Source organism: Desulfobacterium sp. N47, from assembly GCF_051233685.1.
Classification (GTDB): domain Bacteria; phylum Desulfobacterota; class Desulfobacteria; order Desulfobacterales; family RPRI01; genus RPRI01.
The window spans coordinates 1-106,157 of sequence record NZ_JBAMMY010000155.1; the positions used below are offsets into that span (position 1 = coordinate 1).

Sequence of the window (106,157 nt, forward strand, 5' to 3'; positions counted from 1 at the left end):
GTATCCCAAAGGCATACAGGTATCTGATGAAGATCTTCTAAAAGTGAATATGAAGATGGATGATTTTCATGGAGAGTGGAATTACACCATCTTACCGAACACAAGCTAATATGTTACAATAATATTATGACAGACTCTTAATATTTTAGGTTTCCTGGGTGTTTCAAATGCTGCTTCCCAATCGCTTTGCGTAAGAGTATCTTTTAAATACTTTTCCGCCTGAAAATAGGTATGCCAGCAATCCAATATTTTAAAACAAGGCAGCTTGTTGTTTTCATGTAAACAATATGAAAAAAATATCTGATGCCCCAGTTTTGGACAACGAATGGAAAGATCATCTCCCGGCGGTGTTATCGTTTCTTCTTTTTTATTCATTTTTTAAATTGTTGCGGCTTGGGTAAAGGTTCTATGTCGGCAAGAGCTTTTTGAATTTTTTCCTCTTCCAGGATATGATTCGAAAGCTTTCCGGTAAGATAGGCATCATATGCGCCCATATCAACAAGACCGTGACCGCTCCAGTTAAAAAGAATTACTTTTTCTTTTCCTTCTTCCTTTGCCTTGAGAGCTTCGCGAATGGTAAGCGCAATTGCATGGTTTGTTTCAGGAGCGCTGATGAATCCTTCAGTTCTTGCAAAGGTGATTCCGGCTTGAAATGTTTCCAGTTGTTTAATGGATTCGGCTCTTATTATATCGTTTACCAGCAGATGGCTTATAATAGGCGCCATGCCGTGATATCTCAGCCCTCCGGCATGTATGGCTTCGGGAACAAAATTGTGACCGAGGGTATGCATAGCAAGCAAAGGAGTCATTTGGGCAGTATCACCAAAATCGTATGCAAATGGTCCTCTTGTCATTGTCGGGCATGAAGCAGGTTCAGCGCCGATAATATCAATGTCTTTCCCGTTAATTTTATCTCTTACAAAAGGAAGTATCATTCCGGCAAAATTGCTGCCTCCGCCTGAACATCCGATGATTACGTCAGGATAATCACCTGCAATTTTCATCTGTTTTTGGCATTCAAGCCCATTTACAGTCTGGTGAAGCATTACATGGTTTAATACACTTCCAAGGGAATATTTGGCATCCTCTTCGGCAACCGCACATTCGATTGCTTCGCTTATGGCCATACCCAGGCTTCCGGGGCAGTTTGGATCATTTGCAAGAATGGCGCGTCCTGTATTTGTTTCATTGCTTGGACTTGCGACACAGGTGGCGCCCCAGGTTTCCATCATTATACGTCTGTAAGGCTTATGGTCAAAACTAATCCTTACCATAAAAACTTTACACTCCAGACCGAACATTGCACAGCAGAAAGAAAGCGCGCTGCCCCATTGTCCTGCACCTGTTTCCGTATAAATCTTTTTTGTCCCGGAAATTTTATTGTAATAAGCCTGCGGAACAGCGGTATTCGGTTTATGACTTCCGGCCGGGCTTACCCCTTCATTTTTAAAATAGATCCTGGCAGGAGTATCAAGATATTTTTCAAGATTATAAGCCCGGTAAAGAGGGGAAGGCCTCCATATAAGATATTTTTCGAGAACTTCTTCCGGAATATCTATCCATCTTTTCTGGCTCACTTCCTGTTCAATCAAGGGCATAGGAAAGATCGGAGCAAGATCTTCCGGAGAAATAAGCTGTTTTGTCGCCGGATTGAGCGGAGGTTCCAAAGGTGTGGGCAGATCAGCCTGGATATTATACCATTGCCTCGGAAGTTCCGATTCAGGAAGTACAATTTTTTTGGTTTTCATATTATCTCCTTTATTATCATATTGATAAAACACAATTTATAACTTATTCCTAATAAATAAAATTTGAGATTAATAACATAATACGAAACTTGTCAATGAGATTTTTAGAGACGCCCATGACCTTAATGACATAATGAGATAAGTATTATGAAAAATTATAAAAAGTAGTTAGCCTATGAAAGCAGGTTTGGATGCGCCTGGGATTTTGCACCACAACTTCATCAGTGGTATTATAGCATTTGTCATAAATATGTTCCGTTTGGGCTTGGGTATGGATACGTATGCAACCCGCAGGATTAGAATCCATCCTCGGCTGCAGGCTGCATAAACCCGGCATTGAAGGCCGGTATATACACTTCTGTCAGATAGCGGTTAGCAGCATCCATCGTGACAATTCCATGAGCAACCAGTTCCTTTACAAGCCTATTCTGCGGCAGCCTGGAGATTGATCATAGTTTGATTGCTCTTTGTATCTGAAAGATTATATCCCTCTGGAAGAAATATGGATGGGCTTACTTGAAAAAGAGTTCAGTAACATACGAGCCATTGCACATGCCGATACTGCCGGAAGCAGAACAATGGACACGATCATTCCTCAAAAAGAAATGGAGCGGGTTGGCGGCACTGAAACAATTACATATGAAAGTAATCCAGCATTAATTTTATACTGTTTTGAGTGACACTGTTTCCTTATTGCCATTTTAGCACACCTGCAAGTATTTTCCTTATAACACACTTTTAGAGGTGTCCGCTATATTTATAGCATTTCATAAATATATTTAACCGGTTCTATGCATTATAAAATATAAGTGATATAATCTGAATTTCCGGATAACGGCCTGCCTATCTTTTCTGTACTTTAATTTTTCGCCTGTGTGTTTTTTTCGCATAATTGACAGACAGCTAATTTATATTAGCCATAATCTTTTCGGATGCCTAATGATGCAGGTTAATGATAATATACTTGACAAACAAGTATTTTCAAACTAATTATTATCAATAATGTCAAGTAAAAACCTTAATAATCAAATTGAAGCATTTCTATAATTAATCATTAATCTGCAAAATAAATAGAGGTGATGTATGCGCTATATTTTTACACATAAATATTTATTTACAATTATTTGCATATTAACCTCAATTCCGGCTATTTCTGCTTATCTTTGCGCCGCTGAAAATCAGAATGTCCTTGAACATGAAACCGGTGTTTACTACACTGTAAAAAAAGGAGATACGCTATGGGGTATTTCAAAAAAATATTTTGATTCTCCATGGGCATGGCCGGAACTCTGGAAAGAAAACAAATATATTAAAAACCCTCATTTTATAGAGCCGGGCGATAAGTTGCGTCTTTTCTACAGCAAAGATTCTGATTTAATTATTGATAATATACTAAAATCGGATGAAACCAAAACTACTCTCCAGACCGAAAAGTCATGTGATATAGATGCCTTATATTTTAATTATCCGGCTATCGACAGTGTGGGATTTATCAAAAAAGAGCCTGTTTTACCCAATGGTTCAATATTTAAAGTTAAAGATGATAAAGTGGCGATCAGCGAAGGAGATCTTGTATACATAAAATATGAAAATAATTCTAAGTTTGAACCTGGCTCCAAATATACGATTTACCGGATGCTGAAATCATTAACAGACAGCAAAACGGGCGCATTAATTGGAAAGCAGTATTACTTAACCGGTATAGTTGAAGTAAAGACGGTTGAGCCACTTTACGCTATTGCCAGGGTATTAAAGTCCTTCAGAGAAATAGATTTAAACGATCTTTTGATGCCTTATGAACCAATATCTCGCAAGATACCAATAATTAAAAGCGAAAAAGGAATTGAAGGCAGTGTGATAATTCCTGAAGAAGAAAGAAGTATAATTGGCGACAACACAATAGTTTTTATAGACAAAGGAAAAAATGACGGAGTAAAGCCCGGGCAGTTTTACACAATATATTACAGAGAGAAGAAAAACATTACTCCCGATAATTTGTCTGCAACATTACTTGCTCCGGTCGATTTCGGAAAGCTTTTAGTTCTTTTTTCAGAACAATCCACAGCATCCGCACTTATTACAAGATCAGATAAAGAAATACCAATAGGTTCATTAGTTGGAAGTCCGGTAGAATAATTTATCGCAGATTCAAAGCAGCAATAATATTTTCATGCTTTTAATAATTTGATTAATATATGTTATTCAATGGAAAACGAAGATAATCCATTCGCTTCATCAACAATGCAGTAAAATTCTCTTCTTCCGCTAGGCGATGAGTCTTTTGTTCCGCCAACACTGTATAAGTGAGCTTCTATAAAAATATCACCTGGTGTATTTGAAGGACCGTCTATTCGCAGTCTGGTTGATGGAGAAAGAAATAGAATAGGAGCCCTGGGGCTCCCGGAAGTATCTGTAGCTCCTACACGATTGCCGCCGTTTTCAGCATGTGCATAATCGACATCATCTGAAGAAACAATACTATTCATTACTGCATTCAGCAGCTGCCTGCCATCACTTATTGCTGCAGCATCATAAGCTTTCGCTCTGTAATTCATGTACATATCAGAGCCGATTACCACTAGAATGCCTATGATTGCCATTACAGTAAGAAGTTCTATCAGCGTAAAACCATTATCTTCTTTTAATTTATTAAGGTGTAAGGTAATATATTCCTTCATATGCCTCTCCCCATATGCTTAGCTTCCGGTTTTCCGCCATTTCCCATCAACATTTATATATGCAACATTTCTATCATCAGGATACTGCAGATTGCCAAAACCCAAATTTCCATTTTTATCTTTCCAGACAAGGTATTTTTCGCTCTGCTCTGAAGCAATTATATCAAGATCACGTTTATCTCCAGGATTTTTTTTATCTGATACTAAAGCACTTTTAACGGCAGCAGATCTCTTCAGGTCATATTGTTTTCCATCACTATATATTGAAATTCTGGCAATATGCGGATATTGAATATTACCAAAGCCCCTTACTCCCTTGTCATCTTTCCATGCAAGATATTTACGGCTAATTTCATTTTCGAAATCCGGCACATTTTCAGTTTCTTTGACCAGCATGAACTGGGGATCAATAAGTGAAGCAGATATTATATTTTCTTCTTTTTTGGAATCAACAGCAGCAGTAAATCCGGACACAATGTTTGAAAAAGAATCCTTATTATATGTCATGTTGGCAGATTTTGACGATGCAACCATAATTGTCTGTCCTGACACAGGCTTAAGATTTTTATCTATCGATGCAACCAGTGTTTTACCTTTTATGATCACACTTTTTTTCAGCATAAAATTATTTTTGCCCGGAACATATTCCCATTTCACATCTTCGATAAGAGCTTTATTTGCAATGTATTTAGGATAAAGATCGGCAAGGCCTGCCGGATAACTTTTGTTATCGGTATAATATTTCTCAAGACTTCTTCCCATCTCGTTAAGCCCTGCTCTTGGACTTTTATTGGCAATTTCAACAACCCGGGCGTATTCCTTTCCGTGCCATTTTTTCGAGTCTTCTTCTTTGGAGCGATCTTTATAATAAAAGTAACCAACAGCAATCAGGATAGTTAATACGGACACTATTATATATTTTTTATTCATATCCCCCTCATATGCAAAATTACTTATTACTCATTTATCGCTGGCCTGTTTTGATAACAGTCTCAAAATAAAGGATAATATGAATATGATATAATTTCAAGCATTTTTTTATCTCAGCAATTATATATGAAGCAGTTTATAAACTTCATTTATCTGTTATCCTTTCTTATAATTTTCTTCTACTTTATCGATGCTAATATTTCATCAGAGTAATATGTGATTATTTATTGTAAAGATCGCTTATAAATATATGATATTTTAATTCATTTATATTAACGACCTGATTTAATTCTTTTTATATTTTTTGTTTTGATATGTATAATTAGGTTCTTATCCTTAATTTTTTTATAAAACACCAATGCTTTTATATTTATCGAAAGATTGATCGTTTCCAGCATCGTTTTCATAACAGATGCATCCTGAAAGTAATAAAACTGCGGGCCTATTTTTATTGACATATCATTTGAATTGATTTCGGTTACAATCCCGGTTATGGACTCCACACCCTCAGGGGCCAACATAGCATTGCTGTTAATGCAGCTGAAAGAAATCACAAAGGTAATCAATGAAATAATAATACAAACTTTTTTGCAGTTCATTTTGGTCCTCTCCTTATCAATTATTATACTCTTTCCAGTAAAAAGGAATCATTGAGCCTGGCATATCAATATCAGGTAGAGGATATATCTTTCCGCCTACAGATATGAAACCTGCCGCTTTACCATGACGAATTACTATGGAAACTCCTGAAGGTATATCTGTTCCAATCTCAAGGTATCTGTCGAGTCTAGTAAACTTCCTTATAACATTTTGCGGGTCATTTTTATCATCATTACCTCCGTAGAAATTATAGACAGCATTACCTGTGCAGTAGTTAACTGCGAAAACCCTACCATTACCCGTATATTCACATGGGTTATCATTGCTTGCATTTGGTTGGTAAGTGGGTGCATAAATTACTTTGGAAAACAATGTTATCGGAGATATGCTTTTTTCGCCATCATGGTCATTCTGGTTTTTAAAATCGACGTTATTATCTCCTGAATAGCAATCGTCAAGTTCGGAGAACAAAAGATACCAACCCTTAGTGCTTTCCCTAAGATAAGTTTTAATATTGGCTTTTATCTGCCAGATAATTGCATTACTATCCCATATGAGATCAGGTTCCATAGCTCCGCAAGTTACATTAAGCAGATTCTTTTCAGTAAAATAGTCAGCTTCATTATATGCCCCAGTACTAAACTTATAATATGCCTCAGCATCATAAAAAGCATACAGTCCGTTTTTAACCGGAGCATATCCTCCTGTTGAGGTACCTATGAATGTAGGATGCTCTCTGTCTCCCGTACCCATATAAAGAACAGGTACATCGGTAAAACAGTTCCCGGCATATGATACTTCAGGGCTGTAAAATGTTTTTCTGGGATTCTTTATATCCGTACCTAATGCCGGGCTAAAAGCTATTGTTCCTCCCGGATAAGCATTTCCGGATACCCATGTTTTAAACTCATTTCTCCAGTAATAATCCGAACGTTGATCTGTCATTGGATTCATCTTAAAAATAAGATTCAAAGCGAAGCCTGTTGTGCTGTTGTAAGTAAGTTTCCATACCTGTCCGTATAGATCAGTCATATAGGCCGCGAGAAACACTCCCCTGGGACCCGTCACAACAGTGGGATCAGCAGGAAAACAATATTTCATACCAGATTTATTATTATAGTCGAACTTTTGGAATACAGCTCCATCATCAGCGTTTAAAATATAAATCACACGCCCCATTGAGCATGTATGTGTAGTTGTCAATTGATAATTGGCTAATGGATCGTTCTTGTCTTCAGTTGTGTCATAGCCACCTGGCACAAGAATATAATTTGCATAAGTGTCCGGATCTGTACTTATCTTAATTTTAATCTGCCTGGGCATGGCGAAAGAATACCCAAGTTCTCCCATATTAGCTGAACCGTTATTTACCTTCCACCTTACACTCCAGTTGCCTGGATTTGTATTATCGGTTATATCTAATGCATAATATGCTCTTCCACCCCGCCTTAAACCAAAAACTAAAAGTTTTTTATCAACATTGCTGCTATCCTTAAATTGAAGCAGCGCAGGAGACCCATCCACAGTGTACACTTTTTTTGGATGATTATTGACACTGGAATCAAATTGCTTCATTAAAGGAAGTACCTCTGTAGGAATAAAAGCAAATATTTCCTGACCGTTATCATTGTTAAACACATGGAGCAGTCCATCATTTGCTCCAACAGCAATATAGCGATTTACAAGATCGTTATTGGCATCCAAATAATCGATGATTTTAGGACTGGAATGTATAATGGGACCAAGTGGCCATCTTTTTGAAACAGGAGAACCTTCTACCAAAGGCGATCCACCAGCGCTTAATGCTGTAGCTGCCGTATGGGCATCATAGGTATAGCCGTAAATATAGTTTGCAATTTTATATCTGTCAGTATCTTGTGAAACGTTTAAGGCTGTATTGGTAAGAGTATTAGTTCCTACTCGTACAAGGCCTGATGTACTATCATATGTATAAATCTTTCTGAAATCACACGCATTAATCGCTGTATCGAGTTTTCCGTATTTAACAGGTATGTTATTGTAAAGCACCTGTCCTACCCCGCCTTTTTCGACATCACCCCCGTCAAAACCGCTTGACCAGAAAGATGTAGTTTCCGGAAGCATTCTGCCATCACATGTTGTGGCTGATTTATCTGCTCTGTCAACTACATACCATTCATTAGTAGTTTTATTACAATCGGGCTTAATGCCATATGTAAACCCGTATTGCTTAAGATTTCCTGTCCAGTAAAGTTCCGCATTAGGCTTAAACAAAGCCATATAGAGCCTATCGCCGGACTGTACCCTGTTTGTCTCATCCACCGAAACAACCGGTGCAGTGTAGGAAGTATATTCTGCTATCAGAATACCTAATGAATAAAAAGCATTAACAAGTTGAGACTTTGAATAAGCCGTAAGAAAAATACCTCCGCCAAGATCTGATGCGTGTTTTAGCATCGGCGACTCAGTGCTGAAACCGATGTTATGGACAATAATATTGTCTGCGGAATCTGCTCTCTCATCTGCCGGGATCGAAGTGTAATCCGTATATTTGTGAGAGTACATAAATCCTGCTATATCATCATAATAGTCTGCGGGAGGATTGGCATCTTGAAAAGGGTCCTGAGTAAAATGATATTGAGAGGCTTCGGCAGCGTTTAATGCTGCATAGTCTGCAACGGGTGATCCCCAATCGGAACCCAAAGTATCGTGATCCGCATAGCCGTCCGAAAGAACAATAACAAAATTTTTGTTGCAATCCTTATGAATCTGCTGGGCTTTGCTGTTAAATTCTTTCAGAACTAGATTCATTGACTCTGCAATATTAGAGTCTCCCGTTGCGCTAAAACCATTCAGTGCAGTAATAATACTTTGTTTCTGCTGATCATCATTATAGCTGGCATTCATAGGAGGAGTTGCGTTAGTCTCGCCAAAACCCATAATTCCCCAGTTGACTCTTCCACGTGTCGATTCAATAACATTTATAATAGCGGATGTTGCTACATCAAGCCTTGAAAAAAAGTTATAATCCGTCTTTGATTGGTATTGATATGAATCTATCTTCCAGCCCGTGGATACTGTAGCAGGATTTGCATCTGTAATAAAACGGACAAGAACCTGTTTACCGGTTATCCAGCCCGTCCACCCGTCTGTGGGCATAGATGTGATAGTTATAGGACTATTTCCGTTTTCGTCATAAAGCTTTATACTGTCACCTGCTCCAAGTGAAACATTGCTGAAATGAACTTTAATTTTTGATGCTTCGCCGTTATAGATGACATGATTGGAAGTACTATCCTGAAGTGAGTCATAGGCCGGATAATAATTTCCATCGGCATCTTTAGGAGGAGCCATGGAATAATCAACAACCGGAGCATAATACTGTGCCGGATATGTACAATAATCCCAAGCTGTTTTCCATGTGTTGCCTGTAACTACGATTTCCAGATTATAGACCATTTGCATATTCATCCAGTTTCCGGTAATAAAGAAATAATCTTTTGCCTTTCCATCGTATGTGCTGGCCGAAGCAACATTTGAAGTATATGAAGATGATGCATTATTCACCGGCAAACCGCTGTCTCCCGATCCTTTGTAAAAATAACCGCTGAATGTATATCCGGGAGCCCTCACAAGGCCGGCAAATCCTTTATCAACCCTTGATCCGTCAGGATTTTCCTGCCAGTCATGAAGTTTTTTATCCTGATTGTTCGGCAGTCGAATTCCATCTAAAGTAATCATTGTTTCACCAGTTGTTGAATCGACTACCGTTCCGACACGCCCCTCGTATCCGGATTCTCCAGGGTGCTTTCCGTACTGATCCACAAGTTCTCCTGATGAAGTAATCCATGTTTTCGTATCTTGCATGGAACTGGTATACCACAAATAGTTCGGGTCGGCGGCATCACCTGTAACACCGTTATTAAAACCAATGTTGCCATATACCAGATAGATTTTTGTTTTATCATAAGCTCTTGAATCAGGATAAAAATATGCATTGGTCTTATTTCCTCCGGCAATAGCATCCCTTGCATCCTTCCATCCACAAGTTCCTCCCGAACAAATCGAGCAGATGTATTGATAAAATTGATGATAATCGATATCATTATCATAAACGCCATATGACATACTGTCTGATGTATCAACCAGAATAACAGCATTATGTCTCACCTTTGGCTGATAAACATCTGTGTCATCTGCAAAAGAAACCATATTTGCTGCAGACAGGAATAATGCTATCGCAAGACCTAAAAATATATAATGTCCTGTTTTCATTCTTCCATTTGATTTGACTACTGACTTTTTGTTCGGTTTCATAACTCCTCCTTTACTGCCATCTTTAAAACTATACGTCAGCTCTTGGGACCAATTTTTCTAAATCCTTCATTTATTGTGGTAGACATCTCAGCCTCAGTAGCACCACTTTGCTTTCTAACTGTTATATCAAATACGTATGATCCAAATCCGGCACCTTCCCCTTTGGGTATCGGCCCCTGCCCTTTGTAAAAAACCCTGTACGCATATTCAGTTTCGCTATCTTCATGGTTAATGGGCCAGGTCGTATCTTTAACATTTTCAATCTGCCCTGCTGTGGGATTGGCAGTGCCTGAACCGGCAGCGGTTGTTAGTATTACAGGAGTATCAACATCTTTTATCGTATAATTTGCGGAGCAACTTGAGCGAACAGTGTTATCAGGGCATGATCTGCCGGAAAGACCGGAATAACCGACATCGGCAGCAACTTCTGATAAACCTCCCTCCGTTTTATAAAAATCTTGTTTTTGGATTATAGAATTGCGAAGAATCTGCATTTCAACAGTGCTTATGTTTGTTGCAGTTATTCCCATAAGCAATAAAAGCGCCATCATAATAATGACAACCACCATTACCGATCCTTCTTCATTTTTTAACAGTTGCATGGTCTTATTCATAACAAGAACCTTTCAACATAAACATTATATATAATAATTCCCGGATACTCCGGCCTTAAATATTCTCTCAATAAATACTCTGATTTTAAATATCCCGGGGCTTTATGTAATTAAGTGAAATACGTCTTGTATCTCCGGTAATTGGTATAGCATAGGTAATAGTCATAACTATTGATTTATATTCCGTATTATCCGTAATATTCCATGTTACCGTACGGTTATTGTTCGCAAAAGTATGAGGGTTTGAAGCTGGGTCAAGATCGGCATCATCATAAGCAAGTATCATAAGCCTTTCCATCTCGTCACCACCCACAGTTGTAGCTTCAGTTGCCATCCTCGAGTAGCTATTATAATTCATCGATATAATTTGCAATTTTGCTAGGCCCAGAATTCCGATCGAAAAAATGGCAAGCGCAATCAGAACTTCTATCATTGTATATCCTTTATTATCAGATTTTCGGTCTGATTTATCTGCGGTATCGGTAACGTTTTTATAAAAATTATTATGATACATATCAAAACTCCTTAAAAATATGTAAAATTATTCGAAGCCAAGGTTCCTGCATTTTATCGTGGTTTCCAGCAACTCGCGTTTAAAACTATCATTGGGTGTTATACGTCTGTTAGCTACAACATATGTATTGTTATCAGTATATTTTAAAAGCGGCGTCTTGGTTCTTGCCAGTATCCATAATTTCATAGCTCTTATTTTATCAGTAGTAATAGCTGAACCTCCAATAGCTGTTCCAGCAATATTATCATTTATGTCTATTACGCCGTCATCAACAGTTTCAAGATTTGTGTCAAGCTTATTGTCATTATTGGTATCTATTGCCCATAAAATATTGCCGTTAGGAGATACATCAAGCTTGCCGTCTCCGTCATTATCATAGGCATATGCAAGACCAATCGCATCGATGCCTTCTGCAGCTATTTGATTCCCTCCGCCACCTATAGTTCTTCCCAGGTCCAGAATTCCGGCAGGGCTTCCGCTCGTGTAATCATATATCCTATAAGTGTAAGTCTCATCTGAATCTAGCGCTCCGTTTCCACTATTAGGGTTAGTACCGTTATCAGCAGTAAATGTTATTGAGCTGTATCCATTTACATTAGGATTACCATTAATGTCTTTAAATCTTATATCTGTTATTCCGAAAACCCTTGCAGGCTTTGGGTCATACCCCGCCATTCTGATCTCACTTTCCATAAGATTAAGAGCACCTCTTATGTTCTGCTGCATATTCAAAACGACAGCCTCTTTAGTGTTCATCCTGGATTGGGTAGTATAGGAAGCATATATCACCCCAAGAACAATCGTTGTAAGTCCCATAGCAACCATGAGCTCAACCAAAGTAAGACCTTTATTTGAAGCTACACAACGCAAACCGGAGCTAAATATTTTTTTTAAGTAAGCCATATAAAATATTTCCTATTTCCAGATAGCACCATTCCATTTTGAGGTAATAACTCCTCCGGAAAGATTCACATTAATCCTATAATATGATGATCTTTTATTGTCCGTTAAAAAAATACTTAAAGGAGCTGCACTATTGCTATTGCCGTTTGATTTAAATGTTATGGTATTGTCAGTTATATCTCCTGCGCCAGGGCCTCCAAAAACAACCCCGCCGCTATAACTGCTTAGCAAAACGGTCTTGTTGGCGCATGGAATAGTATAACTTCCATTAACTATATCAAAATTAACATCGCAACTCTGATTCTGCCTTATTGCACTCAATTTTGCCAGTTGCAAATTGCCCTGAAGTTCCGAAACAGCGCTTCTTAAACCCTGGTTTCTTAACCAACTTAAAATATTGGGTGTTATAATTGCCGATAAAAGTGCAATAATACCTAAGACAATCATCAACTCAATCATTGAAAAACCAGCTTTTTTCTGCATGTGTTACTCTCCGGCAAATCCAATTACTAAATAATGTTTTAATTGTTTGGATAGTCAGTTACTATACAATCCTCATGCCAATATATTGAAATACAGGCAATAAATAATTTAAGACAAAATAACTACCACATTAACACGCTAATATAACTTAATTATATTTCTATTAAATGCAAAAGGTATCTGATGTGCAAAGAAACTATAAAAGATAAATATATGAGAAATATTAAATTTTATATATATAACTATTAAATAATTTAATAGCATAAATTATAATGACAGGTAATAAGAATTGGAATTATGGATTTATTATGAACTCATAAAAAATAATCCACGGCGTTTTTAAAAATAAGTATGCCGGTCGGAATTATATTGGGCTCATTTTCACCTGAACGCTTCGTATACTCTTTATGTCTTGTCCAGTCAGGATGATTTGTGAAATGGTTATAGGCCTCGGGGTGAGGCATGAGACCGAATATGCGGCCGCTGGGATCGCATATACCGGCAATATCTTTTACAGAGCCGTTTGGATTGCAGGGAAACTTTCCGTTAGCAGGTTTTCCTTCCGGCATTGCATATTGGATAACAACCTGATTGTTTTCAATAAGCCTTTTTATGGTCGATTCATCCGAATAAAATTTCCCCTCTCCATGTCTTATGGGGAGTTCGATATTTTTTAACCCTTTAGTAAATACACAGGGGGATAAATTGTTTACTTTAAGGTGTACCCAACCGTCTCTGAAGTTTCCGCAGTCATTGAAAGTCAGAGCAAGAGATCTTGTGGCATAGTCATTGTCAAAGCCGGGCAAAAGCCCCAGATTAACTATCGCCTGAAATCCATTACATATGCCTATGACAAGATTTCCTCTTCTAATAAAATCAAGGATTTTATCGCCAAGTTTTGTTCCAAGTTTAACAGCTTGTACCACCCCGGCTCCATGATCATCACCCCAGCCGAATCCTCCTGTAAAAACCAGAACATTAAAATCTGACAGTTTAACATCTCCATCAATAAGGCTGTTTATATGAACCCTTTTAGCTGTAGCCCCGGCAAGTTCAAAAGCATATGAGGTTTCATAATCGCAATTTAAGCCGTATCCCGCAAGTACCAGCACATTAACCCTGCTCATATCAGGTCTCCAAAAGGCTGTTTCCATACTTTTTTTAATGCATCAACGGATATGGAAACAATATTTTTATTATTTTGACCATTTAAAACAAAGTCTCTGTTTTCCGTAATCTTTCCAATACATGCAAAGATAAGCCCATCAAAAATATTCTCAAAAATATTTTTATTTTCAGGTGCAACAGTTACTAAAATCCTGCCGGCTGATTCCGAAAAAAGGATGGAATCAACCCGGTCAGCTCCATCGGTCGGCACGCAAGCAAGATCAGCCTTCAAACCAAGCTCTCCTCCCATTGCAACCATGGCAAGATGCACACCTAAGCCCCCACGGTAAATACCATGAGCTGAAGCAACAAGACCTTTTTCAATGGCATCACAAAGTGCTCTGTAAAGTTTTATAAATTGATTTGGAAATACTTTCGGTGCGTTTGACCCGATATAACCAAAATGTTCATAATATTCCGAAGCGCCAAGTTCATTTCGGGTTTCACCCAGCACATAAACAAGATCTCCGGGAATCTTACAATCCATTGTAATACACTTATTAATATCATTTATTACAGAAACCGCTGAAAACTGCATTGTTTCAAGAGCCGATATTTTGTGTGATTCGCCGTATCCGCCCAAAAGGTATCCGTCTACATACATACTGTCTTTTCCGGATAAAAGCGGTATCTCGTATGAAAGACACATTTTTGCAAGAGCTTTGCAGGAACGCACAAGCTGGGCTGCCTTGAATTTTCCGTCAGGATTATTAACCGGATGATATAAAATATTGGGCCAGCAGAAATTATCCACCCCTCCGATATGATCAATATTACCGCCAACGCAAATCAGACGGCGTACAGCCTCATCAATAGTACAGCTCGTCATATGGTAAGCATCTATTGCCGAATATGCCGGTAAAAGCGCCTGTGAAAAAGCAATTCCTTTTTCCGAACCAAGCACAGGCCTTATTACAACTGCATCACTGTTAACATCGCGTTCTTTTCCCACAAGCGGTTTGATAACACTGCCGCCCTGGACTTCATGATCATATTGCCGGCAGATCCACTCCTTCGAACATATATTCGGACGGGACAAGATGTCCAGCAAAAGCTTGTTATAATCTTTGGGCTCAGTAATCACAGGCTCATGAAGGCCGCGCATTGCAGGCGGTTGCCAGACAGCCTCAAATTCCCACTGCGGAAATCCCGCTGAAAGCAAATCCATATCGATATAAGCGCAGGTTTTATTATTATATTTGATATGAAGTTTTCCTGAGTCTGTATATCTTCCTATTGCAGTGCTTTCAACTGCGTGTTTTGAAGACAATTTAAGAAACCTGTCAAAATGCTCAGGTTTTACAGCAACTGTCATACGTTCCTGAGATTCCGAAACCCAGATTTCCCACTGGTCCAGACCTTCGTATTTTAAAGGAACCCTGTCGAGTTCTATTTCACAGCCGTTTGAATCTCTGGCTGATTCTCCTATGGATGATGAAAGTCCGCCGCCTCCATTATCTGTTATAAATGTTATCAGGCCTTCATCACGGGCTTCGAGCAAAAAATCGTGCATTTTCTTTTGTGTATAGGGATCACCTATCTGGACATGTCCTGCCGGTGTGTTTTCGGTAAATACTTCCGATGAAGCTGTGACTCCGTGTATCCCGTCTTTTCCCACTCTTCCGCCGCACATGACAATTATGTCTTCAGGAGAAGTTTTCTTTTGTTCGGCAGGTTCTTCCTTAATCTTTGACGGCATAATTCCTAACGCTGTAACAAACACAAGGCATTTTCCCATATAGCCGTGATGAAAAAGAACCTGGCCGAATGGAGTGGGAATCCCGCTTTTGTTCCCGCCGTCTCTTACTCCTTCTATAACACCATCCAGAAGGCGTCTCGGATGAAGATGCGGCATCAGCGGGCCATTATAATCCCTGTGCCCTACGCAAAAGCCGTAACTTCCCATAATAAGCTTTGAACCTTTTCCGGTTCCTAAAGGATCACGATATACTCCGACAATGCCCGTGATGGCTCCGCCATATGCCTCCATGTTGGAAGGCGAATTATGAGTTTCACCGGTTATAACATAATAATTATCTTCATCGAAAAGTCCGGCTCCGGCATTATCCCACAATACGGACACAACCCATGGCTTTTTATCTTTAAGATAAAGAGCAGGACTTTCAATACAGGTCTTAAAAAGATTATCAACAATTTCCGTATATCCTGTCTCAAGGTCTGAGCAGTGAAACAGCCCACGAAAAGTATTATGATTGCAATGATCACTTCTTGCCTGGCTGATATATTCAAGCTCAATATCAGTTGGCTCCGACAAGTCTTCCAAAGCCCTTGCAGCCAAAACATCTTTTTTCAGAAAATAAGATCTGATTGCAGGAATATCATCAGGATTTAAAGCAAGGTTTCTCCGGTCACTTACCTGTTTTAAAATTTCATCGCTTTTTATCGATATTGTTGAAACAGTCGGAACATGATTCAGTACAACTTTTGGAATAATATAACCGATTCCTTCCGAATCACTCCAGTCACTTTTTGAATAAATTTTTGTCTGCTGAATAATATCGTTTGACAGAAGCTCGCGGGCAATCTTTTCGATATTTATGCGTGAAAGGTTATTTCCTTGAAAACAATAGCGTTTAGAAGTATAAACCGTTTCTTTTTTTTTAAGAGGTCCGGAAAATTTTGATCCGATCACATCTTCTATAGCTTCAACCGCAGTGCTGCCCGGATTATCTTTTACACCTGGTTTGTAACCAACCCATATTATCCAGTCAAAATCAATGGGAAGAGGGGCAAATGAAGATATCTGTGTGACAGGATTTGTAAAAATTGTGGTCTGAATTAAGTTCAGTTCGTCTTTAGTTAAGGCGGCATCAATGGTTATAATTGAAACGCTGCGGACTTTTACAAATTCAATCCCAAAATAATTTTTTGCTTTTAAACGAATACCTTCGCCTTCTGCATCAAACATTTCGGGTTTTAACGCAATCTCAAGTCTATGCGGCATGTTATCTTATCTTTTAAAAAAATATCTGGTTATGTCATTGTAAAAAACAAAGATCATGAGAACAATAAGTATAAAAATTCCAACTTGCTGGGCTATTTCACGGATCTTTGTATTCACCGGTTTTCCTATTAGAGCCTCAATAAAAAAGAAAAGCAAATGCCCGCCGTCCAAAACCGGTATCGGAAGAAAATTTAACACCGCAAGATTTATACTGATAAGAGAGATAAAAAATACAAAATTGGCTGCTCCTTCTCTTGCCTGTTGCCCGGCCATTTCCGCTATCATTATAGGGCCGCCAAGGGTTTTTGCCGAAAGGGTTCCCTGTATGAGCTTAACAACACTCATAACAGTCAGGTCAACAATCCTGTATGTCTGCCTTATGCTTTCAAATAAAGCTTCAACCGGATTCAACTTTTTTGCGTAATACTCGCCCGCAGAAGTAATTCCTATTGCATAGCGATTTGTATCTTCTCCGAATATGTTTTTCGTTATCTTGAGTTCAGGTACAATATCAAGTTTTAAAACATCACCATTTCTTTTAATAGAGAAGGCCAGCTTTTTCCCATTGCTCCCCGATATAAATTCGGCCATATTCTCCCAGCTTGATACTGCTGTTTCGTTAATAGAAACAATAAGATCTCCTTTTTCAAGCCCTGCTATCCGGGCCGGGGAGTCCTTTTCAACATTTCCGACAACCGGCTTGAAAATGAATATGCCTGATATTAAAAATATTATTAAAAATATTATTACGGCAAGAAGCAGATTAAAAACTGGGCCTGCCGCAACAATCAATATTTTCTTTAAGACATGCTTATGGTTAAATGAAAGGTGTATATCCGCCGGGTCAACCTCTGAATCCACTTCTTCACCAATCATTTTAACATACCCGCCAAGAGGTACTGCTGAAATACAGTAATCCGTAATACCGATTTTTTTCCCGAAAAGCCTTGGGCCGAATCCAAGAGAAAATTTTTCGACACCAACCCCAAATAATCTGGCTACAAGAAAATGCCCCAGCTCATGGAAGAAAATCAGTACTCCAAGTACAATAATAAATGCTATAATATCCGTGCTCATAAATTATAAATTACAAACCTTTGTGGTTTACCTCAAACGGGGCAGACACTGTGAGGTCCGCTCCTAACTCGATATTAAATGTTCTGAGCCAGTTTCAAAACGTCCCATTTAGGCCGATCTCTGCGTTGGGCTCAAATTTTGCACGCAGTGAAGCATAGCGCTATCCTCAAAATACTAAATGTATTCCTGTGGTTAAAATTTTCGCCCGCCTTGACCTTGACCAAACTGAAACGTTTTGAAAGTGGCTCGTTCTGTTAATTTTTTTATTGCTTTCATACATTTCTCATCTGATATCATGTTCCATGAAAAAATCTTAACCGCTTATTAACTCCGCAGCAATATTGCGAGCCCAGAAATCTGCATCGAGGATATCAGATAGCATCGGATTTGCAATAACAAAGTGCTTTTCCATAGTTTTTCTTATTACTTCCGGAATGTATATAAAGGATATTTTTCGGTTCAAAAAAGCTTCCACTGCTATTTCATTTGCCGCATTCATTACAGCCGGAAGAGTTCCTCCGGTTTTTCCTGCATAAAAAGCAAGATCAATACATGGAAATTTTTCAGTATCCGGTTTTTTAAATTCAAGAGAGCCTATAGAATTAAAATCAGGAACAGCCTGTCCTATGGAAAGCCGTTTTGGATATGACAATGCATATGCTATTGCACCCTTCATATCCGGTATACCCATTTGAGCAATAACAGTTCCGTCTTTAAAGGACACCATTGAATGGACTATGCTTTGAGGATGAATAAGTACTTCGATATTATCAACAGAAACTTCGAAAAGATGCTTGGCTTCAATAACCTCAAGACCTTTGTTCATCATTGTAGCAGAATCGATGCTGATTTTTTCCCCCATTTGCCACACCGGGTGGTTTGTCGCATCCTCCGGTTTTATTTTATCAAACCGGCTGGCGGCAAGATTAAAAAAAGGTCCTCCCGAAGCCGTAAGCATTATCTTATCCATATCTTGTCTGCGTTGACCGGAAAGACACTGGAAAATTGCGCTATGCTCACTGTCTATGGGAAGAATCTTGACTCCTTTTTCTCTGGCTTTCTTCATAACAATGTCACCCGCCATAACAAGCGTTTCCTTGTTGGCAAGAGCAATATCTTTACCTGCATCAATTGCGGCCAGCACCGGCAAAAGCCCGGCGGAACCAACCATTGCTGCAACCACCATATCGACCTGATCCCAGGATGCAGCTGCCTTGTACCCCTCATTTCCATAAAGAATTTTTACATCAGTGCCTGAAGTAATACTTTTAAGCTCAACGGCGCTTTGTTCGTCAAAAACCACGGCAATATCAGGCATAAATATTTTAATTTGCTGAGCAAGTAACAATACATTGTTTTTTGCCGCAAGCGCTCTTATTCGAAATTTATCCCCAAACATTTCGACTATTTTTAAAGTATTTTTACCTATTGAACCTGTGGAACCCAAGATTGATAAAGACTTCATTATGTTAAACCTGCTGGTATCTTTTAGGCGTTTTTTATTAAAAAAGATATTGTTTAAAAAACCAGGCAACCGGGATGGCAAACAACAGAGCATCAATACGATCGAGGATTCCACCGTGGCCCGGCAATATTGAGCCTGAATCCTTAATGCCGGCTGATCGTTTCAGTTCCGATTCAAAAAGATCCCCGATCTGCCCGGCAATTCCGACGCAAATAAATAAAAGAATAGAAACCCACCATGAGTAGGAAGGCAGAAAAAAATATTTAAATAAAGCCCCTGCCATAAGACTTGCTCCCAAACCTCCTAATGATCCTTCTATTGTTTTTCCCGGACTGACCGAAGGACAAAGTTTATGTTTTCCAAAATAAGAACCTGTATAAAAAGCTCCGGTATCTCCGGCAAAAATAATTATCAGTAAGAAATAAATCCAGAAAATTCCATTACTACCGTTTCTGATTAATACAAGATATGAAAGAAAAAGGGGAATGTATATAAGACCCATAAGCTGTTTTGACACCAGCCATATAACATCTTTATTGATCTTAAATTTAAAAAGAGAGATAAAACCTGAAACCAGCAGATTAAATACAACCAAAGCAGGCATCAAATCCGGCATATCTCTGTAAGCAACAAATATAATGATCAGCCCGACAAAACAGGATAGCAGTGGCAACACATTATTCATACCCGAACTTTTTTCCGGATGGAGTATTATCGAATAATATTCAGAAAGTGCAATGATTGACACAATGCTTATAAAAATGGCGAAAACCAGACTTCCGCCTTTACTTATAAGCAATATAAGAAAGGGAAGCGCTGTAAGGCCTGTAATCCAACGCTTTAAATGCATGCATATATCCTATAAAAACATCAACTACCCGACATTACCAAACCTGCGTTCGCGATTCTGAAAATCATAAATGATTTTAATTAATTCTTCTTTCCCAAAATCAGGCCATAAGGTATCGGTAATAAATATTTCACTGTAAGCAATCTGCCAGAGCAGAAAATTACTGATTCTCATTTCACCGCTGGTTCTTATCAGCAGATCGGGATAAGGCATGCCGGCAGTATAAAGGTGGTCTGCTACAAACTCATCAGTTATCAAATCCGGATCAATTTTACTGTCTTTAACCTTTTGTGAAATTATTTTAACCATATCTACTATTTCGGTTCTTCCGCCATAACTTAAAGCAAGGTTAAGAAGCATTCCTTTATTTTTTCCGGTTAAATCCATAGTCCTGTTTAATGTTTTACGAACATTTTCAGGTAGCTTATCTACCTGCCCGATTGCATTTAAACGAATATCGTTTTCCATCATCTCATTTTTTTCAGATTCAAGAAATTTATTAAGCAGTACCATCAGTGCGGAAATCTCAATTTTAGGACGCTGCCAGTTTTCCGTTGAAAATGCATAGAGAGTTAAAACGGAAATACCGATCTCACGACAGGCTCTCACTATCGTTCTTACGGCTCCGGATCCTGCTTCATGCCCTTTAATTCTGTTCATCAGGCGCTTTTCAGCCCATCGCCCATTACCATCCATTATTATAGCAATATGTTTGGGAAGATTTAAAGAGTCAAGACCGTATAAACCGGGTAAAGACCTAGAATTCAAGGATCTCCTTTTCTTTTTCTTTATATATACCGTCGATAAGCTTTATGTGTTCATCAGTTATTTTTTGTATGCTATCCTGTGCCTTAAAGGCAGCATCTTCCGCTAAATCACCATCTTTCTTAAAACCCTTAATAGATTCATTCGAATCACGCCTTATATTACGGACAGCAATTTTATAATCTTCGCACATTTTATGCACAACCTTAACCAGCTTTTTTCTTCTGTCTTCCGTAAGTGGTGGAATCGATATACGAATAATTTTGCCGTCACTTGAAGGAGTTAATCCAAGATCGGATTTCAATATGGCCTTTTCAATTTCTTTAATGGCAGAAACATCCCAGGGCTGAACGGTAATTAAGCGGCTCTCGGGAACGGAAAGAGAGGCAATCTGATTAAGCGGTGTAAGAGTCCCATAGTAATCAACTCTGATACCATCAAGAATTGACAGTGAAGCACGCCCGGTTCTTACTCTCTTTAGTTCATTCTGAAGGGCAGCTATCGACTTGCCCATATTCTCCCTTACTTCTTGGAATAATAACTCAATCATGGGATTCTCCTTATTTATTGAGTAACAGAACTGTGCTTTAAACGTAAATAAATTTAATACCTTTTAATTAAAAATCCTTGTGCCGATATCCTCACCGCATATAACCTTTTCTATATTCCCTTTATCTCTGAGGTTAAAAATAGCAAGCGGCAGGTGATTATCCATAGCAAGAGATATAGCTGTCATATCCATCACTTTAAGCTGTTTTTCAAGTACTTCCATGTATGTTACATTTTTTAAAAACCCGGCATCCTTGTTAATGACCGGATCTGAATCGTATAAGCCGTTAACCTTTGTTGCTTTAAGCAGAATCTCAGCATGTATTTCCTGTGCCCTTAAAACTGCGGCGGTATCAGTAGTAAAATACGGATTGCCGGTCCCTGCAGCAAAAATAACAACACGCCCTTTTTCAAGGTGACGGATGGCTTTCCTCAGTATGTATGGTTCGGCTACTTCGTGTATCGTGATCGCAGTCTGAATACGTGTCGGGACATCTTTCTTTTCAAGTGCATCCTGTAAAGCAAGACTGTTTATAACAGTTGCAAGCATCCCCATATGATCCGCAGATGTACGATCCATTCCAAACGAGCTTGCAGCAATACCACGAAAGATATTTCCTCCTCCAACAACTATTGCTATCTGGATTCCAAGATCAAATATTGACCTGATCTCTTCGGCAACATACTTGATAACATCGGAACTTATACCGAAACCCTGATCCCCCATCAGAGCTTCACCACTTAACTTCAGAAGAACTCTTTTGTATTGTGGAGGTTTCAATGTTTACTATTCTCCGATCTGGAATCTTATAAAACGCTTGATTATAATATTTTCTCCTGTTTTAGCAATCAACTCACTAAGCAAGTCTGAAATGGTTATGCCAGGATCACGGACATAAGGCTGATTCATCAAACAATTATCTTTAAAAAATTTTTCAAGCTTTCCTTCCGCTATCTTATCAATCATTTTTTCAGGTTTTCCCAAGTCTTCAGCCTGAGCGCGATATATTGCCATTTCCCTTTCAATAAGTTCTTGCGGCACTTCTTCCCGCCGTATACTGACAGGATTAGCCGCAGCAATATGCATTGCTATATTTTTTGTAAAGTCTTTAAAATTATCATTTTTTGAAACGAAATCGGTTTCACAGTTAATTTCAACAAGCACACCGAGCTTTCCGCCCATATGGATATAAGATTGAACCGTTCCTTCCGTCATAGCCCTTCCGGCTCTTTTAGCTGCTGTGGCAAGACCTTTTTTCCTTAATTGATCTATTGCCTTATCTAAATCCCCTTCACATACGGAAAGAGCCTCCTTACAATCCATAATACCAGCCCCGGTTTTTTCCCGGAGTTGTTTTACAGCTTCTGCACTGATTGATCCCATCTTACTTATCTCCCGTTATTTATATTTTGAAGGACACTGCTGATCAAACAGCAACAAGCATTTGATGGCAGGCCCTTCTTATCGTATTTTATGTTTTTTACTAAAGCACAACAAAACATGCAGCTATCTTTAATTGTTTTTGCCTTAAAACTGATAGCTTATCCTTCGCTTTCAATATCCTTGGCAGTTTCCGGCGTCGCTCTCTTTATGATTTCAATAACCGGCCCGTCAGAACCATTCGAGATCACTTTTCGTTCACCCGGTTTTAATTCGGAAGCAACTTCCTCGGTTTCTATAACTTCTTCAACATCCTTATCGGATTCCGCCTGTTTCTTTTCTTCCAGCCGTTTTTTGCCTTCTATACATGCAGTGGCTATTCTGGATGAAATAAGCCTGATTGAGCGTATTGCATCATCATTGCCGGGAATAATATAATCGACATCATCAGGATCACAGTTTGTATCAACAATTGAGACAATAGGAATTCTTAAACGCTTGCCTTCCCGGATTGCTATAGCTTCGTGTTTAGGGTCAACAATAAATATTGCTCCCGGAAGGGCATTCATGATGCGAATACCACCTAACGTACTGTCAAGTTTCTTCCTCTCTTTTTCATGTTTTAATCTCTCTTTTTTCGGGAATAAATTAATTGAACCATCATTTTGTATTGAATTAAGATAATTAAGCCGGTCGATTCCCTGCTTTATCGTCTGGAAATTTGTAAGCATTCCACCAAGCCACCTGTTGTGCACATAAAACATCTCACAGCGATTTGCCTCTTCATAAATCGCCTCTTTAGCCTGTTTTTTGGTACCAACAAAAAGAACCGATTTGCCGTTTGCAACAGTATCCTGTATAAAATCGTATGCGGACTTGAACATCCGGACTGTTTTTTGAAGATCAATGATATAAATACCGTTTCTCGCACCGAAGATATATTGCTTCATCTTGGGGTTCCACCGTTTTGTCTGATGACCGAAATGAACACCGGCTTCCAGCAGTTCTTTCATTGTAAGATAAGACATTTAAAATTCTCCCTTTTTTTTTATTGGTTAATCCTCCACCCTTTTTCAACCCCGCTTTAAACTCTCTTTTTTTGAAAGCACCATGAAGCAGGGCAACCGATCAAAGGGTGTGCGTAATTCCGAACAAGATTTTGTAACAATATAATTATATATCTGCAACAATCATTTTTTGTGTTTTATTTTGACTTAAAGGGGGGGTTTTAGAATATAGCCTGAATAAAATTCCGGATTAACAACATGGCTGACTATCTTTTTTGCGGAAGATTCAACGAAATAATCCAAAAATGAGCTATCTGATTTTTTTGAATATACCGCGGATATTTTCCCTTTAATTCCTCCTAACCTGCCTGCCCATTCTATAGCATCCTCAAGATTGCCAAGACGGTCGACAAGACCAAGATTTTTAGCCATTTCACCGGTAAAAATCCGCCCATCTGCAATAGCTTTAACTTTGGCAATATCCATGTTGCGCCCTTTGGAAACAGCATCTACAAACTGCATGTGCGTGTTATCTACAAAAGTCTGGAGCAGTTTCTTTTCTTTTTCCGTCATCTTACGCACAGGCGATCCTATATCTTTATACTCACCGCTCTTAACAACAACAGAGTACAGACCAATCTTTTGCAGAATTTCTTCAAAATTGGTAAAACCAATAATCACTCCTATGCTGCCGGTTATTGTACCGGGATTAGCCATTATACCATTAGTACCTGCAGCGATATAATATCCTCCCGATGCTGCTGCAGTTCCCATTGAAGCTATAATTTTCTTTATTCCGATTGTTTTTCTGGTTTCACGGAATATTTCCTGCGATGGGCCTACAGCTCCGCCGGGAGAGTCAATTCTTAAAATAATGGCTTTTATCGAATCGTCCTCGCGGTATTTCTTGATATTACGAATTATTTCCTTAGATTCTGTAATTATACCGGATATCTCAACAACTCCGACCTTTTCTCCCATATTAAAATCCGGATCACGTGTTCCAAGAAAAACCAGAATGGAAACACCAAGAATAGTAGCAAAAAAGATGGAAGAAAATACTAAAACAGAAAATAGGAATGGATGTCTTCGTGAAAACATTATCTTTTAATTACTTACCTGAGGTTGTTTATAAAAAGAAGCAGCCGGATTACCGGCTGCTTCTTTTATAAATGATTATTCCCCGTTCAACTTTTCCTGAAGATTTTCTCGTAAAATCTCTCCAAAAGCGGAAGTTGCAGGTTTCATGTTATTTATGTAATCCGTGAGAAGGTTCTGGTCATTTTCCATTTGCAAACGTTTAATGGAAAGGCCGATTCTCCGCTCAGCACTGTTTATGTTCATAACTTTAGCGGTAATCCCATCTCCGACATTATATTTTCCTACAGGAGTTTTAATCTTTTCCTTACTGATTTCGGAAACATGAACAAGCCCCTCTATTCCTTCTTCAAGCTCGACAAATATACCGAAATCCGTTACATTTGTTATGGTTCCAACAATCTCTTTTCCTACCGCATAACGTGTGCTCACTGTTTCCCACGGATCTTTCTGAAGCTGCTTTATACCCAACGAAAATCTTTCATTTTCTTTTTCAATCGCCAGAACCACAGCCTGTATAACGTCTCCTTTTTTATAGAGCTCCGAAGGATGCTTTATCCGCTTTGTCCATGAAATATCGGAAATATGAATAAGTCCATCAATACCTTCATCAATACCCACAAAAATTCCGAAATCGGTTATATTTTTTACTTTACCTTCAATAGTGGTTCCAACCGGATAATTTTCACTTATGATATCCCATGGATTCGGAACAACCTGCTTTACGCCAAGAGAAATCCGCCTGTTTTCAGGTTTGATATCAAGAACAACCGATTCAACCATTTCACCCACAGAAAAAATCTTGGAAGGGTGACGGATTTTTCGGGCCCATGACATTTCCGAAACATGGATAAGACCTTCAATACCTTCTTCAAGCTCAACAAAAGCGCCATAATCTGTGAGGCTGACGACTTTGCCGGTAACCCGCGCACCAATAGGATATTTTTCCGAAGCACTAATCCATGGATCCTCAACGAGTTGCTTCATCCCAAGGGATACTCTTTCTTTCTCTTTATCTATACTCAAAATTTTGACCTGGATCTTGTCTCCGACTGCAAACATCTCAGCAGGATGCTTAATTCTGCCCCAAGAGATATCAGTAATATGAAGCAGGCCATCAACACCTCCAAGGTCAACAAAAACCCCATATTCGGTAATATTTTTAACAAACCCTTCAGAGACCTTACCTTCGGTGATTGAAGAAAGAGTAGCGGTTCTTTTAGAATCACGATCCTGTTCAAGAATGGCTCTTCTGGAAAGAACAACGTTGCTTCGTTTCCGGTTATACTTTAATATTTTAAATGCAAATGTTTTACCTACAAGTTCATCAAGGTTTCGGATAGGGCGCAAATCAGCCTGAGAACCAGGCAGAAAAGCCTGTACCCCAATATCAACTGAGAAGCCACCTTTAACCCGGCTTAATATTACACCTTCTGTAGTTCCATCACTGTCGTGCGCTTTTTTTATGTCATCCCATACCTTGACTTTTTCGGCCTTTTCTTTTGACAGAATAACCCTTTCTTCTTCGTCATCCCACCACTCCACCATAACTTCCACGGTGTCTCCCGGGGTAACATTAATCTTGCCGTTCCCGTTCTCATCCTTGAACTCATGGATTTTTATCTGCCCCTCGGATTTATAGCCGATATCAACCAACACATAATCCTTGTCTATTGATATTACTTTACCGCTGACAACCTCACCTTCCTGGAAACGCTTAAAGCTTTCATCATACATATCCATAAGCTTTTCCATGCTTTCTTCACTGCTCGTTCCGGATTCAGATAATTTTTCATCCGATGAGTCGGCTTTAAAATCCATCTTTTGGATTTTATCATTATCTGCTGCTTCGGAACCCGATAAGTCTTCCTGTTTTTGATCTTCGTTTGTATCAAAGTTAACCAGATTTTCCATTAATAAAAAATACCCCCTTAGCCTATTTTATCACTATCAGCATTCCGCGATAGCTACTAACAATCTTTTTAGGATATCAGACTATATTTTAAAAAACAATCTTAATTTTTGTTAACCTTAATCTTTTTTGAAAATGATTCACTTTCAACTTTATTATGGAATGATGAAAATCTGGGTTCAAATGATGAGATAGAGAGGTTGTTTGGATTCATTCAGGATGAGCAGTTTATAATATGAGAAAGCATGTGGTTCACAACAGCATCTATGCCGAGCTCAGTCGAATCTATAATGATAGCATCTTCGGCTGCTTTCAGAGGGGCAAGTTTCCTGTTTTTGTCGTTTTCATCGCGATGTTTTATATCATCTTCAATTTCCTCCAAAGTTGGGGAGTCTTTTTTCCCTATAAGTTCCTTATATCGTCTTTTAGCTCTTGTTTTAACAGAAGCATCCAAATAAAATTTTACATCAGCCAGGGGAAAAACAACGGTTCCCATATCGCGTCCTTCAAAAACCGCGCCTTTTCCTTTGCCAAGCTCTTTCTGCCGGGAAAGAAGGTATTCCCTAACCGCCTTTCTTGCAGAAACAGCAGAGGCAAGCATAGACATCTCAGGAGTCCTGATTTCATCTGATATGTCAATCTGATTTGAAAAAAGGCGGAGGCCGTTCTCATTTCTTATAAACTCAAGGCAAAGAGTTGCACAAAGTTTTTCAAGTCCTGCATCATCATCAGAACTGATGTTGCTTTTTTTTGCCTCGTAAGCAACGCCCCGGTAAAGAGCGCCTGTATCGATATATTTATATCCGAGGCGTTCTGCCAATATCTTGCTTACCGTGGTTTTGCCCGCACCTGCGGGACCATCTATGGTTATAAGAAGAAGTTTTGTATTCTTATTCATGACAGCACCTTTTCAAGGGCATTTATAAAACGGATATTTTCTTCATGCAGACCGATACTGACCCTGATATATTCCGGATATCCATATGAAATCATTGATCTTACAATCACTCCAATTTTCAGCATGTTTTCAAATACATCATCTGCGCTCTTTTTTACATCAATCAAGAAAAAATTTGATTGAGTGGGAAAAAATCCGATCCCGATTTTGTCTAAAGACTCATACATAAAATCCAGTTCATCATGAACCAGCCTTATTGTTTTGTTAAAAAAATCTTTATCGTCAAGTGCTGCAGCAGCGCCGGCCTGAGCAAGAGAGCTTGCATTAAAAGGAGGCCTTATTCTGTTTAAAATGCCTGCAATGTATTCGGACATTATGCCATAGCCTATTCTTAGTCCTGCCAAACCGTATATTTTTGAAAAGGTACGAAGCGTAACAACATTAGAATCAATATAATCCATACCTCTTGCGCAATCTTTATCACGGATAAATTCTATATAAGCCTCATCCATAACAACGATTACATGCTCCGGGACTTTTTCGATAAATTCATCAAAGCTCTTTTTGGAAATGACTGTTCCTGTCGGATTATTGGGATTGCATAAAAAAATTAAGCGTGTTTTATCCGTAATAGCTTCGGCTACGGCATCAAGGTCGATTGAAAGAGATTTTAAGGGAATAAACAAAAGTTTTGCGCCTGAACTCTTTGCCGATATTTCATACATTAAAAAAGACGGCACGGGGATTATCACTTCATCTCCCGGCAAAATAAATGCCGTAGTAAGCATTTCTATTATTTCATCAGAGCCGTTTCCCAAAACGATATTGTTATATGAAACTTTAAGATGCTTAGAAAGCCTGATTACAAGTTCACGCCCGCTTCCGTCCGGATAACGGTTTAGTCCCGAAAGCACTTTCTCAACAGCCTTAACAGCCATAGGAGATGGCCCGAGAGGATTCTCGTTTGAAGCCAATTTTATAGACCCGGAAATCCCGTATTCTCTTTCAAGCTCTTCAATAGGCTTTCCGGGAACATACGGTTTTATGGAAAGAATATGTTCCGGAACTTTAAGTTTCATATCTGTTTTCCTGTCTTTTGCTACCATTACTGATTCAAAGCTGCCAGTCTACCGCTTTCAAGAGCCTGCATGTTAAGAGGTATCAGTTTCTCTTTGCTTGAAAATTCGGCTTTGACGCACTTTTTTAATATCTCAAAATCCACTATCTTGCTGCGGGCGACAAATGCTCCCAGAGCAACAATATTTGCAGCTTTCATACTTCCTATATCTTTTGCAATATCCGATACGGCAACCTTTATTTCATCAACATCCTTGCGGCCAGAATCAATTTGAATGAGTGAACTGTTTATCATAATTACACCACCCGGTTTAACAACAGGTGCGAATTTTTCAAGCGAAGGCCGGTTCATGGCAACCAAGTGCAAAGGATTTCCCACAATCGGAGAAGCTATCGGTTTGTCACTTATCACAACCATGCAATATGCCGTTCCGCCCCTCATTTCCGGTCCATACGAAGGAATCCAGACAACTTCATAACCTTCTTCCATGGCAGCTTCGGCAAGAATCTTTGCGGAAAAAAGAATACCCTGTCCTCCGAATCCGGCAAACATTACTTCACGTTGCATTAATTTCCTCCTTCCGCTTTTACCGGAGTTTTGTATTCACCTATCGGATAATAGGGAAGAAGAGTTTCCTCTGCCCATTTAACAGCATCAACAGGGGTAAGCCCCCAGTTGGTAGGACATGTGCTGATAAGTTCTACAAAGCTGAAACACCTGCGCTCAAGCTGATATTCAAAAGCTGTTTTGATCGCTTTCTTTGCTTTTACAATATACTTTGGCTTTATGACGGATTGCCTTGTAATATAAGCCGGAGTCTGAAGAGCTGAAAGCAATTCTGCAACTTTTATTGGCATACCGACATCTTCAACATTGCGGCCAAAAGGAGAAGTAGTTGTTCGCTGGCCAGGCATGGTTGTGGGCGCCATCTGGCCGCCGGTCATCCCGTAAACCGCGTTGTTTATAAATATGGTGGTAAATTTCTCCCCCCTGTTTGCAGCATGAATGATTTCACCCATACCGATGCTCGCAAGATCGCCATCGCCCTGATAAGTAAAAACCACAAGATCAGGGCGAACCCTTTTTATTCCGGTCGCCATTGCCGGAGCACGGCCATGAGCTGCTTCCTGAAAGTCAAATGTAAAATAATTATAAGCCATTACTGCACATCCCACAGGTGCAATACCGACCGTTTTTCCAGCAATGCCAAGCTCATCAATCACTTCAGCTACAAGCCTGTGAGCAACCCCATGAGTACAGCCGGGACAATAATGAGTAATCTCATCAGAAAGGCAATCCGGTCTTATATATGTTTTTCCCATTAGTTAAATTTTACTCCTTGTTATAATAACTTCATGCATAGAGTAATCGGGCAAGGTATCAAATTGATATCTGTTATGAAAGATATGACCTGACAACATCCATTATTTCTTCAGGTGTAGGCACATTGCCACCACAGCTTCCGTACCATTCGACAGGACACCTTCCACGAACACTTCTTTCAACATCTTCAACCATCTGCCCCATGCTCATCTCAATACTTAAAGCCATTTCACAGCCTTTTTTGGATGCAGCTTCCAAAACGGCTTTTTCCGGAAAAGGAAATAATGTTTTAGGCCTTATCATGCCTACCTCGATTCCTTCGCCTTTCAGATTGTCAACAGCCGTTTTACAGACCCTGCTCATTGTTCCATAGCTTACAATAAGCAACCTGTAATCATTTTCCGTATTGTATGATTCCCACATGACGTCTTCACGTTTCATGCGATTATATTTTTCTTTAAGGGTAAGGTTGTTATTATTCAGCACAACCGGATCCAAAAAAAGTGATTTAACAATATTTTTCTTTTTACTCTTTCTTTTATCCATTCCGGTTGTGGCCCAGTCATCCTTATTGCTGGGCTCTGACTTTAAGTTTTCAGGAAATTCCACCGGTTCCATCATCTGTCCGATAAGCCCGTCACCCAAAATCATAACAGGATTTCTGTATTTCTCCGCCAGAGGAAAAGCCATCATTACCATCTCGACTGCTTCCTGAACACTGGCCGGCGCCATAACAAGCAACCTGTAATCTCCATGACCGCCTCCCTTTGTTGCCTGAAAATAATCGGCCTGAGACGGAAGAATTCCGCCTAATCCCGGTCCACCCCTCATAATATTCACAAATACCGCAGGACATTGCGCACCTGCAATATAGCTTATCGCTTCACTCATCAAACTGATTCCCGGACTCGAAGATGTCGTAAATACGCGTTCACCACAGGCTGCTGCACCAAAGACCATGTATCCTACGGCAACTTCGCTCTCACCCTGCAAAAAGACACCACCGGCTTCCGGCATGCGGTGTGAAAGATACTCCGAAACTTCAGACTGAGGAGTAATGGGATAGGCAAAATAGTTCAGGCAACCCGCTCTTATTGCAGCTTCACCTATTGCTTCATTTCCCTTCATTAAAATTTTTCCCATGTTCTTTCTCCCGTTTATTTCATACTATGTTGGTGTCATCTTTGGTTTCAGTTATACTGATGGCCACATCAGGGCACATAATACAGCAAGTCGAACAAAAAACGCAGTTCTCAGGGCGAGCCTGAAAAGCAGGAAAATAACCTTTTTCATTCACATCAGTCGAAATTTCAAGAACATTTTTCGGACACACATCCACACACAAACCGCATCCCTTGCATTTGTTTAAATCAATATAATGTTTATAAGCCATGCAAACTCCCTAACTGACTATAAGCCGCCTGTTTTAAATCCGATAATTTAATGGACTATCAGGTCCGACAACAGAATCGGACTAAAAACTCCAGGCCTTGTTTGAAAAATATAAAAAAAGAAGGCAGGCAAATTTTCAGCTTTTACAGCGAATCAATTTTTATCCACGGTGGAACAAGCTGCCTTCTTAAAGTTAAAACCGGGCATGAAATTTTTTTCATATCCACTTTGTCCGAAAGCGATGAAGGAATTGTTATAAATTCCAGCAAAAGCCCGGTTTTATCCGAAATCATGGATACAAATTCATACCCATCATATATTGTATCAATACTAGTATCATAAATGAGATTCGCATTACCAATTATACCACTTATGCGCATCCCGGAAACTTTTTCTATTCCTTCTTTTACTTCCAAACATCCTTTCAAAGTATCAGTAAAAGGCCTGTAAGGATTTATAACCTGCAATACACGATAGTTCCGTCCCTTAAAAGCATCTCCAAGAGCTGCAAGAACGGTAGCTCCTGTTTTATCTCCTCCGACATCCAATATTGTAAGCTGTCGAGGCTTTCTTATAAGTCCAGAAACAGCAGGAGCTAATATGGCAAGATCGGCCTGAAGATATTTTTCCGGGGGCAAAACCACTTCGATACCAAGCTTAGTAAGCTGCTTTCTTGCTTCACGTGTCCGAAAATAAGGGTTTACAAGGTCAATATCAGCAATACCTACATCTATCCCGGCAAGTTTTCTGTTAACCGCAAGATTTATAGAAATTTCGGTTTTTCCACTGCCGTAATTTCCAACTATTACAACAATTCCCTCAAGCAGGATATCCATATTCACCAACTGCTACAAAACAACCGGGATAATTAGATAATAATCTGTTTCAAATCAGACTATTACAAGTTTATGTTCCCAAATATTTCAAATGCAAACTTTTTAAATATTTTTTAATTATGTTTATGTCAAGATATTTCAAATTTGATAAATTTCATTAATGGATTCAGCGTAGCCATTATAACCAATATAATCACCAGCGAAAGATATAACAGAATACAATATTATCCAAAGAATCGAAGGATTTTATATGTCTCTATGAAAATTTTATCCAGTCCAAATTATAAATAGGATTATGAGCCTTCCTTACAGGTTCTCATCCGTGTTATTTCTGTTTCGGTTTAATATCAATAAACTGTTCTTCTTTTATATTGTAATGCGGGCTTACATAGCACATGTCATCTTGTTCATTAAACCCTAATTCCGGTCTTACAGCCAATTTTATTGTGTCGTTTTTTTGATCTTTATTGGTTTGACCATGAAAACTAACGATTAATGAACCTCTCAACAGAGGTCCAAACTGATCTATAACTTTTTTGGTTATGTGCCATTCAAGACCAAGAGCGCCGCTGTTTTGATCAAGAAATCTATATAAATACCAATTCTTCCCATTGTCGTCCGATGAGATAAAATTTGTTAAAATATTTGATATCCTAAACACATCGCTTGCCGTTTTACTATAGTCTTCAGTGGTTTCCGCAAGAGAATCAAGCCCGCTTGAAATGCTTTTCGAATGTTTGTCGAACCATGAACTTATATCTTTTGAAGGATATAAACATAACAGGTGAGCGGATAAATCATTTGCACATAAGTTGCTTTTATTTAAATCAAAAAGAAACTGAATTTTTAAAGAATTGTTATCTCTTAAAGCAGCTTTCCAGTCCCAGAATGTATTTTTTCCCTCAACCGGTAAGCATGATAAGCCAAATATCCAATCATATCTGTAAAGACTCTGATTTTTATCGGCAAAATTAGCTGAAAAGTCGGAAAGAAAGGGGCTGTCTTCTCCAATCAGGGATGTGGATATTTTCAGATATCTCGTTTTATGCTTTTTGTTGAATTCAATAATTTCTTCAGAATTTGGATTGATCTTCATGCAAACTCTGCTGTCGGAATCAAAATCATTAATTTTTATATCCAGTTGACTATGCTTTACTTGCAGTGCCATTGCTAAAATCTCCTCATATTTTTATTTTTAATCAATGAAGTGGATTGGGTTTATACCGGTGGCTTCTGCCATTTAAAGGTAAAACCCATATTTGTGGAAAATATCATATCCAATAGGAAAGTCTATGATATTTAATTTCTAACAACACCTCTGACCCCTGTGTCTCGTTTGTTTGCTCCTGCAGTTTTATGGGGAAATCATATTTTACTTTTTCAATTTATAATAATGCTCGGCTTAAATAGTAGCAATCAGAGTTAAGAATGATATCGCTTCCCAGGCAACTGAATCTATAATCAACTGCCATAAGCAAGATTCTAATACGTCTCGATAAACTTATAAAAGCAAATATTTATTTTCTTTTTGATAGATAGGTTTATAATTTAAGCACATTCTATAAATGTGTCTAAAAAATGCTTTATGTATTTAATAGATAAAACAAACAACCTTTAAGCAATAAGGACCAAAGATATGGATGATAATCAGAATCGGGCTATGGGAGCAATAATGGGTTCTCTGATCGGTGATGCGCTTGGAGTGGGACCCCACTGGTATTATGATCTTGATCAACTAAAGAAGGACTACGGAGAATGGATAGACAATTATACAAAACCTAAAAAAAACAGATACCATGCAGGTTTGGAAGCAGGTGAGAATTCTCAAACCGGCCAGGTTGTGACAATTTTGCTGGAATCCGTGTTTGACTGTGGCGAATACAGGGAATCGGATTTTACAAATCGGCTCGACACTCTTCTTGAAACACTGGATGGTACTCCTCAAAGCGGCCGATACACGGATAAGGCAATGCGGGATGTATGGAATGCCAGACAGAAAAAAGGACTGGGCTGGCCGGAAGCCGGGAGTTTTGGAGATACAGCGGAAGCGGCAATCAGGACGCCTGTCCTGGCTGCCCGCTATTACAGAGATATTAAAAACCTTATGGATGCTTTACTATCAAATATTCTTCTGACTCACCGCGACCCTTTCATTACGGGTCAATCCGCAGCTTTCGGTTTGATTATCAGCTGTCTTATTGATGGCAGTAATCCGGAACATATATCAAAAGCTGTTTTCAAGAAAATCTCAAAAAACAATATCCCAATGGTAATTGAAATGCCGGATAGTAATGGAAAATTGGAAATATCCTTTACTGATGCCTTGCTTCAGCCTTCATGGTCCTATAAAGCGGCCAATGACCCCGGCATTAAAATAGAACCGGCTCCGGCGGCATGCAGTCTTTTCGGTCTGGCCTGCACCTTGGGATTTATGTTACCTGCCGCTTACTATTTTGCCTCACGTTTTGAAAATGATTTTTACAAATCTGTTATGTCAGCTTTAAACGGCGGAGGGAACAATATGGCTCGTGCTGCCCTGACCGGTGCATTGGCGGGAGCCCAGGTTGGCCTGACAGGAATACCCGAATATCTCATCAAAGGACTTTTTGATCATGAGCGTTTGCTGCATATGGCAGAAAACATAACAGCATAGTTATAAAAATAAATATTTAGCTTACACATTTCTGACACAAGTGTCGGTATGAGTTTGTATTTTTATGATCTTATGATTACTTGTTCCGCTTCTGATAATATAAAATCAGCACTTCCGGTAAAATCCTTCTTCCGATTACTCGAATTCAAAATAAACGCATCAAACTCCAATTGATTTTGAGCAATAGGCAGCTATTTGAACCGGTTTCTTGCTTGATCCCTTACTTTTGAAATATAGGCGTCAGGCCAGCCGGCTTTTCAACCATACCCGACTGGCCCTTTACCGGTAAATGTTTTGTACCGGGGTTTTATGATATTTTCAAGCTGCTGCTGATAGGGAGAAAGGAGTTTTTATCAGCTCTTCCTCAGTCTCTTCTCTTATTTTTGTCATATCAACTTTTCTGAGGCTTCTTGTTTCTTTTATTGCATCGTAAATCTTACGACGCAATATTTCATCTACCTTTTCACTCATCTCTTTTGTCATTTGCCCCAATACTTTGTTATCTAAATTATTTTTAAAAACACCCTTTTTTGTTAATATGTTAGTAGCGATTATTGATACAATCAAATAATTTTCTAATTTGAAATTCTCGATAATTTCTTCAACTGTTTTTTCCTTCTTTGAAAACCAGCCCATTGCTCTCCCTCCATTTTTTTTGTGATAGAATTGTGGTCTTTTTACCGTTAAGCCATTAAATAACGGCTATGAACAACCCCAAAAGCACCCAGAGTTAGACTTTATTGCCCTCACCAATTCTTGCAAGGTAACAAGTCAAAACACACCATTCCATACCGTTCCTCTTGAGAAGGTATTTTATGATGAGGCAAATCTTCAATATTTATCAGGATTGAGTTGGAGGAGCCCTGGCAGAAAAAGGATGGACATATTGTATGATTTTGAATTGATCTATTCCGTTGAAGGCCGGACCCAAGGCAAGAAAAGAAGTCGGTGCCGGCTGTTGTTTGAGCACCGCCATATGGATAAGTTGTTTACCTTTTTTGGGCATGGTTACAACAGAATAATTGGCCTTCGCTGTCGCCATAAACTTAAATGTGACATCTTGCGCAAACTGAGAGAACCGATTTTGGTATTGAAACACGAAATAATTATTAGTGCATAAGAAAAAGCTTATAGCAGCAAGGAGAATAACCGGAGATTTGTAAGATTTTATGGTCACATCACTTACCTCTCTTAAAAAGACTAAAATGTATTAATCATAAAATTATAGCATACAATCAAAATATCTTAATAATTTTTAGTAGATTATAAGTTTGTAACTCTTATGTGTCAAGGTAATTCTGTTTGTTGTCAGAGACACAGTGCGAGAGTAGAAAAATGCATACTAATATAAATTTTATCAATAAATCCAATTGCAAAACACCCCATTTCGGCCGATTTCTGCGTTGGGTTTAAATTTTAAAAAAGCTTCACACCTGTTTTCCTGTTGTCAGATTTCACACAATAGAGTATGAAATCTACCGATGAAAAATAAATGGCACATACACCAACCGGATAAAAAGCTTGTCGACAAAATTTCAAAGGCAATAAAATGCAGCCCTGTAATTGCCTCAATATTGGTAAACCGCGGAATTTTCTCTGCCGAAGAAGCTCATGCTTTTTTAAATATTTCCATTGATAATCTCAGATCGCCCTTTTCCATAAAAGACATGGAGATAGCCGCAAATAGGATTTATGATGCAATTTTGCGCCGTGAAAAGATACTCATTTTCGGTGATTACGATGCAGACGGTGTAACATCAACTGCGCTTCTTATGGAATTTTTCCGGCATACTAAAGCTGATGTTTCATACTATATTCCGGACAGAATAAAAGAAGGATATGGCCTGCAGGAAAAGCATATTGCCGAAATTGCCATACCAGGCAATATAGACTTAATTATTACTGTTGACTGCGGCTCAAGCAGCAATGAAGCTGTTGCAGCAGCTAACGATGCCGATATAGATATAATTATAACAGACCATCATATACTTCCGGAAAAACTTCCTGAAGCATTGGCAATTATAAGTCCCAAGCGTCCCGACTGCAACTCGGGTCTTTCCCATCTTGCCGGTGTAGGGGTTGCTTTTTATCTGGTAATATATCTTAGAAAATATCTGCGTGATATGCATTTTTGGGATAGATATCCCGAACCAAACCTTAAGAATCTGTGCGATCTGATTGCGCTTGGTACAGTTGCTGATATGGTTCCGCTTTTGGAAGAAAACCGGGTTTTTACCAGAATCGGACTCGATCTGATCAATTCCGGCAGCAGGATCGGAATAAGCGCACTTTTAAAGGCAGGCAATTACAGAGATACAATAGATTCCGAAGATATCGCCTTCAGGCTTGCTCCCCGCATAAATGCAATGGGAAGAATAGATAACGCAAAAGAAGCTGTTGAACTTCTTCTTACCGGCAATCCTTATACTGCGGATAATATCGCCCGGCAAATGAATCAAATGAATACAAAAAGACAGACTATAGAAAAAAAGGTATTTGATGAAATTATAGAATATATACAAAATAATCCGGATATCCTTTTATCAAAATCCATTGTTCTTTCCCACCATGGCTGGCATGAAGGAATTCTCGGTATAGTTGCTTCAAGGCTTGTGGAGAAATTTCACCGCCCCGTTGTGCTTTTTGTACAAAAAGAAACCATCGCCAAAGGTTCGGGAAGAAGCACTCCTTATTTCAATTTATACGAAGGCCTTGCAGCATGTTCAGATATTCTCGAAGCATTCGGAGGCCATTCCATGGCAGCAGGTGTAAAAATAAAAATTGATAATTTAAGCTTATTCAAACAGGAATTTGAAAATGCCGTTTTAAAAATGTCACAGCCTGAAGATTTATTTCCCGATATATATGTAGATCATGAGCTTATTTTTGATGACATAAGCACAGGTTTTCTTGATGAATTGGAATCCTTAAAGCCTTTTGGTGCAGGTAATCCGGAACCTATTTTTATTGCCCGCAATATTAATGTTATATCTTCTGATATTGTTGGAGAAAATCACAGACGAATGGTTCTAAGCAGCTCATCAGGCAAAAAAGACAATTATTACAATGCCATCCATTTCAATATAGATAAGAGCTTACCTGAAAAAACAATTTATGAGCAAATAGCATTCAGGCTTCGTTGGAACCGATGGAATGGAAATAAATCCATTCAACTTGTTATTGAAAATATATAAATTTTCCTTGCATTCCTGTCTGCGCACCATTATTATATACCCCTTAAAACAGCAGTTGAATATGTTATTTGTTGGCTCTTCAAAATGAGTCATAATTCGAACGGCAAAGTAAAAAGCTTCATATGCAAGATGTGCTTATTGTGCCGAAAGGCATAAGTTTAGGGTAGGGGGATACAGGAAGTATTTCAAAGTTAACGTTTACGCTGTACTCCTTATCACTTACTGCGGAATTTGAGACTGACGCAGAGACTTTGGCAAAAGCTTAACACCAATCAATTAGAAGCGTTACAATGATGTTTCACATAGGAAGTTTGTACCAAGCCGTAAATATTAATTAACAATATAAGGGTGAATGCAAATGGCTAAGGTATTCCGGCCAAGTAATAGAGAATCAAATATTTTATCTAAAATTGAATCTTCGAAAGAATATGCTCGCAAACAGGCAATAAACACAATCAAAGAATGCTATGAGCCCCTTTCTAACGCAATTACCTCAAAGCTAATAGAAGATAATCTGATAGAAACAACTAATAAAAACAGTTCTCAGGAACAAATTCGAATGTGTCTTGAGAAATTAACCCGTTCCGAAGATTTTGATATTGATTTCGTTATTGCTCCATATAGAAATCTTATTCCCCAACCAAATATTGTATCGCTTTATGTAACGTCTTTTGTAATTGAACAGCTTATAAAGCATAAAGATATTGTTGAAATTTTCGGTTCTGATGAAGATTTATATACTTGTATTAACAGACAGGTTATGAAATATTTATCGGCATAATGCGCCCTCTCTTTCATCCAAGGACAGTAAACGGCCCTTTCGGTGATCCAGGATTATTTATATCTTTTCTCTTTCAAAAGCGGGCTATATTATTTGATCTTGGAGATATTCATTCCCTTTCATCCGGAGATATCCTTAAAATAAGCCATGTTTTTGTGTCGCACACGCACATGGATCATTTTTCAGGTTTTGACAGACTGCTGCGACTTCTTCTGGGAAGAAACAAAGATATTTACTTTTATGGGCCGGAGGGTTTTTTAAGTAATATAGAGGGTAAACTGGCAGGATATTCATGGAATCTTGTCCATAATTATAAAAATCCTTTAATTCTGCACGCAACAGAAGTCAACCCTGATAAACAAATCACAAAAACATTCCGCTGCATTAACAAGTTCACTCCTGATCCTGAAATAATTATAAATAGTTTTAACGGCACCCTGCACAAAGAACCGGCTTTTAATGTTTCAGCTCTGATAATCGACCACGGAATACCCTGTTTGGGCTTTTCAACCAAAGAGCAATTCCACATAAACATAATTAAAAAAAATGTTGAATCTTTAGGGCTTGAAATCGGACCCTGGCTTAGAAATTTAAAAGATGCACTATATAAGCAACAAGATCCGGATTCTGTTTTTGAGGTTTGTTCGGGTGAAAACAAAACGGTGAATAAGAAATTTAACCTTGGAGAACTTTCTGAAAAGATAGTTTTAATTACCCGGGGCCAAAAAATAACCTACATCGCGGATACAGCATTCAATAAATCCAATACAGATAAAATAATTGAATTTGCGAAAGATTCCGATTATCTTTTTATTGAGGCGAGCTTTCTTCACAAGGACTGCGAGCTTGCAGAAAAGAAGCTGCATCTAACAGCAAGGCAGGCAGGCTATCTGGCGGCCATGGCAAAAGCCAAACTATTTACAATTTTTCATTTTTCTCCCAGAAACATCGGACAAGAAAGACTTTTGTATCAGGAAGCAAGACAGGAATATGAAAAACACATATCAGCAACCTGAGAGCTTTGAATAACTCTTTTACCCAAATCCATAGTCCCGGGATAAACAACAGACTGAAAAATATAAAGCTTTAAATAAAAATTCCAATATTCAAATCTGAACTTTATGATTTGAATATTGGAATTATGTTCACAATTACATTGCAGCCAAAATGGAACTGTATCTGCCTCCATAAATGAAGTACAGATTATGAATTCCATAGCTTCAGATGGTTTTTATACAAAGGACACGGTCCAATATACCAATATGATACAATATGAAATTCTAACGTTTTGAGAATTGGTACCTTGCTCTTGCGCCTCTCTGACCGTATTTCTTTCTTTCTTTTATTCTTGGGTCCCTTTTTACAAAGCCTGCTTTTTTCAAAACCTGCCTTAAATCAGGATTTGACAGCATAAGAGCTCTTGTTATTCCAAGCCTTACAGCGCCTGACTGTCCGGAAATTCCGCCACCTAAAACACGCACTTTGACATCAAATGTACCAAGCGTATTGGTTATTACAAAAGGCTTAATTAAATCAATTCTTGCCGATTCGACCTTGAAATATTGTTCAATAGGCAGGTCGTTGATAATAACCAGTCCGGTTCCAGGCTTCATCCAAGCTTTGGCAATAGCTTTTTTCCGTCTTCCGGTGGCATAAAACACGTTTTGTTTCTCCATTTATTTCCTCAATAAAAAAAGTAATATCACAATTTAATTATCTCAGGCGTCTGGGCAACATGCGGGTGCTTTTCGCCAGCGTAAACTTTAAGTTTTTTATAAAGTTTAGCTCCCAGCTTATTCTTGGGCAACATGCCTTTCACAGCAAAGCGGATAACATCCTCAGGCTTCTTTTCAAGAAGTTTTTTTACAGTAATTTCTTTAAGTCCGCCAACATATCCACTATGTTTATAATAGCGTTTCTGATCCGGTTTTCTGCCTGTAAGAGCAATCTTATCAGCGTTAATTACAATAACGCTTTCGCCCATATCTACGTGAGGCGTAAACAATGGATTGTTTTTACCTCTAAGGCGCGAAGCTACATTGGTTGCAAGCCTTCCAAGCACAGCGCCATTTGCATCAATTAGCACCCATTTATCTTCGTTATCTTCATTCTTTGCACTGTATGTATATTTTTTCACAGCAAAAACTCCTGTTAATTTAGAATCCGATACTTTTAATTAAATTAACCGACTGTGTCAAGAAAAAAGTATTTATTTTGAATTAATGGATTCTACTTTCCGGACTTGACCTCATCAAAATTTAAATAAAATCTATTTGTTTCAAGCGATAAATTTCCGGTTTTAGTGCTGTTGCCCCTGGTCAGCCAGCCGGAGTGATGAAGCGTTACAAGGGAATAGGCTGATATCCATGAAAGGCTTACTAAAACAAAAACACCGTATAAATAGGCAAAAAGCCCGTCTGAGTTTCCGCAGCGCTTTGCGTACAAAATACTTGCCATACTTGATGTGAATATTATTCCTATCAAAATACTTATGCCAAATTCGACAATATGCCAGCAACAAAAGGATATTGTAACAAAAATAAATAACGGAGATAATATTATTCCAATCGAACTCAGAATAAAATTTATACGTGCTCCAAGTGCGGAATCCTTTCTGAACTTTTTAAAAATAAATCCCGACATAACAATAGTTTCACGGATGTGGCTGCGCGCCCAGCGCAATAACATCTTGCAAAGGTTCGTATACTTTACCGGTACATTGGTAAATGCCACAGAATTTTGCTGGTAAAATACATTATAGCCTTCTCTGATTATAAGGTTTGTCATGGCCCGGTCTTCACCTATACTGGAAGGTTTGCCGAAAAAGGTTTGATTAAGCCATTCCAAAAGAACCGGAGCAACAACATCCTTGCGGTAAGCTGAAAGGGCGCCGGGAGTGCACATCACGGTATTTACCATGCTCTGGCTGGCCCGGATAAAATCAAAACTGAAAAGAAATATTACATCAAGCATCTTTGGAATTATGCCTTCATTCCGGTTAAGAACACGTATGCTTCCTGAAACGGCGCCTATTTTGCTGTTTATAGCAAAAGGACTTATAAGATTTTTGAGAGTATCGGGTTTGACCTCTGAATCACTGTCAACCGTCACAAACACATCTCCTGTGCTTTGTTGAAATCCCGAATAAAGAGCGTGCCTTTTCCCTTTATTTTGAGGAAGCTTTATCGCAATAATCTTTCTTCCCAATTCCCGTTTAGCTTTAGATATCCAATCCCATGTATCATCGGAACTTCCATCATCAACAGCAATGATTTGAAGTTTATTTAAAGGATAGTCGCTTTCTGCAAGGCTTTTTAGAGTCATATATACCTGTTTGCCTTCGTTGAAAGCAGGCACAACGACACTGCATGAAAGCAAATCATTATCATTTAAAGATGAAGCAGGTTTATATTTATAAACAAGATAAAGCCTCCATAAAAACTCAATTATATTGATTGCAATAAAGAACAGTGCAAACAGCATAAAAGCTCTTCCGTACGGATTTTGCCTCATCTCTTCCCTGATCATTGCAATACGTTCTAAAAAAAATATGTCCATTACTACAATTGAAACCATTGCAAGACATATTGATATTTTGATGATCATATCAAATTGGTATCCCTTTGAAGAAAGAGACTTAGAAAAAACAATTAAATTCTGCCTGAGATTGCTTATAAAATGCAAAAGAGCTGAAAAATTCTTTATATGAATAAAAGGGGCCATCGTATTATTTTCCTATTTAGAATGCATAAAAGCCTGTATGACATCGAAATAAATCTGACAAATCGATAATACAGGCTTTTTGTATTTTTATTATATGTCCTAAATAAATATTTGAATATTTATAATTAATTAAACTTCCGATACTTTTCGCGCATGCTTTTCTACTCCTGCATATATATAATGTCAACAAGAATAATGTATTTTCAGCAGCTCTATGAAAATGTTCTTTTTCGTTCAGCATAAGTCAATAGCGCTCACTACAAGCTTTAAAGAAAAGAAAATTTTGACGGACTTTTCACCAAGGCATCAAACTTGACATATGAGTCTGTTAATGCAATAGATCAAACAAGAAAAGCTTATACATATGCCTGTTTTTACCCTGCTAACAGAAGCTGTGTGAAAAACATTTTACTAAAGGCATTGTAATCAACCTTGGAACTTATATTAGATCAAAACTTGTAAAGCAATAAAGAATAAGTATAAAAAAACAAGAAAATTTTTCCGGACTTTTTTTTGCCGTTTAAAAACAAATCAGGCGGGCTTTCTGTTATGTTAACTTCCCCTGATAGGCCTGGCTTTTAAAAACACACCTCATACAGATAGCATATGAATAGAACTGATCAAAAGACTGAGCATTATAAATTGGATTTTGAACCCGTTGGCCTTCGGGGACAATGCGATTCCGATAAGTCACTACTAGAATGTGCTCATCAACTTGGAATAAATATTAAAAGCGTATGCGGAGGCTATGGGAAATGCCGTTCCTGCAAGATTAAAATTCTTGATGGAACAGTTTCGGAGCCGGCTATTAGCGAAAAAGAAATATTATCCTCAAAAGAGCGTGAGCGGGGATGGTGTCTGGCTTGCAAGACATATCCATTAAGCGACCGCAGATTATACCTTCCTCCTGAATCGATTACCGCACCTCAACGAGCCCAGACAGAAGGTCTGGAAATCGACATTGCTCCTGAACCTGTTGTAAATTCTTATAAGATTGCCGTTAATCCTGCTTCTTTTTCAGATCTGCGCGGTGATGCCGACCGGATTTTGGAAACCATTAATTTAACTCATAACATTAGCTGTTCTTCAATTGATATCGATGTCATGAGAAATCTTTCTCCAAAACTGCGGGAATGGAACTGGATGTGCAATTTCCTTGTTCGTAAAGACGAGGCAATAGGTTTATCTTTATCAGACCGTAAGCTTGGGTTTGCCGTAGATTTGGGAACAACTAAAATTGCCGGATATCTGGTTGATTTGGAAAGCGGCAAAACACTTGCTGCCGAAGGAATAATGAACCCTCAAATAGGTTATGGTGAGGATATTATAAGCCGCATTACACATGCAATTCAATCTCCTGCTGAAGCAACCCGGTTAAAGAATCTTGCCATCAATTCACTCAACAATTCAGCCAAAGATTTATGTTTAAAGATTGGTGCAAAAACAGATGAAATCACTGATGCGGTAATTGTAGGAAATACTGCAATACATCATTTACTGCTTAACCTGCCTGTAAAGCAACTGGCTGAATCGCCTTTTATTCCTGCAGTAAGAAAATCTTTGGATATAAAAGCACGAGATGCCGGTCTGCAAATTGCCCCGGGTGCTTTTATACATCTTTTGCCTAATATAGCCGGATTTGTTGGTGCGGATCATACTGCAGCCTTGCTGTCGGTAGATGCAGAAAATATCAAAGGAGTTGAATTGGTTATTGATATTGGAACCAATACCGAGATTTCATTGATAGTAAACGGAGAAATAGTCAGTGCTTCCTGTGCTTCCGGTCCTGCGTTTGAGGGAGGACACATCAAGTGTGGGATGCGGGCTTCGGGCGGAGCTATCGAAGATATACTCATATTAAACGGCAAAACAAAATATCAGACCATTGACGGAGCACCACCGGTCGGTATATGCGGATCAGGCATACCGGATGCTTTGGCCCAATTGTATCTGGCAGGAATCATAGATAAAGGCGGCAGAATGTCTAAAGACCATCCCGGTGTTAGGAACAACGGGAAATATCCGGAATTTGTTCTGGTAAGTGAAGAGGAAAGAAACGGGCAGGCGGCTATTGTTGTTACCCAGAGTGATATCAGAGAATTGCAGCTTGCTAAAGCCGCTATCCGCACCGGCATCCAGCTCTTGCTGGAAGCCAAAGGTTGCGCTGAATACGATATCACCCGGGTAATCATTGCCGGAGCTTTTGGAAGTTATATCAATGTAGCCAGCGCTGTAGCAGTTGGTCTGCTGCCGTGTTTGCCTTATGAACGTTTCAAACAGGTTGGAAATGCAGCAGGCATAGGTGCAAAGATGGCCTTGATTTCTTCAGAAAAACGATTGTATGCTCAAAACCTGGCTTCAAGAACGCAATATATTGAATTAAGCACTGTACCTGCTTTTATGCCAACTTTTGTTCAGGCAGGCTATTTGGGATTATACAGACTGTCGGGCGGCAAAAGAATGGAAATTGACAAGGAGTAAAATAATATGGCTAAGAATAAAAAACTAAAACCGGACTATAATGCAAATAGTCCCGAAGATATTAAGATAGATATTTTAGATTCTATGGACTACAAATACAGGCAGAAAAGAGATATTGATATTGAAATAAGACAGCCTGAATTTACTTCCGTATGCCCCATGACAGGCCTTCCCGATTTCGGCACTATAGTTATTAAATACACACCTGATAAAAAAATAATAGAGTTAAAATCCTTGAAATATTACCTGCTCCAATACAGAAATGTCGGTATTTTTTACGAGCATGTAGTAAATCATATTTTGGATGATCTTGTAGAAGTGCTCAAACCAAAGCAAATGGAAATCACAGGTGAATTCAGTGCAAGAGGGGGTATAATTACCAAGGCTGTTGCTATCTATAGACTCTATGCTGAAGATTAAGGTATGACGGTTTTGGTATTAAGAAAATCATAATATGAATTTATGATATCGATTGCTTCCTGTTCCGATGTGATATGTTTTACGGATTCACGGAACTTAGCATTTGAATCAAGCCCTTTTACAAACCAACCGAGGCGGCTTCGCATCATAAAACAAGCTTGTTTTTCCCCGAAATATTCTGCATTTGCTTTAAGGTATCCTTTCATGCCGTCAAAGCGTTGGGCCAGGCTTGCCGGTGCTATAGGCTCTTTTGACATAAGAGCCCTGATCTGTTCAAATATCCATGGATTGCCAATAGCCGCCCTGCCTATCATAACTGCATCGCAACCGGTTTGACTCTGCATTGAAACAGCATCATAGGCTGTGAGAATATCCCCGTTTCCAATTACCGGGATAGAAACATTTTGTTTAACCCTTGATATTACAGACCAGTCGGCCAAACCTCTAAATCCCTGACTTGCCGTTCTTGGATGAACTGCGATAGCATCTATTCCGCAATGCTCTGCGATTTTGGCTGTTTTTAATGCCTGCTCACCGGTTTTTTCCCATCCTGTTCTTATCTTTATCGTCACAGGAATTTTTACACATTTTTTTATCGCCATTAAAATTGCTTCGGTTCGTCCGGGCTCTTTCATAAGAGCAACTCCTGCGCCTGTTTTTACAACTTTTTTAACGGAACAGCCAAAATTTATATCGATTATATCAGCGCCTGATGATTCAACAATTACTGCGGCTTCTGCCATAATTAAAGGGTCGGAGCCAAAAATCTGAAATGAAACAGGACGTTCTTCAGATAAGGAATCAAGCATGCCAAGGGTTTTTTTAGAACCATAAACAATGCCGTTTGCGCTTACCATTTCAGAGCAAACGAGTCCGCATCCGGCTCTTTTTGCAATGAGTCTGAATGGCAGGTTGGTGATGCCGGCCAGAGGAGCAAGAACTGTGTTGTTATCTATAAGTATTGAGTCTATTTTCATTTGTAAAATCATGTCAATAAAGTATAACATTGTCAAGTGTTCCTGATTAAGTTGACAGGATAAACGCATTGGGATTCATCTGAACTTAAAACATAAATTTATTTTAAAAAAAGAATAATTACTATGACTGATATCTTACTTATTCAACCACCTGTAAGAGATTTTTATCTTACATCAAAAAGAACTATTCCTTACGGGCTGACATGTATAGCATCATCTGCTCAAAAAGCCGGTTTTTCAGTTGAAATATTTGACGGTCTTGCCACTTCAAAATCACACAAACTGCAAATTCCCGAAGAGATGGCCTACCTTAATGAATATTACGGGAAAGAAGATATATCTCCTTTTGCTCTATTCAACAGCTTCAAGCACTTTGGATACAGTTTCGAGCATATCGGAAAACAAGCGGCCAAAACCGGAGCATTTCTTGTTGGGATCTCATCTTTGTTTACACCTTATGCAGAATATGCGTTGATGACTGCCGAAGCAGTTAAAGCATATCATCCTGGCTGCAAAATAGTTTTTGGAGGACACCATCCCACAACCCTTTATAATGAGGTAATGAAAAACACGGCTGTTGATTTTATAATTCGTGGTGAAGGAGAAGAATCCTTGCCGCTTCTTGCCGCTGCGATTAAAGAAAACAAAAGTCCCGATTCGGTGCCGGGTATTGTTTACCGTAAACAAGACGGAAACTTATATGCTGATAATCCTGCGTTGATTGACGATCTTGACAAACAGCCTCTGCCTGCAATTTCTCTTTTAAAACATAATTTTTATAAAAGGGGCAAAATGGCAAGCGCTGTTGTTTCGGCAAGCAGAGGTTGCCCCATGAAATGCTCTTATTGTTCTATAGGAGGCTTACCATATCAAAAATACAGACAAAGAAGCGTTGAATCAGTTATAAAAGAGCTTGATATAAATATTAGCGGACATAAAGCCGCCTTTATAGATTTTGAAGATGAAAATCTTAGCTTAGACAAAAAATGGTTTACAGCCCTGCTTTGTGAGTTAAAATCAAGATTTGCCGGTTCAGAGCTTGAGTTAAGAGCAATGAACGGGCTGCTGCCTATATCGCTTGATGAAGAGATGGTATGCCTTATGAAAGAGTCGGGATTTAAAACCCTGAATCTTTCCCTTGGTTCATCTTCATCAGAGCAGCTCAAAAGATTTAAAAGGCCTGATGTGAGGAAAGCCTTTGACAAAATACTTTTGATTGCCGAAAAATATAATCTTAAAACAGTCGGATACATAATAGCCGGAGCGCCCCACCAAACACCAAAAGATTCCGTTTCCGATCTTTTATATCTTGCCGAAAGAAGAGTACTTGCCGGAGTTTCAATCTTTTATCCTTCTCCCGGAAGCGCTGATTTTGAACAATGCAAAAATCTTGCAATACTTCCTGAAAAATATTCTTTAATGCGTTCAAGCGCTTTCCCCCTTTCCCACACAACAGGCAGAAAACAGGCTGTTACTATTTTAAGGCTCGGAAGAATATTAAATTTCATGAAATCTTTAATCGACAGCGGATATGAAATCCCTGAACCTGGGCCATTTGCAGAAGAAGAAATTAAAGACGGTAACCGGACAGAAACAGGTATAAAGCTTTTAAAGTGGTTTCTTTTTGATGGGAAGATAAGAGGAGTTAACAAAGAAGGGGGCGTTTATGAGCACAGTATATGCGATAAGACTGCCGGATTGTTTACCGAAAAAATAAATAAAGCTGGTTTGAAAGGTTGCTAAGTTATAGCATTTGCTATAAATATGATCCGTTTTTCTGCGGTTAGCATACGTATCCATGCCCAATCGGAACAGATTTATGACAATTGCTATATCTTCTAATATCTCCGGCAATTTAAAATTTCATGTTTATATCCGCCTGCATCTTATGCTGAGTGTCATCCGATGTTCGCAGGATGTGATCAAACTTGAAATAATTCAGCCCTAAAGAAACATTCTTGTTTAGCCCAAACAAAAATTCAATTTTTTCACCCTTTATATTTGTATTGCCATTATAGCTATCAAAGTCCGACAGGAAATCAGGCCATGCATCTTTTTCAAGACGTCTATAGTTATATGATAAATGCCACCGGCCAAAATCATTAGCATCCTTGTGGCCAAATTTAAATCCGGCCAGCCAACCGGTATTGTTATCATGCGAGTCTATTGCTCTGACATACTGTCCATATAAAACAGCATAAGGAATATACCCGGATATCTCAGGCAAACCAAATTCAGCATTTCCGGCAAAAGAATCATAGTCGTACATCCAGTTACCTGCGGCATCTCTGGAATTAGTGCCCACTCCCCACCCGGCGCCAATATTCCCTGAGCTGTCTTTTGTCCAGTCATTGCCTTTTACATAGTTAAAATCATAATAGCTTCCTGCAATTTTAAAATACATATCGCCGGGCAGTTTTAAATTAAGTCCGGGCTGAATAGCGATCAGATAAGGGTCATTGGCTTTATCACTGAACTCCTGAAGTACAAAAGCGTCCAGGTTTGCAAACAATTCCACGTTTTTCGCTGCTTTGTATTTAAACCTGACAGCGGCTCCTTCAGGGTAAATATTGCCGTCCCATATCAGGTTGCTTGCGTTCCATATGGGGTTTTTAAATTTTCCCATTAAAAGCTCAGCCCATTTAACCGGTGTATATTGGGCATACGCATAATTTACGCTGATATCCTTCAGGCTGAAGGTATCTCCCAGTGTTTGATGGGTGGATCGGGGATCACCTGAACTTGTTACAAAACCGAATCCGGCTTTCCAGCTATCATTCACTGCTGTCTCAACACCAAGTCTTAATCTGATACGCTCACGGTTTCGATACGAATTATTTTTGTCGTTTTCAATATCCTCTGTTTGAAATCGAACTCTGGAATTTCCCTGTACTTTCATATTTCCCAACCAGTCCGGCACCCTGACATCCTTTGTTTCGCCAGTACCAGCGACTTCCTTTTTTTCTTTCTTTTCCTCTTCATTTATTTGTTGTATGAGTTCTGTAGCTTCGGATCTGGTAAGAATATTTTTTTCTACCAGCTTGTCTATCAGCTTATCCACATTGCTTGCCCGGGATGAGCCGATTGTAAATATTAGAAGGATAATTATGTTTAATAAAATTAATAGCTTTTTTTTCATCTTTCTCCTTCTCGCGTTATTCTGTCTATTATAAGTTACAAGATATTAACTTCTGTTTTCCTATAAAATCCAGGCAAGCAGCCGGATTCCCGCAAGCCTTTGTTGGAAATGGTATCATGGTTAACCTCAGATCATTTTACCGTTCTTTTTAAACCAGCTTTGTGCAAATATTTCAAGAACAACAATGATAATTATCATAGCCTGGTCTAAAAAATTCCAGATTCTTTATTACCGTCAAGCCGCTTGCCGTACCCGCCTCCGCCCGGTGTCATGATGCGCAGGCGATCACCGGGTTGAGCCTGAATTTCTTTTTTACCTCCAAGATTTATTACGGTACCATCTTTTCTGATAAAAAGGTTGATGCCGCATTGACCGGGTTCACCGCCATTTAATCCGTACGGAGCAAATACCCTTCGCTCAGTAAGAACGGCCACGTTGAGAGGTTCTAAAAACTCTACTTCCCGCACCAAACCGTTGCCGCCTTTAAAGCGCCCATTACCTCCGGAGCCGTGCCTTAATGAAAACTTGCGCAGAAGCACCGGATAGCGGCGTTCCAGAATCTCAGGATCAGTGATGCGCGTGTTGGTCATGTGCGTATGGACACCGCAATTATAAATTGATTATTAATCAGTTTCGTAGCAGGCCATTATTTCGCCAAAATATAGTGTATGATAATCCTTTTGCGGGTAAAGGGATGTGTCATAATCCTTGTCAAGATAAGCCGGGTCCATGGCGGACTTGTAAATGATTTTACACTCGTAATGCCGCCCTCGTGTATCAATAACAGGCGAAGCGACTTTCAAACCGGCAACTGTTAACATGTTGCACGTCTTAAATTTATCCACGTCCCGGCCGGATTTCGAGCCGCAAAAAGCGATCTCCTTACGCATGTCTTTGGCCGGAACTGTAACGGTAAAATCTTTGGCTGCTTCGATAATCCCAAATGTATGCCTGCTGGACCTCACTGCCACCATCATGACCGGTTTTCTCCATATAATTCCGAATGTGGCCCAACCTATGGTCATGGTGTTTAACGCATCTTCATATTTTACGGTTAAGAAAGCACCCTCTTTAATTTTTTTTATGCTATCTTCGGCAACATTCAAATAGTCCACATCTCTCATAGCAATCTCCTTTTTTATTAGATAAAATATTTGAGCCAGTTTCAAAACGTCCCATTTGGGCCGATCTTTTGCGTTGGGCTCAAATTTTGCACGCAGTGAAGCATAGCACTATCCTCGAAAAATACTAAATATATTCCTGTGGTTAAAATTTTCGCCCGCCTTGACCTTGACCAAACTGAAACATTTTGAAAGTGGCTCATTTAGCACAGATTTTAAAAATATAACTTGTGTTGAGCCTGTCGTCCTCCTTCGTTTTGAACTACCGAGGATTCCCCGGTGGTTGCCGGGACAATTCACCCTCTTTATTTATATATCAGAAGATAATGCGCTTTTTTCAATAAACATAAAACTTAAAGTGTTTCCTGTTGTGTATTCATGTGTTATTTCAGCAGAAGCTATGATGGCAAAAAATATTTTATTTATTTTTGGTCTTTGTCTTTTTTATTAATTTATATTTTTGCAACCGGCTTTTCGGTTTATCCGGTATCGTAAACGACAAGACACCTTCATTAATAAGCTCAATCAGGATTTTTTTAAGCTGTCCGGAAATCTGTTTCTGGCCTAATTGGTTTGAAATTTCTGATTTTGATAGTATATCATTTGAAAGTAAATGAATTATCCTGTCACGCAATGACTCGGGCTGCGACTCGGGCTGTGACTCGGGCTGTGACTCGGGTTTTCTTGCAACTTTGTCAACTAATGGTTTGAATATCAGCGCAACAGAACCCGAACTCATATTCCATTCCGGAAGTGGGTTCCCGTTTTCTTTACACCATTCGATAATATTTAATGTGCCTGTTCCCCACTTTTCAATAATACCAGCCCGGTAAAAAACGTTTGCGATAATGGGATTCCATGGCCTGGATTCATGAGGATGAAATAATGCTTTCGGAGTAATGCCGAAATGAAGGGCACCAGGGTTAATGATTTCCATCCGGTCATCATAAATAGCAACAGATGTCGATGCACCGGGCACCGCATAATCCCGATGGCAAAATGCATTTGCCAATGCTTCCCGAAAAGCACGGGGGTGGTAGAGTGGACGGTCTTGACGTTTAAATTTGTCAGGGAATACTTTTCCTGCAATCGGGATATGATCTTTAAAAAATGATTCCGCTTTTTGAAGAAGACTGAAAGCATTCCCCCAATATTGCCGGTTATCGGCAAAATCAGAAAGACGATCAGTGCCCCGAAATCTTGCCAATTGGATTAAACACTGTGGATAGAGTGATTCCAGTCTGCGACTCTTTCCAAAAAGAACAACCGCAGCATTTGTAAGCATGCCATCAATAATAAGTCCAAGTCCTGTAAGAATTGATTTTGTATCGGTCTTTCTTGGCCGCTCCATCCGGCCGGCATCAATTGTATTTGTCAATGTCAGTTGGATTTCATCCTGATCAAGATCTTTAATTGTAACCCCTTTTGCTGACGGCTCGTTTTCCCATCGACGGGTTGCATGCAACCGTTCAATTAACCTGCGTTCATATTCGGCTTTTGGCATTATGCTTGTTGTAGGGCCATTGCGGATATAGGAGCGCCCATCATAAGTATAAAGTCCGCCACCACCGGGGACTCTCAACATGATCGCTGCCTTTCCGTTTTCCAGCGTAACTGTTTCAATATCAGGAAATGCTGGCGGATCAAGACGGTTAAGTTCTGCTGAGATATCGGCCATCGTTTTGGCGGTAGCATCCTGGCCGATAAGTTCGCCTTTGTCGGATACACCAAAAAAGACAAAACCCCCAAAACCATTTAACATCCCGCAAACTGTTTTCATGGCCTGTGTGCGCTGTCCGGTTGTGGATTTGAATTCAATCCGGTCGGATTCCCCGGATGCTACCAGTTTTTTTAATTCTTTTAGATTCATAATCCGCTTCCATTATTTCCAGTAATCACTTTTGCTTCAAAAGTTAAGATGCTAAATTTGCCATACAGTCTCATCCTGCATGCGTGTTTCAATGCGGATGCAGCCGTCTTCTGTTTGATAGAAGAAGAATGCGGTTTTTACAGGCAGGTTTAGCTTGGTCATTTGATACTACCTCTTACTCTCCAATGTCCTCCTTTGGCTGACCCTATCCGTTCAACATAACCCTGGGATTTCAGTATCTGAATGTTTTTGTCTGTTGCGGTCCTGCTGATGCTCAGCGCTGTTGAGAGTTCACTGACGGTCACCGCAGGATTTGACATCATCAGCCGCAGGATCATGCTGCGATTTTTGCCCAACTTTTCATCCAACTTTTCATCCAACCCGATTTCTGTATCCGGCTTTGCAGGTTTCATTGGTTTATTTATTTAAGGGGAACCCATTCCGTGCTCCCCGTCTTTAACCTATCCAATACCTAAGTTAAATATAACGGCTTATCTTTAACTTATGAAGACGCCAAGGTAACGTCCAAAGGCATACGCCACTTTCCGATTAGGAAATAAGACTTACCGATTACTTACCGATTGCCGCCACTGTAAATATATCGCGCACTCCGACCTTGTCCGATTTGCTCTGCAAACCCAGCTTCCACCAATATACGCAGATCTTTTGTCGCTGTTACTTTTGAAATCGAAGCGCTCCCGGCAACCCAAGTTGAAGCGATTATTATTTGCCCTGTCTGCAATTATAAATCCAACCCGGCCCCATGTTTTTTCAACCACATCTTCCGTTCCCGATAATCAGGCATAACCTTATCCACTTCATTCCAAAAGGCATCAGTATGGTTTCTATGGTGCATGTGGCATAATTCATGTACTACCATGTAATCGATTATCTTTGCCGGCGCCATCATGCACTTCCAGTGAAACTGCAACGTATTATTTCCGGTACAGCTTGCCCAACGATAGCCCAAATCTTTAACCCTTAACCCGGTTGGCTTCACTCCTGTTTTGGGAGCAAAATAGTCGATCCGCTCGCGCAAACGATTTTCGGCTTTTGAGCAATAAAACGTTTCAAAAGCTCTTTTGGCGGCAGATTCCCCACCTTGTTCAATCAAGGAGCGTTTTAAGCAGAATCGGCCTTCTTTTAATTTTAAATCAGCATCTTGTTCATTAACCAACAACAAGCGGTAGCTACAACCCAAATAGAGAAAGGATTCACCGTTCACCCACTCGCGAATCACGGCCGTTGCATTCAAATCTCGCCATTGCGCCAGATTTTTGTATATCCACATGCGTTTGCTTTCAACGACAGCATCCACCTGTTCAGGGCTGAAACCTTTAGGCGGATGTACGGTCACAATTCCATCGCGTTCGATCACAATATCCGTAGTTTTACGTTCTGTACCGGGCAACAAATGATAATCAATATCTCTTACTCGCCGTGCATTCATTTGTCCCCACCTTTTAGCAAATCATCATGCCGATTTTTAGCCAGTTTCATAATTTCTATTGCTACCCGTTCCCGGTTTTGTTTGAGTTCTTTAATATCAGTCAGCATCAAGGCAGTTTTTATTTCGCTGCGGGTTTTCTTTTGTTTATCAGAGTTTGTCCAGAAATCAATGCTGCCTATACTATCCTGTAAGGTGTCAACAATCGACTCCATTAAAACCTTCATTTTATCTTTGGCATCACCGGGTACTTTACCATCGGCAAATGCTTCGTTGGCAATATGTTCGAAAAAAGTCGTTGCTTCTCTGGTCATGCCGTGTTCACCGGTTTTACGTCCTTCTATGGCTTCGGTCCTTAGCTTTTCAAGTTCTTCGGCTAACACATCCCAATGACCCTGGTATTGTTCTATTAGATTTTCAACTTTCTCGGAAAGTTTTTTATAGAAAGCCGGGTCTTCATCATGATGCACTGTGCAATGTTTGCGAATGGCATGTTCCATCTCACTTGCTTTGGCTTCAGGATTACCCCCGGCATGTTTTATCAGTTTTTCGATAAAATCATCTGCTAACAGTTCTATCGGCGGAACCATAGGATTAATTCCAAGGCTGATCAAATGGGCATTGATTAATTCTTTTACCTTTTCTCCGGCATCACCCAGATTCAAACTGGTATCTTTATACCGTTCTTTGGCAACACGTAAAATATACCCGAAGCGTTTTGCAGGGACGCGGTAAGGATTAGCCGCCTGATGAGGCAGAACAATATCCATACTCATCAAAAATTTTTTCAGATAAACATCAAAATCGGCGCGGATTTTTTCATCCTTTAATAAGTTGACAGCAGCATGCACCACTGCCGCATCGGTTTCCATATCCGGCAAACTGCCCTGCACAAATGCATCCACGTCCTTCACTTTGTTATCAGCAAACAATTGAAGCAGCCGTTGATACCGTTCTTCCAATACGGGCATCTCAGAGGTGATACTTTTTAAACCTTCTGCCAGTTCTTCCTGTTCATCTGTTGCAGCGTAGAGTGTTAAGGCTTCTGTGAGATGGTTTGACAGTCCGATATAATCCACTATATATCCGCGTTTCTTGCCTCTCAGCACACGATTGGTCCGGGCTATTGCCTGCAATAGAGCATGCTCTTGTATCTTTTTGTCGATATACATTACTTGCTCAATAGGCGCATCAAAACCGGTCAGCAGCATATCACAGACAATCAAAAATGCGATCCCTGTGTATTCCTTGTCCGGATCATCCATATCAAATGGTTTACAGAAGTTATTAACTGCATTCCATGCTTTGGCTTGTCTGCGTAAGGTGGTAATATAAGCTGCCTCATTGGTCCCATCACTGGATACAACGACCACCGCTTTTAAAAAATTGAGCCTCTTAATCAGATTTAAATCCGGCAGCGGTTCCGCCTTGGCTTTTTCCAAACGATCAAGCAATGCATCCTCTATTGCTGTTTTGTACCTGAAGGCTGCCAATTTGGAATGGCAGACGACCTGCGCTTTAAAGCCATTGGGCAATATATTCGAGATATAATGATCAACCATATCTTTGGCAATGGCGTTTATACGTTTTTCGGCTTCCAGAATATCACCGGTTGCCCCGTATTTCTTTTTGATAGCCAGCAATTCATCTTCGCTGCGGTCTTTGAACAAATCTTCAAATCTGATTTCAAAGCCATGTTTATCGGTTAAAGCTGTATCTGCGGTTTTTCCTTCATAGAGGATTTGCAATGTAGCGCCGTCGTTTACTGCATCCATCAATCTATAGGTATCAATATATTGCCCGAATCGTTTGTGAGTTTTCTTTTCTCCGTGGCGTTCTGTTATCAGCGGAGTACCGGTAAATGCTATTCGCGCGGCATTGGGGAAGGCTTCAAAGATATTATCACCTAAGTCGGAACTCTGGGTTCGGTGCGCTTCATCTATCATTAAAATAATTCGTTCAGAATCATTAACCACGCCAAAGGTTTTTCCCGAAGGCATGGCCTGATATGTGCCCAAAGCCTCTGCTACCTTTAAGCTCAGGCTTTCTTCACGCTGGAGAAATTTATGCACCATCACCATGTTAATATCGGAGGTGTCCGTGCTAAGATCAGTGCGCAGGTCGCTTGCACTTTGTATGATATTTACCCGGCCCCCGATCAGGGTTGCAGTTCTGCCAAGCTGTTCTTCAAGATCAATACGGTCATTAATCAGGACGATCTTAAAATCGTTTAAGTCTTTGGACACACGAATCATGCGCGCCACAAACACCATAGTCAAAGACTTGCCCGATCCCTGGGTATGCCAGATCACACCGCTGCGCTGGACAACGGTTTTACCATTACGCAACTGCTCGCAAATTTTACATGCCGCCCTGAATTGCTGATAACGGCACACCACCTTAATACGCGGCCCGCTGTCCGTATCCATGAATACCGACGAGGTCCGTAAAATATGCAGCAGGTTCTGCTTGTTCAGCATACCGGCAATGAGTTGCTGCTGCTGATTCATGCCTGTGGCAGTAGAATCATTATTGGGCCACTGGGTTTTCCAGGGAAAGAAGTGTTCCTCTCCGGAAGTAATAGTGCCGAAATCCGCTTCCAGACCGCTGGAGCGAACCACCAACAAGACTGTGTGGAATAAACGCGGTTCGCCCTCTTTCAAACCCTGTTGCAAAGTGGCATTGCGTTTATTCATATAGCGCTGCAATTGCTCAAACGCCTCATTCATGGGATTTGCACAGGTCGGCCCGCCTTTTTTACACTCCACCACTGCCAATGGAATACCGTTCACAAACAATACAATATCGGGAATGATGAATTGCTTCACACATCCGGGCGTATCAATACGAAACTGGTTAATGGCATGGAACCGGTTATTTCCAGGATTCTCAAAATCAATGAGCTTTGCCACCGGGTCCTGTTCACCCGTAATCTCATTTACATCCACCTGGGTTTTGAAGATCAGCTTTTGAATTGCTTCATTGGCTTCAAGAAGTGTACGGTTGGGCTGGCGCAGGATCTGATCCTGCAAATCGTTTAATTGTTTATCGGTCAGCCAGCTTTTACCCTCTGCTGTTCTATTGATATCAGCAACTGCTTTAGCAAATACACCAGGCAAGAGCCACCGGCGAAAGGATAGCCGTATGCTTTTACCGGGATCTTGCGGAATTTCCGGCCCCTGATCAATTGCTGTCCAGCCCAGCGACTGAAGTTGCTCCAGAAAAGGCTTTTCAACTTCGGTGTATTCAGACATGGGTGGTTTCCTCCTGGTCGATGGTGACCTGGACTTTACCGGTTAAGAGGTCGTTCATGAGGCCGGATTTTTGTTTTTTGAGTTTTATCCGAAAATTGTTTTCAATATTAATTTTCTCGAATATTTGAGATAAAATATTTGAAATGCTTGCAAGTTCCCCTTCATTTTTTGGAAGAGGCATCTCCAGATTTGAACACATTTCTAACGTAAGATTAACTTGGCCCGAAGTCCGCTTTGAGCGTAAGTAAAACCATTTTTGTGCGAAATCGGATAGTAAGTAATATAAAAGATAAAGTCTATATCTTTGATGTAAAACTCTATAAATCGATACAGCCTGATTGGTATTCCATTCTTCATACTCATCAGTGATGAGACTAACTTTTCCTAAAGGTGGGCCTACAATATTCATTAAAATATCACCAGGAAATACTTTCGAGCGAGCTAACTCAGAATTATGAATAATGTTACTAACAAACAAAGAATCCATGTCAAATCGAAGTGAGCCATTAAAGCTTAGATTTTCAACACGAATGTATGGGATAGATTTTATTCTATTGGCATTATTAATAAATGTTGATGGCGTCGTACCTTTTGTAATTGGATGGCATATATCTGACGCTCTTACTATATCCCACTCCTTCGGAATCCAGCCAATGGGGGTTTCTTTGTAAAGCTCCGGGGCTTGTTCTCTGAGTGGGCGGAGTTTGCCATCGGCGGTGACGCCGCGGGTAAACAAGTCGTGCATTAAACCCGCTTTGATTTGCTGGTATTTGTAGATCAGGGCTTCGGTTTTTTCGATGGCTTGGTCGACAGTTTCTAAAATTAATGCGACCTTTTTTTGATATTTATTTTCTTTAGGATATTTTAGTTTGAGTATTTTCATCAGGTCTTTTGGCACATGAGGCACTCCAGTACCAGTTCTTCGATTTTGAATCCACTCGAAACTTTGCAACAAATAGTAGTAGAGCAAGCTGCTTATAATTTTATTATTAGGTGAAAGTTTTGTAACCGTTGACGACACAACTCCCGTTAAATTATGACCTACAAGCCCACTTCGTTCCCCATCCCAAAGCATCAATACATCATCTTTATTTGCTTTGACTGAAAAACGTGTTGATGCATAGCCGTCATGTCCACCAACCAAGGAAGCAGCACCTAAATATCGTTCATAGCCTGATCGCTGAATTTCGCTTGTTTCAACCTTTTTGCCCTTTTGAAAGTCAAGCAAATTATGTAATTGATCTATTACCCATTCACTCATACCCCAACTCCACCCAAAATTTCTTTAGCTGTTTTGATACCGCATCCCGTTCAGCTTCAATTTCCTTAGCCGTCACAGCATATTTACTCCACAGATTTTCAATAGCCTTTATGCAGACGCGCAGATCTGCACGCAGGTAAGCTTTATAAGTGTCTATTAAAACCTGGCGCAGACGTTCTATAATTACAGTGCGGGCTTCATCGGTGGAGATTTTAGCCCGCGCACTTTTTACCAGTTCATCCCGTTTATTCTCAGTACTTTTGATGGTTGCTTTCAACGATTTGGCTTTATCTTCCAACATCTTGTGCCGCGCAAGGCTTTGTTCGATGCTGTTGACGCGTTCTTTGGCAAACGCTCCTTTCTCAATAGCTTGTACCAGCGGTTCAGCAAAGCCGGATTGATAATTCACCTGATTGGCCAGATCGAGAATACGCCGGCCATTAGCAAACAGTGCTTCATTTTGTGTTAAGCCTTCAGCGCAATAATAGCCTTTTTTTACATCTTTAGGCAGCAATCCGGCTATTTTTATTTCAGAAAAGATATTACCCGTAAGTGCTTTAACTTCTTTAAGATATTCTTTCCATTCAGCATTCAGGGCCTTAATCTCTTCCTTTTTGTTTTTCACTTCGTCACTTTGCAGGACGCCGGTATCTTCCGTGTCTTCAAAGTCTTCCTCATCGGCAGCACTGAACAGAGCCTGCAACTCGGATAGACGCGCCTGTGCCTGCTCCATTTCTTCAAGTATTTCAGGAAACTGGCTTTGCAGAATCTCGTCATCCGGGATCAGTTCAGGGCCCCACCCGCTTGCGGCAATGGATTTGAAATCGGCTTTCAGCAGGTTAACGTAGTTGGCAAAAGCGCCCCTTATCTGAAAAGGGGTCAGCAGAGTTTGTCCTGAAAACTCTTCTGCAATGCTTTTCAGCAGGCTTCTTCTCATAACATAGACGTTGCCCGTATTTTTATTTTCAGGATCATGGGCCAGTGCCTCAACAACAGGCAAGTTGGCCTGCCACCAGGTTTCCAGTTGAGTTATAAAAGCCTGATGGCGTGTTTTCACACCCGGATGATTTGTAACAAAATCAGCAATACTGCGTTTTGCGGCAATGGATTCGGCAATGTCCATGTAGATGTCATCTTTTGGAACAAAACAATCTTCACGCAATCCTTTGTAGTTGATCCGGAAGTGTGCCATGGCATTAATCTCAGCAATGGGAACGCCGCCATGCAAATGGGCGCGTACATCATGGGGTTCGGACGGTGGCGCATTATCGACATAACGGCGTATATTGCAGTTATAATCTTCCGCGGCTATTTCCGTTACCGGAACTTTGCGTGCATAGTCTGGTATATCAAGCCCATTCCGGTAAGCATGAACAATTTTGTCGATGTCTTCAGGCCGCAGATGATTTTGTGCTTTACCTTCCCGGTATTCTCTGTCTCCATTAATAAACAATACATGATCGCGGCTTGCGGCCCCGTGTTTGTTCATAACCATAATACAGGCGGGAATGCCGGTACCGTAAAACAGGTTACTTGGCAGGCCGATAATAGCTTCCAGATACCCTTTTTCAATAAAGTACCGGCGGGCTGCGCGTTCTTCACCGCCCCGGAACAAAACACCGTGGGGCATGACAGTGGCCAGGCGGCCGTCGTGTTTGAGAACCGACAGCATATGCTGGACAAACATCAGATCGGCCTTTTTGCCTTTTTCAGGCATCATCACAGGAAAGCGCCCTGGAAATTTAAGCTCTTTTTTAATGTAGTTCTGACTAAACGGCGGATTGGCCAGCACCCGGTCAAAACGCTTGAGTTCGTTTGTTTCGTCCAGATGCAGAGGTTCTCTGATGGTATCGGCCTGACGGATATCGGCATGAGATATGCCGTGTAGCAGCATGTTCATTTTGCAGATAGACCAGGTGGTGCCGATTTTTTCCTGACCGTTGAGGGATAACTCGCCGGGATCACCGCCGCATTCCTGTAAATAGTCCCGTGTCTGTATCAGCATGCCACCCGACCCTGCTGTAGGATCATAAATGCTCATGCCTTCTTGTGGATCACAGATTTCAACACAGACGCGAACGACTTCTACCGGTGTGTAGAATTCCCCTGCCTTTTTACCGGCTGAATCCGCAAAATATTTGATCAGCCATTCATAAGCCGCACCAAGCAAATCCGGGAACTCAAAGTCTTCATCTTTAAGAGGTATTTTTTCAAAGTTTTGTATGAAATCAGCCAGTGTGTCATCGTCCAGAGACCGTTGGCCGATCTTCCGGTTAAAATTGATCCCTTTCAGCACATCCTGCAAAGCGTCAATGTTTGCATCTTCAATGGCTTCAAGGGCTTTGTTGAGCATTGTTCCAACATTCTCTTTGAGATGCTTTAATGCAGGATGGTGAATGATTTTTATCTCACCGTCTTTTATTACCTCTTCGTCCCATGCCTGATTCCAGCGCGCCCGTTCCGGAACATAGAAGTACTTGCCTGAATAGTTGTCAGGGTCATTTAATGCTATGGTAATATCTTCCTCAGACATGCCTTTACCCGCAAGTTCTGTTCTCAGCTCTGCCTGCCGTTGATCAAATAGGTCGCTGGCCCGTTTTAAGAACAACATGCCGAAAATATATTCCTTGTACTCGCTGGCATCCATGCTGCCGCGAAGGTCATCGCAGGCAGTTAAAAGTAGGTTTTCAAGGCGCGACAGTGTGAGTTTGGTTTTTACCATTATGGGTTTATTTCCTCTAAGATATTAATAATATAAGTCAAAGGTAAAATAAATAAAGTATGTAACTTGTAGTGGAAATCGATATAAAAATTTCGGTCTCTGTCATTTACGATCCAGCAAACCGAAATAAATATGGCTACAATATACCTGCCATTAATCTATTGTCAAACGTTTTGTCCGGTTATTTTGAGGGGTTAACCTATCGTAACTGAGTTGAAACTATGGGAAAATATGAAATGAAGCGGAACGTCTCTAAATTTGTAAAACTTATGCTTTGCCAGTGCCTGCTTTTTTGAATGTTTCTTTGATAAGATTTCGTGTTTGCTGTTTATCTATGATTACTTCTCTATAATTAATTTAAATTACTGGATACCGGCCTTCGCCGGTATGACGAAAACGGTGTTTTCTGATTTATTAGGATTCAGTAAATACATATCGATTGGAGCGTCGGATTCCGCTCCAACTTGAAGTCACAATTTGTGACTTCAAGTTTGCAAATTCTTGATTTGTGAGCTGATCTCTATAAAGCGGATAATCAGAAATTAATACTTCAAATCTTTATTTTAAATTATCGTTTTCATCTGGAATAAATCCAGCTTCTGTCTTCATATTTTCCTTACCCTCTTTATCCCCCCTTTTTAAGGGTATTACCCTTTTCATTACCCATTTAATCAGGTATTACCCAATTGCCATTTATTCGTCTTTTCCCAGCGTGCGTTTTGACCGCGCCCCAAACACTCCACCTGATTTTTAGCTCGCAATTTTTTCAAGATAAGACGGATCATATCCACGCTGACATTGGGGCAGGCGTTTTGAAGTTCAGCAATACTAAATGGACCGACTGTCTTTTCAATAGCCTGAACAACAAGACCGGTTTTCTCACCTTTGGGACTCTGAAATTCTCCCAGGCGCTGTTCAAACTCTTTATATGCTGATTTGATGATGAAGAGGATATAATTAATATACGGCCATGGATCATGCTTGCCTTCGTGCCAGCCTTGGGAACTCTGCTCCAGAGTCTCGTAGTAACATTCCTTGTTCTGTTCGATGAGACGTTCAAGGCTGATGTATCTTCCAACCTCAAACCCCAGATAATAACATTGCAGGAGAAGCAGCAACCTTGAAACACGACCGTTTCCATCGCGGAATGGATGAATGCAAAGAAAATCCAGGTTAAATGCGGCCATGAGCACAAGGGGAGGAACTTTGCGGTCAAGGATAGCGTCATTGTATAATTCTACCAGTTCCTTCATACGCTTCGGAGTCTGGGCGGCGGAAACCGTCTTGAAGCGGACACGCGATCGACCGTCAGGTAATTTTTCTATAATATCGCCATCTTTTTCTTTGTATTGTCCCGCATCCCATATTTCTCCGCGTGTAAGCCGGTGGAGTTGCAAAATTGTCTCTTCCGAAACTGAAAGTTTTAAACTTTGCTCATGAATTAATGTCAGAGCCTGCCGATATCCCCGAACCTCTTCTTCATCTCGATCCAGCAGAAGCGGTTTTCCAAAGACGACGGTGGCAATCCGTGATTTATCAACTTCCACACCTTCAATCCGGTTGGAAGATACTGCGCTTTCAATAAGAGCATGCTCACGAAGCGCCTTGAGACGCTGCGGAGATTGGCGGGTAAACAATTCCTGTTTGCCCCGGGCTTCTCCTAAATCTGCGAGATACCAGGAAGTTGCAGCGGGAACGGATTCAAATTTTTGGGAAAAGAGCATTAAGGTCATCATTAGTATTTCATTCCGTAAGATGTTTGACTTTCCTCAGTATTATAAAAATTTATTTCGATCCAGCGTTCATTTGTTAATAATATCAAAATAAACATAACCTCAATATACTTGGCTGCAATCTATTGTCAAACGATTTATCCGGTTATTTTGGGCAGTTAACTTATCAGTTTTCCCAGTTCTTCGAGCAGCAGCAGATTGGGATTGAAGATTGGCTCTAAGTTTAAATATATCCGCATTTAAATTTTCCGATACTCTGATACATAGCAGAGACATTTGCAATTCATGTCCGGTTTAATCCGGAATGGAAACTCTGACATAAATCTTTGCTTGCCATTTACCGGTGGGAAAACGAAAGCGATGATGGTATGGATTCCTGTGAAATGTTTTGTTCTTGCCTGAGAGGAATCGGTGATCGAAGAGGGATTGAAAAACTGCAATATATTTATGCTAATGGAAATGATGCAGTTTATATTGGTGATTCTCTGGAATGCCTGGCTGAAATTTATGCAGTTGATATTCCCGAATTGCCGGATATTGTCAAAAGCCGAAAAGATCAGGAGAAAAGGCAAAAGAAAAGGGAAAAAGAATTAAACAAACTGGCCAAAAATTACAGGGAAATGAAAGAATTGGAAGCATTGGAAGACGGAGAAAATATCATCCCGTTTAAAAGGGACACTCCGAAAGTGGGCAGGAATGAACCCTGCCCATGCGGTAGTGGTAAAAAATATAAAAAATGCTGTCTGAACAAATTTGAATAACAGGAACCTCTGCTATTCTTCTTCCCATTCCACGCCGTACTCTTCTGAGGCAATAGATTCCAAAGTATGCAGATCCGATTTTACAGCCATTACCTTCCGGTATACTTCGCTATAATCTTTTCTTTCGCCGTTTATTGTAAGCAAATCATTTTCCACCGAGATTCCGAAAAGCCTTTCATTTTCTTCCAGATACGGCCGGATGAGATCCCAGTCAGCCTGGGTCAATTCCACATATTCTCCTCCGTTTAACTGTTCGTTTACCAGCTCACGAAAAGGATCCCTGATATAAATAGCTCCACCGGATGCAAGTGAAAAAAGGTTTGAGCCGGGATATGGACTTTCCAGACCGGAAGCATTACCTTCTTCATCAAACCTTAGACCGTTTAAAATAACGAAGCCGCCGCCGTTTAAGGAATCCCCGGCCATGAAAGATTCAGCCAGGTAATCCAGACATGTCCCGTTGATGATAACCCTTGGGGAGCCTACAGCGTTTATGAGAGGACGTCCTGCCGCATTGCCTCTTACAAATACATTTCCTCCCTTTGCTCCGTACATGAAAGTCTGGCCTACATCGCCGTAAACAACAAGCTTTCCTCTTTTCATGATCTGGCCCAACTGATCCTGGGCGTTATCATGCACATAAATTTCCTGCCCGTCTATCCCCGAAGCCAGATAATCGCCCGAACTTCCGTACACATCTATTCTTACGCCATCCGCCCCATCACTCAAGCCGCATCCTGTAAACCTCTGGCCCTTATATCCATAGCAGATAAATTGCTTCCAGCCCAGTTCATAGGCAGCGCATATGAGTCTTGCATCACAGTCATCGCCTTCCGGCGGAAAATTTCTTGCATTTATTATAAGTATTTTCTCATTATTTTCAGGAGCCCGGATCGATAAGCGGCTATCCCAGTCGATATGGCCGTAAATGCCGGAACCTGCGCTGCCCAGATCTCTTGCAGCTTTGAAAATTGCAGAAAGGCTGTTTCTTACGATGTGCAGCACCCAACTCCGTTTTTTTGCGCCGACAGGATACAGCTGATCATTTAAAGCGGTTAACACATATATGGCTTTTTCAGCGTTTTCATCATTTAAGCCGGCAAGCCTTACCATCTCATTGCAGGCATATCTTAATTTGGCATAATCCCAGCCTGTGATGTTTTTTATAAAATAGATAGCTGCACCCGCAGAATCATTTGTTGCAAAAGCGGACTCAATTTCTTTTGAAATGCTGCCGGCATCTGCATGAGATGAAATATCTGCTGCGATATCGCAGGAAATTTTATCTTTTGGAATTACTACCGGTTCTCCGAATTTGTTGGTGCAAACCAGTTCTTTTTCCCCGTTTCCTTTACCGTTATCCTTGATGGTAAAAATAAATGACCCGCCGTCTGCAGCGCTTCCGCCACGGGCGTTCCAGTATTTATCGGCTACAGGGCAGAACCGGCTGTCTTCAGTAGCCAGGCTTTGGAGTGTTGCATCGATGGCCTGCTTTTCCGAACAGATGAGCCCTATCTGTACTTCTCCTTCCTGCAGGGCGAATACCTGCGGACGAAGCATGGCCGTATCGGTAATACCTATAAGCTGAAGCGCATTATTATAAAAATCATTCCGGGCGATAATAAAAAACCACGGGCCATCAGGGGAATTAAAAATATGATTGGACTGAATATATCTGTATATATGCTGCTTTTCAGGAGGCAAGCGGTCAAAATCATATTCGGAAGTCGGCGCAAGCGCCTCTATAATATACTCCATCGGATATTCAAATGTTCTGTTTAAAAGATCCAGCATAAGTACTGAAACTTCCGTATCAGTCAGAAACTGAGGAAAGATATTATTCTGCTTCAGGTATTCGCTTACAGCATGATAGTTTGCAAAATCGCCGTTATGAACAAGAGCTTCATCCAGACCGATAAAAGGATGAGCGCCTCCCGGATGCCAGACACGGCCTTTGGTGGGATAGCGCTGGTGAGCTATCCATCCGTGAGCCTTGAAATCATCCAAAAGGTAGTATTGGGCGACCTGCTCGGCATAACCCACTATTTTTAGAATCATAATATTGCGGCCATGAGAAAGGACAAAAGCTCTCTGCTTCCCCAGCGATGAATAAAACTTCTGGTTGAGATTATAAGTGTTTCTGTAAATAAACTCATCTTCAGCTTTCTGTGGGTCCATGTCCTGCAAGCCGTTATCTTCCATAAACCTGCCAAGGATATCGGATTTTACTTTTACAAAATAGCGCCAGACATCGGGAGGTTTTACTTCCAGTCCGGCAATATCACGAAAGTCATCAACTGAAGGGATCTTTCCTGCTTTATGAACTTCCAGATAAGGTTCAATATTGCTTTTTTCTACATCAGGTCGGGCCTTGGGATCAAGCAGGGCAATCTGGAGCATGTAATGAGTATCTATAATTTCCTGGGTTACGCCAAGGCTGTCAGGAGTGAGACCGACTGCTGCCAAACCGCCGCCTTTGCCGTTACCGCGGTTATGCATCTGTAAAGAAGGTTCGAAAATATGACGGCCGCCCACAGGAATTGAACAGATAAATCCGGTAACTCCGCAACCGCCTTCTTCAGCGGGCTTTTCCAAAGACATATTTCCTCGCGGGAGATTTGCCCGGCCTGCAAGTATTTTATTTATTATGGCTTCCCTGTTGTTATACATTTATAAATTCTTCCTTTAGTTTTTCACAAAATCAACTTCTTCATGCCGGCATCTATAGGCTAAAGCAGAAAAAATTGCTCATAAGTTGGTAAGTTCATAAGTTGATAAGAAGAAAATATAGGGATTTTCATTTATGCTTATTAGCTTACGAACTCAAGAGCTTATGAGCTATATTTACCCTCGAATCCTTTAATCACGGAACCTTTTTCTATATAATCAGTTTTTTGTTCGGTGCAGGCTGATACTTTTGCCTTTCGCTTTCTTCAAGATAATCAAGGTGCACCAGAAGATCGCTGCGGCCTACAAGCTCACGTATACTTTTCATGCCATATTGCCTTAAGATTTCACACCATTGCTTACGCCATACGCTATACATATTTACTATACGGTTTTGGGCCCACTCTTCAGTAATAATATTTCCCAGTTCCGGATCAGTAGTTGCTATGCCGCGGGCGCAGCCTCTGCCGCTTTCGCAGTTTCCGCAGCGTACACATTCCAGTGAAATCAGCTCGGCAGTACCTATTACTACTCCGTCTGCGCCAAGAGCTATAGCTTTTGCAACATCCATCCCGTTTCTTATGCCGCCGCTGGCAATAAGACAGATTTTATCCCGTACGCCCTCATCCGTCAGGAATTTATGCACTTTTGGTATTGCATACTCAATCGGCATGGCAATATTTTTCTTGGCAATATCGGGAGCCGCTCCGGTTCCGCCATAGCTGCCGTCTATATGGACGATATGGGCTCCGGCATAATAACTTCCTACCGCAACCATATCAACATCAGATGGTGTTGATACTTTGACCGACACCAAAACACGCGGATTGATCTCCTTAACCCAGTCAACATGTTTTTTATGATCTTCTACGGAATAAACGCTGTGAAAAGGGAAGGGGGAAAAAAGCGGATTTCCCACTACAGTTTCGCGCATGGCGGCAACCTTCGGCGTTACTTTATCGCCCAGAAGATGCCCGCCCAAACCTGGCTTTGCGCCCTGAGCGTACTTAAACTCAACTACCGGCGCATATTTAATTGTTTTTTCACGCACACCAAACAGACCTGTTGCAATCTGGGTGATTACATGATCAGCATAGGGAACCAGTTCTTCAGGATAACCGCCTTCGCCGGTGCAGGTAAGAGTATTGAGCTTTTGTGCGGCTCTGGCCCGTCCGACCATAACATTTAAAGCAGTTGAGCCAAATGACATGCCGCCGCCGTAACACGGAATCGAAATTGTCAGTTCCGGGCGGCCGTCCGAACGTTTATTTAAAACAATGCTTGTGTCGATATCCTCATCAGCTAAATCAATATATTTACCCTCATCAAGCAGTTTGAAACGCATTTTATCGAAACCGCCGCCGGAATTTCCCAGGTTGTATTCAAGATCAACAACAGGAAGATTACCCGTTTCCGCCATGTCCCAGTGAGCAATCAGCATCTCATTAGTCCAGCGATAATCACCAAGCGTATCCAAAATGGGATTTAGGCGCAAAGTAAGCGCCTGCTGCGGGCAGCGGTCTATGCAGTAAAATTCATTTTCCTTGCACTTGAAACCTATGCATTTATGCTCTATGGGCCTAAGCGGTTTGCTGAAATTATCATATCTTGGATGCACACCGTACGGGCAGAGTTCTGCACACAGTCCGCAGGAGATACACCGGGAATTTCTTTTTATAGTGAACTTGCCGATAGTATTTCGAAACCTTGAAGGTGTAATAATTGTTTCCGGCAGTTTATTATTTTTTTTATCGCTCTTCATCTTTTATACCAGCCCCGATACTTTTCTTTCACCGAAAATAGGACCAAAACTTTCCTTTTCCAGATCTTCAAACCACATGGAACGGCCGACTTCGCCCCTCAGTCGTCTTGCTTCACGAATACCCATTGCACCCATTACTTCAATCAACTGATTACGCCATGCACCAATAAGATTAATGATCCTTTGTTTGCCCCAGTCCGGGTTTATGTTGCCCATTTTTATCGGACAGGTTTCACCCTTTACACACTGGCGGCATAAGCGGCACTCAAGCGCAATAAGCAGAGGAAGATCTATAGCTACGCCATCGGCCCCGCATATAATGGATTTCGCCACATGTTCAGCCATGGCGATTCCGCCTGAAAAAATCAGGTTGACTCTGTTTCTTAACTGCTTATCAACCAGACCAAGGTGAACCTCTCTGATCATCTCTTTTAGAAACATAGGATTTTCAGAGTCAAATTCACGGCCTTGTTCATTTGCATAAAAATGAATTGTATCTACTTTATGATTTGCAAGTTCAATCGCACGCAGTGAAGATTCCCGGTTCAGCATAACACCTACAGAAATTATAAGCTCCGGTTTTAAAGCCCGCAACTCCTCTATTCTTTTATCTATTCCATCTTCATAAGCAAGCTCTGCCATTCTTATTTCAGGAACATTCTCAAGAAAATCACGGTAATTCTTTTTTGACAGAGTTGGTATCAGGCATTGGGCATAAGGCCTGAAATTTTCGGAGTAGTATTGAGGATCAATTAACAGCATGGTACCTAAAATATATGCCGCCTGCGCCATTGATTGTAATACATTTTCGCTTAAAATACCGAATTTTGGCTGTTTAAGAATTAAAGGAACCGGAATTTCGAAAATAGGTATTGTTTCAGTAAGAAGTGACCCGTCTTTAGCAAAACTCAGCCTTGAGTTTCTTCGGGAAAGCTCAATACCGGTATTGATATACTCCCTGCCATGAATTCCATCCCGCGTGGGCCGGACAATTTCAGACATATCCGTCCACATTGAATCGAATCCCTCTCCTACAAACGGACCGCGATAGCCTGCTCCCGAAACCGGTATTTTGCCTGTGTGAGCCTGATACCATGTTCGATGGATAATATCCGCATGCCAGTAATCGTCTCCCAAAGAGCGATAATCCGGATTTATCACACGCGAGAATATTCCTCTTGTGCACTCCTGTACACAACGGAAACAGCTCTGGCAGGCATACAGATACTCAGGTTCTTCCATTGAGGCAATGTGCTTGTAATTGTCTTTGAAGATATTATATACGCATGCTTTCTTTACGCATTTCCTACAGCTTCCGGCGCAGTCTTCCCTGAATTCAATGGTGGTATATTTCCCGATAGGGTTAAATCTTGGAATTGCCGTTTTTACAGGAATTTGATATTTTTTTGGCATACTTACTCCCGCGCTAAGCTGCTTGCGGCCTGGGAGAAAGACCGGCTGCCTCTACTATCGGGCCGACTTTTTCTTCCCATTCTATAGCCATAATGTGAATGCCATGCACACCTTTTATCTCGCGCAATCCGGCAATAGTTTCCACGCAAATCCTGATGCCTTCTTCAGCCGCTTTTTCCTTCGGCACACCGCCCATGCGTTTGATCAGGGATTCAGGAACATCCATTCCAGCCACTTTGGTAGCCATATATTTCGCCATTCTTTCGGATTTCAATGGAGTTACTCCGGCTAATATATGTGTTTTTTCCGTAAGTCCCTCTTCACGGGCAAGGCGCATCCATTCTTTAAAGCGATCCAGATTGTAAACGCACTGGGTCTGAATAAAATCCGCACCGGCGTCTATTTTTTTGGCAAGGCGGATTACGCGGTATTCAAATGGATCTGCAAAAGGATTGGCGGCAGCGCCGATAAACATTTCAGGCGCATTTTTCAAATCAAATCCGCTCATATCCTTACCTTCCGTTTTCATCACTTTTACCATATTGACCAGATTCATGGAATCGATGTCAAATACGTTCATAGCATCAGGCTGGCTGCCGAATGTCTGATGATCTCCGGAAAGACAAAGAATATTTCTGATACCTAAAGAGTAAGCGCCAAGTATATCCGACTGAAGCGCAATCCTGTTGCGGTCTCGTGTAACCATTTGCATAACAGGCTCCATCCCCAACTGCACCAGGTGCGCACAGGCGGCAATGCTGGACATTCTGACAATAGCCGTCTGATTGTCGGTTACATTAACTGCATCTACATAACCTTTGAGCAGTTCCCCTTTTTTGCGTATAATTTCAGGATCGGCTCCACGTGGCGGCCCGCACTCCGAAGTTACGGCAAACTCTCCCTTATCCAAAATACTCTGCAGATTGCTCAGTGATTCCGACTTCATATAAAATGGTCCTCTCTTACTAATTTTCTGGGTCCGCCGGCGTGGCTGGAACGCCAATCTTTCGGGGGGTTATATTTTTTTAAATTATCAAGCTGCCCAAGATTGCCAAGGCGTGTTATTATCTGCTGCCAGGCACATTGAGTATCCGGATTGACCTCGCATATGCCGTTCCGGGAACCGCCGCAAGGCCCGTTCTGGAGTTTTTTTGCACATCTTGTAACAGGACAGATTCCGCCGAAAACAGCCAGCTTGCAATCGCCGCAGCCAAGACACTCTTCAGTAAAAAGGCCCTGTTTTTCAAGAACTCCGATAAATGTAGTATTTACACCGGGCAGTACCGGAACATCCCCAAAACGTCTTGCTATTGCCTGAACGCCGGCACCGCATGCCAGAGATAAAACGGCTGAGTTATTGGAAACAGCAATTGCTGCTTCCCTGATAAATTCATCTTCACACTGCCGTTCCACTGTCAATTCTTCAATGTAGATGTCTTTGCCTTCTTTTTTAAATGAAAGCCGCAAAGCTGAAGATAAAGTTGCCACCTCGTCTTCTCCTCCTGCAAAACAGGTTTTTACGCAGGTGCCGCAACCCAGAACAAGTACTTTTTTGTATGGCGAAATAATTTCCCTGATTTCGGCGATAGGTTTCTGTTTTCCAACTATCATAATCTGAACTCCATTTTAATAATTATTCCAGTGCCTGGCCGGATTTGGCCCCAGTTCATTAATATCAACTAAAACCTGCCTGATAATATGAACAGCCGCTTCGGTATCACCGTTTGCAATATTATGAATCGACAGGCGCTTACCTCCGATTTCTATCTCGTCCAGCAGTTTTTTGACCCAGTTAACCCGGTTTTTTGCCCTTATATTTCCTTCAACATAACGGCATTGCCCTTCAGGACATACAAAAACAATGACTGCATCAGAGCCTGCTTCAAACGCACGAAGCAAAAAGGAATCCTTTACCATGCCGGAACAGGCCATCTTAACCGATTTTAATTTAAAACTGCTTTTATATGGAACAGGCAAAGATTCGCAGTTGTTAATTGCGTTTATACAATGAAAAACGGTTATTTTAGGTTTTAATTTTTTTTTCATTTATTTCAATCAACCAATTAAGTCGCTAACCATCTTAAAAAACAATGATTACTGGATTAATAAAACAAAAAAAGACGTCGTTCGCAAAAAAAATCAGCGAAACAGACGCCTTTGTCTCTCTATAACTGCAACTGTAATAGCACGCCATTGTGCCCCCGTTGCCAAGCCTTACTAAAATAATCAAAAAAAATATTATGTCAAGCTATTTTATGATAAATATTCGGACCTGATAATTTTTTTCCATCCCTGTGATGATATTAAAACATGCTTCTTTGCAATTCATCTTATTTCACTATTAAAAAAATAACCATATAAAGTTATGGCCTTTAAATATCATAAACTTGATAATGATAAAAAATACATATATGATCATAACCATACCTTTATATTATTCAACCGTTTTTTGCTGCAATAATAATGTATTCAGAAACAGTTCTTGATTAAACTATAAGGAGTTAAGCCAATTGATGGATTATCACGCGCCATACAGCTCCCGGCAAAGGATGCAGAAAACAATTCGTCATGAACCAGGCGGCAGTATCCCAAAAGGCGAATTATGCATTGCAGATACTGTGATAAGCCGCGAATTAAATTGCAACCAGGTCGGCTTTGAAGAAAAGTTTGAATTTGTTAATTTCATCGGTCTTGATGTTTATACAATTTCCCCGGTTTTTTCATGTGAAAAAGATATGCTTCCAAATCCGGAAAAAGTAAAATGGACTGACATTGAAAAATGGACTAATACTTCTCTTTTTATATTTGCACTTATAGATGGGGCATTGGAAACAGGTATGCGCATCAGGGGATGGACTGAATTTTTAACGCTTACGAAAAAATCGCCTTCAGACCTTGTATCTTTTATTGAAATGGTCGAAAAATCTAATATTTCCACGATCAGAGAAGTTGCACAAAAGGGGGCCGACGGCATCATTCTGGCAGATGATGTTGCTTTTACCAATGGGCTCATTATTAATCCTGATATACTGAGAAAATACTTTCTGCCTTCTCTTGCAAGACAGGTTGAAGAAATCAACAATCTGGGAATTCATGCTTTCTACCATTCGGACGGTAACTACCGGGAAATCATTCCCGATCTGATCGATATTAATTTTCACGGAATTCAATGCATAGAAAAGCTCAGCGGAATGGATATGGCGGACCTGCAGGCAAAATACGGGGACAAAATATGCCTGTGGGGTCATATTGATACGGAAGACACAATAAAAGCACAAAAACCAAGTTATCTTAAAGCATTCTCAGATTCCGTCCGCATTCTGTCCAGCCAAAAAGGACTTATACTGGGTACAAACTGCGGCATTTATGAAGGAACAGATATTGCCGGGTTAAAGGCGATTTACGAGTCGTGCAAAATATAGCGGCCAGTGCTAATGAAAAGTCATGCCTCCGGGATCTATTAAAACTACGGGTTTTTCCGGTTTATCAGGATATATTTACCGGACTGTCGGGATTCTTTACAAATTGTAATTTGATGAACTTTTATCCTCTTTTTAATGAATCTATAAGATAATTTTTTTGATAATTTTTATGAAGCGACGTGCATACGTTATCTTACTCACATGCAACTATTCTATTATACAAATAATTATTTTGGTAATTATAAAACTTTGAAAAGGACCTTCTATGATTTATTTTCTTAAACCCTGCGAAAGCTCCAATTAATAATATGTAATAAACTATCAAAAATCGTTCTTATTTAACAAATGTTAATAACAGTGTCGGAATCTTTTACATAATGCCAAAATATTTGTAACACAATGTATTGATAATCTTTTTTACCTATTTTTGTGTATTTCTTTAAAAAAAAAGCTTATAAATGTGTCGGGTTTCTTTACAAATTATACGATGCTTACTTTTCCTTTAAATTAATAAATAACAAATTAAGATAGTTATTGATATGGCCTAATCTTTGCTTCTATATATTTACAAGCAGTTTAGTGAAGACTTAAATTTAAAATAAGATTTGATTAGTACACTATAAAATAGCAATTTTATGGGAGAAGGGAGGGAATTAGAATGAAAAAAATAATTTATTTACCAATTATTCTTATAGCAATTATATTTTGTTTTAATAATGACGTATTTGCATACCCATCGTTGCAACTTGATATCGCCGGTGGAACATATAATTATGCAACTGAAACAATAATAGCTCCTGGTAATAATTTTACGCTTTATGCATTATTGAAAACTGATAACGATAATTTAGTAACAGATACTTATTATATATCTGCTGCAATAGTTCCAGCAATTAATTCATCAGCAGATTTAGGTTCATTTATTTTTGCTGGAAATAATATAAGCGTTACCGATGATATGGATTATGGAACTCCACCTCTTGATGGGCTTTATCCAGATTTAGGATCACATGGAATTTTTGCAACATATTATAAGGAATTTTCATTTGCATTTAATCAATCAAATGAAAATGAAATAGATATATATAATACAAAAGATAGAGCTATAGCTGGAACAGCCATAGATTTAGATTCCGGCACCGGAATGTACTATGCTGCTTTTGTAATCGATATTTCAAATTTAGCTGCTGCTTATGGCATCCATTTTGACTTATATAATGAAAATATAATAATAAAAAATAATTCCACAGATTATAGTACTCAGTTTGCTCCTTATTCTCATGATGCTGAGGGACATAAGGTTCCTGAACCAGCCACCCTGCTCCTTCTCGGCTTTGGTCTTGTTGGACTTGCAGGTGTAAACAGGAAGTTTAAGAAATAAAATTGAATTTATAAGTTATAATGATTAAAGGCAGGGTCAGAAATGATCCTGCCTTTTTTATTAACATTAATACTCTCCCTTTTTGCTGATCCTGATAAATCCACTTTGCTTTCCGGCACTTTCATGGCATATTATTGATAACTTTTTTCATCATTAGTTCATATCCGGCCTTGGTCATAAGGCTGTATTTCATACAATAAAAGATTGAAGGAGCAAAGCAGGTGAAGATCACAAAAGATATCAGGTTGTATGTTCTTGGTGCAGGCAAAGTGGGAATGAGTATTGTTCAGGCGTTTGCCCAGCAAGGCTTTAAGGTTACAGCCATTGATGTTTCGGAAGACAATATAAAAACAGGTCTGGATAAAATAGAAAACAATCTTAATAAATTGACAGATAAGGGTAAATTTGAAAAAAATCAAAAAGAAGAGATTCTGGGAAGAATAAGGCAAAGCACAAACTTTGAAGATCTTTCGGATGCTGATGTGGTAATTGAAGCTGTTTTTGAAGATATTGACCTTAAGAAAAAGCTTTTTACTCAAATGGACAACTGTGTGATTTCCAAAGAAGCGTTATTGCTTACAAATACATCTTCACTTTCAATATCAGCTGTCGCTTCAGCAACCAAAAGGCCGGAGTCTGTTGCCGGAATGCATTTTTTTAACCCGGTACCGGTAATGAAACTGGTTGAAATAGTAAGAGGTGTCGAGACTTCGGATAAAACGGTAGAAAAGGCAAGAGAGCTTGCCATGCTTTTGAATAAATCAACAATTGTTTCAAAAGACAGCCCTGGTTTTATTGTAAACAGGCTGCTTAATGCGCTTTTTATAGAAGCATGCAGGATTGTAGAAGAGGGAGTTGGCACACCACGCGATATTGATACCGGTTTAAAACTTGGTCTCGGCCATCCAAACGGCCCCTTTGAATTAGTGGATAATCTCGATGCGATCCCTTTAATACTGCATGTATGTGAACATATGTCGGATGAATTAGGCTCCCGCTTTAAACCGCCGGTTTGGATAAAAAACTATGAAAAGGCCGGAAGAGTGGGTAAAAGCAGCAAAAAAGGCATATATGAGTATTGATGTGTTCCTGACATATTATATCATTTGGGGAGCGTCATCGACGCCTAACAATTTTTCTGTGGTTTGCATACGTATTCATGCCCAATTACAACAAAACAATCGAAATATTATTCAGGCCTGTTTTATCTTCTTTTTATAATAGTCAACATACCAGTTTACAAACTCTTTAATCCCTGTTTCAAGCGGAGTATCGGGCTTAAACCCAACATCTTTTATAAGATCATCAACATCGGCATATGTTGAAACAACATCTCCGGGCTGAAGATCAAGAAGCTCCATTTCCGCTTTTTTGCCTACAGCTTTTTCGATAAGCTCTATAAATTTCATAAGCTCAACAGGACTGTTATTGCCTATGTTGTATATTTTATATCTGGCATATGAGGTGCCTGGATCAGGATTGTTACCGCTCCAGCCCGGATTTGGTTCAGGGACTTTTTTCATGATCCTTGAAACCCCTTCTATTATATCATCGATATAAGTAAAATCGCGCGTCATTTTCCCATGGTTGAATACCTTTATGGGCTTGTTTTCAAGGATTGCGTCTGCAAACAGGAAAAGCGCCATATCGGGACGTCCCCATGGCCCGTAAACCGTGAAAAATCTAAGTCCTGTGCAAGGCAGGCCATAAAGATGACTATAAGAATGAGCCATCAGTTCATTTGCTTTTTTTGTGGCAGCATATAAAGAAACCGGATGGTCAACATTATCATGAACCGAAAAAGGCATTTTTGTATTTGCTCCATATACCGAACTTGATGAGGCAAATACCAGATGCTGGACATGATTATGCCTGCAGCATTCGAGGATATTTGTAAAGCCGACTATATTGGAGTTAATATATGAATGAGGATTCTTCAATGAATATCTGACGCCGGCCTGTGCCGCAAGATTTACGACAACATCAAACCTGTTATTTGCGAAAACATTTTCTGTAGCATTCTTATCTGAAATATCCGCTCTTACAAATGTGAATTTCTCGTAACGCGTAAGTTGCGCAAGCCTGGATTCTTTGAGGCTGACATCATAATAAGGATTCAAATTATCAATTCCGGTTACATAAATACCTTCCTTAAGCAATCTCAAAGACAAATGAAAACCGATAAACCCGGCAGCACCTGTGACCAGCGCACTTTTAATATTAATATCCATTGCATTCTCCGTTTGTTAAAATAAGTGAAATTGACTTATACCCAATATACTATCGGCTTTCAAGATAAAACAGATAAGAACAATCGCCCGGAACAATATGAAAGTGTTCCATGGCTCAATGGATACAAATCTTAACCGGAAAATGCTTTTATTTATTTGCGCTGACCTGCTGATCGCGGAAATCTCATTTATATTTTAATACCAGAAAGGGTCGCCCTCATGTGGTTCCATTATATTTCCGTGTTTGCCGATAAACCGGAGTCCGTTCAAAGAACTATCGGCCAGGCACTCTCTCTGAAGCACACCCAATCCAAAAGGATTTATCAGATTAAGACCGCTTGTGTTAATTATGATATTTTTAATCTTGCTGCTATATTCTTTTAATACTTTAATCAGTTCCATTGCTGAAGATCCGTCAAATTCGCCCATCAGGTCAAGATACAGGTTAAGTTTATTTTTGTGCGCACTTATTCTGAAATTTGATGTCATTTATTTAACCCCCTATTGATTGTTTGAGCCTGATGTTATACCAGGCAAATTCATCTTTTCCGGGTTCAGTGACAGCAAATAACCTGCCAATAGTGGAAAGAGGGTCAATAAATATTATTAATTCAATTATAACAAATAAATAGATCAACGGAAGTGAACAGCAAAAAACATGAAATGATTAATTTGCTCTCAATATATGGTAAGACCTCAACATATAGATACGTTTATCATTCATCATAAATCTGTTTCATTATAATGATAGTAGTTTCCGGACTACAAATATGGTGTAAGTAATCGCGCAGCGCCGTCACGCAGGCGGGCGGGCAGTGAGCGGCTATTGACCTCCTCAAGCGTCACAGGGCGGGCGCTTTTCCGTTTTGTCTCTACCCACTGATCAAGCTGCCGGGCAAGTTCAATATCGTAGCATTCAAGATTGAATTCGAAGTTGAGGCGCAGGCTTCGCGAATCCCAGTTGGCCGATCCCAGCAGTACCCAGCAGCCATCCACCAGCATGAGTTTGGAGTGATCAAAGGGAGGCGGGGTCAGCCAAATCCGGCATCCATGCTGAAGAACCTGCGACCACATCGCCCTGGAGGCGCAAAGGACGAAGGGCAGATTGATCCGTGATGGCAAAATAATATCAACTTGCACACCCCGCATTGCTGCGAGATTCAGGGCAAAGATCAGTGCGGGATCGGGCAAAAAATAGGGAGTCATAATCCGAATGGAATATCGGGCTATAGAAATTGCTCCCAACAGCGTCCAGAGAAACTTCTCGAAATTTTCGTCCGGGCCGTCGACCACGCCCCGCGCCAAAACCTGACCCGCGCTTTCGTTTTTGGGAAACCATAAGTCGCCGCGTAAAGATTCGCCTGTTGTAAACAGCCAATCATCTGCGAACACTTCCTGTAGTTGAGCCACTACAGGGCCTTTTAGCCTGAAATGGATGTCCTGCACCGGGTTTGGGGGCAGACTTTCAAGACTGTGCCCCACCCGGATATTTATGCCACCGGTAAAGCCAACACACCCATCTGTAACCAAAATCTTCCGGTGTGTGCGCATGTTTATCGACATCAGGTGCCGCAAAGGAAACGGTGGAAGAAATCTTGCATACTTTATTCCCTCTTGCTGCAGAGTCCGGATAATAGTTGGAAATGAATACCTGGTTCCCGTGGCATCAACCAGCACCCGCACTTCTACTCCCCGGCGTGCGGCTTCACCAAGCGCATGTGCAAAGGCCACCCCGATTTCGTCCCGATCAAAGATATAGGTCATGAGAGAGATTGTGCGGCGTGCGTGCTGGATCGCATCCAGCATGGCAGGATAGGCTTTATCTCCATTTACCAGCGGCTCGATCCGGTTTCCCGGCAGCAAGGGTCGTTCTGTCACAGCTCCAACGACTCGAGCCAACATCTTAAGATGTTTTCCGTGATCCGGCAGATGACGCTGCAACTCTTCCGGCAGACATTCCGTAAGTGCGTATTCTGCCCGGTGACTCTCAAGATTCTTTCTCAGCAGAGCAGCCTTATGGCGAATGCGATTGACTCCGAATATAAAGTACAGAACAGCACCGACCAGAGGCACCAACCAGACTAAACCCACCCATGCTATGGCAGCGCGGGAATCACGCTTGCTGATAACCGCATGCCCGGTGGCTATCACAGAGAGAAGCAATCCAAGTCCGATGACAGCAATATTCCAGACATCATGCACCAGACTACCTGCGTTCATCATATTTTTCGAATCTCCGGCTCTGCCTAACTCCAGTACCTTACAATCAGCTTCGGATAAGCCCCTTTGGCGTCCAACTGCAGCAGGCGACCGGTTTTATCCTGCACCAGGCGGAATCTGTATATATAGTTTATAATCGTTTTGTTGAAATACCATGTGATGGCCTTTTTCTTATAACCCGGATCATTTATAGTTTCAATGACTTTTTCAGTATTATTGCCGCAGGCTCAGCAGGAAATGTCTGATTTGAAGAATATTATAATTCACAGATTTATTTAAAATTTGTATATTACCGTAACATAGCCGAAAACACCTACCTCGGGAACCTTAACACCACTTCGGAAAGGATCACGTTGATATGACAGATTGCTAAAGTAGTACTTGTCGAACAGGTTATTCACTCCGGCATAAATCGTCCATCTTTCAAGGTTTACTCCGGCTTTTAAATCGGTAATTCCCCAGCCGCTGGTTCTCTCTTCTTCCAGGCTGGAATCCACCCGGTTCTGCCGGGCTGCAAACCTTTCGGTAATTTCGGCAAACCAGCTGTCTACATCGTAACGAAGACCAAACAAACCGGTAAGAGGAGGAATCTCTGCAAGCGGATCATCCGTGTCGAGATTTTTTCCTTCCGTATAGGACATGCCGGATATTATATAAAGATTCCATGGAATAGAGATCTGGCAGGACAATTCGCCTCCCCATAATTCCGCATCAATATTACTGTAAGCCCGGGCGGCAGGCAGAGTGCTCAAACCCGGGCCATCCGGATCGGCAACTTCTGTAACATATATGTAGTCATCAATCCTGCTGTAGAAAATAGAAGTATTGACAAAAAAACCATCACCTGTAAATTTAATGCCCAGGTCAGCCTGGTTGTTGCGTACCGGGTCAAGATCGGGATTGCCGATCCAGTTTGTCAAAGTTGGAGCCTTGGCACTAGGAATCTTCTGCATGCCTATGTATAGCTCTTCGGGATCAGGCATGCGGCTTGCGGATGCCAGGCCTGCAAACAGCTCAAGATTTTTAGCCGCCTGCCAGAACAGCTGAAGATTAGCGCTTGGCTCGAAAAAACTTTTATCACTGTCAAGCGATTTGCCGGGATAATAAGGCGGCTCCTCGCTAAAAAGTATGGGTAATCCGATTCAAGACATGATAGATATCAGTCATCAAGAGATAGAGTAGGTTGAGACAAATTACTATGAGAGATACGGAACTATTTCAGTTGGCATTGGGTTTGACATCACCATGGCATGTTGAATCGTGTAAATTTGATTTGGATAAACATCGTCTGGATGTTAAGATTGATTTTCCCCGGGGCAGTGTGTTCGCCTGTCCCAGTTGTGGCAAAGAGGGATGCGGTGCATACGATACCACGAGTGGCGGCATTTGAACTTTTTCCAGCACGAGGCCTATCTGACAGCCCGTGTTCCCCGTGTGGATTGTGGGGATTGTGGCATCAAGACGGTAGAGGTTCCATGGGCTCGTTCGGGGAGCGGTTTTACGTTGTGTTTGAGGCACTCATTATGATGATGGCCAAGGCGATGCCGGTAAAATCCATTGCCAATATTGTCAAAGAACACGACACCCGACTTTGGCGGGTTTTGAATCACTATGTTCATGAATCACGTCAGGAATCCGATTTTTCTGCTGTGACAGAAGTTGGCGTAGATGAGACATCCAGTAAGCGTGGCCATAATTATGTAAGCCTGTTTGTGGACATGAAGTCATCGCAGGTGCTATTTGCTACTGAGGGGAAGGATGCCTCAACGCTGGAGCGGTTCAATGCTGATTTGGAAGCACATCTTGGCGATCCTTCTAATATCCGGGAGGTTTGTTGCGACATGTCCCCAGCCTTCATAAGCGGGGTGGAGAAACATTTCCCGGAAGCACACCTGACCTTCGACAAGTTTCATGTCCTGAAGATTATCAATGAAGCCGTAGATGAAGTGCGACGTCAGGAGCAGCAGAGTCGTCCAGAGTTGAAAAGAACCCGCTACATCTGGCTAAAGAACCCAAAAAATCTCAAGGAGAATCAGGCAGCAACCTTGGAGACTCTCCAGGTCAAGAAGCTGAATCTGAAAACGGCCAGGGCCTATCATAGAAGGTTAGATTCACATCCTCATTCCTTCGATCGACGACCTGATTCGAAACAAGAGGGCATCAGGAAGAACCAAGGATTTGGCCGACGCCGAGGCCCTGGAATCCCTAAAGAACTCCGAATAAATAGGGCAGGATATAACTTAAAAATTATGCGGAGAGGAAATCCTTGAAACTTCTGCACACATCCGCCTGGCATATCGGTCGCACTCTGTATGGCCGCAAGCGGTATGGCGAATACGAAGCCTTTTTGAATTGGCTGGCCGTGCTCATTGAAGATAAAAATATTGATGTACTGCTTGTGTCAGGAGATATTTTTGTTTTGGTTAAAATCATTTAACGCCTCTAATTCGCTATTGAGGATTGTATTTGGGGTGTCGATATGATGTTCGTTGGAAGTCCAAACCGCATATTTTGTATTCGTTCAACTTTTTGCTTGACACTTGTACCTATAATTTTTTATTTGATATCATTTACTTGTTTTTACTATTTTCAAAGGTCTCACTATCAAATTAAGGAGAACTGCGATGACAAACCCTTACCAAAAAGCTTATGAGCAATCTATCAATGATCCTGAAGGATTTTGGGGTGAAGCGGCACAAAGTTGTCACTGGTATAAAAAATGGGATAAAGTCTTGGATGATTCCCGTAAACCTTATTTTTATAGATGGTTTCCGGGGGGAATGGTAAATACCTGTTATAATGCGATTGATGTTCATGTTGAAAACGGGAGAGGCGATCAGGATGCAATTATTTATGACAGCCCGGTTACCAACACCATCAAAAAAATTACTTATTCCGAACTAAAAGATCTGGTTGCAAAACTTGCCGGGGTGTATGCTTCCCTTGGAGTACAAAAAGGCGACCGGATACTGATTTATATGCCCATGATCCCGGAAGCTGTTGTTGCCATGCTGGCATCCGCCCGGATCGGCGCAGTTTATTCGGTTGTTTTTGGCGGGTTTGCTCCAAATGAGCTTGCAACACGTATAAATGATGCAAAGCCTAAAGTTATTGTTTCAGCTTCATGCGGTATAGAAACACAGCGTGTGATTCCATACAAACCTCTTCTTGACAGTGCCATCGATATGGCAAAATCAAAGCCCGATCATTGTATTATTGTCCAGAGACCCATGGTAACTGCGGATTTGGTTGCCGGCAGGGATCTTGACTGGAACGAGGCAATGTCAAAAGCCACACCGCATGACTGTGTTCCGGTTGCAGCAACCGATCCTTTATATATACTCTATACTTCAGGCACAACAGGTGTTCCGAAGGGCGCGTTGTCAGGGATAACGGCGGGCACATGGTTGCTTTAAAATGGAGCATGAAAGCAATTTATAATGTTGATCCGGGAGATGTTTTCTGGGCTGCATCGGATGTCGGATGGGTAGTAGGGCATTCATATATAGTATATGGCCCTTTGCTGCAGGGCTGTACAACTATTGTATATGAAGGGAAACCGGTAGGCACACCGGATGCCGGAGCTTTCTGGCGCGTTATATCCCAGCACAAGGTAAAAGTAATGTTCACGGCCCCGACAGCCTTTCGTGCGATTAAAAGAGAAGACCCTAATGCCGAGCTTATGAAAAAATATGACCTTTCAACTTTCAAGGCTTTATTTCTTGCTGGTGAAAGGCTTGATCCTGATACTCTTCACTGGGCTGAAAAGCACGTTGGTGTTCCTGTAATAGATCACTGGTGGCAGACTGAAACCGGATGGGCTATAGCAGTAAACTGTATGGGTCTGTGTCATTTTCCCGTTAAACAGGGTTCTCCGACCAAACCTGCTCCGGGATGGAATTTAACGGTTTTTGACGAGAATAATAATATAGCCAAACCGGGACAGATAGGCGCACTTGTAGTCAAACTGCCTCTTCCTCCGGGAACACTTCCAACATTATGGAATAATGATGATGGATTTATTAATGCATACCTTAAGGAATTTCCAGGATATTACAAAACAGCGGATGCCGGTTTTATAGATGAAGACGGGTATGTTTATGTAATGACCAGAACAGATGACGTAATTAATGTTGCAGGCCATCGTCTTTCAACAGGAGGCATGGAAGAAGTTCTGTCCGATCATCCGGATGTTGCGGAATGCGCCGTGCTTGGTGTTGACGATCAGCTTAAAGGTCAGATTCCTTTGGGCTTTATCGTTCTTAAAGCCGGCGTTACAAAAAGCCATGATGAGATATTAAAAGAAATAGTCAAAATGGTAAGAGACAGGATAGGCGCTGTTGCATCATTCGCAACAGTTGTCAAACGTCTTCCCAAAACACGTTCCGGTAAAATATTAAGAGGAACCATACAGAAGATAGCAGAGAACAAAGAATACAAGATGCCGGCAACTATAGATGATCCGGGTATTCTGGATGAAATAAAAGATGCTTTGATCAAAATCGGTTACTCAGACGCAAAAAAATAACAACAAATTAAAAAGTCCGGATGCTGTGTTGCGCTTCATCTTTTGTTATTGCAGCCTACAAACAAGTACTCTATATTTCCAGGATTTGAGCGCTTTGCAGATGAAACTTATTTTTGCCGTCCTAATGTATCCTTCTTGGGAGGAGCAGCTTTGCAACGCTTTACCGGCCGCTTCTTCCCAGGAAGGATTTTTTATTTAATTGTATCAGGCGAAATTCCTGCCCGGAGTTTTATGGAAAACCATTACGCTCAAATACAAAATTTGGCACGACACATAGTTGCCGGGTATCCTGTCCCGGAATTTTACAAAGATTATGCATCCGCTGTAATGTATTCAAAAAACATCCTTGAAACAAATCCTCTTCTTGTAAAAATACGCAGTTTTGTATCTAAAAATCTGGATAATGATTTTGGACACGGCCTTGATCATGCCATTAAAGTAACCTTAGATGCCGGGGCATTAATATATATCGAAAGCAGGATTGCCGGATATTCCGACAACTTTTACAAGCGCAGGGTTATTATTGCCCAAAGTGCCGGCCTTATGCATGACATAAAACGAAAGGAGAAGGATCATTCTGCAGCAGGCGCGGTTTTTGCGCGTGAAGCTTTAAAAAACTGCGCTTTTCTCCCTGAAGAACTGGATGATATCTGCATTGCAATAAAAAACCATGAAGCATTTAAAGATGCTGTGGAAATAAAGACACCCGGAGGAAAACTTATTTCGGATTGTCTTTATGATGCGGATAAGTTCCGTTGGGGGCCGGACAATTTTACCGATACATTCTGGGAAATGATATCATATATAAATCCGCCGTTTTCTGAATTTATTGCTCTTTATCCAAAAGGAATGGAAAGTCTTCATAAAATCAAACTTACATTCCGCTCTGAAACCGGAAAAAAATACGGGCCGGGTTTCATCGATATAGGGATTGCAATAGGAGAGGAACTTTTCGAAATAATAAAGAAAGACTTTGCATATCTCTTATAATCAAGATGGATAAAAATAAAATCTTAACCTGGCCTCCTGCTGTAATGCTCATAGCATTTGTTTGCGCAATGCTTTGGGGCAGCGCTTTCCCCCTGCTAAAAATCGGGTTTTCAATTCTAAATATTGAGAATAATACAGGTGGAAAACTATTTTTTGCGGCATACCGGTTTCTATCAGCCGGGATTATACTTTTTCTGGTATTGCTTTTATGTAAAAAGCAATTGATACTGCCTGCCGGAAAGGATTATCTTACGCTTCTTTTACTGGGACTTCTTCAGACTACGATTCAATATTTTTTTTTCTACATAGGCATTTCAAACACCACAAGCATGAAAGCTTCGATAATAACAGGCTCAGGCTCTTTGTTTTTGGCTGTTTCCTCTCACCTATGGCTTAAAGACGACCGCTTAAGCCCGGTAAAAATAACCGGGCTTATCCTGGGTTTTATCGGCATTATCATAGTTAATTTCAATCATAAACAGTTTGGCCTTGATTTCCGTCTGTCAGGAGAAGGCTTTATAATTTTAACTTCTCTTTCTTCAATATCTGCCCTTTTTATTGTAAAAAAAATTTCACTCAGGATTTATCCGCCTCTTCTATCCGCCTATCAGCTTACAATGGGAGGTATTGTTCTTTTTGGTATTGCATGTCTGTTTGAAAAGCCCTCCGTGATAGAATTTTCGACAGAGCTGGTACTTCTTCTCCTGTATCTGTCAGCAGCTACAGCAACGGCTTTTTCTCTTTGGTATATGTTGATTAAACATAATAAACTTACAAGTATTGCGGTATACAGATTTCTAATACCGGTTTGCGGGGCCTTCCTTTCGGCAGCAGTTTTGGATTCGGAATCCTTTACATGGCTTTCAATATTATCTCTTGCTCTTGTGTCCTATGGAATGATCACAACTTCAAGGGAGAAGCCGTAATAAAAGCAGAATTATATTATAAAAAATCCTGTTAATATTTTATCAGTACAAGAATCTATAAGAAGTAAAAAACATTATATTGAAAAATTATATAATTTAATATATTGTAAAATAAAATAATTATTCTTTAATATAATAACAAGGATTCATTTGCATACCAAATGGAAGAGGCTCTGAAAGAAATAATCAGGGTAATGTACCAGCAATATAGCATGGATATTTCATGTTATGAAGAATCCTTTCTTGTTCAATCTATTGATAAAAGACTTGTTGCAAACTCGATATCCGGCCACGAGAAGTATTCAGGGCGTTTAGCGGAAGATCATATGGAAGCGGAAGATTTATTCAACTCGCTTAAAATCTGTTACAGCGAGTTTTTCAGAGACCCGCTCACTTTTAATCTGCTTGAACAGATTGTCCTTCCAAATATAATAGAAGAAAAAATAAAATCCGGCTGTACAGAAATCCGTATCTGGTCTGTGGGTTGTTCAGCCGGGCAGGAAGCATATTCAGTTGCCATGCTGCTTGACGAGCTTATCGAAATGCGGTCTATACCCCTTCACTTTCGAATCTTTGCTACCGATAATTCCGAAGCAGAAGTGTTATCGGTTAAAAATGGAACATACAATATAGTGGACCCCATGTCAAGACTGATTTTCATAAAAATTAAGCTACCAAAGGTCTCTGATATTTTCTCCGGGTTATACTCAATTTGAGACAATCGCTATACCAGGACAACTTAAAAGAGTTTTAAGAATTTTATTACTATAAGAGCCAGTAGAAAAATGAGATAAAATCTAAGAAAATAAAGAGCAATTTTTGCAGTTTTTGTCAGTTGCACTCGCGCCATCCCGGTTCTCCTTACAATTTAATGCGGGTTTCCACCCCTTTCATGATGTCGTTATATTGAATTATGCCAAGGATGTTATCATTACTGTCCACAACCGGTATCATCCTGTAATGATATTTTGCAAAAAGTTCGGCCAGGTCTTCCTGTGTATCGTCTTCAGCGGTTACCACATGAGTTGCCATAATTTCATCAAGCGCAGTATTATCGGCAGATAGAACCAATTCACGTAAATCGACTACTCCGGCAAGCTTTGTCCCGTTATCATCAACTACGTAAATATAAGAAATAACCTCGGGTTCCATCCCGGACTGCCTGATTTTAGCCAAAGCTTCAGCTACGGTTGCTTTTTTCGGCATTGTTAAAAAGATACCCGACATCATGCCTTTTGCTGTTGATTCCCTTTCTGAAAGAATTGAGCTCACACGTTCGGCCTGTTCACTTGTAAGCAGTTTCATCATGTCTGAAACATGATCATGAGGAAGAACTGAAAAAAGCGCTGCAAGCTGGGGTATGGTCATCTCAGAAAATATATTACGGGCTCTTTCTTTGCGAAGGTTTGCAATAATCTGACGCTGGGTTCTCGGTTCAGCATCAGCTAAAGTTTCTGCCGCCTTTTCAGAGTTAAGGGCGGAAAAAAGAGCGCTTTTTTCTTCATTGCTGAGTTCTTCCAGTATATCGGCAAGATCCTCACTCGGAAGATTATGTATCTGCTTGCGTGTTACAGATAGAGACACCTTGTCTGTTGAAACGGCATCTTCTACTGACAAAGGCTGGACATATTTCCATGAGATCAGATCATCTTTTACCCAGTGAAATTTTTCAAGTCCCCAACGGCGCAAAAAACCATTAAATGATATATCAACATGAACAAGGATCAATCTTTTTCTTGATTCTATCAGGTGCAGGTCATTTACCACTTCAACCCGCCGGTCATCCATGTCCACGATCGTTCGTCCCATCAGATGTTTGTCCAGAAGAATCCATCCCTGTTGATCGATAAACGGGGGATATTTATCGCCCTCTTCAGGAGGCCCAACAAAAATGGCATCATCTTCTATCTTAAGAACTTTTGTCCATGGAATGAACATGGTCGGTTTTCCCCAGCCATGATAAATGTATATACCTACCGCTTCCGGATAAGATTCCGTTAAAGCAAACACCACATCGGTAAGTTTTCCTATTCGGTTTTTAATTTTTCCGATACAGATCGGACGCTTTACAAGTTCCGAAAAATAGATGAGCCGGAAATTGCCTGTTCCCTGGGGCAGATCCGTCATTTTTATTTTTTGATTTTTTTCCGCCATTGTATGAACTCCCGGGTGCTCATTTAATAATGTTGGGAAAAAGCGTAGTTATACCCAGTAAAGATGACATAATAATAACAAAGATCACAATAGAACCGTTTATTATATTTTCCCAGCGCGTACTAACATAATCGCCCATGCGTGATTTATCGTTTAAAAGCAAGAGCAGAAAAATCAAAGATGCCGGTAACATTGTTACTGCAACAACCTGTACGAACATGGTAATATGCACCAACGGCGCTCCGGGGATCAGAACAACTGCGCCTGAAGTTATGAGCATTCCCAGATAAACCACATAAAACCAGGGCGCTTCCTTGACTTTCTTGTTCAGGGTGTGCGCCCATCCGAAAACCTCTCCTACTGCCCATGATGTTGACAGGGAAATACAAAGTGCGCCAAGAAATCCGGCATCAAAAAGTCCTATAGCAAAAAACTTACGGGCCAATTGACCCTGGCCGAAGGGAAGCAAAGGGACTATTGCTTCGGCGGTCTGTTTGGCATCTTCAATAATAATAGGTGGTTTGTGGTAATAGAAAACCGCAGCTGTAACAATAATAATAAAAACAGCTACAATACAGGTTAAAAGCGATCCTACAAGAGTTTCAAGCTTGCCAAACCTGATATCATGTATATCAAGGCCCTTATCGACTACTGCGCTTTGCTGGAAAAACAGCATCCAGGGAGCAATTGTAGTTCCTATGTTGGCAAGTATGATAAAAATCAAATCCGTGTTTATTGGCCCGATATCCGGACTGTAAAATCCTTTTAATACTTCGCTCCATAGCGGAGCATTCGGTGTTTCCATGGCCCAGAGCGCCGCGGGGATGTAAACGAGATTAAAGGCACAGAAGAAAAGAGTAAGCTTTTCAAATGTCCAGTATTTTCCCGAAAGGACAATAGCAAAAAGTATTGCCGTAACAGCAATAATAGTAAAAAGCGGCGGTACGCCGAAAAGGCTCATAGCCGCTGTCATCCCGATATATTCCGTAACCAGAGTAAGCCAGTTTGTTATTGCAAGATCAACAAGAGAAAACCAACCCCAGAAAGGACCGAATCCGTCGAAGATAGCTTCGGCATGGCCACGTTTGGTTACTGCTCCCAGACGAACGGTCATTTCCTGAACAAAATAAGCCATCGGAAGGAGAAGAAGAAATATCCAAAGCAGAGAAAAGCCATATTTTGAGCCTGTTACGGCATATGTCGATATGCCGCCTGCATCATTGTCGGCAATCATAACGATAATGCCCGGCCCGAGCACGGACAAAAAAATAATAAAATTACGCCGTAAGCGATTCAGATTGTGAATGCTTTTACTGATCCAGTACATGAGAAGACAACCTCCGGATTTAATATTAATATCTTCTGAACAATATTACCGGTCAAAAGATTGGACAGTCGGTTCAATCTGCATGCTGGGGATAGAGGTGTGAAAAAAAATAGCTGCGGTTTCCGGTTGTTTTGCCCGGAAATCCACAAAAAAACCAGTTATGGATTAAAAGAAATTATTCCGGGATACATTTATTTATAGCCGTAGACCGTCGTCTATAGATGAGTTTTCCTCTATGACCAGGAGGTTCCATATTCTGTTATTTGCTCCGATTTAAAGTTTTTGCCAAAATGATTCTGGCGCGTTTATACATCAAAAAATATTCCAGTCAAGGATAAAAAAACGACAAATCCTCTTTTAACTTTCTTAAGTCAATTCTCAAATGGCGCTGTTTTCATTGATCCATAACATGTAATGATTTATTATAGTCAATTATATAACTTCGCCCTGACACGAACTGTTGGTTACCTGATGCCAACAATTATATAATCGAACGTGTTTTTTTGGATTCAGTCAATATTTTTTTCCAAATAAAGAATACAAATGGATAAAATTATGAAACAAGAAAATGCTAAAAACAGATTCTTAAACTTTTGAATAAAAAGAAACTGAGTATCGTACGCACATGGGTATTTTTGGCTTTTATCAAAAAAATGGAAAATGAACAACCGAAGTATTAGATTTTAATGTTTTGACGGTAAATACTATGCAAATTTTGGCTTATTCCTCTTTTTATCTTCAAAGCCTCTTCATAGACCTGTTTTTTTGAAAGACCGAATTTTTCAGCTTTTTGTTTTGCAAGAACAGGCAATGGAGTATTATGCTCACAAATACTTTCTGTAAGTTCTTTTATTAGAATATCGGGAGAGTAATTATCCTTTTCTTCATAGCCCGATATCAGCAGAGTAATCTCCCCTTTTAATCCGGGGCGCTGCTTTAAAGCATAAAGTATTTCAGTCTGTATTCCTCTTATGATTTCTTCGTGAAGCTTAGTCAGTTCACGGGTTAAAACACAATATCTTTCTCCCATCACATCAAGCGTTTCTTCAAGAAACCGTATTATTCTTTTTGGAGATTCGTAAAATATTAAAGTTCTTTTTTCCTTATCTATATCTTTTAATAAATCCAGGCGCTTTTGATTTTTTTTGGGACAAAACCCGATAAATATAAATGAATCGGTTGGCAGGCCGGAAACACAAAGTGCTGTTATAGCAGCTGATACACCTGGTATCGGAACAATATTTACTTCCGCGGCTACAGCCTCTTTTACCAGCCGGTAACCGGGATCAGATAACAGAGGTGTGCCGGCATTGGTTACAAGAGCAATAGATGCCCCGTTTTTTAGTCTGTCGATTAAATCTAAAGTTCGTTCCCGTTCGTTATGTTCATGATATGATATCAGGTTGGCTTTTATGCTGTGGAAGGATAAAAATCTTCCTGTATGACGTGTGTCTTCTGCTGCAATCAGATCGACATCTTTTAAGACCTTTAGCGCTCTTAAGGTGATATCATCCCTGTTTCCTATAGGAGTTGCAACAATATAAAGAGTCCCCGGTATAACCGCCGATGCCGTATCATCCATAAGCAAGATCGAAAGCATTTTTTATTATTTCAATTTCAGGCTCTTTTTCTCCGGGACTTATTGAAACAACGTCAAATCTTGCTTTAACGCCGCTCTGCTTTGTTTCTTTTAGAAAGTAAAGGGCCACCATGGAAATTTTTCTCATTTTTTTTGGAGTTATTGCGTATTTAGGACTTCCGAAATGGCCGGTGTTTCTGGATTTTACTTCAACAAATACCAAGGTGTTTTTTTCTTTTGCAATTATATCAATTTCACCCAGCTTTGTGCGATAATTCTGCTCAATTATTTTGTATCCATGTTTTTTAAGATACAAAACAGCAAGGGATTCGCCTTCTTTTCCGAAAAGTTGATCTTTTGACGGCATATATTATTCCTTACGCATAAGCTCTTAAAGTTCCCGGCGATTGCACGATTATGACACTAAAGGCTCACAGCACGAATCAGTTTGGCTTATAACTTCTTTAACCCCTTTAAAGCTTCGTCTGTGAATAGGGCAACATCCTGATCTGCGGATTGCTTCTTTATGTTCTTTGGTTGGATATCCTTTGTGTTTTATGAATCCATATTCAGGATATTCGTAATGGTATCTCTCCATAAGCCTGTCCCTTGTGACCTTTGCAACAATTGATGCTGCGGCGACTGATAAACTCAAAGAATCACCATGTGGAATAGGTTGCTGTGAAAGGGTATGCGGAATAGGAAATATTCCGTCAATAAGAAGATAATCGGATTCAGGAGAAAGGTTTTGAACCGCAATTGACATTGAAAGAAGTGATGCCCTGAGAATATTTATACGCTCAATTTCTGCCGGATCAACTATTCCGATTCCTATTGAAACAGCACGTTCATAGATAATGTTATAAAGATAATCGCGCTTTTTGGGAGTTAATTTTTTTGAGTCCGTAACACCTTCGATAGGATAAGAAAAGGGAAGTATCACTGCTGCGGAAACAACCGGGCCGGCAATGGGTCCTCTGCCGGCCTCATCTACGCCTGCTATTTTATTATAGCCTTTTTCAAAGGCACTTAACTCATATGCCCACAGGTTGTTTCCCATGGCTTATCTTCTCAATTTACGCGGCGTTCTTTCAGCCTTGCAGCCTTGCCTCTGAGTTTTCGAAGGAAATATATTTTTGACTGCCTTACCCGGCCATGGCTCATAACTTCAATTCTGTCTATAACAGGCGAATTAAGCTGGAATATACGTTCTACACCAACGCCATATGATACTTTTCTTACAGTAAAAGTCGAATTTTCAACTTTTCTGTGTCTGCCGATAATTACTCCCTCAAATACCTGAATACGTTCTTTTTCACCTTCTTTTATTTTAACATGGACTTTAACTGTATCTCCTGTCTTAAATGCCGGAAAATCAAGCCGCATGCTTTCAAGCGCCAACTGTTTTAATGGGTCCATCGATAATCTCCTAACATAAAATATAATTTGTTTTCCCGACATCGTACAGAGAAAACCGTACAGAGAAAACAAGGATAGCTAATGACTTCTCTTCGTAATAAAAATCAGCCCTTTCTCAGCCGCAAATTAGTCTGTCCAAAACGATCGAACATGCCGACCTGACTGAAAGATGATTATAGTCAGCATTTCCTTTTATTGGTTCAAGCTTATAATCAGCTGTTGAAATTATTTCCTCAGCAAGCCCCCATCCTGTTCCAAAAATAATAAGATACGGGCTTTCATCTTTGAGCATTTCCTTAAACTTAAAAAAGCTGATATAATCCGTACTGTCTTTTGCACTTGTTACTACTGTTTTAGGATAACTTTTTTCCTTGAAACCAATTTCTTCCAAAACATCTTTAATCGAGTTCTTTATATATATCAGTTCAAGAGCCTCGCACCTTTTGGGATTGAGGACAGCCCCTGCTCCGCTTGTCCAGTGAGAAATAATTTGCTGAGCAAGTTCTTTCTGATCATCAAGCGGCGTAACTACATAAAAATTTTTAACTCCATATGTTTTTGCCGCCCTTGCCATGTCATGCAGATCAAGGTTCGTTATCGCTGATGCTATAATATCACCGGATTTATTAATTACCGGATAATGTACCAGAGCCACGTAAAGATTGGGCTTGAATAATATTTTCAATATCGCGGCACCATTTTTTCAGTATTTCATTTTCCTGTTTCGTAAGAATTTTATTTTCTATAAGATCCGGTCTTTTTAAAAATGTGCGTATTAAAGAAGCCTCAAGTCTCCAGTTATCAATATCTTTATGGTTGCCGGAAAGCAACGCTTCAGGTACTTTTGATCCTTCAAATTCTCTTGGCCTTGTAAAATGGCAGTAATCAAGCAATTCGCCGGAGAATGAATCCTGTGAAGCCGAGTCGGGGCTGCCAAGTACTCCGGGTATCAGACGAGTTACAGCTTCCATAATTACCATCGCGCCAAGCTCTCCGCCCATCAGCACATAATCACCCAAGGAAATTTCATCATCGACAAAATCACTGCATATACGTTCGTCTATACCCTCATACCTTCCGCAAACAAAATTAAGCCCATTTGATTCAGCTAATTCAACTGCTAACTTCTGGTTAAAAATACGCCCCTGGGGACTTAAGAGCACAGTCCTTGAATCGGGATTGTTTTCTTTTGCCATCCGTATAGCATCTGCCAAAGGTTCGGGCTTCATAACCATTCCGCAACCGCCGCCAAAAGGCCTGTCATCAGTTGTCTTGTGCTTGTCTTTTGTAAAATCCCTTATGTTTATTGCAGAAGCAAAAATAAGGCTTTCATCAATCGCTTTTTTAATTATTCCATAAGACCAGAAGGAATTAAACATTTCAGGAAATATTGTAAGAACTGTAAATTTCATCATAAGTCCATTACAAGACGTTTGCTACAAGCCTTCGGGCAATTTAACCTTAATAGTTTTACAGTCAAGATCAATATCTAAAACAACGGATTCCAATGCTGGTATAAGAACTTCTTTTTCTTCATTTTTTACAACATATACATCATTGCTGCCTGTTTGTATAATCGATTCAATCACACCAAGGAAATCACCATCAGCTGTATATACATTCAGACCGATTATATCATCCCAGTAATAAGTTTTATCTTCAAGCCTGGGAAGTTTTGCCTTTTCAATAAAAAGCTCGTATCCCTTTAAACTTTGAGCTAAAACCCTTGAATCAATTCCTTCAAACTCAACAAGAATAAAACGGGAATGGAGTGCAGACCATTTTATTCTGTAAGAAGAACCGGCGGAATCAGGGTCATTTTTTATACAAAGTGTATTTCCTGTTTCAAAAGCAGAAAAGGTCCCCGAATAGGAATAGATCTTCATTGCACCATGGATTCCATGGGCATTCACAATTTTTCCTATTGGAAGAAACCCCTTTTTACTCACAGATTATTCGATAATTTCCAAAACAGTGCGTTTTTTTACTTTTGCAGATGCAGCACTCAATATTGTCCGCATTGCCCGGGCAGTTCGGCCCTGCTTCCCTATTACCTTTCCCAGATCCTCTTTAGCCACTTTAAGTTCTAAAACTGAGGTTTGGTTCCCAAGTACCTCTTCAACTTTAACTTGCTCAGGATTATCAACCAGGGCCTGCGCTATGTAATAGATCAGATCTTTCATGGCTCCATCTCCTTTTTAATTTGCGGTTGAGGATAAGGGTACAACACAATCAACTATCTAATAATCAACTATATCTTTTCTTTTTTCAAAATATTTTTCACTGTATCCGTTGGTTTTGCTCCCATACCGATCCAATGTTTTATCCGTTCCCCCTTGAGAGAGACCTTTGCAGGATTCAAAACCGGATCATATGTTCCTACTGCTTCTATATACCTGCCATCCCTTGGATGTTCGGAATCGGCAATGACAATTCTGTAAAAGGGCCTTTTTTTTGCTCCATGCCTTGCCAATCTGATTTTAACTGCCATATTTTCGCTTCTCCTCTAAAACGGCAGCATGCCACGTTTAATGCCGCGCATACCGCCTTTATTGATTTGTTTCATTATTTTCATAGCCTGGGCATAATTTTTAAGAAGTCTGTTAATGTCTTGTACGCTAGTTCCACTCCCCTTGGCAATCCTTTTTCTTCGATTTCCATTAATTATGGTATATTGCCTGCGTTCCATGGGAGTCATGGAATTAATTATCGCTTCAATTTTGACCAACTCTTTTTCGTCAACCTGCAAGTTCTTAAGCTGTTTGTTTTTGCCCAATCCGGGAATCATGCCCAGTATTTCGGATATTGAACCCATTTTTCGAATCTGACCCATCTGGTCGCGAAAATCTTCCAGAGTAAACTGGCTTTTTCTCAGTTTTCTTTCAAGCTCAACAGCTTGTTTTTCATCGGAAACGGACTGTGCCTTTTCAATAAAGGTAAGGATGTCACCCATTCCGAGTATTCTTGAAGACATTCTGTCAGGATAAAATGGCTCCAAAGCGCTTAGTTTTTCACCTACCCCTATAAATTTTATTGGCTTGTTCGTTATCGCCTTAATAGATAACGCAGCACCGCCTCTGGCATCTCCATCCATTTTGGTAAGAATGACACCACCGATATCAAGCGAGCTGTCAAACGATTTTGAAATATTCACAGCATCCTGACCTGTCATAGCATCAGCAACAAGAAGTATATCCGATGGTTTAACCGCATTCTTTATTCGGCTCAGCTCCGCCATAAGCTCTTCATTAATATGAAGACGGCCTGCCGTATCAAGGATAAGAGTATCACAGCCCAGTTTCTGGGCAGTCGTTTTTGCTTTTAAGCAGATATCAACAGGATCCATATCAACAGATGATTCAAAAGCAGGAACACCTATTTGTTCCGCTATTTTTCTCAACTGGTCAATAGCAGCAGGACGGTAAACATCAGCAGGGACAAGAAAAGGTTTCCTGCCTTTTTGCCGTAAAAAAATTGCGATTTTTCCGGCTGTAGTTGTTTTACCCGAACCCTGGAGACCTACAAGCATTATAGAGACAGGCACAGAACCTGAAAGAACAATTTCCTGATGCGAAGAACCCATAAGCCTGGTAAGTTCATCATTTACAATTTTAATAACCTGATGCCCAGGCGTCAGGCTGGCCATTACTTCCTGACCTAAAGAACGTTCTTTTATATCCGCAACAAGCTTTTTTACAACCTTGTAATGAACATCGGCTTCAAGAAGCGCCATTCTGACTTCTTTCAAGCCCTCCTCAATGTTCTTCTCGGTTAATTTGCCGTGTCCTTTGAGTTGCTTGAATATATTTTCTAGTTTTTCGCTTAAACTATCAAACATAATTAATAAACAATCTATTTATCTATAATTTTGAAATATTATCAAAAGTTATTTCTTTATTAAGAATCCGGCAAATACCTTTTTGATTGGTATGAGAAGATAAGCTCTCTACCGCTATTACCGATATCCAAAACGGCCTAAATAAAATATTGAAAATAATTCTAATTTTATGATATGTCAAGAATAATATTAAGTGCCCGGAGAAGTTGAATAATTTGATAACAATCTTGATGTTTCCTGAATTATTATCCGCATTTTAACCTGTTAACAATAAAATCACAATTAATATCATATAGATCAATTTGAATTAAAGAAGAACAATCAAATAAACGGCATGTTACACAAAAATACCTGCAATTTGTTCAGAGTCCGTACATCCTGTATACAGCAAGTCCCAGTATAATAATCCCGATTATAAGCGACAGTATCAACTGGTCAGTACTAAATCTCATATTCACCATTTGTCAGCAATTATCTTTTTTTTACCATTCAAGAGCACATGAACTCATCAGCCTTTTTTCCCCTTCACCCTCAAAAGCTTATGAGCTTACGAACTTATTAGCTCTATTTATCCAAACCAAATTCAGCATGAAGAACACGAACAGCGAGTTCGGCGTATTTCTCTTCTATAAGACAAGATATTCTGATTTCTGAAGTACTTATCAGCAGCACATTTATGTTATCTCTTGCAAGCGCTGAAAACATCCTTGCAGCAACACCGGAATGGTTCTTCATTCCAACGCCTGCAACCGAAACCTTGGCAACGTTTTCATCAACCAGAACAGCTTCGGCGCCTATTTCACCGGCTACCTTCGTCTCAATCTCAACTGCTTTCTTAAAATCCGATTTGGGAACTGTGAACGTGAGATCTGTCAATCCTTCAGCGCGGGTATTTTGTATTATCATATCCACAAGTATCCCTGCATCTGCAATCGGTGTGAATATTTTTGCGGCTATACCCGGCTGGTCAACAACTTTTTTCAAGGTAATGCGGGCTTCATTTTTGCTGTGAGTTACACCGGATACAACAAGTCGTTCCATATCCGAATATTCATTTACCACCATAGTTCCCTCCTCAAGTGAAAACGATGACCTTAGATGTATAGGAACATCATATTTTTTCGCAAATTCAACGGATCTGATCTGTAGAACCTTTGCTCCAAGACTCGACATTTCAAGCATCTCATCATAAGATATTTTATCAAGTTTTCTTGCCTTTTTGCACACATTGGGATCAGCCGTATATATTCCATCCACATCCGTATATATTTCACATATATCGGCTTTTAGCGCTGCTGCCACAGCAACGGCTGTTGTATCCGAACCTCCGCGTCCAAGTGTTGTCAGATTTCCATTCGAATCCATACCCTGAAAACCTGCAATAACAACTATTATCCGCTGATCAAGATACTTTCTGATATTATCAGCATTGATTCCGCCAATCCTGGCATTTCCGAAATCACTGTTAGTCAGAATTTTAGCCTGATGCCCCAAAAGGGATACGGCAGGATAGTTCATACCCTTTAGCATCATGGCAAGAATTGCAACAGTAGTCTGCTCTCCGGTATTCAGCAGAACATCAAGTTCGCGTTTATCGGGAGAATAAGCGGCCTGTTCTGCCATTTTTATGAGACTATCAGTAACCCCCGACATCGCTGAAAGAACTACTACTACATCGTTTTTCTCATCAAACGTCTTTGATACGCGCATTGCGACATTACGAATACGCTCAATATCGCCTACCGATGTTCCTCCGAATTTTTGTACAATTAAACTCATTTTCCCCTCATAGATCTGTAATCAGGCTTGCGGTTTCATTACCGAACGCAGTTATCTGAAATTTTCTTGTATCATCACCTGTTATTTCTATATGAACCGACAAATACTGAGCCGGAAATTCGTTTTTCAATAAGTCGGGCCATTCAATAGCAAAAACTCCGAAACTGTCAAGTATTTCATAAAGCCCTGTATCATAAATATCATCTTTATCTGTCAGACGGTATAAATCAATATGGAAAAGGGAAATTCGTCCCGGATATTCATGAATAATTGAATAAGTCGGGCTTGTGACATAAAATCTGGCCGGCACTTCAAGCCCATTGGCAAGACCCTGTACAAATGATGTTTTCCCGCTTCCAAGCTCTCCTGACAATGCAATTATAATTCTATTTGTAATTTTCCTGCCGATTTTTTCTCCCAGATTTTGAGTTTCGGCACAGGAACCTGTAATAACATCTGCAGTCAGAGTGTTTGCAGCAAGTTTGCTCAAGGAAACCATTCTTATAAGTCTCCAAAGCATTTATTGGCATAAATCCCTATTTGCGCCGGCAGTATTTTTAACATATCGGAGGCAAGATAGCCAAAAGGGCCTATGCTTTCCGAAAGAGCGTCTCCGGCAGCTCCGTGAAGATAAACTCCAAGCTTTGCGGCATCTTCAGCAGTATAATTCTGGGCAATAAATCCGGCGATAATTCCGGTTAGAACATCTCCCATCCCGCCGGATGCCATGCCTGAATTTCCGGTTGAATTAATAAACACCCTTCCGTCCGGATGTGCTATTACAGTTCCTGCTCCTTTCAAAACAAGATGAACATTATGCTCTGTGGCAAATTCGCGTGCACAGACAACCCTGTTACTCTGAATCTGTGCAATGGATTTACCCGTGAGTCTTGACATCTCACCGGGATGAGGAGTCAATACAGCAGGCGTTTTCAGCTTTTTAAGCTCATCGGTTTGTCCGGCAAGCAGATTAAGACCGTCTGCATCAAGAACAACAGGAATCTGCACCTCGCGAAGTATTCTGATAAGAAGCTTTTTAGTAGAAGGATCTGTTCCAAGCCCCGGGCCAAGTGCAATGCATTTCTTGCCTGCAACATTGTGCATAACAGAATCAAAAGAAGACTCCGAAAGAAAACCCTCGGAATTTTCAGAAAGCGGGCAAGACATGACTTCAAGAGTCGCTGATTCTATCACGCAGTGGAGACTTTTAGGCACACCAAGAGTAACAAGTCCGGCACCAGCTCTCATTGCAGCCATAGCAGTCATTGATACAGCCCCGGTTTTTCCCGGAGAGCCTCCGATAACAAAAACATGGCCTGTACTTCCCTTATGGGCGTCTTTTCTTCTTGGTTCAAGAATGGAACTAATACGTTCATGTGTGAGCAGGCCTTGTTTCGGAGCGATTTTATCTGCAATAAAAGACGGGATGCCGATATCCACAATTTCAATTTCACCCGAACATCTTGCACCCGGATAAAGATAATGCCCCAATTTTGCATATCCAAAAGTTGCCGTCAATTCAGCATGAATGCATTCACCATGCATCTGTCCGTTGTCCGAATCAATTCCGGAAGCAATATCAACAGCAAACACAGGTTTATCAAGACTGTTTACATAAATTATGACATCTTTAATAATGCCTTCAATATTTGATTTCAAACCGGTTCCAAATATGGCATCAACCCATATATCCCTGTTTTGCATGAAATCCTGATTTGTTATAAAACTTTTACTGCCTGTTATTTCAAAAACCGGAATTTGCAGCGGATAAAGAAGCTTGAGGTTTTCAAGCGCATCTCCTTTGACAAGCGATGTTTTGGACAGAAGATATACATTTACATCAATTCCTTTCCGGGCAAGACGCCTTGCAATTACAAAACCATCACCGCCATTATTTCCGCGCCCTGCCAGAATACCAACTTTTTCAGATCCTTTTTTGCAAAATCTATCAAGAAATATCTGCGTAGCACCGCACCCGGCATTTTCCATAAGCACACGGCCCGGAAGTCCGAAATCTATAGTACTTTTATCCATCTGCTGCATTTCACCAGCTGTTACAATGTACATTTTTATCTCTCCGGAAAAAACATGCTCTATTTTACATTTTTCTTTTGTCGTTGAAAATATGATTTGAGATTACTACTTTCTGAATTTCCGATGTTCCTTCATAAATTGTAAAAACTCTTGCATCCCTGTAAAATCTCTCAACAGGATATTCTTTGATAAAACCATAGCCTCCATGCATTTGCAATGCTTTTGCGGTAACCCGGTTTACCATTTCGGAAGCAAACAGTTTTGCCATGGAAGCCTGTAGGGTATAGTTTACGCCTTTATCTTTCATGGCCGCAGCCGAAAACATCAGCTGCCGCGCAGCTTCAACTTCGGTCGCCATTTCAGCTACCATCCAGCGAAGGCCCTGAAATTTGGAAATAGTCTGACCAAACTGTTCACGCTGAGTTGAATATTTAACTGCTGCGTCAAGCGCCGCCTGGGCGACTCCGACCGATTGCGCGGCAATTCCGATTCTGCCGCCGTCAAGCGCCGACATTGCTATTTTAAAGCCGTCTCCCTCACTGCCCAGAAGATCATCTTTATGCACCCGGCAATTATCAAAAACAAGATCACAGGTATCGGAACCACGAAGTCCCATCTTGTCTTCCACTTTTCCCACTATTAATCCGGGAGTATCCTTTACTACTATAAATGCGCTGATACCCTTGTGCTTTTTTGCAGAATCAGTAATTGCCGTAACTATTGTAAGTCCTGCATTTTTTCCGGTTGTAATAAAACGTTTGGTCCCATTTAACACATAATATTCACCGTCTTTTACCGCCGAAGTCTTCTGGCTTACCGGATCGGAACCTGCCTGCGGTTCAGTCATTGCAAAAGCACCTATCATCTCTCCTGAAGCAAGCGACTTTAAATACCGCACCTTCTGATCATCACTCCCGTATCTTAATATGCTTTCACACACTATCGAGTTATGAACAGACATCACAACAGCGGTTGAGGCACACGAATATGCAATTTCGGAAAGGGCAAGGACATAGCTTATTGTATCGGTACCTGAGCCTCCGTATTCAGGAGGAATCATCATACCCATGAGTCCGAGCTCTGCCATTTTTTCGCAGTTTTCAGCAGGAAACTCTTTGCTCAAATCACGTTCCATAGCTGTAACAGCTACAAATTTGCGCGAAAACTCCCTTACCATATCCCGGATCATCAGCTGTTCATCTGTAAGAAAATAAGACATTTTCAACTCTCTTTAAGTATAGACTTTCAGATAATGTTTTTGGCAAGGCCAGAAGGAGCCCCACTGAGTAAGACGTACAGTTGGTACGTTGTCGAAGGGGGGCGACTGATAACGCAGTCCAAAAACTTTATCTGAAAGTTTAAATCACGGCCCGTAAATAACCACAAGAAGCTCGGCAATATTTTTGCCTACATTTCTGAGCATATGCCTTATCCCTGAATTAAAATGGAGCGAATCACCCTCAGAAAGTTTGTTTGTATGTTCTCCTACAATCACCTCCACTTTTCCTTTGAGCACATAAACAAATTCTTCACCCTCATGATGATACCCAACACCTTTATGTTCCTGCAAAGGCTCAACAGTTACCTTGAAAGCCTTTAAATGCTTGTTTTCCGCTCCCGGCGTAAGATTAGTATAAGCATAATTTTCCGTTCGCTTGGAATAATCTTTACTGCGCTTTTTAAAAGCCGATTCCTGCTCTCTTAAGAAAAAACCCGAATCTATTTCAAGGGCTTTTGCAATCTGGAGAAGTGCGCCGACAGGAGGAAATACCTTGCCGGCCTCAATTTCTTTAAGATAATCTATTGAAAACCCCGTTTCATTGGCTATCCGGTCAAGAACCACCTTTTTTTCCGTTCTGATTTTCTGGATTTTCTTTCCAACACCAAGTATGGAATCGGCTTTTTTTGCTGTCATGGCATACCCTTTTTATTTGTACTCGTAAAAACCGCGGCCAGTTTTCTTCCCAAACCATCCGGCTTCCACATATTTCCGAAGCAGTGGACATGGCCTGTATTTTGAATCTTTGAATCCGTCATATATTGTTTCCATTATTGCAAGACAGGTATCAAGTCCTATAAGATCGGCAAGAGCAAGAGGCCCCATAGGATGATTCATTCCAAGTTTCATAACCGTGTCTATGTCTTCTTTTGTTCCTACTCCCTGATAAAGACAAAAGATTGCTTCATTTATCATGGGCATAAGAACCCTGTTGGCAATAAAACCGGGATAGTCTTCCGAAGAAGCCGGAGTTTTACCGAATTTAATCGAAAGTTCCCATGTAGTTTTAAAGGTCTCATCCGAAGTTGCAATTCCACGTATAACCTCAACAAGTTTCATAACAGGCACAGGATTCATAAAATGCATCCCGATTATTTTATCGGGCCTTTTTGTCTGAGCTGCTATGCGCCCTATCGGGATAGAAGAAGTATTTGTGGAAAGAATTATATTTTCAGGACATACCTTATCAAGATCTCTAAATATCTGAAATTTTAAGGTCTCATTTTCAGTCGCCGCTTCCACGACAAAATCTGCTTCGGCCATATCTTTAAGATCAGTGCTTGTTCTAATGCGTTTTAAAACCGCATCTTTTTCTTCGGCAGTCATCTTTCCCTTGTCAACACTTCGGGATAGATTTTTTGTGATAGTAGCAAGACCACGCTCGACAAACTCGCTTTTTATATCATTCATTATAACATCAACACCACTCATGGCGGCAACCTGAGCGATACCGTTTCCCATCTGACCTGCTCCTACAACACCAAATTTTTTAATATCCATTATTTTCTCCTTTATTATTCTATCTTTTTACAACCAGGGCAACAGCTTCTCCTCCGCCAAGGCACAGGGAAGCAAGTCCGGTTTTCTTATCCTGTTTAATCATTTCATGTAAAAGTGTAACAAGAACACGGCAACCGCTGCCTCCTATCGGGTGTCCGAGAGCCACACCTCCACCATTTACATTTACTTTTGCCGGATCCAGTTTGAGTTCGCGAAGAACCGCTACTGTTGATCCGCTGAAAGCCTCGTTTATTTCATAAAGGTCTACATCTTCCTTTGAAATTCCTTCTTTCGCAAGACATTTGGGAATAGCCCATATGGGAGCAACAAGAACATACTTCATGTCTATTCCATACGATGCCTGCGCTCCGATTGTAGCCATAATTTTACATCCGAGTTTTTCAGCCTTGTCTCTTGACATCACCACAACAGCAGCGGCCCCATCGCTTATTATCGAAGCATTCCCGGCAGTGCCGAGTCCGTCTTTCTTAAAAGCCGGTTTCATTTTTGAAAGGATTTCATAACTGGTTTCCTGTGGGCACTCATCCGTATCGAAAATTTTGACCCCTTTTCTTGTTTTAACTTCAACAGGAACAATTTCATCCTTAAAACGCCCTGAAGAAATTGAATTCAATGCCCGCCTGTATGATTCATCCGCATAATGATCCTGGTCTTCACGGCTTATATTGTATTTTTCAGAGCATAGTTCATTAGACATTCCCATATGAAAATCATTTACTATATCCCAAAGGCCGTCGTTTATCATGTGATCTTTCAGTTTTCCCTCACCCATTCGATATCCGAAGCGGGCTTTATCAAGATAATACGGAGCCATGCTCATGCTTTCCATCCCTCCGGCGACAACAACTTCGGCATCTCCGGTTTGAATGGCCTGGGCTGCAAGCATGACTGTTTTTAAGGCTGAACCGCAAACTTTGTTGATAGTGATGCATTCTGTTTCCCAGGGCATACCGGCCAATACGGCAGCCTGTTTGGCCGGATTCTGGCCATAACCGCAGGGCAACACCAAGCCCATCATAACTTCATTAACTTCTTTTTTGTCTATACCTGCCCTTTTAACGGCTTCTTCAATAACCACAGCTCCGAGCTTTGTAGCTCCGATACTTCCTAAAGACCCGTTAAAACTGCCAAGAGGCGTCCTGACAGCACTAACAATAACAGCTTCTTTCATATTTTCTCCTTCATATTTTTTTCTTCTCAAACAAAATAAACATGCCAATTGCCACTACCCAGAATACAAGGGCAATTATCCACTGTGATGCACCAAGAGTTTCCGGAAGACCGATCTTGCCGAAATCTTTCCATGCAAGTACTGTTGATTTAAAAAACGGGTAAAGTTCCGCATACACCGCAGCTCCTGCAATCATACCGATAACAGCAAAAATAGCGTGCCAGCGCCCTTCTCCTATAGCTCCGATTGATGTTCCGGGACAAAAACCCATTACAGCCCATCCGGCTCCGAATAAAGCCCCTCCGATTACTACTGCACCAGCATTCATAGGCTTATGGCTTAAAGTTATAATCCCAGCGTTTGAGAGCAGCAGTATGCCAACCATCCCCACCAATATAGCAGACAGCATGAATTTTAATATTGTCATATCCTTTAATAACATAGCACCCACCTGTTTATCAAAGCGAAGAACACGACCTTTTTGCAGCAAAAAACCAAATGCTACTCCGGTAATAAGCCCCAACCATTGCCCTGTATTCATTTTGTCCTCCTTGAGTAAAATATGCCGGCTACTAAAACCCCTACGCCAAAGAACATCGCCAACGCCACAAGCGAACTGACAGATAACTGCATCATTCCGCTAAGGCCATGCCCGCTCGGACATCCATCGGCCATTCGTGCGCCAACCATGGCAACAATACCGCCTAAAAATGCCCCTACTGCTCGTTTTCCTGTTGACGGGCCGAAATGCTCTTTCCATATTGGAGGAACGCTCTCTATTTTAAAGCTTTTGTCCATAATGGAAGAGATGAAGGCGCCTAAAAAAATACCAATCACAAGCATAAACTGCCAGTCAATCTTAACTTTTGTTTCTGCAAAATAATCGTTTAAAGCAACATGATCCGGTAAAATTGTATTTTCGATAAGACCCGCAGCCCTCACAAACGTAGTCGATGCCCCTAAATAGTTAGTCTTTCCAAGCAATTTTGTCGTTGCAAATACTGAAACAATCGCCAATATGCCCAAAAGAGCTCCGGCTAAATACGGGCTCCATCCGCCATCTCCTGCTTTCTTCATAGGTATCTCCTTTCTCATTCAGGTTGCATAAAAACCTTATAGCTCTGATAAACTTAAATATACATAGACTTGAGTTTGTCTTTCTTGTCCTGATTTGGCTTAACTGCGACAAGAACTGCATGTGCAACTGTTTCCTCTGGACTTTTCCATGGCTTCTCTGCCTTCCTTAAACGAATAATATGCGAGTCCGATAGCTCCGATGGAATCAAAATATCCGATTTTAAATATTTCAAACAAAAGGCTTGATATAAGCAGTATTAATGAAAGATACAGACATGTCTTTGTACAATTGGCATCAGCAACAATGGCATCTGAATTAAGTTTTCTGCCGACATCCATTTTTGCTTTCATCAAAAATAACATTGATATAATAGATACAACCGAGACAATAATTCCCCATAAAGTTGATATCGGCTTGTTGCCGATATAAATGTTATAACAGGATGTAATTATCAGACCAAATGCCAGTATATAAAATGAAACGCCTGTAATAATTAAGGCATTTTTCTCAAAAGCATCTTTTGTGCCGCCATTATTTTTAATCCTGACTATCATATGAAGTATGCCAAATCCTGATACTACCTCGACAAATGAATCAAGCCCGAATCCGAATAAAGATACAGTTTCATCCGTAATGCCGAATGATACGGAAATCAAACCCTCTATGATATTATAGCAGATTGTAATTACCGCCAGTAATAATGCACGATTCCACAATTTATTGTTGCTTACAATGCCGGTCTCAGCTGCAGAAGGTATAATTATTTTCAATTTTGTCCGATTCCTTTGACGTCTTCAGGCTTAAAATCCATTCCAAACTTTTTAGAAAAATATTCAGCCGTATTTTTCCTGGCGGCATCATCATCATTTTCCGTAGCTAAAAACACTGGACAGTCTGAACAGACAAGACCGCAACAGGCTATAATTTGTGACATATTTATTTACTCCTATAATTCTTAGTATATCGCTTGAAATAAATATACTTGGGAACCGGGATATTATTGTGAAACTTTGATATAGAAAAACAGATTGTCATTAAACGTCCTGACAATGGTAAAACCCCGACCTGCAAATTAATATACTTAATAAGCCCTTGTGTAAACTCAATAAATTATTTTAGATAATTTTTTATATTTTGTAAAGAAATTAATTTGTTATATCATAAAATAATACGTGGCAACTCAAAGATTCACACTTATAGCAATTGTCATAAATCTGTTCCGTTTGGATGAGGGTGCGTCCGGTTGTTGAGAAAATATCGCAAAAACTTGATTCGCAATCGGATGCCAATGATTTGAATGGTAGTAATTTAATAAACTGCCATCAGCTATCCGGCTGACTTTAAAAAAACTATGACTTTCCGTTCAGACACT

Annotated in this window: 100 protein-coding genes; 22 read left to right on the top strand and 78 right to left on the bottom strand. The window is 40.3% G+C overall.

Annotated features, from left to right (window positions below; genetic code table 11):
* Positions 1–105: 105 nt before the first annotated feature.
* Both VXK47_RS09780 and VXK47_RS09785 read right to left on the bottom strand, forming a co-directional pair.
* Positions 106–375 (bottom strand): hypothetical protein, encoded by a 270-nt coding sequence (locus VXK47_RS09780; RefSeq protein ID WP_435548596.1) that lies wholly within the window; start codon positions 373–375, stop codon positions 106–108.
* Positions 372–1,748: a tryptophan synthase subunit beta gene (locus VXK47_RS09785; RefSeq protein WP_435548597.1), complete on the bottom strand. Its 1,377-nt coding sequence runs from the start codon at positions 1,746–1,748 to the stop codon at positions 372–374. The genes VXK47_RS09780 and VXK47_RS09785 overlap by 4 nt, the downstream gene beginning before the upstream one ends.
* Positions 1,749–2,254: 506 nt before the next feature.
* On the opposite strand from VXK47_RS09785, the gene VXK47_RS09790 reads away from it, so the two are divergent.
* The gene (locus tag VXK47_RS09790; protein WP_435548598.1) at positions 2,255–2,428 is read left to right on the top strand and encodes a hypothetical protein; all 174 of its coding nucleotides are present in this window, start codon (positions 2,255–2,257) and stop codon (positions 2,426–2,428) included.
* A gap of 403 nt (positions 2,429–2,831) precedes the next feature.
* Positions 2,832–3,884, top strand: coding sequence for a LysM peptidoglycan-binding domain-containing protein (locus VXK47_RS09795; protein WP_435548599.1), 1,053 nt, complete (start codon positions 2,832–2,834; stop codon positions 3,882–3,884).
* A gap of 62 nt (positions 3,885–3,946) precedes the next feature.
* Here VXK47_RS09795 and VXK47_RS09800 read toward each other — a convergent pair whose 3' ends face one another.
* The 28 genes from VXK47_RS09800 to VXK47_RS09935 form a co-directional block, all read right to left on the bottom strand.
* Positions 3,947–4,426, bottom strand: a complete 480-nt coding sequence (locus VXK47_RS09800) for a type IV pilin protein (RefSeq protein ID WP_435548600.1) — start codon at positions 4,424–4,426, stop codon at positions 3,947–3,949.
* Between the two features lie 18 nt (positions 4,427–4,444).
* Entirely contained in the window at positions 4,445–5,356 is a 912-nt protein-coding gene (locus tag VXK47_RS09805; protein WP_435548601.1) for a hypothetical protein, read from the bottom strand.
* A 272-nt stretch (positions 5,357–5,628) separates the two neighbouring features.
* Positions 5,629–5,955: a hypothetical protein gene (locus VXK47_RS09810; RefSeq protein WP_435548602.1), complete on the bottom strand. Its 327-nt coding sequence runs from the start codon at positions 5,953–5,955 to the stop codon at positions 5,629–5,631.
* A gap of 16 nt (positions 5,956–5,971) precedes the next feature.
* Complete coding sequence (locus VXK47_RS09815; protein WP_435548603.1) at positions 5,972–10,252, bottom strand: pilus assembly protein; 4,281 nt, start codon at positions 10,250–10,252, stop codon at positions 5,972–5,974.
* A 35-nt stretch (positions 10,253–10,287) separates the two neighbouring features.
* A complete protein-coding gene (locus tag VXK47_RS09820; RefSeq protein ID WP_435548604.1) occupies positions 10,288–10,866 on the bottom strand; it encodes a pilus assembly PilX family protein in 579 nt (192 codons plus the stop codon).
* An 85-nt stretch (positions 10,867–10,951) separates the two neighbouring features.
* Positions 10,952–11,380: a type IV pilus modification PilV family protein gene (locus tag VXK47_RS09825; RefSeq protein WP_435548605.1), complete on the bottom strand. Its 429-nt coding sequence runs from the start codon at positions 11,378–11,380 to the stop codon at positions 10,952–10,954.
* A 27-nt stretch (positions 11,381–11,407) separates the two neighbouring features.
* Complete coding sequence (locus VXK47_RS09830; protein WP_435548606.1) at positions 11,408–12,283, bottom strand: PilW family protein; 876 nt, start codon at positions 12,281–12,283, stop codon at positions 11,408–11,410.
* Positions 12,284–12,295: 12 nt separating this feature from the next.
* Entirely contained in the window at positions 12,296–12,766 is a 471-nt protein-coding gene (locus VXK47_RS09835; protein WP_435548607.1) for a GspH/FimT family pseudopilin, read from the bottom strand.
* Positions 12,767–13,080: 314 nt separating this feature from the next.
* Complete coding sequence (purQ, locus tag VXK47_RS09840) at positions 13,081–13,893, bottom strand: phosphoribosylformylglycinamidine synthase I (RefSeq protein ID WP_435548608.1); 813 nt, start codon at positions 13,891–13,893, stop codon at positions 13,081–13,083.
* Positions 13,890–16,898, bottom strand: coding sequence for an AIR synthase-related protein (locus VXK47_RS09845; protein WP_435548609.1), 3,009 nt, complete (start codon positions 16,896–16,898; stop codon positions 13,890–13,892). The genes purQ and VXK47_RS09845 overlap by 4 nt, the downstream gene beginning before the upstream one ends.
* A gap of 6 nt (positions 16,899–16,904) precedes the next feature.
* Entirely contained in the window at positions 16,905–17,975 is a 1,071-nt protein-coding gene (rseP, locus tag VXK47_RS09850; protein WP_435548610.1) for a M50 family metallopeptidase, read from the bottom strand.
* A gap of 313 nt (positions 17,976–18,288) precedes the next feature.
* The gene (locus VXK47_RS09855; RefSeq protein WP_435548611.1) at positions 18,289–19,440 is read right to left on the bottom strand and encodes a 1-deoxy-D-xylulose-5-phosphate reductoisomerase; all 1,152 of its coding nucleotides are present in this window, start codon (positions 19,438–19,440) and stop codon (positions 18,289–18,291) included.
* 37 nt (positions 19,441–19,477) lie between these two features.
* Positions 19,478–20,290 (bottom strand): phosphatidate cytidylyltransferase, encoded by an 813-nt coding sequence (locus VXK47_RS09860; RefSeq protein WP_435548612.1) that lies wholly within the window; start codon positions 20,288–20,290, stop codon positions 19,478–19,480.
* A gap of 24 nt (positions 20,291–20,314) precedes the next feature.
* Positions 20,315–21,058, bottom strand: a complete 744-nt coding sequence (locus VXK47_RS09865; protein WP_435548613.1) for an undecaprenyl diphosphate synthase family protein — start codon at positions 21,056–21,058, stop codon at positions 20,315–20,317.
* Complete coding sequence (frr, locus tag VXK47_RS09870) at positions 21,048–21,605, bottom strand: ribosome recycling factor (protein ID WP_435548614.1); 558 nt, start codon at positions 21,603–21,605, stop codon at positions 21,048–21,050. The genes VXK47_RS09865 and frr overlap by 11 nt, the downstream gene beginning before the upstream one ends.
* A 63-nt stretch (positions 21,606–21,668) precedes the next feature.
* Positions 21,669–22,385 (bottom strand): uridine monophosphate kinase, encoded by a 717-nt coding sequence (gene pyrH, locus VXK47_RS09875; protein ID WP_435548615.1) that lies wholly within the window; start codon positions 22,383–22,385, stop codon positions 21,669–21,671.
* A 6-nt stretch (positions 22,386–22,391) separates the two neighbouring features.
* Positions 22,392–22,988 (bottom strand): translation elongation factor Ts, encoded by a 597-nt coding sequence (gene tsf / locus VXK47_RS09880; protein ID WP_435548616.1) that lies wholly within the window; start codon positions 22,986–22,988, stop codon positions 22,392–22,394.
* 158 nt (positions 22,989–23,146) lie between these two features.
* Positions 23,147–24,013, bottom strand: coding sequence for a small ribosomal subunit protein uS2 (gene rpsB / locus VXK47_RS09885; protein WP_435548617.1), 867 nt, complete (start codon positions 24,011–24,013; stop codon positions 23,147–23,149).
* Between the two features lie 186 nt (positions 24,014–24,199).
* Positions 24,200–25,093: a S49 family peptidase gene (gene sppA, locus VXK47_RS09890; RefSeq protein WP_435548618.1), complete on the bottom strand. Its 894-nt coding sequence runs from the start codon at positions 25,091–25,093 to the stop codon at positions 24,200–24,202.
* 75 nt (positions 25,094–25,168) lie between these two features.
* Positions 25,169–26,911 carry a 30S ribosomal protein S1 gene (locus tag VXK47_RS09895; RefSeq protein WP_435548691.1) on the bottom strand — a complete coding sequence of 581 codons (1,743 nt, stop codon included), beginning with the start codon at positions 26,909–26,911 and terminating at the stop codon, positions 25,169–25,171.
* A gap of 305 nt (positions 26,912–27,216) precedes the next feature.
* The gene (cmk, locus tag VXK47_RS09900) at positions 27,217–27,900 is read right to left on the bottom strand and encodes a (d)CMP kinase (RefSeq protein ID WP_435548619.1); all 684 of its coding nucleotides are present in this window, start codon (positions 27,898–27,900) and stop codon (positions 27,217–27,219) included.
* Entirely contained in the window at positions 27,897–28,979 is a 1,083-nt protein-coding gene (gene hisC / locus VXK47_RS09905) for a histidinol-phosphate transaminase (protein ID WP_435548620.1), read from the bottom strand. The genes cmk and hisC overlap by 4 nt, the downstream gene beginning before the upstream one ends.
* A gap of 26 nt (positions 28,980–29,005) precedes the next feature.
* Positions 29,006–29,545 carry a 2-oxoacid:acceptor oxidoreductase family protein gene (locus VXK47_RS09910; protein ID WP_435548621.1) on the bottom strand — a complete coding sequence of 180 codons (540 nt, stop codon included), beginning with the start codon at positions 29,543–29,545 and terminating at the stop codon, positions 29,006–29,008.
* On the bottom strand, positions 29,545–30,300 hold the full coding sequence (locus tag VXK47_RS09915) for a thiamine pyrophosphate-dependent enzyme (protein ID WP_435548622.1): 756 nt from the start codon (positions 30,298–30,300) through the stop codon (positions 29,545–29,547). Before VXK47_RS09915 ends, VXK47_RS09910 begins: the two co-directional genes overlap by 1 nt.
* 73 nt (positions 30,301–30,373) lie before the next feature.
* Positions 30,374–31,444 (bottom strand): 3-methyl-2-oxobutanoate dehydrogenase subunit VorB, encoded by a 1,071-nt coding sequence (vorB, locus tag VXK47_RS09920; protein ID WP_435548623.1) that lies wholly within the window; start codon positions 31,442–31,444, stop codon positions 30,374–30,376.
* Positions 31,445–31,463: 19 nt separating this feature from the next.
* Positions 31,464–31,694 (bottom strand): 4Fe-4S dicluster domain-containing protein, encoded by a 231-nt coding sequence (locus VXK47_RS09925; RefSeq protein ID WP_435548624.1) that lies wholly within the window; start codon positions 31,692–31,694, stop codon positions 31,464–31,466.
* 142 nt (positions 31,695–31,836) lie between these two features.
* Positions 31,837–32,529, bottom strand: a complete 693-nt coding sequence (locus VXK47_RS09930) for a cobalamin biosynthesis protein CbiA (protein WP_435548625.1) — start codon at positions 32,527–32,529, stop codon at positions 31,837–31,839.
* A 325-nt stretch (positions 32,530–32,854) separates the two neighbouring features.
* A complete protein-coding gene (locus VXK47_RS09935) occupies positions 32,855–33,697 on the bottom strand; it encodes a hypothetical protein (RefSeq protein ID WP_435548626.1) in 843 nt (280 codons plus the stop codon).
* 468 nt (positions 33,698–34,165) lie between these two features.
* On the opposite strand from VXK47_RS09935, the gene VXK47_RS09940 reads away from it, so the two are divergent.
* Entirely contained in the window at positions 34,166–35,182 is a 1,017-nt protein-coding gene (locus VXK47_RS09940) for an ADP-ribosylglycohydrolase family protein (protein WP_435548627.1), read from the top strand.
* A 318-nt stretch (positions 35,183–35,500) separates the two neighbouring features.
* On the opposite strand, the gene VXK47_RS09945 is transcribed toward VXK47_RS09940, so the two are convergent.
* Complete coding sequence (locus tag VXK47_RS09945; RefSeq protein ID WP_435548628.1) at positions 35,501–35,818, bottom strand: hypothetical protein; 318 nt, start codon at positions 35,816–35,818, stop codon at positions 35,501–35,503.
* Between the two features lie 845 nt (positions 35,819–36,663).
* On the opposite strand from VXK47_RS09945, the gene recJ reads away from it, so the two are divergent.
* From recJ to VXK47_RS09960, 3 genes are all read left to right on the top strand, one after another.
* Positions 36,664–38,376, top strand: a complete 1,713-nt coding sequence (gene recJ / locus VXK47_RS09950) for a single-stranded-DNA-specific exonuclease RecJ (RefSeq protein ID WP_435548629.1) — start codon at positions 36,664–36,666, stop codon at positions 38,374–38,376.
* A 358-nt stretch (positions 38,377–38,734) separates the two neighbouring features.
* On the top strand, positions 38,735–39,157 hold the full coding sequence (locus VXK47_RS09955) for a hypothetical protein (RefSeq protein ID WP_435548630.1): 423 nt from the start codon (positions 38,735–38,737) through the stop codon (positions 39,155–39,157).
* On the top strand, positions 39,157–40,173 hold the full coding sequence (locus VXK47_RS09960; RefSeq protein ID WP_435548631.1) for a ribonuclease Z: 1,017 nt from the start codon (positions 39,157–39,159) through the stop codon (positions 40,171–40,173). Before VXK47_RS09955 ends, VXK47_RS09960 begins: the two co-directional genes overlap by 1 nt.
* 264 nt (positions 40,174–40,437) lie before the next feature.
* On the opposite strand, the gene rpsI is transcribed toward VXK47_RS09960, so the two are convergent.
* The 3 genes from rpsI to VXK47_RS09975 form a co-directional block, all read right to left on the bottom strand.
* A complete protein-coding gene (gene rpsI, locus VXK47_RS09965; RefSeq protein WP_435548632.1) occupies positions 40,438–40,833 on the bottom strand; it encodes a 30S ribosomal protein S9 in 396 nt (131 codons plus the stop codon).
* A 26-nt stretch (positions 40,834–40,859) separates the two neighbouring features.
* Positions 40,860–41,294 carry a large ribosomal subunit protein uL13 gene (gene rplM, locus VXK47_RS09970; protein ID WP_435548633.1) on the bottom strand — a complete coding sequence of 145 codons (435 nt, stop codon included), beginning with the start codon at positions 41,292–41,294 and terminating at the stop codon, positions 40,860–40,862.
* A gap of 92 nt (positions 41,295–41,386) precedes the next feature.
* Complete coding sequence (locus tag VXK47_RS09975; protein ID WP_435548634.1) at positions 41,387–42,880, bottom strand: glycosyltransferase family 2 protein; 1,494 nt, start codon at positions 42,878–42,880, stop codon at positions 41,387–41,389.
* Between the two features lie 606 nt (positions 42,881–43,486).
* Between VXK47_RS09975 and VXK47_RS09980 the strand changes: the two genes are divergently transcribed.
* Both VXK47_RS09980 and queF read left to right on the top strand, forming a co-directional pair.
* Complete coding sequence (locus VXK47_RS09980) at positions 43,487–45,361, top strand: ASKHA domain-containing protein (protein ID WP_435548635.1); 1,875 nt, start codon at positions 43,487–43,489, stop codon at positions 45,359–45,361.
* Between the two features lie 6 nt (positions 45,362–45,367).
* Positions 45,368–45,781, top strand: a complete 414-nt coding sequence (queF, locus tag VXK47_RS09985) for a preQ(1) synthase (protein ID WP_435548636.1) — start codon at positions 45,368–45,370, stop codon at positions 45,779–45,781.
* Here the strand turns inward: queF and dusB are convergent.
* Positions 45,778–46,758 carry a tRNA dihydrouridine synthase DusB gene (gene dusB, locus VXK47_RS09990; protein ID WP_435548637.1) on the bottom strand — a complete coding sequence of 327 codons (981 nt, stop codon included), beginning with the start codon at positions 46,756–46,758 and terminating at the stop codon, positions 45,778–45,780. The genes queF and dusB overlap by 4 nt on opposite strands.
* Positions 46,759–46,881: 123 nt before the next feature.
* Between dusB and VXK47_RS09995 the strand changes: the two genes are divergently transcribed.
* Entirely contained in the window at positions 46,882–48,501 is a 1,620-nt protein-coding gene (locus VXK47_RS09995) for a B12-binding domain-containing radical SAM protein (RefSeq protein ID WP_435548638.1), read from the top strand.
* A 112-nt stretch (positions 48,502–48,613) separates the two neighbouring features.
* Here the strand turns inward: VXK47_RS09995 and VXK47_RS10000 are convergent, their stop codons facing one another.
* From VXK47_RS10000 to VXK47_RS10045, 10 genes are all read right to left on the bottom strand, one after another.
* Positions 48,614–49,897 carry a putative porin gene (locus VXK47_RS10000; RefSeq protein ID WP_435548639.1) on the bottom strand — a complete coding sequence of 428 codons (1,284 nt, stop codon included), beginning with the start codon at positions 49,895–49,897 and terminating at the stop codon, positions 48,614–48,616.
* A gap of 206 nt (positions 49,898–50,103) precedes the next feature.
* The gene (locus tag VXK47_RS10005; RefSeq protein ID WP_435548692.1) at positions 50,104–50,514 is read right to left on the bottom strand and encodes a hydantoinase B/oxoprolinase family protein; all 411 of its coding nucleotides are present in this window, start codon (positions 50,512–50,514) and stop codon (positions 50,104–50,106) included.
* A gap of 6 nt (positions 50,515–50,520) precedes the next feature.
* Entirely contained in the window at positions 50,521–51,021 is a 501-nt protein-coding gene (locus tag VXK47_RS10010; RefSeq protein ID WP_435548640.1) for a flavin reductase family protein, read from the bottom strand.
* 415 nt (positions 51,022–51,436) lie between these two features.
* Positions 51,437–52,888 carry an ATP-binding protein gene (locus tag VXK47_RS10015; protein ID WP_435548641.1) on the bottom strand — a complete coding sequence of 484 codons (1,452 nt, stop codon included), beginning with the start codon at positions 52,886–52,888 and terminating at the stop codon, positions 51,437–51,439.
* 158 nt (positions 52,889–53,046) lie between these two features.
* The gene (locus VXK47_RS10020; protein WP_435548642.1) at positions 53,047–53,301 is read right to left on the bottom strand and encodes a winged helix-turn-helix domain-containing protein; all 255 of its coding nucleotides are present in this window, start codon (positions 53,299–53,301) and stop codon (positions 53,047–53,049) included.
* 329 nt (positions 53,302–53,630) lie between these two features.
* Complete coding sequence (locus tag VXK47_RS10025) at positions 53,631–54,338, bottom strand: M48 family metallopeptidase (RefSeq protein WP_435548643.1); 708 nt, start codon at positions 54,336–54,338, stop codon at positions 53,631–53,633.
* A complete protein-coding gene (locus VXK47_RS10030; RefSeq protein ID WP_435548644.1) occupies positions 54,335–57,589 on the bottom strand; it encodes a type I restriction endonuclease subunit R in 3,255 nt (1,084 codons plus the stop codon). Before VXK47_RS10030 ends, VXK47_RS10025 begins: the two co-directional genes overlap by 4 nt.
* Positions 57,582–58,850, bottom strand: coding sequence for a restriction endonuclease subunit S (locus VXK47_RS10035; RefSeq protein WP_435548645.1), 1,269 nt, complete (start codon positions 58,848–58,850; stop codon positions 57,582–57,584). Before VXK47_RS10035 ends, VXK47_RS10030 begins: the two co-directional genes overlap by 8 nt.
* Positions 58,843–61,572: an N-6 DNA methylase gene (locus VXK47_RS10040; RefSeq protein ID WP_435548646.1), complete on the bottom strand. Its 2,730-nt coding sequence runs from the start codon at positions 61,570–61,572 to the stop codon at positions 58,843–58,845. The genes VXK47_RS10035 and VXK47_RS10040 overlap by 8 nt, the downstream gene beginning before the upstream one ends.
* Positions 61,573–62,243: 671 nt before the next feature.
* Positions 62,244–63,308, bottom strand: coding sequence for a Fic family protein (locus tag VXK47_RS10045; protein ID WP_435548647.1), 1,065 nt, complete (start codon positions 63,306–63,308; stop codon positions 62,244–62,246).
* Positions 63,309–63,688: 380 nt separating this feature from the next.
* Here VXK47_RS10045 and VXK47_RS10050 point away from each other — a divergent pair, with 380 nt between their 5' ends.
* Complete coding sequence (locus tag VXK47_RS10050) at positions 63,689–64,066, top strand: SEC-C metal-binding domain-containing protein (RefSeq protein ID WP_435548648.1); 378 nt, start codon at positions 63,689–63,691, stop codon at positions 64,064–64,066.
* A gap of 12 nt (positions 64,067–64,078) precedes the next feature.
* Here VXK47_RS10050 and VXK47_RS10055 read toward each other — a convergent pair whose 3' ends face one another.
* The 6 genes from VXK47_RS10055 to VXK47_RS10080 form a co-directional block, all read right to left on the bottom strand.
* The gene (locus VXK47_RS10055; RefSeq protein WP_435548649.1) at positions 64,079–66,736 is read right to left on the bottom strand and encodes a hypothetical protein; all 2,658 of its coding nucleotides are present in this window, start codon (positions 66,734–66,736) and stop codon (positions 64,079–64,081) included.
* Positions 66,737–66,944: 208 nt separating this feature from the next.
* Positions 66,945–68,495: a glutamate synthase-related protein gene (locus VXK47_RS10060; RefSeq protein ID WP_435548650.1), complete on the bottom strand. Its 1,551-nt coding sequence runs from the start codon at positions 68,493–68,495 to the stop codon at positions 66,945–66,947.
* A gap of 3 nt (positions 68,496–68,498) precedes the next feature.
* Positions 68,499–69,908, bottom strand: a complete 1,410-nt coding sequence (locus VXK47_RS10065) for a glutamate synthase-related protein (protein WP_435548651.1) — start codon at positions 69,906–69,908, stop codon at positions 68,499–68,501.
* Positions 69,909–69,921: 13 nt separating this feature from the next.
* A complete protein-coding gene (locus VXK47_RS10070) occupies positions 69,922–70,854 on the bottom strand; it encodes a methylenetetrahydrofolate reductase (RefSeq protein ID WP_435548652.1) in 933 nt (310 codons plus the stop codon).
* A complete protein-coding gene (locus tag VXK47_RS10075) occupies positions 70,851–71,519 on the bottom strand; it encodes a methylenetetrahydrofolate reductase C-terminal domain-containing protein (protein WP_435548653.1) in 669 nt (222 codons plus the stop codon). Before VXK47_RS10075 ends, VXK47_RS10070 begins: the two co-directional genes overlap by 4 nt.
* A 15-nt stretch (positions 71,520–71,534) precedes the next feature.
* Positions 71,535–71,954, bottom strand: coding sequence for a hydrogenase iron-sulfur subunit (locus VXK47_RS10080; protein WP_435548654.1), 420 nt, complete (start codon positions 71,952–71,954; stop codon positions 71,535–71,537).
* A 467-nt stretch (positions 71,955–72,421) separates the two neighbouring features.
* Here VXK47_RS10080 and VXK47_RS10085 point away from each other — a divergent pair, with 467 nt between their 5' ends.
* The 3 genes from VXK47_RS10085 (at position 72,422) to VXK47_RS10095 (ending at position 75,793) form a co-directional block, all read left to right on the top strand.
* On the top strand, positions 72,422–73,330 hold the full coding sequence (locus VXK47_RS10085) for a uroporphyrinogen decarboxylase family protein (protein WP_435548693.1): 909 nt from the start codon (positions 72,422–72,424) through the stop codon (positions 73,328–73,330).
* Positions 73,331–73,988: 658 nt separating this feature from the next.
* A complete protein-coding gene (locus VXK47_RS10090; RefSeq protein ID WP_435548655.1) occupies positions 73,989–74,711 on the top strand; it encodes a choice-of-anchor N protein in 723 nt (240 codons plus the stop codon).
* Positions 74,712–74,932: 221 nt separating this feature from the next.
* Positions 74,933–75,793 (top strand): 3-hydroxyacyl-CoA dehydrogenase family protein, encoded by an 861-nt coding sequence (locus VXK47_RS10095; RefSeq protein WP_435548656.1) that lies wholly within the window; start codon positions 74,933–74,935, stop codon positions 75,791–75,793.
* A 111-nt stretch (positions 75,794–75,904) separates the two neighbouring features.
* Here the strand turns inward: VXK47_RS10095 and VXK47_RS10100 are convergent, their stop codons facing one another.
* The 4 genes from VXK47_RS10100 to VXK47_RS10115 all read right to left on the bottom strand — a co-directional run bounded on the left by VXK47_RS10100 (position 75,905) and on the right by VXK47_RS10115 (position 80,304).
* Positions 75,905–76,942, bottom strand: coding sequence for an NAD-dependent epimerase (locus VXK47_RS10100; RefSeq protein WP_435548657.1), 1,038 nt, complete (start codon positions 76,940–76,942; stop codon positions 75,905–75,907).
* Between the two features lie 195 nt (positions 76,943–77,137).
* Entirely contained in the window at positions 77,138–77,431 is a 294-nt protein-coding gene (locus VXK47_RS10105) for a hypothetical protein (protein WP_435548658.1), read from the bottom strand.
* A 273-nt stretch (positions 77,432–77,704) separates the two neighbouring features.
* A complete protein-coding gene (locus VXK47_RS10110; protein WP_435548659.1) occupies positions 77,705–79,165 on the bottom strand; it encodes a phospholipase D-like domain-containing protein in 1,461 nt (486 codons plus the stop codon).
* Between the two features lie 272 nt (positions 79,166–79,437).
* The gene (locus tag VXK47_RS10115; RefSeq protein ID WP_435548694.1) at positions 79,438–80,304 is read right to left on the bottom strand and encodes a TonB-dependent receptor domain-containing protein; all 867 of its coding nucleotides are present in this window, start codon (positions 80,302–80,304) and stop codon (positions 79,438–79,440) included.
* A gap of 56 nt (positions 80,305–80,360) precedes the next feature.
* Here VXK47_RS10115 and VXK47_RS10120 point away from each other — a divergent pair, with 56 nt between their 5' ends.
* From VXK47_RS10120 to VXK47_RS10160, 9 genes are all read left to right on the top strand, one after another.
* Positions 80,361–80,552: a hypothetical protein gene (locus VXK47_RS10120; RefSeq protein ID WP_435548695.1), complete on the top strand. Its 192-nt coding sequence runs from the start codon at positions 80,361–80,363 to the stop codon at positions 80,550–80,552.
* Entirely contained in the window at positions 80,516–80,689 is a 174-nt protein-coding gene (locus tag VXK47_RS10125) for a transposase family protein (RefSeq protein WP_435548660.1), read from the top strand. Before VXK47_RS10120 ends, VXK47_RS10125 begins: the two co-directional genes overlap by 37 nt.
* Positions 80,668–81,432, top strand: a complete 765-nt coding sequence (locus VXK47_RS10130; RefSeq protein ID WP_435548661.1) for an ISL3 family transposase — start codon at positions 80,668–80,670, stop codon at positions 81,430–81,432. The genes VXK47_RS10125 and VXK47_RS10130 overlap by 22 nt, the downstream gene beginning before the upstream one ends.
* Positions 81,429–81,599 (top strand): metallophosphoesterase, encoded by a 171-nt coding sequence (locus tag VXK47_RS10135; protein ID WP_435548662.1) that lies wholly within the window; start codon positions 81,429–81,431, stop codon positions 81,597–81,599. Before VXK47_RS10130 ends, VXK47_RS10135 begins: the two co-directional genes overlap by 4 nt.
* A 187-nt stretch (positions 81,600–81,786) precedes the next feature.
* Positions 81,787–82,578: an AMP-binding protein gene (locus VXK47_RS10140; RefSeq protein WP_435548663.1), complete on the top strand. Its 792-nt coding sequence runs from the start codon at positions 81,787–81,789 to the stop codon at positions 82,576–82,578.
* Entirely contained in the window at positions 82,566–83,690 is a 1,125-nt protein-coding gene (locus tag VXK47_RS10145) for an AMP-binding protein (protein ID WP_435548664.1), read from the top strand. The genes VXK47_RS10140 and VXK47_RS10145 overlap by 13 nt, the downstream gene beginning before the upstream one ends.
* Before the next feature lie 231 nt (positions 83,691–83,921).
* On the top strand, positions 83,922–84,680 hold the full coding sequence (locus tag VXK47_RS10150; RefSeq protein WP_435548665.1) for a hypothetical protein: 759 nt from the start codon (positions 83,922–83,924) through the stop codon (positions 84,678–84,680).
* Positions 84,681–84,685: 5 nt separating this feature from the next.
* Positions 84,686–85,606, top strand: coding sequence for a DMT family transporter (locus VXK47_RS10155; protein ID WP_435548666.1), 921 nt, complete (start codon positions 84,686–84,688; stop codon positions 85,604–85,606).
* 161 nt (positions 85,607–85,767) lie between these two features.
* Entirely contained in the window at positions 85,768–86,322 is a 555-nt protein-coding gene (locus VXK47_RS10160; RefSeq protein ID WP_435548667.1) for a CheR family methyltransferase, read from the top strand.
* Between the two features lie 145 nt (positions 86,323–86,467).
* Here VXK47_RS10160 and VXK47_RS10165 read toward each other — a convergent pair whose 3' ends face one another.
* The 23 genes from VXK47_RS10165 to VXK47_RS10275 all read right to left on the bottom strand — a co-directional run bounded on the left by VXK47_RS10165 (position 86,468) and on the right by VXK47_RS10275 (position 105,719).
* Positions 86,468–87,760 (bottom strand): magnesium transporter MgtE N-terminal domain-containing protein, encoded by a 1,293-nt coding sequence (locus VXK47_RS10165; protein WP_435548668.1) that lies wholly within the window; start codon positions 87,758–87,760, stop codon positions 86,468–86,470.
* Between the two features lie 19 nt (positions 87,761–87,779).
* Positions 87,780–89,087: an NRAMP family divalent metal transporter gene (locus VXK47_RS10170; protein WP_435548669.1), complete on the bottom strand. Its 1,308-nt coding sequence runs from the start codon at positions 89,085–89,087 to the stop codon at positions 87,780–87,782.
* Between the two features lie 676 nt (positions 89,088–89,763).
* Positions 89,764–90,687 carry a 16S rRNA (cytidine(1402)-2'-O)-methyltransferase gene (gene rsmI, locus VXK47_RS10175; RefSeq protein WP_435548670.1) on the bottom strand — a complete coding sequence of 308 codons (924 nt, stop codon included), beginning with the start codon at positions 90,685–90,687 and terminating at the stop codon, positions 89,764–89,766.
* Positions 90,662–91,033 (bottom strand): YraN family protein, encoded by a 372-nt coding sequence (locus tag VXK47_RS10180; protein WP_435548671.1) that lies wholly within the window; start codon positions 91,031–91,033, stop codon positions 90,662–90,664. Before VXK47_RS10180 ends, rsmI begins: the two co-directional genes overlap by 26 nt.
* A gap of 48 nt (positions 91,034–91,081) precedes the next feature.
* Complete coding sequence (locus VXK47_RS10185; RefSeq protein WP_435548672.1) at positions 91,082–91,726, bottom strand: ribonuclease HII; 645 nt, start codon at positions 91,724–91,726, stop codon at positions 91,082–91,084.
* Positions 91,727–91,737: 11 nt separating this feature from the next.
* Complete coding sequence (rplS, locus tag VXK47_RS10190) at positions 91,738–92,085, bottom strand: 50S ribosomal protein L19 (RefSeq protein ID WP_435548673.1); 348 nt, start codon at positions 92,083–92,085, stop codon at positions 91,738–91,740.
* Between the two features lie 115 nt (positions 92,086–92,200).
* Positions 92,201–92,770, bottom strand: coding sequence for an RNA methyltransferase (locus VXK47_RS10195; RefSeq protein ID WP_435548674.1), 570 nt, complete (start codon positions 92,768–92,770; stop codon positions 92,201–92,203).
* Complete coding sequence (gene trmD / locus VXK47_RS10200) at positions 92,712–93,500, bottom strand: tRNA (guanine(37)-N(1))-methyltransferase (protein ID WP_435548675.1); 789 nt, start codon at positions 93,498–93,500, stop codon at positions 92,712–92,714. The genes VXK47_RS10195 and trmD overlap by 59 nt, the downstream gene beginning before the upstream one ends.
* A gap of 21 nt (positions 93,501–93,521) precedes the next feature.
* Positions 93,522–94,034, bottom strand: a complete 513-nt coding sequence (gene rimM, locus VXK47_RS10205) for a ribosome maturation factor RimM (protein WP_435548676.1) — start codon at positions 94,032–94,034, stop codon at positions 93,522–93,524.
* A 3-nt stretch (positions 94,035–94,037) separates the two neighbouring features.
* Entirely contained in the window at positions 94,038–94,268 is a 231-nt protein-coding gene (locus tag VXK47_RS10210) for a KH domain-containing protein (protein WP_435548677.1), read from the bottom strand.
* Between the two features lie 68 nt (positions 94,269–94,336).
* Complete coding sequence (gene rpsP / locus VXK47_RS10215; protein WP_435548678.1) at positions 94,337–94,576, bottom strand: small ribosomal subunit protein bS16; 240 nt, start codon at positions 94,574–94,576, stop codon at positions 94,337–94,339.
* Between the two features lie 15 nt (positions 94,577–94,591).
* A complete protein-coding gene (gene ffh, locus VXK47_RS10220) occupies positions 94,592–95,923 on the bottom strand; it encodes a signal recognition particle protein (protein ID WP_435548679.1) in 1,332 nt (443 codons plus the stop codon).
* A gap of 564 nt (positions 95,924–96,487) precedes the next feature.
* Positions 96,488–97,702 (bottom strand): aspartate kinase, encoded by a 1,215-nt coding sequence (locus VXK47_RS10225; RefSeq protein ID WP_435548680.1) that lies wholly within the window; start codon positions 97,700–97,702, stop codon positions 96,488–96,490.
* Between the two features lie 7 nt (positions 97,703–97,709).
* Complete coding sequence (tsaE, locus tag VXK47_RS10230) at positions 97,710–98,201, bottom strand: tRNA (adenosine(37)-N6)-threonylcarbamoyltransferase complex ATPase subunit type 1 TsaE (RefSeq protein ID WP_435548681.1); 492 nt, start codon at positions 98,199–98,201, stop codon at positions 97,710–97,712.
* 2 nt (positions 98,202–98,203) lie between these two features.
* On the bottom strand, positions 98,204–99,769 hold the full coding sequence (locus VXK47_RS10235; RefSeq protein WP_435548682.1) for an NAD(P)H-hydrate dehydratase: 1,566 nt from the start codon (positions 99,767–99,769) through the stop codon (positions 98,204–98,206).
* Between the two features lie 31 nt (positions 99,770–99,800).
* Complete coding sequence (locus VXK47_RS10240; RefSeq protein ID WP_435548683.1) at positions 99,801–100,955, bottom strand: acyl-CoA dehydrogenase family protein; 1,155 nt, start codon at positions 100,953–100,955, stop codon at positions 99,801–99,803.
* Positions 100,956–101,099: 144 nt separating this feature from the next.
* Positions 101,100–101,651, bottom strand: coding sequence for a helix-turn-helix domain-containing protein (locus VXK47_RS10245; RefSeq protein WP_435548684.1), 552 nt, complete (start codon positions 101,649–101,651; stop codon positions 101,100–101,102).
* Between the two features lie 12 nt (positions 101,652–101,663).
* A complete protein-coding gene (locus VXK47_RS10250; protein ID WP_435548685.1) occupies positions 101,664–102,515 on the bottom strand; it encodes a 3-hydroxybutyryl-CoA dehydrogenase in 852 nt (283 codons plus the stop codon).
* A gap of 19 nt (positions 102,516–102,534) precedes the next feature.
* Positions 102,535–103,707, bottom strand: a complete 1,173-nt coding sequence (locus VXK47_RS10255) for an acetyl-CoA C-acetyltransferase (RefSeq protein WP_435548686.1) — start codon at positions 103,705–103,707, stop codon at positions 102,535–102,537.
* A 10-nt stretch (positions 103,708–103,717) separates the two neighbouring features.
* Positions 103,718–104,248: a YeeE/YedE thiosulfate transporter family protein gene (locus VXK47_RS10260; protein ID WP_435548687.1), complete on the bottom strand. Its 531-nt coding sequence runs from the start codon at positions 104,246–104,248 to the stop codon at positions 103,718–103,720.
* Positions 104,245–104,784, bottom strand: a complete 540-nt coding sequence (locus VXK47_RS10265) for a YeeE/YedE thiosulfate transporter family protein (RefSeq protein WP_435548688.1) — start codon at positions 104,782–104,784, stop codon at positions 104,245–104,247. The genes VXK47_RS10260 and VXK47_RS10265 overlap by 4 nt, the downstream gene beginning before the upstream one ends.
* A gap of 99 nt (positions 104,785–104,883) precedes the next feature.
* Positions 104,884–105,555 (bottom strand): cation transporter, encoded by a 672-nt coding sequence (locus tag VXK47_RS10270; protein WP_435548689.1) that lies wholly within the window; start codon positions 105,553–105,555, stop codon positions 104,884–104,886.
* Positions 105,552–105,719 carry a DUF3795 domain-containing protein gene (locus tag VXK47_RS10275; RefSeq protein ID WP_435548690.1) on the bottom strand — a complete coding sequence of 56 codons (168 nt, stop codon included), beginning with the start codon at positions 105,717–105,719 and terminating at the stop codon, positions 105,552–105,554. Before VXK47_RS10275 ends, VXK47_RS10270 begins: the two co-directional genes overlap by 4 nt.
* Between the last annotated feature and the right edge of the window lie 438 nt (positions 105,720–106,157).

What these genes read in the sequence shown, in the direction of transcription:
- VXK47_RS09780 (WP_435548596.1), bottom strand. Translation starts at nt 375, where the DNA reads ATGAATAAAAAAGAAGAAACGATAACACCGCCGGGAGATGATCTTTCC.
- VXK47_RS09785 (WP_435548597.1), bottom strand. Translation starts at nt 1,748, where the DNA reads ATGAAAACCAAAAAAATTGTACTTCCTGAATCGGAACTTCCGAGGCAA.
- VXK47_RS09790 (WP_435548598.1), top strand. Translation starts at nt 2,255, where the DNA reads ATGGGCTTACTTGAAAAAGAGTTCAGTAACATACGAGCCATTGCACAT.
- VXK47_RS09795 (WP_435548599.1), top strand. Translation starts at nt 2,832, where the DNA reads ATGCGCTATATTTTTACACATAAATATTTATTTACAATTATTTGCATA.
- VXK47_RS09800 (WP_435548600.1), bottom strand. Translation starts at nt 4,426, where the DNA reads ATGAAGGAATATATTACCTTACACCTTAATAAATTAAAAGAAGATAAT.
- VXK47_RS09805 (WP_435548601.1), bottom strand. Translation starts at nt 5,356, where the DNA reads ATGAATAAAAAATATATAATAGTGTCCGTATTAACTATCCTGATTGCT.
- VXK47_RS09810 (WP_435548602.1), bottom strand. Translation starts at nt 5,955, where the DNA reads ATGAACTGCAAAAAAGTTTGTATTATTATTTCATTGATTACCTTTGTG.
- VXK47_RS09815 (WP_435548603.1), bottom strand. Translation starts at nt 10,252, where the DNA reads ATGAAACCGAACAAAAAGTCAGTAGTCAAATCAAATGGAAGAATGAAA.
- VXK47_RS09820 (WP_435548604.1), bottom strand. Translation starts at nt 10,866, where the DNA reads ATGAATAAGACCATGCAACTGTTAAAAAATGAAGAAGGATCGGTAATG.
- VXK47_RS09825 (WP_435548605.1), bottom strand. Translation starts at nt 11,380, where the DNA reads ATGTATCATAATAATTTTTATAAAAACGTTACCGATACCGCAGATAAA.
- VXK47_RS09830 (WP_435548606.1), bottom strand. Translation starts at nt 12,283, where the DNA reads ATGGCTTACTTAAAAAAAATATTTAGCTCCGGTTTGCGTTGTGTAGCT.
- VXK47_RS09835 (WP_435548607.1), bottom strand. Translation starts at nt 12,766, where the DNA reads ATGCAGAAAAAAGCTGGTTTTTCAATGATTGAGTTGATGATTGTCTTA.
- purQ (WP_435548608.1), bottom strand. Translation starts at nt 13,893, where the DNA reads ATGAGCAGGGTTAATGTGCTGGTACTTGCGGGATACGGCTTAAATTGC.
- VXK47_RS09845 (WP_435548609.1), bottom strand. Translation starts at nt 16,898, where the DNA reads ATGCCGCATAGACTTGAGATTGCGTTAAAACCCGAAATGTTTGATGCA.
- rseP (WP_435548610.1), bottom strand. Translation starts at nt 17,975, where the DNA reads ATGAGCACGGATATTATAGCATTTATTATTGTACTTGGAGTACTGATT.
- VXK47_RS09855 (WP_435548611.1), bottom strand. Translation starts at nt 19,440, where the DNA reads ATGAAGTCTTTATCAATCTTGGGTTCCACAGGTTCAATAGGTAAAAAT.
- VXK47_RS09860 (WP_435548612.1), bottom strand. Translation starts at nt 20,290, where the DNA reads ATGCATTTAAAGCGTTGGATTACAGGCCTTACAGCGCTTCCCTTTCTT.
- frr (WP_435548614.1), bottom strand. Translation starts at nt 21,605, where the DNA reads ATGATTGAGTTATTATTCCAAGAAGTAAGGGAGAATATGGGCAAGTCG.
- tsf (WP_435548616.1), bottom strand. Translation starts at nt 22,988, where the DNA reads ATGGGATCAATCAGTGCAGAAGCTGTAAAACAACTCCGGGAAAAAACC.
- rpsB (WP_435548617.1), bottom strand. Translation starts at nt 24,013, where the DNA reads ATGTCTTATCTTACAATGAAAGAACTGCTGGAAGCCGGTGTTCATTTC.
- sppA (WP_435548618.1), bottom strand. Translation starts at nt 25,093, where the DNA reads ATGTTTTCACGAAGACATCCATTCCTATTTTCTGTTTTAGTATTTTCT.
- VXK47_RS09895 (WP_435548691.1), bottom strand. Translation starts at nt 26,911, where the DNA reads ATGGATTTTAAAGCCGACTCATCGGATGAAAAATTATCTGAATCCGGA.
- cmk (WP_435548619.1), bottom strand. Translation starts at nt 27,900, where the DNA reads ATGAATAAGAATACAAAACTTCTTCTTATAACCATAGATGGTCCCGCA.
- hisC (WP_435548620.1), bottom strand. Translation starts at nt 28,979, where the DNA reads ATGAAACTTAAAGTTCCGGAACATATTCTTTCCATAAAACCGTATGTT.
- VXK47_RS09910 (WP_435548621.1), bottom strand. Translation starts at nt 29,545, where the DNA reads ATGCAACGTGAAGTAATGTTTGCCGGATTCGGAGGACAGGGTATTCTT.
- VXK47_RS09915 (WP_435548622.1), bottom strand. Translation starts at nt 30,300, where the DNA reads ATGGGAAAAACATATATAAGACCGGATTGCCTTTCTGATGAGATTACT.
- vorB (WP_435548623.1), bottom strand. Translation starts at nt 31,444, where the DNA reads ATGGGAAAAATTTTAATGAAGGGAAATGAAGCAATAGGTGAAGCTGCA.
- VXK47_RS09925 (WP_435548624.1), bottom strand. Translation starts at nt 31,694, where the DNA reads ATGGCTTATAAACATTATATTGATTTAAACAAATGCAAGGGATGCGGT.
- VXK47_RS09930 (WP_435548625.1), bottom strand. Translation starts at nt 32,529, where the DNA reads ATGGATATCCTGCTTGAGGGAATTGTTGTAATAGTTGGAAATTACGGC.
- VXK47_RS09935 (WP_435548626.1), bottom strand. Translation starts at nt 33,697, where the DNA reads ATGGCACTGCAAGTAAAGCATAGTCAACTGGATATAAAAATTAATGAT.
- VXK47_RS09940 (WP_435548627.1), top strand. Translation starts at nt 34,166, where the DNA reads ATGGATGATAATCAGAATCGGGCTATGGGAGCAATAATGGGTTCTCTG.
- VXK47_RS09945 (WP_435548628.1), bottom strand. Translation starts at nt 35,818, where the DNA reads ATGGGCTGGTTTTCAAAGAAGGAAAAAACAGTTGAAGAAATTATCGAG.
- recJ (WP_435548629.1), top strand. Translation starts at nt 36,664, where the DNA reads ATGAAAAATAAATGGCACATACACCAACCGGATAAAAAGCTTGTCGAC.
- VXK47_RS09955 (WP_435548630.1), top strand. Translation starts at nt 38,735, where the DNA reads ATGGCTAAGGTATTCCGGCCAAGTAATAGAGAATCAAATATTTTATCT.
- VXK47_RS09960 (WP_435548631.1), top strand. Translation starts at nt 39,157, where the DNA reads ATGCGCCCTCTCTTTCATCCAAGGACAGTAAACGGCCCTTTCGGTGAT.
- rpsI (WP_435548632.1), bottom strand. Translation starts at nt 40,833, where the DNA reads ATGGAGAAACAAAACGTGTTTTATGCCACCGGAAGACGGAAAAAAGCT.
- VXK47_RS09975 (WP_435548634.1), bottom strand. Translation starts at nt 42,880, where the DNA reads ATGGCCCCTTTTATTCATATAAAGAATTTTTCAGCTCTTTTGCATTTT.
- VXK47_RS09980 (WP_435548635.1), top strand. Translation starts at nt 43,487, where the DNA reads ATGAATAGAACTGATCAAAAGACTGAGCATTATAAATTGGATTTTGAA.
- queF (WP_435548636.1), top strand. Translation starts at nt 45,368, where the DNA reads ATGGCTAAGAATAAAAAACTAAAACCGGACTATAATGCAAATAGTCCC.
- dusB (WP_435548637.1), bottom strand. Translation starts at nt 46,758, where the DNA reads ATGAAAATAGACTCAATACTTATAGATAACAACACAGTTCTTGCTCCT.
- VXK47_RS09995 (WP_435548638.1), top strand. Translation starts at nt 46,882, where the DNA reads ATGACTGATATCTTACTTATTCAACCACCTGTAAGAGATTTTTATCTT.
- VXK47_RS10000 (WP_435548639.1), bottom strand. Translation starts at nt 49,897, where the DNA reads ATGAAAAAAAAGCTATTAATTTTATTAAACATAATTATCCTTCTAATA.
- VXK47_RS10010 (WP_435548640.1), bottom strand. Translation starts at nt 51,021, where the DNA reads ATGAGAGATGTGGACTATTTGAATGTTGCCGAAGATAGCATAAAAAAA.
- VXK47_RS10015 (WP_435548641.1), bottom strand. Translation starts at nt 52,888, where the DNA reads ATGAATCTAAAAGAATTAAAAAAACTGGTAGCATCCGGGGAATCCGAC.
- VXK47_RS10020 (WP_435548642.1), bottom strand. Translation starts at nt 53,301, where the DNA reads ATGAAACCTGCAAAGCCGGATACAGAAATCGGGTTGGATGAAAAGTTG.
- VXK47_RS10025 (WP_435548643.1), bottom strand. Translation starts at nt 54,338, where the DNA reads ATGAATGCACGGCGAGTAAGAGATATTGATTATCATTTGTTGCCCGGT.
- VXK47_RS10030 (WP_435548644.1), bottom strand. Translation starts at nt 57,589, where the DNA reads ATGTCTGAATACACCGAAGTTGAAAAGCCTTTTCTGGAGCAACTTCAG.
- VXK47_RS10035 (WP_435548645.1), bottom strand. Translation starts at nt 58,850, where the DNA reads ATGAGTGAATGGGTAATAGATCAATTACATAATTTGCTTGACTTTCAA.
- VXK47_RS10040 (WP_435548646.1), bottom strand. Translation starts at nt 61,572, where the DNA reads ATGGTAAAAACCAAACTCACACTGTCGCGCCTTGAAAACCTACTTTTA.
- VXK47_RS10045 (WP_435548647.1), bottom strand. Translation starts at nt 63,308, where the DNA reads ATGATGACCTTAATGCTCTTTTCCCAAAAATTTGAATCCGTTCCCGCT.
- VXK47_RS10050 (WP_435548648.1), top strand. Translation starts at nt 63,689, where the DNA reads ATGTTTTGTTCTTGCCTGAGAGGAATCGGTGATCGAAGAGGGATTGAA.
- VXK47_RS10055 (WP_435548649.1), bottom strand. Translation starts at nt 66,736, where the DNA reads ATGTATAACAACAGGGAAGCCATAATAAATAAAATACTTGCAGGCCGG.
- VXK47_RS10060 (WP_435548650.1), bottom strand. Translation starts at nt 68,495, where the DNA reads ATGAAGAGCGATAAAAAAAATAATAAACTGCCGGAAACAATTATTACA.
- VXK47_RS10065 (WP_435548651.1), bottom strand. Translation starts at nt 69,908, where the DNA reads ATGCCAAAAAAATATCAAATTCCTGTAAAAACGGCAATTCCAAGATTT.
- VXK47_RS10070 (WP_435548652.1), bottom strand. Translation starts at nt 70,854, where the DNA reads ATGAAGTCGGAATCACTGAGCAATCTGCAGAGTATTTTGGATAAGGGA.
- VXK47_RS10075 (WP_435548653.1), bottom strand. Translation starts at nt 71,519, where the DNA reads ATGATAGTTGGAAAACAGAAACCTATCGCCGAAATCAGGGAAATTATT.
- VXK47_RS10080 (WP_435548654.1), bottom strand. Translation starts at nt 71,954, where the DNA reads ATGAAAAAAAAATTAAAACCTAAAATAACCGTTTTTCATTGTATAAAC.
- VXK47_RS10085 (WP_435548693.1), top strand. Translation starts at nt 72,422, where the DNA reads ATGGATTATCACGCGCCATACAGCTCCCGGCAAAGGATGCAGAAAACA.
- VXK47_RS10090 (WP_435548655.1), top strand. Translation starts at nt 73,989, where the DNA reads ATGAAAAAAATAATTTATTTACCAATTATTCTTATAGCAATTATATTT.
- VXK47_RS10100 (WP_435548657.1), bottom strand. Translation starts at nt 76,942, where the DNA reads ATGGATATTAATATTAAAAGTGCGCTGGTCACAGGTGCTGCCGGGTTT.
- VXK47_RS10105 (WP_435548658.1), bottom strand. Translation starts at nt 77,431, where the DNA reads ATGACATCAAATTTCAGAATAAGTGCGCACAAAAATAAACTTAACCTG.
- VXK47_RS10110 (WP_435548659.1), bottom strand. Translation starts at nt 79,165, where the DNA reads ATGATGAACGCAGGTAGTCTGGTGCATGATGTCTGGAATATTGCTGTC.
- VXK47_RS10120 (WP_435548695.1), top strand. Translation starts at nt 80,361, where the DNA reads ATGAGAGATACGGAACTATTTCAGTTGGCATTGGGTTTGACATCACCA.
- VXK47_RS10125 (WP_435548660.1), top strand. Translation starts at nt 80,516, where the DNA reads ATGCGGTGCATACGATACCACGAGTGGCGGCATTTGAACTTTTTCCAG.
- VXK47_RS10140 (WP_435548663.1), top strand. Translation starts at nt 81,787, where the DNA reads ATGACAAACCCTTACCAAAAAGCTTATGAGCAATCTATCAATGATCCT.
- VXK47_RS10145 (WP_435548664.1), top strand. Translation starts at nt 82,566, where the DNA reads ATGGTTGCTTTAAAATGGAGCATGAAAGCAATTTATAATGTTGATCCG.
- VXK47_RS10150 (WP_435548665.1), top strand. Translation starts at nt 83,922, where the DNA reads ATGGAAAACCATTACGCTCAAATACAAAATTTGGCACGACACATAGTT.
- VXK47_RS10155 (WP_435548666.1), top strand. Translation starts at nt 84,686, where the DNA reads ATGGATAAAAATAAAATCTTAACCTGGCCTCCTGCTGTAATGCTCATA.
- VXK47_RS10160 (WP_435548667.1), top strand. Translation starts at nt 85,768, where the DNA reads ATGGAAGAGGCTCTGAAAGAAATAATCAGGGTAATGTACCAGCAATAT.
- VXK47_RS10165 (WP_435548668.1), bottom strand. Translation starts at nt 87,760, where the DNA reads ATGGCGGAAAAAAATCAAAAAATAAAAATGACGGATCTGCCCCAGGGA.
- VXK47_RS10170 (WP_435548669.1), bottom strand. Translation starts at nt 89,087, where the DNA reads ATGTACTGGATCAGTAAAAGCATTCACAATCTGAATCGCTTACGGCGT.
- rsmI (WP_435548670.1), bottom strand. Translation starts at nt 90,687, where the DNA reads ATGCTTTCGATCTTGCTTATGGATGATACGGCATCGGCGGTTATACCG.
- VXK47_RS10180 (WP_435548671.1), bottom strand. Translation starts at nt 91,033, where the DNA reads ATGCCGTCAAAAGATCAACTTTTCGGAAAAGAAGGCGAATCCCTTGCT.
- VXK47_RS10185 (WP_435548672.1), bottom strand. Translation starts at nt 91,726, where the DNA reads ATGGGAAACAACCTGTGGGCATATGAGTTAAGTGCCTTTGAAAAAGGC.
- rplS (WP_435548673.1), bottom strand. Translation starts at nt 92,085, where the DNA reads ATGGACCCATTAAAACAGTTGGCGCTTGAAAGCATGCGGCTTGATTTT.
- trmD (WP_435548675.1), bottom strand. Translation starts at nt 93,500, where the DNA reads ATGATGAAATTTACAGTTCTTACAATATTTCCTGAAATGTTTAATTCC.
- VXK47_RS10210 (WP_435548677.1), bottom strand. Translation starts at nt 94,268, where the DNA reads ATGAAAGATCTGATCTATTACATAGCGCAGGCCCTGGTTGATAATCCT.
- rpsP (WP_435548678.1), bottom strand. Translation starts at nt 94,576, where the DNA reads ATGGCAGTTAAAATCAGATTGGCAAGGCATGGAGCAAAAAAAAGGCCC.
- ffh (WP_435548679.1), bottom strand. Translation starts at nt 95,923, where the DNA reads ATGTTTGATAGTTTAAGCGAAAAACTAGAAAATATATTCAAGCAACTC.
- VXK47_RS10225 (WP_435548680.1), bottom strand. Translation starts at nt 97,702, where the DNA reads ATGAGTTTAATTGTACAAAAATTCGGAGGAACATCGGTAGGCGATATT.
- tsaE (WP_435548681.1), bottom strand. Translation starts at nt 98,201, where the DNA reads ATGGTTTCCTTGAGCAAACTTGCTGCAAACACTCTGACTGCAGATGTT.
- VXK47_RS10235 (WP_435548682.1), bottom strand. Translation starts at nt 99,769, where the DNA reads ATGTACATTGTAACAGCTGGTGAAATGCAGCAGATGGATAAAAGTACT.
- VXK47_RS10240 (WP_435548683.1), bottom strand. Translation starts at nt 100,955, where the DNA reads ATGTCTTATTTTCTTACAGATGAACAGCTGATGATCCGGGATATGGTA.
- VXK47_RS10245 (WP_435548684.1), bottom strand. Translation starts at nt 101,651, where the DNA reads ATGACAGCAAAAAAAGCCGATTCCATACTTGGTGTTGGAAAGAAAATC.
- VXK47_RS10250 (WP_435548685.1), bottom strand. Translation starts at nt 102,515, where the DNA reads ATGGATATTAAAAAATTTGGTGTTGTAGGAGCAGGTCAGATGGGAAAC.
- VXK47_RS10255 (WP_435548686.1), bottom strand. Translation starts at nt 103,707, where the DNA reads ATGAAAGAAGCTGTTATTGTTAGTGCTGTCAGGACGCCTCTTGGCAGT.
- VXK47_RS10260 (WP_435548687.1), bottom strand. Translation starts at nt 104,248, where the DNA reads ATGAATACAGGGCAATGGTTGGGGCTTATTACCGGAGTAGCATTTGGT.
- VXK47_RS10265 (WP_435548688.1), bottom strand. Translation starts at nt 104,784, where the DNA reads ATGAAGAAAGCAGGAGATGGCGGATGGAGCCCGTATTTAGCCGGAGCT.
- VXK47_RS10275 (WP_435548690.1), bottom strand. Translation starts at nt 105,719, where the DNA reads ATGTCACAAATTATAGCCTGTTGCGGTCTTGTCTGTTCAGACTGTCCA.